Here is a 113,655-nt window from a genome sequence, read left to right on the forward strand (position 1 = left end):
GGCTCCGCCGCCCGCCACCCCCACGCGCACAGCTCGGCCACCACCAGCCCCGGCCACCGTTCCAGCAGCTCCCGCGCCCCGAAGCCGTGCCGTTCCAGGGCCCCCGGCCGGTAGCCCGTCACCACCACGTCGGCCTCGGCGAGCAGTCCCTCGAAGACGGCCCGGTCCCCCGCCCCCGCCAGGTCCAGCAGCGCCGACCGCTTCCCGAAGCCGGTGTCCGCGTACGCGTCGTCCGCCTCCGGCATCCCCGGCGGGTCGATCCGCAGCACGTCCGCCCCCAGCAGCCCGAGCGTGCGCGTCGCGACGGGCCCGGCGATGACCCGGGTCAGGTCCAGCACCCGCACCCCCGCGGCGGGCCGGCCGGCCGGGGCGGCGCCGAGCGTCCGGCCCCGCGCCCCTGATTCCCGTACGGGCTCCACCAGCGGCTGCGGCTCCCCGTAGTCCCGTGCCACGGCGACGGCGAGTCCGCCCGCCCCGTACACGAGCTCCTGCACCTCGACCGCCGTCCGCCCCCCGACCGCGGCGCGCACCGCCTCCGGTGTCGCCGACGGCAGCCGCAGCGCCCGTACCAAGGCGGCTTCGTGGTGCGGATAGTTGGCGTGCGTGCGCACCCAGCCGTCCACCGTCCGCCAGAAGCCGGACAACGGCGCGAAGGTCACCGGTGCGCGCCCTTCCACCCGCAGGTGCCGCTCGCTGACGAACGCCGTCGCCACCGCGCCCTCGTCCACCACCTGCGCAGCCGCGTCCGCAGCCCCGCCCCCGGCCCTCACCGCGGCCAGCTCGGCCGCGGCCAGCCCGCACACCCCGACGGTCGCGCGCGCCAACGCGGCCACCGGGAGCGGCCCTTCCCCCAGGTCGCCGGCTCCGCGGTAGCGCACCCGGCCGACGAGCTCGGGCGCCCCGCCGAGCGCTTCCCAGGCCTGGGCCGTCCCGTCGTCCCGTTCCTCACCGATCGTCATGGACCCATGATCTCGCGCCCGTTCGCTTATCCCGTTGCCCGGAGCGGATTCCTCGACGATCATCCGCCCACACAGCTCTGACAAGCGAAAGGCACCATCACCGTGAAATACCGTGTCATCGGAACCGCCGCCGAGACCCGCCGCGAAGTGAGCGTGCTGAGCCTGGGCACGATGACCTTCGGCACCACCGTCGACGAGGCCACCTCGTTCGCGATCCTCGACCGTTTCGCGGAAGCGGGCGGCACCTTCATCGACACCTCCAACAACTACGCCTTCTGGGTCAACGGCACCCAGGGCGGCGAGAGCGAGGAGCTGGTCGGCCGCTGGCTGCGCAGCCGGGGTGTCGGGGACGGCATCACCGTCGCCACCAAATTGGGAGCCCGCCCCAACCAGCCCACCAGCGGCTTCAGTCTGGACGTGGAGGGCCTGTCCGCGAAGGTCATCCGGGAGTCCGCGGAGCGCAGCCGGGAGCGGCTCGGCATCGAGCGCATCCACCTGCTGTACGCGCACATCATGGACGAGAAGACCCCGCTGGAGGAGACCGTCCAGGGGTTCGCCGAGGTCGTCGCGAACGGCACGGCGGGCCTGCTCGGCGCCAGCAACCACTGGGCCTGGCGGGTGGAGCGCGCCCGTGCGCTGGCCGCGGCGGCCGGCGTACCGGGCTACGAGGTGCTCCAGCACCACCACAGCTACCTGCGCCAGCGCACCGACGTCCTCAGCCTGCGCTCGCCCGACGGCAACCAGGGCCTGGTCAGCGGCGACCTGCTCAGCTACCTCCGGGACAACCCGTCGCTGACGCAGGTCTCGTACTCCCCGCTGATCGCCGGAGCCTACGTCCGCGACGACAAGCCGCTGGGCCCGGGCTTCGACCACGCGGGCACCGAGCCGCGCCTGCGCGCGGTCCGCGAGGTGGCCGCCGAGACCGGGGCCACCGTCAACCAGGTGGTGCTGTCCTGGCTGATGGGCGGGGACATCCCGATCCTCCCCCTCGTCGGCGCCTCTTCGGTGGCCCAGCTGGAGGAGAGCCTGGCCGCGGTGGACCTCGACCTGACCCCGGACCAGCGCACGAGGCTCGACGCGGCCCACTGACCTCTTGTCAGTGGGGTGACCGGCGGGCGGGGCGCAGGGGGCTCAGTCGGTTCCGGCAGCGGCTTTCAGGCGGTCCAGGACGTCCTGGGGGGTGATGAGGTACGACTTGCCCGTGATGGACCGCTCGTACGAGGAGCGGACCGTCCGCCACAGCGCGCAGGCGTCCCGCCCCGTCACGGCCAGGGCGTTCTGCATCCGGGGGTCGAACAGGTCGTAGTAGTGGAGGGTGAGGCCGGGTTCCACGGTCTCCGGGGTGCGGGCCGAGCCCTCCTTCTCGTGGTTCGCGAGGACGCTGATCACGTGCGCCATGTGCATGGCGGGCAGGCGGCCCTGCGGGGCACCGGGGTGCCGGAAGGTGTGCTGCCAGAGGTAGGAGTCGGTGTCCGGGTGGGCCTCGACCGGGGTCGTGGCCAGCCGGCCGAGGTAGTCGTGGAGGGATCCGCCGGTGCTGATCGTGCCGCCCAGCACGTGCCGGATCCTTTCGAGCAGGCGGTCGTCGTCGTCCGGCGTCTCGTGTTCGCGTCGGGCCTGCTCGACGGCGTACTCCTGGTACCGGTCCGGGATCCACTCCGGCAGGTCGCTCGCCCCGGGCTCCTCCCGCGGCGTGACGCCGACCGGGTCCGCCGGGGCGTGTGCGTCGAGGCGGACCAGCACGCGGCCGGGGATCCTGGCGAACAGCGGGCTGTCCGGGTCCAGTCCGTGCGAGCTGTTCATCCAGAGGCGCAGGTGCGGGCCTTCCTCGCCGCCCGGACGCCAGACCGCCTCCGGGACCTCGGCGTCGTCCTCCGTCACCCGGACGGGGGCGCCGATGCGCCGGGCGATGCCGTCCACGTACTCCCGCCACGCGGTGCGCGCCCGGGCGAGGATCTCCGGGTTCTCCGGGGCGCTCTCCGCCTCGATCGCGTACGGCGCATAGCGTGCCAGCCGCACCGGGTTGAGGAAGTTGCGTCCCTTTCCGTACAGCTCGAAGGCGTTGCCGGAGCGGCTGTGCACGGTGAGGACGGAGTCGATCTCGATCGTGGTGAAGAACTCGACCTCCTCCATCCACGCGGCGATCTCGCTCTCCCGGACCGGCGGACCGGACCACAGTGTCGGATCCGGCAGTCCTATGAAAACCGCCGCGTCCCGGAGTCGGGCCGCTTCGTGCTGCCGTGCAACGCGCACAGTTCTTCTCCCCGTCGGATGATCATTTGCCGATCATCCTAGGGAGGCCCCCGGAAACGCCGAGATCCCGCCAGGTCTTTCGACCTGACGGGATCTCGTGACGTTCACGAGAGCTACTCGCGAACTGTCGTCTGTGGACCTGTGGGGATTTGAACCCCAGACCCCCTCGATGCGAACGAGGTGCGCTACCAGACTGCGCCACAGGCCCTTGCGACGTGTGAAACATTAGCATCCCCGCGCGGGTGCTCCAAAACCGATATCCCGGAGCGTCCGCGCAGGTCACCGATCACTCGTTCGCGGCGCGCGGGCGGTCTTCGCCCTCGTACTGGTCGAACAGCGGGGTACGGCCCATGCCCTGGGCGCGCGGGCGCGGGGTGGTCTGGGGCTTCGGGTCCGGCTTGGGGGGTCCGGGCTGCGCGCGCAGGCGGGGTTCCGTCGGCTCGGCCGTGCTGGAGCGGGTCGCGCTCCAGGCGTCCGGGGCCGCCGGGCCCGTGGCGCGGGGGGCCACCGGGGCGGTCACGTACGTCGGCAGCGGGACCGGGACCGGCTCCCAGCTGTCACCGCGGGCGGGGCCGCGTTCGCGCTCGCGCTGCTGGTCCACCCACTCGGCGTGGTCGGTCTGCTCGACCAGTGCGCGCCGTCCGGCCTCCTGCGGGGAAACCGGTGGCGCAGGGTCCGGTTCGACGCCCGCCGCAGCCTCGGGCTCACGGCGGCTCGGCCGGTTCTCCCGCAGCTGCCGCGCGGCCGCCTCGGCGCGCCGCCGGTCCATGGTGAACTCGTAGCGCCGCCGCTCCTGGACCCGCAGGTGCACGATGTACGTGCTCAGCAGCAGGGCGGGAACCGCGGGGGCCCACAGGTAGTGCAGGCCGCCCACCGCGGCGACGACGGCGCCGAGGGTGAAGACCAGGAAGAGGAGTGCGGTGGTGCGCCGGCGGCGCGCGAGGACCTGGAGGCGCTGTTCGCGCCGGGCCCGCTCCGCGCGCTGCTCCCGCTCGGCGGTGGCTCCCCTCGGCTCCGCCCTGGTCGGGGGCACGCCGAAGGCCCGGGCGTCGGCGTCGACGGAATCGACTGTTTCCGTCGCGGCGTCCGGGTCCGCGTGGGGCTGGGGCTCCGCCTGCTCGTCACCGCGCTCACGCAGCCCCTTGGCGTAACGGCGCTCCATTCCCGCCCGGCCGGAAAGCAGCCGAATGGCAGTGGAGAAGCGTTCCGTCGGACGAGCTTCGTTCAGCTCGTCCTGCCTCCGGAGCCACATGGGCACCAAGTAGGCGGCCCAGGCCCCGACAATGACTGCGTAGATGAGGCCGCTGCTGCTCACACCTCACACCGTAGAGGGGTGCGGCCGAGGGGATCGGCCAATTGGGCCGGTGTGTCGCGCGATCTCGCTGATATCACGGACTTTTTTTGTGATTCTTCGGATCAGGTTATGGGCGAATCGGTTACCCGAGGCCATTAATTCGAACAGATATTCGCTTATCGGCGCTCCGGGTGATCCCCGCTATTTCGGCGGGGAAGACGAGTGGCGCGCACGGTGCCAGCGGCGCAGCAGCCCCTCCGGGACCTCCTCCGCCGTCACCGCGTAGACGAGGTGGTCGCGCCAGGCCCCGTCGATGTGCAGATAGCGCGGCCGCAGCCCCTCCTCGCGCAGGCCCAGCTTCTCCACGACCCGCCGACTCGGAACGTTCTCGGGGCGGATGCACACCTCGATCCGGTGCAGGCCGACCTTCCTGAAGCAGTGGTCCACCGCCAGCGCGACCGCCGTCGGCATCACACCGCGGCCCGCCACCTCGCGGTCCACCCAGTAGCCGATGTGGCCCGCGCACATCGAGCCCCAGGTGATCCCGGCGACCGTCAGCTGGCCCACCAGCCGGCCCTGGTACTCGATGACGAAGGGCAGCATCCGGCCCGCGTTCGCCTCCGCCCGCAGATGGCGGACCATCTGGCGGTACGTGGGCCGCTGGACCACCGGCCCCCACGGCGCGGGCGGCGGAATCGTGGCCTCCCACGGCCTGAGCCAGTCGCGGTTGCGCCGGTTGACCTCGCGCCAGGCCTTCTGGTCCCGCAGCTTTATCGGCCGGAGGGTGACATCGCCGTCCGACAGGACCACCGGCCAGGTCGGGCCGTTCAGCTCGGGCTCCCGGAGGGCGCCGCCGGTCTGGGGTGGTCGCCGCCCCGCATCTGGTCCACCGCGTGCGGCAGGACGCGGGACAGGACGGCGAGGCCGTCGCGCACCCCGCCCGTGGAGCCGGGCAGGTTGACGATGAGGGTGCGCCCGGCCACGCCCGCCAGGCCCCGGGACAGGGCCGCGGTCGGCACCTTCGCCAGGCCTTCGGCGCGGATGGCCTGCGGGATGCCCGGGATCTCGTAGTCCAGCACCCGCGCGGTGGCGTCCGGGGTGCGGTCGGTCGGCGAGATCCCGGTGCCGCCGGTGGTCAGGATGACGTCGTACGCGGCGGCCACGCCCTCGCGCAGCGCCTGCTCCACGGGATCGCCGTCCGGGACGACCCGCGGGCCGTCCACGGTGAAGCCGAGCTCCTGCAGCGCCTCGGCCAGCAGCGGCCCGCCCTTGTCCGCGTACACGCCCTGCGAGGCCCGGTTCGAGGCCGTGACGACCAGGGCCCGGCCCAGCGGCCGCGGCGAGCCGGCCGCCTCGGCGGTGGGGGCGACGCCGTCGCCGTGGCTGTGGCTGTGGCTGTGGACCTCGCCGCCGCGGGGGGCGTTCACGAGCGCGCCCAGTCGCCGGACTTGCCGCCGGTCTTCTCCTCCACCCGGACGTCCGTGATGACCGCGCCCTTGTCGACCGCCTTCACCATGTCGATCACGGTGAGGCCGGCGACCGCGACCGCGGTCAGCGCCTCCATCTCGACGCCCGTGCGGTCGGTCGTCTTCACGGTGGCGAGGATCTCGACCGCGTCGTCGGCGACCCGCAGGTCCACCTTCACGCCCGAGACGGCCAGCGGGTGGCACAGCGGGATCAGGTCGGGGGTCTTCTTCGCCCCCATGATCCCGGCGATGCGCGCGGTGGCGAGGGCGTCGCCCTTGGGGACGCCCTCGCCGCGCAGCAGCTCGATCACCCGCGGGGCGACGAGTACGCGTCCGCTGGCCCGTGCCGTCCGGGTGGTGACGTCCTTCCCGGACACGTCGACCATCCGGGCCGCCCCGGCCTCGTCGATGTGGGTGAGCCTGCTCTCGGTACTCATTGCTGCGCCGCTCCGCTCTGGGCTCCCGGGGAGCCTGTGTGGTGCGACACACGCTACCCGCACCGGCCCGACTTCAGCCGAGCAGGATCACTTCCAGCTCGGTCCCCGGCTCCACCGAGGTGACGTCCTCCGGTACGACCATCAGGGAGTCGGCGTGCGCCAGTGCGGCGATCAGGTGGGAGCCCGATCCGCCGACCGGGCTGACCGTGCCGCTCTCGGGGTCGTACGTGCCGCGCAGGAACTGGCGGCGGCCGGCCGGGGAGCCGAGCGCCTTGTCGGCTCTCAGCACCGCCCGCACGCTCGGCCGCCGGACCTCGGACTCCGGCAGCCCCATGAGGGCGCGGATCGCGGGGCGCACGAACAGCTCGAAGGAGACGTACGAGGACACCGGGTTGCCGGGCAGCGCCAGCAGCGGGGTGTGGTCCGGGCCGATCGTGCCGAAGCCCTGCGGCTTGCCGGGCTGCATGGCGAGCTTGCGGAAGTCCATCCGGCCGCCGTCGACGTCCTCGCCGTCCGTGCCCCCGGTGGAGTGCCCGACCGAGGACAGCGCCTCCTTGACGACGTCGTACGCGCCGACGCTGACCCCGCCCGTGGTGACCAGCAGGTCGGCCCGGATCAGCTGGTCCTCGATGGTGGCGCGCAGGGTGTCGGCGTCGTCCGCGACGGCGCCGACCCGGTAGGCGATGGCGCCGGCGTCCCGCGCGGCTGCGGCCAGCGCGAAGCTGTTGGAGTCGTAGATGGTGCCCGCCGTGAGCGCCTCGCCGGGCTGGACCAGCTCGCTGCCGGTGGACAGGACCACCACGCGGGGGCGCGGCCGCACCCGTACGGTGCCGCGCCCGATGGCGGCCAGCAGGGCGATCTGCGGCGGCCCGAGGACGGTGCCGGCCGCGAGGGCCAGGTCACCGGCCTGTACGTCGCTGCCGCGCGCGCGGACGTGCGCCCGTGCCTCGGCGGCGCGGTGCACGCGTACCTCTCCGCCCGCCTGCTCGGGGGCGGCGCTGGCCGGGGTCATCCCGGCGGCCGCGCCGCCGCCCGTGCCGCCGTCGGTCCACTCGACCGGTACGACGGCTTCCGCGCCGGGCGGCAGCGGGGCACCGGTCATGATCCGGGCAGCCTCGCCGGGGCCGACGGTGGGCAGCTCACCGCTGCCCGCCGCCACGTCCCCGACGACGGTGAGCACCGCGGGAAACTCCTCGCTCGCACCCTGGACGTCGGCCGTTCGGACGGCGTAGCCGTCCATGGAGCTGTTGTCGAAGGGCGGGAGGGCGACGGGCACGGTCACGTCCTCGACCAGGACACAGCCCTGGGCGTCCAGCAGTTGGAGCTCGATGGGCTCCAACGGCCGGACGGCCGAGAGGACGTCCGCGAGGTGCTCGTCCACGGACCACAGACGGTGGCCGGTGTCCTGCGGTGCGGAACTGCTCAAGGTGCTACATCTCCTCCGTGACGTAACGGTGAAGCCAGGTGCGGAACTCGGGGCCCAGGTCCTCGCGCTCGCACGCGAGGCGGACGATGGCCCGCAGGTAGTCGCCGCGGTCCCCGGTGTCGTAGCGACGGCCCCGGAAGACCACGCCGTGCACCGGGCCACCGACGGTCTCGTCGGCGGCCAGCTTCTGCAGGGCGTCGGTGAGCTGGATCTCCCCACCGCGGCCCGGCTCGGTCTCCCGCAGTATGTCGAAGATCGCGGGGTTGAGGACGTAGCGGCCGATGACCGCGTAGTTGCTGGGGGCGTCCTGGGGGTCCGGCTTCTCGACGAGGCCGGTGATGCGGACCACGTCCTCCTCGTCCGTGGCCTCGACGGCGGCGCAGCCGTAGAGGTGGACGTTGGCCGGGTCGACCTCCATGAGCGCGATGACGGTGCCGCCGGTGCGGGCGTAGATGTCCGCCATCTGGCGCAGCAGCGGGTCGCGCGGGTCGATGAGGTCGTCGCCGAGCAGGACGGCGAAGGGCTCGCGGCCGACGTGCGGCTCGGCGCACAGCACCGCGTGGCCGAGGCCCCGCGGGTCGCCCTGGCGGACGTAGTGCATGGTCGCCAGGTCGCTGGACTCCTGGACCTTCTTCAGGCGGTCGTCGTCGCCCTTGGCGATGAGGGCCGACTCCAGCTCGTAGTTCCGGTCGAAGTGGTCTTCCAGGGCACGCTTGTTACGCCCAGTGATCATGAGCACGTCGTCGAGCCCGGCTCCGACGGCCTCCTCGACCACGTACTGGATGGCCGGCTTGTCCACAACCGGGAGCATTTCCTTCGGGGTCGCCTTGGTCGCCGGAAGGAAGCGGGTGCCGAGGCCAGCGGCCGGAATCACGGCCTTCTTGATCACGGGGTGCAACATAGTCATGCCCCGAACGATAGTGGTCTTCCGTCGAACACCGGACGAGATCGCAGCACGTAGATACAGGTATGCCCCGATTCGGAAGGATATTTGATTTCCTCGTGGCAGAGAACCCGCCCACCGCCTCCGCCAAGGCCGAACTGCGCCGAGAACTGCTCGCCGCGCGCCGTGCCTTGTCCCCCGAGAACCGCCGCACGGCGGCCGCCGCACTCGCCGTCAGCTCCTTCGAGCTGCCCGAACTGGCCGGTGCCCACACGGTGGCGGCGTACGTGTCGATCGGCACCGAACCCGGCACCCGGGAGCTCCTCGACGCCCTGCGCGCGGCCGGCAAGCGGGTGCTGCTCCCCCTGCTGCTGCCCGACAACGACCTCGACTGGGCGGCGTACGAGGGCCCGGCCTCACTCGCCGAGGCCGCCCACCCGGGCAAGATGCGGCTGCTGGAGCCGACCGGCCCCGCGCTCGGGCCGGACGCGGTCACCGGGGCCGACGCCGTACTGCTGCCCGGGCTCGCGGTGGACGGCCGCGGCATGCGCCTCGGCCGCGGCGGGGGCAGTTACGACCGGGTGCTGGAGCGGCTGGAGCGCGCCGGGGCGCATCCCGCGCTGGTCGTGCTCCTCTACGACGACGAGGTGGTCGCGCGGGTCCCGGAGGAACCGCACGACCACCCCGTGCAAGCGGTGGCGACCCCGTCAGGGGTGCACCGCTTCAGTCCATGACGGCCTGAGCCGCGCCCCGGCCCTTACGAGCCCTCGGGCTTGAGGGTCAGGGTGTCGACCGTGGCCTTCTCGACGGCGTCCTTGCCGAAGGGCCACTCCAGCAGCTCGCCCTTGGCCCACATCGTCGTCTGGTCCGTGTAGTGCGCGTTGTACGCGTGCCCCGAGGCGCCCGTCAGGTTGATCCAGCGCGACTTGTCGAGGTCGTTGAGGTTCACGACCATCCGCATCGAGGGCACCCACGTGACCCCGTACCCGCTGGAGGCGTTCCAGCCGGTCGCGTTGACCGTGGCCTCGCCGCCGCCCACGTCCCACGGGCCGCGGTTGAGGAGCCACTGCATGAAGCCGGGGCCCTCGGTGCCGATCGTCTGGTTCTTCAGCGTCAGCTGGTGCAGGCGGCCCCAGCTCCAGGTGGACTGGTCCTTGCCGAGCTTGGCGGTCAGCTCCCAGCGGGCGTCGCGCATGGCCCGGGCGAACAGCTCGTCGCGGGTGGTGGCCGCCGGCTGGGTCACGGTCCGCGGCGAGCTCCACCACGGCGACTTCTCGTCCTTGACCAGGCGGCGGACCACCTCGAACCAGCGGTCGCCGCCGTCGGGCTGCGCCGAGTCGGAGCCGCGGGTGCCGCATTCGCGGACCGTCTTGGCGAGGTCGTCGGCCGGGCCGGTGCCGTTGCCGACGACACTCATGCAGCTGCCCTCGATCCGCAGCTCCTTGGGCATCTTGTCGCCGAAGGACAGCTTGAGGATGTGGCGCCAGACCGCATTGAAGTAGGCCGCGGCCGCCGAGTCGGGCTCCTGCGTGTAGTTCCAGCCGTCCAGCAGCTTCTGCGCGGCGCGCACGCCCGGGTCCGAGACCTCTATCTTCGCCAGCATCGGGGTCAGCAGCGCGGCGATCTCGCTGCTGTTGTCCATCTGCATGGTGCGCATGTCGTCGGTCGAGATCCGGCCGCCGTCCTTGATCTTCGCCTCGATGAGGTCGTTGATCCGCTGGCTGCGGGCGCCGTAGCCCCAGTCGGTGGTCAGCAGGTACGGGTACTTGCCCGCGCCGGTCCCGCTCTCCACGACGGCCTGGTTGGCGGTCACGATGTAGCCGCGGGACGGGTTGTAGTCCCAGGGCATCTCGTTCTGCGGGATGTAGCCGGCGTTGCTGTCCTTGCCGCCCTTCCAGGCGTACTTGGAGTCCCAGCCCGGGGCGGGCATCCGGCCGTCGTGCTGGCCGCGCACCGGGATGCGGCCCGGGGCCTGGTAGCCGATGTTGCCGTTGGCGCCCTTGTTGTCGGCATAGATCAGGTTCTGCGACGGGACCTCGAAGTCGGCGGCCGCCTTGCGGAAGTCCTCGAAGGTCTTGGCCTTGTCGAGCTTGAAGATCGCGTCCATGGACTTGCCCGGGTCCAGCGCCGTCCAGCGCAGGGCGACGGCGTAGCCGTCGCCGCGGTCGGGGGCGGAGCTGGCGACGGGGGCGCGGGTGCCGACCGTGCCGAGCTGCTCGCTGCGGTCGGAGACGAGCGGGCCGTTGTTCGTGGTGCGGACGGTGATCTTCTTGCTGTCGCCGCCCGCGACCTTGATGACCTCTTCACGGGTGGCGAAGGGGACCACCCTGCCGTCGTAGACGTAGCCCTCGGGCTTGACCTGCTCCAGGTAGAGGTCGGTGACGTCGGCACCGAGGTTGGTCATGCCCCAGGCGATGTCGGTGTTGTGGCCTATGACCACGCCGGGCATCCCGGAGAAGGTGTAGCCGGCCACGTCGTACTGGCACTGGGCCGAGACCGTACGGCAGTGCAGGCCCATCTGGTACCAGACCGAGGGCAGCTGCGGGGACAGGTGCGGGTCGTTCGCGAGCAGCGGCTTGCCGGTGGTCGTGTACTTGCCGGAGACGACCCACGAGTTCGAGCCGATGCCGCTGCCGTTGGGGCCGAGGATCGCGGGGATCTCGTCCAGGGTGTCGGCGAGCGAGGCCAGCTGGGTGCGCAGGCCCACGGTCGCGCCCTGGGCGGCGGCGTTGTCGGCCAGGCCGTTGGCCGGGGTCGTGACGGTCTGGGTTCCGACGGTGTTGGCGCCGGCGGAGCCGTTGCCCGAGCCGGTCCCGGTGCCGGTGCCCGAGCCGCTGCCCGCGGCGCCGCCCTGCGGGGTGTACTTCCCGCCGTCGACCTTGCCGCCCTCGACTATCGGCTTGTTCCGTTCGAAGGGGTACGGCGGGTAGAGCTCGTCGATCTGCGCCTGCGAGAGCTTGGTCGCCATCAGCGCGCGGTCGATCTCGTCCTGCATGTTGCCGCGCAGGTCCCACGCCATCGCCTTGAGCCAGGCCACCGAGTCCACCGGCGACCACTGCTCGGGCTTGTAGTCGTCGCTGAGCTTGAGCGCGGCGTGCTCGACGGAGAGGTCCTTGCCGGACTTCCCCTTCAGGTACGCGTTGACCCCGTCGGCGTAGGCCTGGAGGTACTTCTTGGTCTCCGGCGAGAGCTTCTTGTCGAACTCCTCCTGCGCGACCTGGCGCCAGCCCAGCGTGCGCAGGAAGGCGTCGGCCTCGACCTGGCCGGAGCCGAACATCTCGGAGAGCCGGCCGGACGTCATGTGACGTCGTACGTCCATCTCCCAGAACCGGTCCTGCGCGTGCACGAAGCCCTGCGCGCGGAAGAGGTCGTCGTCGTTGTCCGCGTAGAGCTGCGGAATGCCGTGGGCGTCGCGCTTGACCTCGACGGTCCCGGTCAGGCCCGGCACCTTCAGGGAGCCGGTCGTCTGGGGGAAGGAGGCGCGCACGCTGTCCACGCTCCAGTACGCCCCGTAGCCGAGGCCCGCGAAGAGCGCCAGGACCAGGACGAGCACGATCAGACGGGCGCGTCGTCCCTTCTTCTTGACGGGAGGAGCGGTTTCGTTGGCGGGCATCGCTGTCCTTAGAGGGGCAGGGTGGTCCTGGGAGTACTGGGAGCAACCATAGGCGTAGGACCGCCTTCGTTGATCCGCCAGGGGTCGAGGTGCTGAGGACAGGGGGGAACAGGCGTTTCACAATGTGGTTATCGCGTAAAGGGCGCGTCAAAGATTAGGTAAGGTAACGAACTACTTGCCGAACTTGTCGCCGGGAGGATCGATCCGCCGGGCGCATTGAGGAGGGCCGCCCGCTGACTGTCCACACGCTCAATGAGCTTCTGCTGGTCTGCTCGCTCGTGCTGCTCGTCGCCGTGGCGGCGGTACGCATCTCTTCACGCAGCGGCCTCCCCAGCCTGCTCATCTACCTCGGCATAGGCATCGCCATAGGCCAGGACGGCATCGGTGACGTCGCATTCGACAATGCCGAGCTGACCCAGGTCATCGGTTATGCCGCGCTCGTCGTGATCCTCGCCGAGGGTGGTCTGGGCACCAAGTGGAAAGAGATCAAGCCGGCCCTGCCGGCCGCGGTCATGCTGTCACTGGTGGGCGTAGCGGTCAGCGTGGGCGTGACGGCGGCGGGAGCGCATTACCTGGTCGGACTGGAATGGCGCCAGGCCCTGCTGATCGGCGCGGTCGTCTCCTCGACCGACGCGGCGGCCGTCTTCTCGGTGCTGCGCAAGGTGCCGCTGCCCGCCCGGATCACCGGCGTCCTGGAGGCCGAGTCCGGTTTCAACGACGCACCCGTCGTCATCCTGGTGGTGGCCTTCTCGACCGTCGGCCCGGTGGACGAGTGGTACGTCCTGATCGGCAAGATCGCCCTGGAGCTGGCCATCGGCGCCGCGATCGGCCTGACCGTGGGCTTCCTGGGCGCGTACGGGCTGCGGCACGTGGCGCTGCCCGCCTCCGGCCTGTACCCGATCGCCGTGATGGCCATCGCCATCGTGGCGTACGCGGCCGGCGCGATCGCGCACGGCTCCGGCTTCCTGGCGGTGTACCTGGCGGCGATGGTGCTCGGGAACGCGAAGCTCCCGCACTGGCCCGCCACCCGGGGCTTCGCCGACGGGCTCGGCTGGATCGCCCAGATCGGCATGTTCGTGCTGCTGGGCCTGCTGGTCACCCCGCACGAGCTGGTCCGCGACTTCTGGCCCGCCGTGGTCATCGGGCTGGTGCTGACGATGGTGGCGCGCCCCCTGGAGGTCTTCATCAGCCTGCTGCCCTTCCGGATCTCCTGGCAGGAGCAGGTGCTGATGTCGTGGGCGGGCCTGCGCGGGGCCGTGCCCATCATCCTGGCGACCATCCCGATGGTGTCCGGGATCGAGGGCAGCGACCGCGTCTTCAACATCGTCTTCGTGCTGGTCGTCGTCTACACCCTGGTGCAGGGTCCGACCCTGCCCTGGCTCGCGCGCAAGCTGAACCTGGGAAGCGGGGACGAGGGCGCCCTCGACCTCGGGATCGAGTCGGCGCCGCTGGAGAAGCTGCGCGGGCACCTGCTCTCCTTCTCCATCCCGCCGGCCTCGCGGATGCACGGCGTGGAGGTGAGCGAGCTGCGGCTGCCGCCGGGGGCCTCGGTCACGCTGGTGGTCCGGGACGCGAAGAGCTTCGTACCGGCGCCGTCGACCGTGCTGCGGCACGGGGACGAGCTGCTGGTGGTGGCCACGGACCCGGTGCGGGACGCGGCGGAGGCACGGCTGCGGGCGGTGGCCCGGGGCGGCAAGCTCGCGGGGTGGCTGGGCACGGGCGGACCCGTCTCGCGCTAGAGCGCCGCCGGAGCGCGCTCGGAGAGCATTTAGAGCGCCGTTCTAATTCGCCGAATTCGCCGAACTATGACCGCTTTTGTCTGATTTTCCGGGCTCTTTACATGCGAAGCGGCCGTTAATCCCAGGTGAAGACGCCCCTTGTCGCCGAATTCACAGGGCGTGGTAGTGGCTTTCCCTGTACGATGAAGGCACACCAGATCGAACCAACTCTGCCTGACGCAGAGCTGGCGCGACCGCAAAGCGGCCGTGGCACCACCCCGACGTGGGCGCCCAGGTATCACTCGGTTCTGCGCAAGAGGACAGCTCTCGGGGCTCCCACATGTACGGGTGCGGCCGCTCACAAGGCGGAGCACCGTCCGCAGACGGGGACGCTCTACCAGGCAGCGGAAAGGCAAGGCCGTGACATCCGCGGTCACGACCGACACGTCCGCCCGCCCCGGCTACGGGCAGCTCCTGCGCACTCCCGGCGCCCTCGGCTTCGTACTCCCCGGCTTCGCAGCACGACTCCCCTTCGGCATGCTGACGATCAGCATCCTGCTGCTGGTCCAGCACACCACCGGTTCCTACGGCAGCGCCGGCATCGTCGCCGCCGTCACCGGTATCTCCATGGCACTGTCCGCCCCGCTGATGGGCATCTTCACCGACCGCTTCGGCCAGACCGCCGTCCTGCTGCCCGTGGTCCTCGCGCACTCCGCCGCCGTCATCGGCCTGGCCGCGCTGGCACTGCTGGACGCGCCGGTCCTCGCGCTGGCCGCGGCAGCCGTACCCGCCGGCGCCACGGTGCCGCAGGTCGGCCCGATGGTCCGGGCGCGCTGGGCCGCCAAGCTGGAGGGCTCCCCGCTGCTGCCGACGGCCGCCGCCTTCGAGTCCGTCACCGACGAGTTCACCTTCGTCGTCGGCCCGGTCCTGGCGACCGCGCTGTGCACCGGCGTCCACCCGGCGGCCGGCCTGGTCACCGAGGCCACCCTGACCCTGCTCGGCGGCCTGCTCTTCGCGGCCCAGCGGGCCAGCCAGCCCAAGACGCACGCCCCGTCGGTCACCGGCGAGAAGCGCGCCTTCGCGCTGTCCTTCCCCGGCCTGCGCGTCCTGATCTTCGCCTTCCTCGGGATCGGCGCCGTCTTCGGCGGCATGCAGGTCTCGCTCGCCGCCTTCTCCAGCGAGATGGGCAACCCCGGCGCCAACGGCCTGCTCTACGGAGTCTTCGCCGCGGGCAACATGATCGCCGGCATCGCCATGGGCGCCATCGCCTGGAAGATCGGTCCGCGCCGCCGACTGATCCTGGGCTACATCGGCCTCACCGCCGCCGCCTCCGTCCTGTGGGCGGCGAACTCGATGATCCTGCTGGGCGCGCTCGGCCTGGTCGTCGGCCTGTTCATCGCCCCGGCGCTGATCACCGGCTACACGATGGTCGAGCAGCTGGTCCCCGCGAACGCGCGGACCGAGGCCTTCACCTGGCTGACCGGCTCGATCGCCTTCGGTCAGGCCATCGCCGTCATCCTGGCCGGCCGCCTGACGGACGCGCACGGATCCTCGTTCGGCTTCCTGGTGCCCATGGGCGCCACCGCGCTCGCGCTGGCCACCCTGCTGGCGCTGCGCGCGAAGCTCGCCCCGAAGGCCCCGAGCCGGATCGTGAACGCCTCCGCGCAGGAGGACGTGCCCGCGGCCCCGGCCGAGGCACAGGCGAAGACCCAGGCGAAGGCCCCGGCGGCCGCCCCCACCACCCCCTCGCCGGCCTCCCGTAACCGGGTGAACGAGCGTGGGATGGGTCACCGCGTGCCGGTGACGGTGGACTGATCCGCCGGAATACGTCACCATGGAGCGTCGTTAGCACTCATTGAGTCAGAGTGCCAGGAGGAAATTCGTGCCGACCTACCAGTACCAGTGCACCGAGTGCGGTGAGGGCCTTGAGGCCGTGCAGAAGTTCACCGATGACGCACTGACCGTGTGCCCGAGCTGCGACGGACGCCTGAAGAAGGTGTTCTCCGCGGTCGGCATCGTCTTCAAGGGCTCCGGTTTCTACCGGAACGACAGCCGTGGCGCGTCGTCGAGCAGCACTCCTGCCTCGAAGCCGTCGTCCAGCTCCTCGTCGTCCTCGACGTCGACCGCTGCCGCCGCTCCCGCCGCCTCGTCCTCCTCGACGTCGTCGAGCTCGTCGAGCAGCAGCTCCACGTCGGCCGCCTGATCGCTTCTCCCCGAGGCCCCGCCGCCCCTGTCGGCAGCGGGGCCTTCGGCATGCCCACGGCAGGGCCTTAGGGTGGACCGCATGGTGAACGCAGAGATCGGTGTCATCGGCGGCTCGGGCTTCTACTCCTTCCTGGAGGACGTCTCCGAGATCCAGGTGGAGACCCCGTACGGACCCCCGAGCGACTCGCTTTACGTGGGCGAGCTGGCCGGGCGCCAGGTGGCCTTCCTGCCCCGGCACGGGCGCAGCCACACCGTCCCGCCGCACAAGATCAACTACCGGGCCAATCTGTGGGCCCTGCGCTCGGTCGGCGTCCGCCAGGTCCTGGGCCCGTGCGCGGTCGGCGGTCTGCGGGCCGAGTACGGGCCGGGCACGCTGCTCGTTCCCGACCAGCTGGTCGACCGTACGAAGGCCCGCGCCCAGACCTTCTTCGACGGTGAGCCGCTGCCGGACGGATCCGTTCCGAACGTCGTGCACACCACCTTCGCCGACCCGTACTGCCCGGTGGGCCGGTCCGTGGCGCTGGCCGCGGCCCGCGGGCGGGACTGGGAGCCGGTGGACGGCGGCACCATGGTCGTCATCGAGGGACCGCGCTTCTCGACGCGCGCCGAGTCGCGGTGGCACGCGGCGGCGGGCTGGTCGGTGGTCGGCATGACCGGCCACCCGGAGGCGGTCCTCGCGCGTGAGCTGGGGCTCTGCTACACCTCGATGGCCCTGGTCACGGACCTGGACGCGGGCGCGGAGACCGGCGAGGGCGTCTCCCACACCGAGGTCCTGAAGGTGTTCGGCGAGAACGTCGGGCGGCTGCGCGAGGTCCTCTTCGACGCGGTGGCCGCCCTGCCGGCCACGGAGACCCGGGACTGCCTGTGCACGCACGCGCACGACGGGTGGGACCTGGGCATCGAACTCCCGTAACGGGTCCCCTGGGGACGCCCCGCCGGGTTGCCGGTGGCGGGTGTCAGCGTCGATGGCGACCTGGTGGCTGGTGGAGCACCAGTAGCCTTCGACCGCTCGGCGATGGTGCGATCCCGGGCGGGGACCAGGGTGCCGTCCACGATGAGCACGGTGTCCTCGGCGAAGCGCTTGGGGGCTGGAGAGCGAGCACCGGCCCGAGGTGGTCGGTGATCCGGTCCACCGCCGACTTCGACACCCCCAACAGAGGCGCGAGCCGACGCATGGTCAGGTTCGTGCGTCGGTACATCGCGACCAGCGGTGCCCGGTCCTGCGGCGGAAGGCTCCGCGGCCGGCCCTTGCGGACCGGATCAGTGCGTTCTTTCGATCTTGGTGCGGGTGCCGCAGACCGGGTCGGCAGCGTGCGCCTGCATCCGAGTGGAGGCACGCTGGAAGGTGAGGCCGGGCCCAATGAGTGAGTGGTCGGGCCGCGAAGTGGCGGTGCACCGACTTCGCCGGAGCGTCGGCAGTCGGGAGCTCGGCCGCCGACGGCTGTTGTCGCCGTCGCCTGAATGCAGAAAGCGGTGCGGCCACGGGCGAACAGCCGGCCTGTCGGGATCTGAGGTCAGGATGGCGAGTCAGAGCAGGGACCACGCGCTCGACCACGTGGTGCTCGTCGTATTCGAGAACCGGTCGTTGGACAACGTGCTCGGCCGGCTGTACGGGCCGCAGGACGGCAAGACGTTCGAGGGAGTGACCGGCAGGGACCTCACGAATCCGATCCCGGCATGGGCCGAGCACGGCGCCGACCGCAAGGTGGTGCCGTACACGGTGGCAGCGGACATGGACAGCCCTAATCCCGATACGGGGGAGGAGTATGCGCACACCAACACGCAGCTCTTCAACATCCTCGGCGAGCACAACCGCTTCAAGCTCGGCGAGGATATCTCGGCGCCGCACAACGCGCCCGAGCCCGGTCGGGCACCCACGATGGACGGCTTCGTCACCGACTACATCAGCACCCTGACCGGCGAACTGGGCCGCCAGCCCACCTACGGCGAGTACGCGCAGGTGATGACCGGGTTCACCCCGGAACAGATCCCCGTGCTGAGCGGCTTGGCGCGCGCCTTCGGGGTGTTCGACCACTGGTTCAGCGAGGTGCCGTCGCAGACGTTCACCAACCGGTCGTTCTGGACCGCGGCGACGGCGTCGGGGTTCGTGGTGAACTCGCCGGTCGAGAACTGGGTACTCAAGAACGATGCCGAGACGATCTTCAACCGGCTCGAGCAGCACGGCCGGACGTGGAAGGTGTACGTCGGCGAGCCGGACCGGTTCTCCATCACCGGCCTGATCCACTACCCGCGGCTCAAGGACCACTTCGACACGCACTTCGTGCCGTTCTCCCAGTTCGAGACGGACGCCGGCAACGGCGACCTGCCCGACTTCTCGTTCATCGAGCCGTGCCTGGTGCTTGGGCACGGGGACTACCACCCGGCGTTCTCGCGTGTCCTCGGCCACGGGGTCGTGATCCCCGACGTCGACCCGCCGTCCTCGATCCTGGGTGGCGAGGCGTTCCTTGCCCGGATCTACAACGCCTACAGGGCGATGCGGTCGCCGAGCGGGTCGAACGTGTGGAACACATCCCTGCTGATCGGCTGGGACGAACCCGGCGGCACCTACGACCACGTCCCACCCGGCCCGGTGCCGCCGCCCGACCCGTCCGCTCCGGCCGGACAGCTCGGGTTCACGTTCGACCGCTCGGGCTACCGGGTCCCGGCCGTCGTGGTCTCCCCGTGGGTGGCCGCAGGCGCGGTGTTCAACGAGGAACACCGCCACACCTCGCTGATCGCGACCCTGCGCGAGCAGTGGGACCTCGGCGCCCCGTTCACCGCGCGCGACGCCGCCGCCCGGACCGTCACCCACGCCTTCGCCCTCGAGACCCCGCGAGACCCGCACACCTGGCCCTCGCCGGCCCCGCGTCCCGTGCCCCAGTACGTCGAGGACGCCCTGCTCCTGGGCAGGACCCTCTCCACCCTGGGCAAGGCAGCCTTCGAAGGGATCCGCGGCTTCGCGGACCATCACAACATCCGCATCGAGGGACTTCCTGACGATCCCAAGGCCGAGGTCCCCCCGGAACAGGCCCTGCAGATCATGCGTGACTTCCTCGCCATCCACTTCCCCCGCCTGGTGCCACCCACCCAGGTACCGCAGACCCCGCACACCTGAGGCAGGCTGAACACCGGCCCGCGATGCCGTCGACGGGCAGTCCCGAGCCATGCCGTTCGCGGCCTGGACCGACAGCGTCATGGGGCGGTTCACGATCGGGCACGGCGACAGGGGAAGGTCCGTGGTTACGGGACAGCTCTTATCCTGCGCGCATGGGAAATTCGGGTGGGATGGCCGTGGCGCGCGCCACGGTGGCGGAACTGCGTGAGTTCGCGGCGGAGGCCGGCTTCGAGGACGTCGACGCCGACGCGGACCTGGGTGGCGGTTGGTCGGTCGTGTACTGCGCCGACCCGCCGGACGGCGCCGCGGCGGCGCTGGCGCGGCGGACCGGGGCGCCGGTGCTGACAGTGGCCTACCTCGACAGTGACGTCGGCTTCGTCGAGGGCGCCACCTTCGCCGGGGGCCGCTGGAAGGCGCTGCTCAACCGGGACACGGCCGAGGACTACGAGATACCCGTCGACCGGTTCCCCGTCGAGGCGGCCCTGGCGGGCGCCCTCGACTGGGCGGCCGCCGGCGGGCTGACCGCCGACCCGGATGGGGTGCGGGCCGTCCTCACCGGCTCCGAGGCCTTCGCGGAGGACCTCACGGACCGGCTCCTGGCCGCGCTCGGAACCGCGCCCGCGGCGCCCGGCGGGGAAGGCGCCTAGGCCGTCTCTTTCGGATCTTGTCGGCCGAGCCCGCGGCGTCCGGTGCCGTACATGGCAAGGCGGAGGGGCGCGCCGTGTACTCGACGTACTCGGGTGCCCCGACAACGCGGCCAGGTGCGGTGCCGGGCGTCGCGGGCCCGGCAAGATCCGGAAGAGACGGCCTAGAAGCCGGCCGGCGGCTGTCACATTCGGCGCGGCTGTCCGGTCCTCCCTGGTGACGGCGGAAACGAAGACCGCCCCGGCCACGGAGATGACTGTCATGCCGCGTATCTCGCTCACCCCGCCCCGCACCCTGCTCATGCGCATCGGGGCCTGGTACTCGCGCCGTACCTACGGCAAGGTGCTCGACCCCGGGCAGGCCTACGGGCACAACGCGCGCGTGCTCCTCTCCTACGTCCGGCTGGAGCAGAGCGTGGCGAAGTGGAACGCGCTCGACGCCGGGCTGAAGCATCTCGCCGTGATGGCGGCGGCGGCCCGCATCAACTGCTCGTGGTGCATGGACTTCGGTTACTGGGAGGGCCACGAGCTGGGCGTGCCGGCGGAGAAGATCGAGCGGGTGCCGCGGTGGCGGGAGGCGCCTGAGGTGTTCACCGAGCTGGAACTGCTGGTCATGGAGTACGCCGAGGCCATGACGGAGACCGAGCCGGCGGTCACGGACGAGCTCGCGCGGGAACTCGTCGCGCGGCTCGGCGAGGCGGCGTTCGTCGAGCTCACCGCGATGGTCGCGCTGGAGAACTGGCGCTCGCGCGTCAACAGCGCCTTCGGCCTGACCAGTCAGGGCTTCGCGGAGGCCTGCCAGGTCCCGGCCGGGCGGTGACCCTCTGACTCGTGCGGGTGACGGGGTTGTCCACAGGCTGGGGATCGTCCACAGGCTCCGGCGGGATTTCCCGGGAGGCCGGATCGTGGGATGTGTCCGGGCGCCGGGTCCGGGCACATCAACTCACTCGGTCTGGTGGTGTTCGTCATGTCCCGTACTTCCGCGGCCCCTTCGGTCTGCTCCGCCTCCTCCGCCTCCTCCGCCTCCTCCGCTCCCCGTGCTGCCGCCCTCGCTCCCGCCCCCTGCGCGACGTCCTCCGCGTGTCCCCCCGCGCGCCCGGTCCCGCCGTTCCCGCCGCTTCGCGTGGGGCGGGGCGGGGACCGGCTGCGCCGGGCCGTGCGACGACGCCGGCGGGCCGCGTCGGCCGCGCTGGCCTTCGTGGCGGCGGCCGTGGCGGTGGGCGGAACGGAGGCGCAGGCCTCGCGGAGCGCCGCGCGGCCCGAGGCGCGGGCCGCTCAGCGTGCGGCGCCACCCGTCGCGGTGCGGATGGTGTCGGCGCCCGTGCGCATCGCTGACGCGGCGACGGTGCGGCTGCTGCGTCCCGGGGACCGGGTGGACGTGGTCGCGGCGGAGCGCACCGGGCCGCCGAGGGTGGTGGCCGCGGGGGCGCTGGTCGCCGAAGTTCCCGATGCGGACAAGGGTGTTGCGGACGGCGGGGCGCTGGTGGTGCTGTCCGTCCCGCGGGACACGGCGCGGGGCCTCGTGGGTGCGGGTGCCACGACGCGACTGGCGGTGACGTTGTGCTGATTCGCACACCCGGTCAGTCAATTCACCTCAAGGTGGGGGCCGATTGGACACGCCGCGCCCGGACTGCCGTAGCTTTCGGAACCGTTGGCTCCGTGTTCGGTAGATGTGAAGAGAGGCTCAGTCGTGAGCGAGAAGAAGAAGGAGAGCGTGCTGGCAGGCTTCAAGGCCTTCCTGATGCGCGGCAACGTGGTCGACCTGGCGGTGGCCGTGGTCATCGGCGCCGCGTTCACGAACATCGTGAACTCGGTGGTCAAGGGGATCATCAGCCCGGTGGTGGGCGCGGTCGGCACCAAGAGCCTGGACGGCTACAAGTCCTGCCTCAAGGCTCCTTGCGCCATCGGCAAGGACGGCCAGCCGACGGGTGTGGAGATCCTCTGGGGCTCGGTGCTGAACGCGACGCTGACCTTCGTCATCACCGCCGCGGTCGTGTACTTCCTGATGGTGCTGCCGATGTCGAAGTACCTGGCCAAGCAGGAGGCCCGGCGCAAGGCGAAGGAAGGTGTCCAGGAGGTCGTCGAGATCACCGAGCTGGAGCTCCTGAAGGAGATCCGGGACGCTCTGGTCGCACAGCGCGGCGGTGGCGGCACGTCCCCCACCGGTTCACGCAACGGTTTCTGACCTCTCCGGCCGCCTGGGGCGGTCAGACGTGGTGCGGGGGCTTCTCGTCGAGGAAGCGGGCCAGGTCGGCCGCGCTTCCGCCGGCGGGCGGCCGCTCGCCCCAGCCGCGGTCGGTGTCGTCCGAGGACTGCTGGTCCAGCGGGTCGTCGAAGACCAGCCTGGGCTTCGGCCGCGGCTTGTCGGCCTCGGGGGCGGTACGCGGGGCCTGCGGGTCGGGGTCGGGGGCGCTGCTCATACCTCCAGGGTACGGCCGCCCGCGGCCCCGCCCGCTGCACCGCCCCGGCCCCCGCCCTGTCCCCCGGCCCGGTCCGGCCGGGCGCCCCGGCTGTGAGACGGGCGCCGGATCACCGGCACACCGCCGGGCACGTGGCACGGAAGCCGATGAGGGGCCGATCACGGCGCCCGCCTCCGCCCGTGACCGTTGCGGGGCCGCGGAGCGCGCCTCGCATCCGCCCGGGGCACAGGGGCCGCGCGGGCCGCGCGTCCGCCCTGCCGGAGGCTCCCGCCTCTGGTCTCCTGGCCGGTATGGCCTACTCCCCCATGACCGCTCGCAGCCCCGACGAACTCCACCGTGCCGCCACTCCGCTGGAGCTGTTCTTCGACCTCTGCTTCGTCGTCGCCATCGCCCAGGCCGGCGCGCGACTGGTGCACTCGCTCGCGGAGGGCCATCCCGGCGCCGGGGTGGTCGGCTACTTCTTCGTCTTCTTCGGCGTGTGGTGGGCCTGGATGAACTTCACCTGGTTCGCCTCGGCGTACGACGTGGACGACGTCCCGTACCGCATCGCGACGCTCGTGCAGATCGCCGGTGTGCTCGTGTACGCGGCCGGGGTGAGCCGGGCCTTCGACGACAACGACTGGGCGGTCGCGGTCACCGGCTACATCATCATGCGCGTCGCCCTGACGGCGCAGTGGCTGCGGGCGGCCTCCGGGGAGCAGGGCGAGGCCCGGGCGTCGGCGCTGAAGTACGCGGCCGGACTGGTGATCTGCCAGCTGGGCTGGATCGGCCTGCTGTTCGTCCCGGACGACCTGAAGCGCTGGCTGTTCCTCGTCCTGCTCGTCGCCGAGCTGGGGGTTCCGGTGATCGCCGAGCGCGGGCACCAGACGCCCTGGCACGCGCACCACATCGTGGAGCGGTACGGCCTGTTCACCATCATCGTGCTCGGCGAGACGATCGCCGCGGCCACGGTGGCGGTCAAGTCCGCGATCGACGAGCACGAGGCGCTGGACCAGCTGCTGCCCATCGCCGCGGGCGGGCTGCTGATCGTCTTCGCCGCGTGGTGGATCTACTTCGCCGTGCCGATGCACGAGCACCTGAACTCCAACCGCGAGGCCATCCGGTGGGGTTACGGACACCTGCTGATCTTCCTCTCGGGCGCGGCGATCGGCGCCGGCATCGAGGTCGCGGTCGAGCACGCGGTGGGCAAGGCACACATTTCCCAGGTCGCCGCGAACGCCGCCGTCACCGTCCCGACCGCGCTGTTCCTGCTGATGGTGTGGCTGCTGCACTCCCGCCACTTCAAGCGCGGCCTCGCCCAGCAGCTGGTCCTGCCGGTGTCCGCCCTCGTGACGCTCGCCTGCACCTGGTCGGGTACGTACGCCGTCCTGTGGGCGGGTCTCGTCGGGGTGCTGACGGTGGCGGTCGGCCTCACCCTGTCCACGCGGACCGCCGCGGCCACCGGTGCCGCCGTCTGACTCCCCGGGCCGCCGGCACCCGTACGCGCCCCCGCACCCTCATCCTCATCCTCATCCTCATCCCACCGAACCGTCACTCCCGCGCACCCGTCGCCGTTCTCCAGCGCAGAACGACGCGCACCCACTGGAGGCCCTGCCATGACACTCCCGGCACAACGCCACGGCACCGACCCCGGCGGGGAGCTGGCCGAGCCAGGCTTCTGGCAGCAGCCCCCCGCCCACCGCCTCGCGGCCTTCGCCCGGCTGCGTGCGGCCGACGGTCCGGTGTTCGTCCCCGAAGGGTCCGGGCGCGGCCACTGGGCCCTCGTCCGCCACGCCCAGGTGCAGGAGGCCAGCCGCCTCCCCAAGGTGTTCGCCAGTGCCCCCGGCGTGACCACCCCCGAGCCGGCCCGCTGGGTGCGGGCCCTGTTCGGGGACTCGATGGTCAATCTGGACGGCCCCGACCACGCCCAGCTGCGCAAGATCGTGCAACGCGCCTTCACGCCCCGCCTGCTGGCGGCCGCCGAGGCGGACATCCACGCCGTGGCCGCCCGCATCGTGGACGACGTACTGGCCGAGCGGCCCGACGAGTTCGTCTCGGCCGTGGCCTCGCGGCTGCCCCTGGAGGTCATCTGCAACATGATGGGCATCCCCGAGCACTACCGGGCCGAGATCGCCGACCGGGTCAACCACGCCTCCGAGAACATCGGTGTGGAGCGGGGCCTGGCCTCCCGGCTGCGGATGCCCGGGCGCGGGCTGCGCGCGCTCGCCCGGATGCAGCGGATGGTGGCGGGCATCGGGCGGGAGCGGCGCAAGCACCCCACCGACGACCTGATCTCGGCGCTGGTCTGTGCGAACGTCGACGGCCAGGCCCTCGGGGCCCGCCAGCTCGGCGCCTTCTTCTCCCTGTTGATGGTCGCCGGGGTGGAGACCACCCGGAACGCGATCACCCACGGACTGTCCCTGCTGACCGACCATCCGGACCAGCGGGACCTGCTGCTCTCGGACTTCGAGAAGTACGCGGACGGAGCGGTCGACGAGATGATCCGGCACTCGACGCCCATCATCCAGTTCCGCCGGACCGTGGCGGCCGAGCACACCATGGACGGGCACGTGTTCCGGCCGGGAGACAAGGTGGTCCTCTACTACGCCTCCGCCAACCGCGACGAGGCCGTCTTCCCCGACCCGGACGCCTTCGTCATCACCCGCTCGCCCAACCCGCACCTCGGGTTCGGCGGCGGCGGCCCGCACTTCTGCCTGGGCGCGCACCTGGCCCGGGTGGAGATGAAGTCCCTCTTCCGTGAACTGCTGACCCGGCCGGTCGGGCTGCGGGCGGTGGGCCTGCCGGACCTGGCGGGGTCGAACTTCGACAACCGGGTCCGCTCGCTGCGGTTCGCCTTCGAACGGCCCTGACCACGGGCCCGGACGAAGCGGAACCGGCCACCGGGCAGGCTGGGGGCCCGGCGGCCGGAGCGGGTGGTGGCGGCACCCTGCCTGTGGCTACCGCTGTACGCGCCGCACGGCGAGCACGCAGTGGGCGCTGCTGGTGAGCACGGACTCGTCGCCCGCGAAGGCCTGCAGGGTCTCCGGCGCGACCGGCTGCCCCGGGACCGCCTCGGGCCAGGCGCGGGTGGCGAAGAGGAAGTAGGCCTGCCCGCTCTCGTCCGCCGCGGCGACCCACTCGTCGGGGGCGGTGCAGCGCGCGTTCATCCCGGGCAGGGTGAGCGCGATCTGGTTGCCCTCCAGCAGGATCTGCACCGGGAAGGTGGCCGCCTTGAGGGTGCCGTCCATGACCACGTCGCCGATGGGCAGGCCGATCTCCTCCAGCAGCCCGCGGGCGGCTGCCTCGCCGGCCTCCCGGCCCTGCGGTCCGTCGCCGAGGGTGTAGGCGAGGAGGTACGGGATGTCGTGCGCCTCTTCGGGGTCTCCGATCCAGGCGAGCACCGAAAGGGTGCCGAGCTGGGACCGGTCGATTTCGGCTTGAGTAGAAGTCATGCGCGCACCCTAGTGCTCTCTCCGCCGAGCATTTCACGGCCCGTCACCCGGGCGGGCTAGACGGCCCAGAATCCCTCTCCGGAATTCGCCTGCGTGTTCGCGTCCTGGTACTGGAGCCGCACAATGCGCGCGCTTTCCGGGATTTCGAACACCACCCAGCCATCGGCCCGCTCACCGACCCCCAGGGAATCGAAGACGATCGGTTTGCCGGTCGTCAGCTCGCCGGTCTTCACCACCGGGTGACGCTGCCCCGCGCTGTCGTGCGCCCACATGCGTCCGAGCGCCCCGTACGAGGCGCCCCCCACGTTGACGAAGGACATCGAGGCGGCCACCCAGCGCTTCCCTGCGGGCGGTGCGAAGTTCTTGTCCACACTGATCGCCGGGTCCACGAAGGCCCCGAGGTCGACCTGGAGGTGTCGGCCGATCTGCCTGCCGTGCACCTGGGCTGTGCCACCCACACGGGCGTCCTTCACGCCAGGGCGTCCGGGGGCCTCCGCCGCGCCCGGCGCCCCGTCGTCCACCACGGCCGCCGGCGCGGCGGCGGGCGCGAGCACGTCCGGCTCCGGGGCGCTCTGGCAGGCGGTGGCACCGAACAGCAGGAGTGGGAGCAGGGCGAGGACGGGCAGGGGGAGGGCGGGCTGGCGCATGCAAGATCCCTTCGGGGACGTATTGCGGCCAGTTTCACGCGCCCGGGCAGGTAATTGCGAACAACGACACGAGCGCGCGGAGCAAGTGCGTACGCCCACCTGCCAGCACAATGCGTTCCGGTGGAATCCCGCCATCCGCAGCACCTGGAGGAAGAATGCCCATCCCCGCCCACCGAATGGCCCTCACGGCCTTCTCCGCACTGGCCGCCACCACGCTATTCGCCGCTCCGGCCGGCGCCACGGTTTTCAATCAAGGGATTTCCGTGCACGGTGACGCCTACGTCGCCAAGGACGGCGCCGTCACCCTTTCCGGGACGTACCACTGCGAGCAGGCGTCACCCATGGGGGCGATGCAGATCAAGGCGACCCTCGCCCAGGAGGGCGGCAGCCGGGTGAGCATCGGCGCGGAGCAGATCGTCTGCGACGGCAAGGAGCGCCGCTGGGTGGCCAACGCCCCGGGCGCCTTCGTGAACGTGCACCCGGGCCGCGCGGTGGTCACCGCGGAGCTCCAGGAGGTCCGGCTCTCGGGCCTGATGCCGAGGTCGGTCGACACGGTCGCCCAGGACTCGCGCGACGTCGAGGTCCGCGAGCACTGAGCGGTGGGAGCCCGCGGCACGCGCCCGGGATCAGGGCCGGGGCCGGGGCCGCCGCTACCGGCAGTCGGGGGCGACGCCCGTCATCGACATGAAGGCCACCGACCGGCACGCGAGGTCCTCGTGCGGCCGCCCCGTCGCCCGGTCCACGGCGGCCGGTACCCCGGCCACCAGCAGGAGCACGGCCAGGGCGCCCGTCACGGCGGCCTTGGTCAGCCCGCGCACGTCACGATCCGTTCCATGGCTCGCATCATCACCCCGACCCCGGAGTCCCACAACCCGGGGTGACCGCCCGGTCACCCCGTGCTCCGCCGGACGCCGCCGGCGTCGAACTCGCACCACACCGCCTTGCCGTCGCCCCGGGACTCCACGCCCCAGTGCGTGGCCAGCGCGTCCACCAGCAGCAGCCCGCGCCCCGTGGTGGCCGCCTCGCCCGGGGTGCGCCGGCGCGGCCACACGCTGGAGCGGTCCTTGACCCACAGCCGGATCCGCCGGACGGGCTCCGGCAGCACCTCCATCGTCAGCACCGCCCCGCCGTCCGTGTGCAGCAGGGCGTTGACCAGCAGTTCCCCGGCCGCCAGCTCCACGTCGTCGGCGAGCTCCGGCATGCCCCAGTCGCGCAGGGCCTGGCGCAGGGCGTAGCGGGCCTCCGAGAGGCCTTCCGGGTCGGCCTGGTGGACGTACTGGTGGATGCGCGGCGCCCGGTGGGTGCCCGGGTCGGGGGCCCGGCGCAGCACCAGCAGGGCCACGTCGTCCCCGGAGCCCCAGCGCTCCCAGAGCCGGTCGGAGAGGTGGTCGGCGAGTGCCGCGGCCCCCTGGGGGCCGCTGCGCACGGCCTGGGCGAGGGCGTCCATCCCGGTGGTGATCGTGGTGCCCGGCTCCTCCACGAGGCCGTCCGTGCACAGCACCAGGGTCTCCCCGGGCACCAGGTCGAGCCGGGTCTCGGGGAACTCCTCGTGCTCGAAGAACGAGGCCAGCCCGAGCGGCAGGCCGCCGCGCACCTTGGGCCAGCCCGTGCGCCCGTCCGTGTGCCGGATCAGCGGTCCGAGGTGACCCGCGCGGACCGCCCGTACGCCGCCCGTCTCCAGGTCCACCTGCGCGTACATGCAGGTGGCGAAGCGCTCGGTGTCCAGCTCGGCGAGGAAGCGCGAGGCCCGCGCCAGCACGGTGGACGGCGGATGGCCCTCCCCCGCGTACGCCCGCAGCGCGATCCGCAGCTGGCCCATGATCGCCGCCGCGTGCGTGTCGTGGCCCTGGACGTCGCCCACCACGACGCCCACGCGGTCGCGGGGCAGCGAGATCACGTCGTACCAGTCCCCGCCGACCTCCCGCCCGCTCCAGGCGGCGTGGTAGCGGACCGCGATCTCCCCGCCGGTGATCTCCGGGATCCGGCGCGGCAGCATGGCGGCCTGCAGGCCGGTCGCGAACTCCCGCTCCTGGTCGAAGAGGAGCGCCCGCTGGAGGGACTGGGCCACGATGCCCGCCAGGCCCAGGCAGAGGTTGCGCTCCTCCGGGCTGAACTCGGTGCGCCGCCGGTAGAAGAGGACCAGCCCGCCGATGGCCTTGGCCTGCGCGATCAGCGGCAGGTAGGCGGCGGCGTCGTACCGGATGCGGTTCAGGTAGTCCGCGAGGAGCGGGAACTCGCCGCCGAGCTCGGTGAGCGAGGTGACGAAACGTGCCTGCCGGGTGAGCACCGTGTGCGACAGCGGCAGCGAACCGTCCAGCCGGGTGAACCGGCGCTCGCCGAGGATCTCCAGGGACTCCCCGCTCAACGCGATGATCTTGATGGTGCCGCCCTCGACCAGCCCCAGGGCCAGTCCGTCCGCACCGAGCCGCTCCAGCGCGCCCGCCCCGGTCAGCGCGGCCGTGACGTCGTCGACCGTCACCGCCCGCGACAGGGCCTCCGTGGTCCGCTGCACGATCGTCGTCTGCTGGGCGCGCGCCGCCTCCAGCTTGCGCAGCAGCGTGGCGTGGGCCAGCTCGGCGGTCGCGTCCCGGACGATCCCCACGATCCGCTCGGGCTGCCCGGCGCCGTCCCGGAGCACCCGGCCCGAGGTGTGCGTCCACTGGTCGCGGCCGTCGCGCCGCTGCACCGTGAAGTACGCGCCGTACGTGTCCCCGCCGCCCGCCAGGACACCGTCGATGATCTCGGTCAGCCGGACCCCGTCCGCGGGCGGGATGCGCCGCCCGACCCCGGGAACGGTGCCGTCGAACTCCCCCGGCCCGAGGTCGAAGACCTTCATCGCGGCCTCGTCCAGCACCACCGTCCCGGCATCCAGGTCCCATTCGAGACTGCCCATGCCGTTGAGCGCGAACCGCTCCCCCGGAGCGGTCACGGGGGACCGCCGGACCGGCTCGGGTCCGTCCCGTTCCGCCGCTGCCACGTTCCCCACCACCTAACGGCCGGGCCAGCACGGCTGGGAGATCAGCCGCTCCCACTCCTCGTCAGGATGCCCCGGAAGGGTGCGCCCGGCCTCCCTCCAGCGCTTGACCATGGAGAGGTAGATCGTGGGCTGGTCGGCAGGGGAGGCCGTCGCGTACGGGCCCGCGTACGGCCCCGCGTACGGGCCCGGGTACGGGGCGCGGTCGTACCCGGCGGCCCTGGCACGACCGGCGGGCTGTTCCCCGCGGCTGGCGGGAATGCGCACCCAGCCGCGGCCCTGCGCTCGCTCCGAGCTCATCACGGACCCCTCTCTCCGCGGATCTCACCGCAGATACGTCTTCGGATGCCCTGGGGGTACCCCCGGAACGGGCCCGGGGGAAGCAGCCCGGCCCGGCCGGGCGACACCGGGGGAACCCGGCCGCGGACCCCGGGCACCGAGGCGCTTGCGGACTCCTCTCACCAGTCTCCCCGCCGTGAAGCCCGCGCCGTGTACGAATCGCATGGAAGGGCCGAATGAGGGAGCCGTCAGCAGCCCCGCGAAGAACAGCCCGGGCCACGAGGACTCGAACCCGGGGCTCAGCTCCGGCGCCCCGCTGCCCCCCACGGTCTCCAGCGCCGCCCGCAGCCCCGCGTCGAGCAGTTCGAGGCGGGCCAGCTCCGGGGCGAAGCCGGTGGCCGCGATGACGTGCGCGGTGTCCAGCACCACGGATTCCCCCGCCCGGGTGGTCAGTCCGAGCCGGGTCCGCTCGCCCACCGCCACCGCCCGGTGCAGCCGGTGCCCGAGCAGGACGGGAACGCGCCGCTCGAAGCGGTCCCTCAGCCACCAGGCGCCGGCCGGGCCCAGCGCCGTCGCCGCGATCCGTTCCCGGGTGGGCGCGGGCAGCCGGCGCACCGCCCAGGGCAGCTCCGACCACACCCAGCTGCGCCAGCCGGTGCCGAGGCCGCTGTGGGGATCGCGCAGGGCCCGCATCGGGGGCCGGTCCAGGGGCTGCGGGACGGTGTTCCAGTTCAGCCGGGAGCGCCGGGCGACCAGGCAGGGCAGCGCGCCCTGCTCGGCCAGCAGGGCGGCGGTCTCCAGGGCCGCCTGCCCGGCCCCGAGCACGGCGACCTCGCGGCCCGCGAACCGGCTCAGGTCGCGGTGGCCGCTGCTGTGCGAGTAGTGCGCGGGCGGGAGGTCCGCCAGCGCCCCGGGGTGGCGGACGAACGGCATCACCCCGACCGCGAGGGCCACCGCGCGGGCGAGCAGGGGCGGTCCTTCGGCGGTGCGCACGCGGAAGCCGTCGCCCTGCGGGGTCACCTCCAGGACGGTCACCTCCTCCACCTCGGGCGCGGCCTGCCGGGCGAACCACATCCCGTACGCGCTGAACGTGCCGATCGGCAGCGGAGTGCCGTGTTCCGCGGTCATGCCGAGGGTGGCGCAGTAGTCGGCCAGGGTGTGCCGCCCGTCCGGCGCGGACAGGTTGGACGACCAGGGCTCCGACTTCAGGTACATGCCGTCGGGCATGTGGTCGCGCCACGAGGCCATGGGCCGCCCCAGCAGCCGTACGCCGAGCCCCGCGGCCGCCGCGTGGGCGGCGATCGACAGCCCGTACGGGCCCGCACCGATCACCACGAGATCGTCGATCCGCGTCAACGCCGCTCCTCCAGCTCGATGTTCACCGGCCCGGCCCGGTCCGCCGTGACGGTCCCGGTCAACGGGACACCAGCTCGTCCGGCTCGGCCGAGGCCGCCGGCGGAACGGGACGGGCGGTCTGTCCACCGGAACCGGTCGAGCCGCCGGAACCGGTGGGCGTCTGGTTCCGGCCGCGCTGCCGGGGCGCGCGGACGACCGCGAGCGCCGTGCGGCGGCCCTGCTCCGGAACCCCGCGCAGCACCCGTACCCCCTTGCCCGCGCCCCGCCCCAGCAGAGCGCCGAGCATCGCCAGGAACGGCAGCAGATCGTCGGCGGCGAACCAGGCCGTCTCGACGCTCCCCCGCTCGGCGGACCGCTTCGGGGCCCGCTCCGGGACCGACCTCTGATCCGCGCCCGCGCCCGCGCCCGGGCCCGAGGAAGCGGACGCGGACGCCGCCGCCGGCCCGGCCGGATCCGCCGGGACCACCGCCGGGCGGCGCGGCATCGACCCGCCCCGGAGCCGCGCCAGCAGCGCGTAGTTCTCCGCGACGAACACCCGGCCCGGGCCGCCCGAAGGCTGCGGGACCTGCTGGCCCGTCAGATCCAGGTACATCGCCTGTACGACGTCCAGCCCGGCCGAGTCCGTGAACAGCCGGAACTGCGCGCCCGGCCGGGGGTTGAAGTCCACCAGCCGGAAGCAGCCCAGCTCGTCGCGGCGGAAGTCCAGGTCCAGGATCCCCTGGTAGCCCAGCCGTTCGGCGAGCCGCAGCCCCGCCTCCTCCACCGCCGGATCCGGCAGCCAGCGCCCCACGGCCGTCAGCCCCGTCCGTACCGGCCAGGACAGCTCCTTGCGGCCCGAGCCCGCGAGCAGCGGATGCCCGCCCCGCGCGAAGGCGCCGTGGAAGAACCAGTCCGTGTCCGGACCGGCCGGCAGGAACCGCTGGAGCAGCAGCCTGCTGCCGGCCTCGGCGGAGCGCTCGTAGAGCCGGCGCGCCTCGGCGGTGGTGTGCACGAGCATGGTGCTGCGCAGCCCGTCGGCTCCGGAGGGCAGCAGCCAGGGCCGGCTCCACTTGGCGATCACCGGCAGGCCGAGCCGCCAGGCCGCCTCGGCCGCCTCGGCCCCGCTCGCCGGGATCACGGTCTCCGGGTGCGGGACGTCCCACCGCGCGCAGAGCCGCGACAGCTCGGCCTTGTCGGCCACCCGGGCGGGCAGGTTGTCGGGCTGATGGGGAATCCGGAAACGCTCGCGGAGCATCGGCGCGACCCGGGACACGGCGATCGCGCTCAGGTCGTCCATCGCGATGAGCACGGCCGGCCGGCCGATCCGCTCCGACACCCCGGTCAGGCACTCCAGCAACGCCTCGGGCGCCTCGGGGTCCAACCCGCCCACCGGTCCGGGATGCACGGCGCGCAGATAGCGCGAACGCCCCATGGGGCCTCCCCCGGCCTCGACGACGGCATGGACCTCCACGCCCTTGCGGCCAAGGGATCTGACGGCGCCAAGGGTTCCGTGGTGGAACGGATTCCGATCGAGTCTGAGCACGACGGCGGGCACATGGTTGAGATACGCGTGCATGGCAACGGTGTCTTTCACCTAGTCGGACCAAGCGGGGGTGGTGCGCAGCTGCTAATGGCCTACGCGGCAGTCACCGGACAGGCCATTCGTCAGATCTGATGCCTAACGTCTTTGGTAAGCACACCGATTCAGGAAAGCTCGGGAGACGCCATGCCCAGACCACGCCGCCGACTGGCGAGCACCTGCATCGGTACGGTCACGGCCGGACTGCTGGCCACCGGTGCCGCGCTCGCGACACCCGAGAAGGACCGGCCCGAGGGGTCCGACATCGCCATGGGCGCCTATCTCGACTACGGGCCGCCCGGGGTGGCCCGGATCCCGTACCTGTCGAGCTGGCTGGGCGGCAAGAACATCCGGGTCGGGCACACCTATCTCCCCGGCGACAAGTGGGCCGGTATCGAGGGCAGGGTCTCGTTCCTGGAGGACTGGGCCGACTGGCGCCAGGCCGAGGACGACCGGCTGTTCGTCCTCAACGTGCCCATGCAGGAACGGAACGAGGGCCGGGTGCCCGACTACCGGGTGGCCCAGCTGATCAGGGCGGGCGCGGAAGGCCGGTACGACCGGCACTTCCAGCGGCTCGCCGAGCGGCTGGTGGAGCTGGGCGTCCCGGACACGGTGATCGTGCTCGGCTGGGAGATGAACGGCGTCACCTACACCCACCGGTGCGCACCGGACCCGGAGAACTGGAAGGTGTACTGGAAGCGCATCGTCACGACGATGCGCGCCGTGCCGGGGCAGGAGTTCAAGTTCGACTTCGCCCCGAACAGAGGTGCGGACGCGATCGGCTGGACCAAGTGCTACCCGGGAGATGACGTGGTCGACGTCATCGGAATGGATTCCTACGACCAGGGTCCCGGCCGGACCTTCGACGACCAGATCACCCAGCCGTACGGGCTCCAGCAGCAGGTCGACTTCGCGAAAGCACACGGCAAGCCGATCTCCTACCCGGAGTGGGGGCTGTTCCGGCGCGGGGACAATCCGGAGTACGTGCGGCGCATGCTGAAGTGGATCGAGCAGCACAAGCCGCTCTACCACACCATCACCGACTACTGCCCGCACGGCGTGTGGCAGTGCAAGCAGAACCCGGAGTCCTCGAAGGCGTTCCGCGACGCGCTGACGCCCGAGCGGCCCGGCCCGGTGGTCCCGACCCCGGTGGTGCCCACGCCCGTGGTGCCGACCCCGGTGGTCCCGACCCCCGTGGTGCCCACGCCGGTCGTACCGACCCCGCAGGTCCCGACCCCCCAGGTGCCGACGCCCCAGGTCCCGACCCCGCAGGCGCCCACTCCCACGGTCCCGAAGCCGGAGCTCCCCACGCCCACGCCGGTGGTCCCGACGCCCGCGGTCCCGACCCCCCTGGTCCCCACACCTCAGGTACCGAAGCCCGAGGTACCGAAGCCCGAGGTACCGAAGCCCGAGGTCCCGGCGCCCACGCCGGTCGCCCCGAGCCCGCAGACCCCGCTGCCGGTGACCCCGAGCCCGGTCGCCCCGAGTCCGCTCGTCCCGACACCCGAGGTCCCCGACCCCGACCCCGACCCGGATCCCGAGCCCACCCCCCGGCCCTCGCCGGCGGTCCCGACGCCCCAGGTCCCGGCGCCCGCACCGGTCACCCCGAGCCCGGTCACCCCGAGCCCGGTCACCCCGAGCCCGGTCGCCCCGAGTCCGCTCGTCCCGAGCCCGGTCACGCCGAGCCCGGTCACGCCGAAGCCCGAGCCCACGCCGCCGAAGCCCCTGCCGCAGCCCACGCCGCCGCCGGTCAACAGCAGGCACTGGTGCGTGCCGCTCAACTTCGGCGAGTGGCTCTCCAAGCTGGTCGGCAAGCAGTCGGTCTGCATCAAGCTGGACTTCGGCAAGGAATCCAGCTTCTGGCCCTTCTAGACGGGTCATCGCACCCGCAGTTCGTTGAGCCGCGCCCGCCAGTCCCTGGCGGCCGGCAGTACCTCCCGCAGTACGTCCACCGCCCGCTCGCGCCCCGTCACCTGCGACTCGTGTACGCGCAGCAGGGGCGCGAGCGCCGCCGTGGCCAGCAGGAAGCGCCGGTTGACGACCGTCTCGGGCCGCCAGTGGTTCTTGTACGGCTCGTTGCCGCGCAGGAAGCTCACCACCGGCCGGCCCTCGGCGAGCGCCCGCCCGGCCTCGTAGCGCAGCAGCAGCGTCGCGACGTCCACCTTCCGCGTCCGCAGGTCGGGGTCGGCCCCGTACAGGTAGCCGCCGCTGAGCCCGGCCGACAGCAGCGTGACGTTGGCCGCCACCACCTTGCCGTCCAGCCGGAACTCCGTCAGCCGGCTCTCCCCGGCGCGCACCATCCGCCGCGTGGCCCGGGTCAGGTGCTCGGCGAAGCGGGGCCGCAGGTGCTCGGGCGTCACCCCGCGGCCGCGCCACTGCTTCTCGTGCAGCCGCAGCAGGGTCCGTACGGCGCGCGGCACCTCCTGCTCGGTGACCTCGTGCTCCTCGATCCCGGCCGCGTCGGTCTTGCGCAGCTTGGCCCGCACCCGCTGGGCGCCGGAGGCCGGCATCCGCTTGACCAGTTCGTCGAACGGCAGGGTCGGCAGCTCCATGCACGTGGAGTCGGTGAGCACGGCGGACACCCCGGGCCACTGCCGGTACAGCTCCTCGGCTGCGGCCCCGGGACGTACCTCCCGCAGGTCCACGACGGCGCCGCGGGCGGCCCGGTGCAGCCCGTGGGCCAGCGCGGGGAGGACCTGGTCGGCGTACTGCGCGGCCACGAGCACGTCGAAGTAGTCGGTGATGGGACCGCCGATCGGCACCAGCAGGGGCATCGGCCGGTGTACGAGCATCAGCGGGACCGCGCCGACCAGCTCCTCGCCGCGCCGGACGAGGACGATCCGCAGCCGGCCGTCCTTGCCGTACGACAGCCACCAGGAGTGGAGCCAGGCGTGGCTCTGGAAGGGGGTGGCGGTGGGGCAGCCGCGGAAGAGCCTGTTCCAGGACTCCTCCAGCGCGGCGAACTGCCGGGGGTCGCGGCACAGCGTCACCGACAGGGCCCCGGCGGAGCCCGGACTCATCGAACGGACTCCTTCTCCTTGGCCGAGGCCGGCTCACCCTGGGCGGGCAGCGAGGCGTACTCCTCGACGGGGGACTCGGCGGCCGCCTCCACCGGGGACCCGGTCGCGCCGTCCTCGGAACGCCGCGCGCGGCCCGGCCGGGCGAGCAGCCACAGCCCGCCCAGCAGTCCGCCGGCGCACATCCCGACGGCGCCGCTGACGGCGGCGGACGGGGAGGCGGGTGCGGACGGGGCGACCGCCTGGTTGAAGAGCAGCAGCTGTACACCGGTGTTCTTGGCGGCCTGATTGCTGCTCAGGGACAGTGCGTCGGCGACCGCGTTCGCGATGTCGGCGGCCTCGGCGGGGCTCTTGGAGGTGCCCGTGACAGCGATCATCGGGGACTCGGGGGAGGTCTCGGCCCGTACCTGGGTACGCAGCCTCGCGGCGCTCACGCCGGCCCGCGGCTGGGCGTAGGCGAGGGTGGAACTGCTGGTCGCGATCCGGGCGTAGGCCTGCGCGAAGCCGAGGGCGGTGGCCGGCTCGGTGGTGTCGTCGGGTACGGCGACGACATAGCTGGTGGCGGCGTACTCGGGGGCCTTGAGCACCCCGTACGCCCCGCCGGCGGCCAGCCCCAGCAGGGCGCAGGCGGGCAGCGGCCACCACAGGGGCGCCCACGGCTTCCGGCGGCGCTGCCTGCGCTCGGAGCGGTGGTCCGGCTTCCGCTCGGACCTGCTCTCGGCCTTCTTCTCGGGGTTCTTCTCGGACGTGTCGGCCATGGACGTGCTCGCTTCCTGGGTGGAGGGGAGTTCCTTCGGGTCCCGTCGGGACCCCTTCGGGCAGGGGAGGGATCAGCCGGTGCCGGTCGGCTCCGCAGGTCCGGGCCCGACCGGCTCGCGCCGGGCACCGACGACGGCTGCGCCGCCGGCGCCGGGCGCCGGGCCGGCGGCGGCGCGGCCCCGGGCCGTCCCGGCGGTGCCCGGCGCGGCCGAGAGGGCGAGGTCGTACACGTCCAGCAGCTGCCGCGCGCTGCGGGCGATGTCGTAGCGGCGGACCACCGGCGGCGGGGGCAGCCGGCGCGCGCCCGCCTCCATGTGGCCCCGCAGCGCCGCGACCAGTTCCTCCGTGCCGGTGCCGATGCGCCGGGCCCCGGGGGCCTGCGCGGCGGGCAGGTCGTCGATGGCCGGGCAGGTCACGTGCAGGACGGGGAGCCCGGCGGCCAGGGCCTCCACGACGGCGAGCCCGAAGGACTCCTCCCGCGACGGGGAGACGAAGACGTCCATCGCGGCCAGCAGCGCCGGAATGCCCGGGGTGCGGCCGTCCGCGCTGTCGCCCAGCGGATCCCGCTCCCCCAGCAGGTGGATCCGGCTCTGCGCGCCGAGCTCGGCGGCCAGCCGGCGCAGCCCCGCCCGCTCCGGCCCGTCCCCGGCCAGCAGGAGGTGCGCCCCCGGCAGCGCGGCCACGGCCCGCACCAGGACGTCGAACCGCTTGCCGGGGACCAGCCGGCCGACCCCGCCGACCACGAAGGCCCGCTCGGGCAGCCCGGTGCGGGCCCGGGTGGCCCGCCGGACGCCCTCGTCGAAGCGGAAGCGGACGGCCTCGATCCCGTTCGGTACGACGTGCACCCGCGCGGCCGGCACCCCCCACCCCTCCAGCCGGGCGGCCACGGTGTCGGAGACGGCCACGGTGGCCGCGCCCAGGCGTTCACTGGCCAGGTACAGCGTGCGGACCCCGCCCGAGAGCGGCCGGCCCTCGATCTCGCCCTCGCCGAGGGAGTGTTCGGTGGCCACGGTCGCCGCGGTGCCCGCGAGCCGGGCCGCGAGGCGCCCGTAGACACAGGCCCGGTACAGGTGCGTGTGCACGAGGTCGTACCGGCCGCGCCGGATGAACCGCACCAGCCGGGGCAGCGCCCCCAGGTCCCGGTTGCCCCGCATGCCCAGGTGGACGACCCGGACCCCGTCGGCGCGCAGCCCCTCGGCCACCGGCCCGGGGTTGGTCAGCGTCAGCACGTCGCACTGCATCGGCATGTGGCGCAGCAGCAGCCGCAGTTGCTGTTCGGCGCCGCCGACGCCGAGCCCGGTGATGATGTGCAGTGCCTTGACCGACTGCATCGTCTTCATCGCTGCACCCCGCGCCGCAGCTCGCGCACCTGGTGGCGGAGCTGCTTGATCCGCAGCCGGGCGCCGCCGTCGGCCTGGCTGACGTGCGTACGCGGCAGCGCGTGCGGGCCGGCGAGCCGTCCGGGGTCGATGGCGCAGGCGTAGCCGTAACCGGCGGCCCGGGTGGCGGCGACTACCCGGGCGTCGAGGTGCCCGTACGGGTAGCAGAACCCCTCGGGCAGGGTGCCGGTCAGCTCGCGCAGCAGGTCGCGGCTGCCCCGCAGTTCCTGCTGGAGCACGTCGTCGGCGGTCGCGGGGAGGTCCTGGTGGAGCAGTCCGTGCGAGCCGATCTCCTGTCCGGCGTCGGCGACTTCGCGGATGCCCTCGGCGGTGAGCAGGGACTTGCGCGGACCCAGCGGGTCCCACACGTTGTCCACGCCGAGCCGCCCGGGCAGCACGAAGAGGGTGGAGGTGCAGTCGTAGCGGCTCAGCAGCGGGAGCGCGTGGGTCAGGAAGTCGGTGTATCCGTCGTCGAAGGTGAGCCCGACCAGGCCGGCGCCGCGGCCGGCCGCGCGGGCCCGCAGCAGTTCGCCCACGGACACCCCGCGCAGGCCGCGGGAGCGCAGCCACAGCAGCTGGGCCTCCAGGGCGAGCGGGGTGACGGTGATGCCGTACGGGTCCTCCGCGGGGTCGGTGAACTCGGCGACCGAGTGGTACATCAGGACCCACGGTGAAGCGGTCCGGCGGGTGGGGACCAGCACGGCGGCGGGGGCCGTGTCGGTGTCAGCGGACATTGCGGAACCTCTGCGTGAGCTGGGAGATCTGACCGGGCAGGGCGGTGACTTCGAGGGCGCGTATGGCCATGCCGGTGGCTCCGAACATGGCCGGGACCAGCAGGCAGCCGAGGGCGGCGCTGAGCATCGGGTCGGGGATCTTCGGGCCGGCGATCCAGCCGGTACCGGCCGCGGCGACGGCGGCGACGGCGAGCCGGCCGATGCTGCCGACGACCCGGCGGACCTGGATGGCGATGATCCGGGAGCCGAGGCCGGTGAGCAGCAGGACGGCGGTGGTGGAGATGCCGGCGGCGTTGGCGGCGGCGATGCCGTAGGTGCCCCACCAGCGGACGGCGAAGGCTCCGGCCACGATGTTGACGAGCAGTCCGGCACCCATCGCGAACGCCGGGAACCAGGTGGGCCGGGCGGTCGAGAAGAAGGGCCGGGACAGTGCGCCGACGAGGCAGTGGCCGAGGAGTCCGAGTCCGTAGACCCGCATGACGGAGGCGGTGGCGAGGGTGTCCTCGTGGGTGAAGGCGCCGCGTTCGAAGAGGACCTGGATGATCTGGGGCGCGTAGCCGATGACGAGTGCGGTGCCCATCAGGACGGCGAGCGAGGCCAGCGCGAGGTCCTGCTCCACCCGCCGCCGGGCCTTCTCCCGCTCTCCCGCGGCCATGGCCTGGGCGACGACGGGGAAGGTGACGGTGCAGATCATCAGCGAGAGCACCATCGGCATCTGCGCGACCTTCTGCGCGTAGTTGAGGTGGGAGATCGCCCCGGGCGGGAGCGAGGCGGCGAGGAACCTCTCGACCAGCACCTGTGACTGCCGGAAGACCGCGAAGAAGATCACGGGGGCGATGACCCCGAAGGCGATGAGGGTGGGGCGGTCCCGGTCGCGCTGGCTGCGCGGGGCGGCCTTCTTCGCTCGGGGCGGGCCGAAGCCCACGTTCCGGACGAAGGCGGGCAGTTGGACGAGCGCCATCAGGAACCCGCCGACCGCGACGCCAGCGGCGGCGGCCCGGACGCCCCACAGGGTGTGCAGGGCCACCATCGTGCCGATGATGCCGACGTTGTACGAGACGTAGATCGCGGCGGGCGGCAGGAAGGACCTGTGCGCGCGCAGCGCGGCGCTGAAGTATCCGGCGATGCCGAAGGAGAGCACGGTCAGCGCGGTGAGCCGGGTGCACTCGACGGCCAGTGCGGGGTCGGGCAGGCCGGGGGCGAGCACGGAGACGACGGCGGGCGCGGCCACGACCAGCACGGAGGCGACGGCGGCCAGGAGCACGACGAGACGCGGCAGGGTCGCCCCCACCAGGAGCCGTACGGGGTCCTGCGCGCGGGCCTCCCTGCGGGTGAGCCCGGCCCGGCCGGCGGCCCGCCGGGCCAGGGCGTGGCTGAAGGCGGGCACCATCAGCAGCGCCATGGCGTCCTCGATCAGCAGCGTCGAGGCCATCTCGGGCACGGTCCAGGCGATCAGGAAGGCGTCGCTGTCGTGCCCGGCCCCGAAGAGGTGCGCGATGGTCTGGTCGCGCACCAGCCCGAACACCGCCCCGGCGGCCGTCAGTCCGGCGGTGACGGCGGCGGCCTTGGCCAGGAACCGCCCGAGCGGCTGACTCCCGCCGGTGCCGGGGCCGCTCCCGCTCGGGGTGGCGGACTCGGGCAGCTGGCTCGCGCCGGGGGTGGCTGCGCCGCCCGCCGCCCGGCTCCCGCCGGGGGTTGCGGAGAGCCCGCCTGCCGCCTGGCCCCCGCCGGGGGGTGCGGAGAGCCCGCCCGCCCGGCGGGCTTGGCGGAGCCGAGCCCGCCCGCCGGGGCCGCTCCCGCTCGGGGTGGCGGACTCGGGCAGCTGGCTGCCGCCGGGGCCGGCCGGGGCGAACGGCTCATCCACGACTTGGCTCCCGCCGGGGGTGGTGGAGAGCCCGCCCGCGCGGCGGGCATGACGGAGCCGGCCCCCGGCGGGGCCGGCGGACTCGGGGGCCTGGCTGCCGCCGGGGGTGGCGGAAAGCGCGACCGCGCGGCGGGCCTGGCTCGCCCTGGCCTCGGAGGTTTCACCGAAGCCGCTCGCGGCCACCTGCATGCTGTGGCGGCCCGAGGCTCCGCCCGGGTATCCGGCGGAGCCGAACACGGGCCTGCGCGCACCCGGATTGCCGCCCGGGAGCCCCCCGGCGGCGAACCCGGGGGCCGCCGGGACCGGCACGGCCGGCGCGGCCGCCGCGGCGAGTCCCGGATCCCCGGCGGGCCGCCCGGTCACGGGCCTGCTCCTCGGGTACCCGGGGTCCGCCGGGCCGGGCGCGCTGCGCGGGTACCCGGCCGCGCCGGGAGGGCCGGCCGGGTCGGCCCCGGTGGCGGGTCGCCCGGGCAGGGGCGCGCTCCGGGAGCGCCCGGCGAAGCCGGGGTCCGCCGGGACACGGGTGTGGCCCGCCCCGGCCGGGGAGCCGGAGGCGGGCCGTCGAGGCGTGGTGTCCGTCACGGGCGGGCCGCAACCCCGGGGGCCCTACCCCGTGAACCCGCACCGCCGAGCGCCTCGGAATCCGCCGCCCCCGGAGAGGACAGCGCCCACCAGGCCGCCAGGCCGATGATCACTCCGGTCAGCACCGTGGACGGCCCGCCGATGTCCGCGTAGAGGAAGTCGGTCAGCTGCCACACGAACAGCCCGATCGCGATCAGCCCGCAGTCCCGCGCAGCCGCACCCGCACCCGCGCCCCCGCCGGAGCCGAGCCGGCGCAGCCCCGCGACCAGCAGGGCCGCCCAGCCGCCCACGAGTGCGACCAGCCCGATCAGGCCCTGCTCGCTCAGGATCAGCAGGTACATGTTGTGCGGGGAGAGCAGCGGCTGGCGCAGGTACGCCTGGCCGGCGCCCGCGGTGTCGCTGCCGGAGGACAGGCCCAGCGAGGCGTGCCCGTCCCGGTTGGCCGGGAAGCCCTTGAGCCCCACCCCCACCGCCGGCCGCTCGCGCCACATCGACTCGGCGGCGGCCCACATCGTGTAGCGGTCGGTCACCGACTGGTCGGGGGCGCTGGAGACCTGGGTGATGGAGGTCAGCCGTTCGGCGACCATCTCCGAGCCGACCCCGAACCCGCCGACCAGGACCACCCCGGCGGCCGCGAGCGCGGCGCCCACCTTCAGGGCCCGCCGGATCCCGGCCAGTGCCATCACCAGCACCGCCGCGCCGGCGGTGGCGATCCACGCTCCCCGGCTGAAGGACAGCACCAGCGGGAGCACCAGCGCCAGTGCGCAGCCGCCGGCGATCCGCCGCAGCCGTCGCGGCAGTCCTGGAGCGAGCCCGGCGGCGGTCGCCACGATCAGCCCGTACGCCACGACGGTGGCCATGCCCATGACGTCACCGGGGCCGAAGGTGCCGACGGCCCGGACGTCCGCGCCCTGGTACGAGGCACCGGTGTGGGTGGCGTACTGCACGACCCCCACCGCGCCCTGCACCAGCGCCAGGACCACGAAGCACCCGGCGGCCAGCCGGAATTCCGCGGCGCCCTGCACCAGCAGCACCACGGCCGCCGGGACCAGGACGAAGACCTGCAGGTAGCGCACGAAGCCGGGCAGGGCGGCGTACGGGTCGCCCGCGGTCATCGTGGCGACCGCGAGGCCGACGGCGGGTGCCCCGAGCACGAGCACGCCCAGCGGGGTCAGCGTCCGCACCCGGCCGCGCAGCGCCTGCACCGCGCAGACGAGGACCAGCAGCAGCGAGGCGGCGTCGGCCGGGCCGACCTTCCCGGAGGCGGTGGCGTCCCCCGCCGGGAGCGGGGCGAGCAGGAACAGCACGGTGGCGGCGAGCGGCAGCAGCGGCCAGTGCCGGCGCAGCAGACCCGGCACGTCCGGCCGGACCAGCCGGCCCGGTACGGCGAGGCTCATCAGCTGCCCCCCAGCCGGAAGCGGAAGAAGGAGGCCGCGGTGCGGGCGAGGATCCACAGGTCCTGCCACAGCGACCAGGTGTCGATGTAGTGGTTGTCGAAGCGGGCCCGGTCCTCGATGGAGGTGTCCCCGCGCAGGCCGTTGATCTGGGCGAGGCCGGTGATGCCGACGGGCATCCGGTGCCGGGCCTCGTAGCCGGGGTGGACGGTGGAGAACTTGGCGACGAAGAAGGGCCGTTCGGGGCGGGGGCCGACCAAGGCCATGTCACCGCGTACGACGTTCCACAGCTGCGGCAGCTCGTCCAGCGAGGACTTGCGCAGGAAGGACCCGACCGGGCTCATCCCGCGGTCGCCCGCCACCGTCCAGCGGGTGGCGGCCTCGTGCTCGTCGGCGCGCAGGGTACGGAACTTCAGGAGGGTGAAGGGACGCCCGTACAGGCCGACCCGCTCCTGCCGGAAGATCACCCCCGGCCCGTCCCAGACCCGTACGGCCAGCGCGCACGCCCCCATCACGGGCGCGGCGGCGAGCAGCGCGATCAGGGCGAGCACGGTGTCGATGCCCCGCTTGGCCCAGCGCTCCAACGGCCGGGCCGGGCGCGGCAGCAGCGGCTGCACGGCGTAGCCCCAGAGCTGGTCGGCGGGGTGCGGCAGCCGCATGCCGGTGACCTTGGCGGTGCCGGCCGGGTCGGCGAGCCACAGCCGGCAGCCGTGGTCGTGGAAGAGCCGGACCAGGGAGGCGGTGCGCTCGTCGGCCTCGGGGGGGCGGGTGAACACCGCGTGCCCGACGGAGTTCTGGATGACCGCGCGCCGGATGTCCTCGTGGGTGGCGAGCAGCGGCAGGGCGCCGCCGTCGCCCTCGGCGGGGGCGTAGCCCGCGCCGGGATCCGCGAGCCCGACCGGGCGCAGCCCGAATTCGGGGCGGCCGTGCAGGGCGGCGGCCACCGCGCTCGCCCCGGCGCCGGGTCCGACGACGAGGGCGGAGGCGGGCCGGCGTACGACCGAACGGCGCTGGAGCTCGTTGACGAGGCCGCGGCCCGCGCACGCCAGGACGACCTGCAGGCAGACGGCGGTGAGCAGCGCGCTCCAGCCCATGGCCCGGGCCGGGTCGGCGGCGGCGGTGACGGCGGCGACCGAGCACCACAGCACGGCGGAGCGGCCGGCCAGCACGGGCAGTTCGAGGAGTGCGGAGGGGGCGAGCCGCGGCCGGTAGAGCCCGGCCTGCGCGTGCAGCGCGGCGAGCAGGACGGGGGCCGCGGACAGGACGGGCGCCGCCGCCGCGGGCAGGGTCGTCGCGGTGAGTACGGCGGCCAGCGCGTCGGCGGTGAGCAGGGGGAGCACTCGGCCGCGGCGGCGGACGCGCCGGGTGCGTACGGCGGAGCGGGCCGGGTCGGCCCTGGGCCCGCGCGGGGGGTGGATGGCGGTCGCTGAACGGCGGGCCGCAGCGGGGGGCGCGGGCGCGAAGGCGCCTCCGCCGGCGGGCCCCGTGCCGCCCTGCCCGGTGTGCCGGGCGGGTGCGCTGTCCATCGTCATCGGCTGATGCGCTCCTGGTTCAAGGGCCGGGGCCTGCCCAGCAGTTCGTGGTACAGGCCGGTGACCGCGTCCGTGGTCCGCCGCACGTCGAAGTCGGTCCGGGCGTGCTGCCGAGCCTGCTCCCCGAGTTCGGCGAGCAGCCGCGGCTGGGCGAGCAGCCGCCCCAGGGCCTGGGCCAGGGCCGTCGGATCCTCCGGCGGCACCAGGCACAGGCGTCCCTGGCCCGGCGGCAGGCTCTCCCTGGCACCGCTGACGTCGGAGACCAGGACCGGGCGGCCACAGGCCATGGCTTCGAGCGGGGCGAGCGCCATGCCTTCCCATCGCGACGGCAGTACAACGAGATCGGCGGCCCGAAGCCACGGTCGGATGTCGGCGGCGGCGCCCGCGAAGTGCACCCCGGGCGCGGCGATGCGGCGCAGCCGTTCGGTGTCGGGACCGTCCCCGACGAGGGCGAGGCGGGCTCCGGGGATGGTGGCGAGCAGCTCCGGCCAGGCCCGCAGCAGGATGTCCTGCCCCTTCTGGGGGCAGATGCGGCCCACGCACACGGCGAGCGGCCCCTCGGCCGGGAAGCCCCCGGGCAGCGGCAGTTCGGCGCGGGCCCGGGCCCGGTCCCGGTCGGGGTCCGGTCCGCCGGGGCGGAAGTGGTCCAGGTCCACGCCGTTGCGGATCACCGACCAGCGGGCGGTGATCCCCTCGGTCTCGCCGGCGCGGCGTTCGGCGTCGCTGACGCAGAGCACCCGGTCGGCCCAACGGGCCCCGTACCGCTCCCAGCGCAGCGCGAGTGCGCCGGTGGCCCCGCCGACCGCGTCGAAGGACCAGGCGTGGGGCTGGAAGACGGTGGGCAGGCGCCCGCGCGCGGCGAGCCGGCCGGCCAGGCCGGCCTTGGCGCTGTGGGCGTGCAGGAGGTCGGGCCGTACCTGGTGGAGCACCTGGCGGGCGCCGATGACCTCGGCGGGCAGTCCGGGCCCGGGGGCCCGCCCGGCGCGCCAGGTGAGCACCTCGGCCCCGGCGGCCCGGGCCGCGTCGCCGAGCGTGCCGCCGGGCGGACACCCGACGACGGCGCGCAGCCCTTCGGCGGTCTGCGCGCGGACGAGGTCGGTGACGACCCTGGCCACACCGCCGTCGACGGGTTGTACCAGGTGGAGGACGGTCGTGGGCTGTACCGCCCGAGGTTGACTGGGCACGTGGAGCGGTCTCCTACGTTCAGCGGCGCGCGTCTGTCTGAACGAAGAGCACACCGAGGAAATGACCCTGAATTTCACCCGTGAACCTGAAGCTCAGACTGCGGGCACCACCGGACAGGGCGGGACTCAGGTCGAACACGTCCGCGTCATATCCGAGATTATTCATATGTTCGGGCTGTCGCACGAACGATTGATCGCCGAATTCCGTGATCGTGGAATTCATAACATCATTAAAAGGATTTTCTCCATCGCTGAGACTCACCCGGCGCCCGCTGTCGGCCGTCACGGTGAGTGAATCCCCGAGGACGCCCCGGTCCCCGTCGTACCCGACCACCCCGACCCGGCCCGCGGAGCCGGCCGGCGCGTCCAGGCCCTCGATCTCGACGGCCGCTTCACCCGCACGGGCGGCGATCGACTCGAAGCCGTCCCACAGCGAGAGCCGGCGCACCGGCTCCTGCGGGTGCTCGTAGGCGACGACCAGGGTCCAGCCGCCCCAGGCCCCCACCTCGGAGTGGCCCATCGCGATGTTGAGCTGGGCCACCGTCCACAGGCCGGCACCGCCCTTGCGGACCAGCGGGGTCACATCGGCGGATGCCTGGTAGGCATCGCTGCCCGCGTCCGTGCGGTGGCCCATCACCGTGTCGGCGAGGACCTCCTTGTACGCGCCGCCGGGCTCGGCGACCAGCACCCGGCCGTTGTCCTGCGGCGGCTTCTGCTCACCCACCCGCAGGTTCCCGCCCCAGTAGAGGCGGGCGTACGAGACCTTCGCGCCCTGCGGGACCTTGAGCTCGGCCCGGGTGGAGTTGTAGGTGTCCGGGTCCTTGTCGACCTCGCTGTAGAACATCTCGAAGTCGCCGTTGACCCCCGCCGCGCCCTTCTTGACCTCGGCGCACGGCTCGGCCTGCGGGGACTGCTCCTTGCGGCAGCTGATGCCGGAGTTGGAGGCGCGCACCAGCCCGCCGTGCTGCACGGCTTGGTAACGCTGGGTGAATGGGACCCGGGCCAGCTCCTTGGGGGCGGGAGCGGCCACCGCCGTCTGGGCGTTGACGGAAAGGGTGAGGCAGGACAGCAGACCGAGCGTGCCGAGGATTCTGCGGGAGGAACCCATGACCCTGTCTCCATTTTCGATCAGGGGGACAAAACAGGAGTGAACTTTGGCAGAAATCAGGCTGGAAATCACGCCGGACTCGCCCGTACGGCCTTTTGGGCGATAGCACGCACCCTCGCAACGGGCGGGTCGTTATGGGTTGCACCATTGTTCGAACCGAAAGGAAATGGGGAGATGAAGACCGGCGGGTCTCCCGGCGCCTTGAGCGGCAACCCGCTCCAGGCGCCCGTCGGCGTCCCGGTGCACGCCTGCGGCCCCGCGGCGAACGCGGCCGCCCCGCCGAAACCCGCGTCCGGCACCACCCGCATGGGCGCCCGACCGTCAACCGTGCTGCCCGAAACGCCCGCATCCGAGTGAAGCCACGCAACCCGAGCCGGGGCCGCGCCGTTGATCCGGGTGCTCCGCTACCGGGCAATCCTGCAAAAAAGGGACGACAATGATCAAGAAGATGATGGCCTCGGCCGCGGTTGCCGCCTCGGTCGTGGGCATCGGTGCCGCCATGGCCCCGCAGGCGATGGCGATCGGCAACGACAACGGCGTCAACACCGTCCAGGGCAACGGCGCCGCGCAGATCTACGGCAACCAGGCCACCTACGGCAACATGAGCCCGCAGATGGCGCTGATCCAGGGCTCCTTCAACAAGCCCTGCATCGCCCTCCCCGCGAAGGCCAACGTGCAGTCCGTGCTGGCCCTGATCAACGTCGGCGTCCAGGACATCCCCGTCCTGTCCAGCCCGCAGAACCAGCAGTGCACCGAGAACTCCACCCAGGCCAAGGGCGACGAGGCCCTGTCGCACATCCTGGACAACATCCCGGTCCTCTCCGGCAACGTCTCGAACGGCAGCTGACCGAGGCCCGCGCCAGCGAGGCCGTCGCACCCACCGGGTCGCGGCGGCCTCGCCGCATATTGAGCCGGGACGATCCCGGCCCCGGAATTGTCGATATGAATCCACCGGCACCATGAATTCGATCCGGACATCGGACCGGACGCCGGGATGAATTGTCGACCGGCCGCCGAAAATGTGCGGTTTCTTTTTCCCGGACCGCTCGTTGTTAATTCTGCAGTGGACACGCCTCTGCGGGAAGGAAAGAAATCAAAATGACGTACAAGAAGGCAGTGGTGCTGGCCGCCGGCGCTCTCATGCTCGCCGGTGCCGCCTCCCCCGCCATGGCCGATGCGGCCGCCGAGGGCAAGGCCGTGGGTTCCCCCGGCGTCCTGTCCGGCAACCAGGCCCAGGTGCCGGTGCACGTCCCGGTCAACGTCTGCGGCAACACCGTGAACATCATCGCGCTGCTGAACCCGGCGTTCGGCAACACCTGCGTCAACGCCTGACGAAGCGCTTGTGCCCGCGAGGGCAAGCCTCCTCGGTGTGGCCTCGGAGTGCACGGCGGTGCACTCCGAGGCCACCTCCGACTCCACACCGGCCGTGGCGCCGGTAGACAGGGAAGGACCCATGCGACAGGTACTGAGCCGACAGGTACTGGGCAAGGGGATGCTCACGGCGGCAGCCGCGTCGAGTCTGTTGTCGATCGCGACCGGCGCGGCCTACGCGCACCACGGAGCGAGCGCCGAGGCCTCGCATTCGCCGGGTGTGCTGGCCGGCAACAGCGTCTCGGTACCGATCACCTTCGCACCGAACGTGTGCGGCAACAGCGTGGATGGCGGTGCGGCGCTCAACCCTGCGATGGGGAACACGTGCGTCACCGACACCGGCTCGCACACGGGCGACGGCCACGACTACGGGCGCTACCTCAGCCCCGAGAACGCCGAGGCCTTCGAGCGCTACCTCGACGAGCGCGAGGGCCGGCACGCGGTGCCGGAGCAGCGCCACGGGTCGCCGCGCCACGCGGGCGGGTACGAGCAGCCCCAGCAGGAGCGGACCCGGCACGAGCAGCCCCGGCACGAGCAGCCCCGGCAGGACGGGCCGCGGCACGCGAAGCCGCGCCAGGAGGAGCCGCGCCACGAGGGCGGCCACGGCGGCCCCGGTGGGCAGCGCGGCAAGGAGGAGTGCGACGACCAACCCGAGTCGTCGGCGCCCCCGCCCCCGCCGGCGCACCACGCCCCTCCCGCGCCCGAGCGGCCGCACCCGAAGCCGGAACCGGTGGAGGAGCACCCGGCCCCGCTGCCCACCCCGGAACCGGTGCGGGAGGCGCCCGCGCCCCCGCCCGTGGCTCCGCCGGCACCCCCCGCGCCGCAGCCACCGGCCGAGGAGGCCCCGCACACGCTCCCCGCCCCGGCGCCCTTCCCCGCACCGGTCGAGGAGGCTCCGCACACGCTGCCGGCCCCCGCACCCGTGGTGGAGGAGGGGCCCGCGCCCGGACCGCCGCACGGCAGCCTGCCCGTGGAGCACCCGGCTCCGGCCCCCGCGCCCGAGGCCGTACCGCCCGCCGACCAGCCGCCGGCCGCCCCCGGCGGGGACACCCCGGTCACCCTCCCCCGGTGACGGCCCCGCCGGCTCCGGCGCCCGCCCCGGCGCCCGCGCCCGTACAGCCGCCGGCCCCCGCTCCGGCGCACGCGAGCGGGCCCGTGCTGGCCCAGACCGGCGCGGGTCAGCCCGCGGCCGCGGCGGCTCTCGCCAGCGCCCTGATCCTGGGCGGCGCCATCCTCTACCGGCGGTCGCGCGTCTCCTGACCGGCAATGCCGGTAATCAGAATAAACAGTGGCCGGAGAATCCCCCGTGGGATTCTCCGGCCGCTGTCATGCCCTCGCCCTTAACCGCGTACGCGTTCGCGTTTCCGCAGCGTCGGGGAATCGTTACCCAGGGCGAAAGCGGCGCGACGGTCGCCGCTGACGCCTCTGTCCACGAAAGAAGAGGATTTCGATAATGAAGCTCACGAAGGTCGCCGCTGTCGTCGTCGGCTCCGTCGCCGCGCTCGGCGCCTCCACCACCGCCTTCGCCGCCGAGACCACGGCCGCGATGCCCCCCATGAGCCTGACCGGCGGGGTGACCGAGACGCTGAACTCCGTCGGGCCCGTCTCCGAGTCGCTGCCGCAGACCGTGGGCAACGGGCTGGCCGAACAGGGCGACACCGTCAACAAGGTCGTGGGTACCGCCCAGAAGGTCAACAAGGTCCGCAACGACGTGCCCGGCACCGTGCTGGGCCTCGCGAACGGCGCCACCCAGGCGTCCCCGATGCTCGGCGGCGTCAAGCTCAACGGCGGCCAGTGAACCGTCCCGGCTGAACACCCGCCGACACGACTGTGGGCGCCACCGGCGAGGCCGGGGCGCCCACAGTCGGTTGTTCGGCCGACGTCAGTTGTTGACGCAGACGTTGCCGAACGCCGGGTTCAGCAGGCCGACGATGTTCACGGTGTTGCCGCAGACGTTCACCGGGATGTGCACCGGCACCTGGGCCAGGTTGCCGGACAGGACGCCGGGGGAACCCACGGCCGCACCCTCGGCCGACGAGTCGGCGGCGGCGGAGCCGGCGGCACCGGCCGCAGCGAGACCAGCGGTGGCCAGGACCAGGGCGGCCTTCTTGGCAGAGTTCATGGGAAGTGCACCTTCTGTTCGATGTTCTGCCCCGAACCGGGGCTCACACCGAGCGAAACGGTCCAGCTTCCCAGACGACACGGCCACGCGCACGATGAGACCTATTCGGCTCAATTGTCGTAACCATCCGACGGGTTCGGCCCGCGACCGCTCCTACGGGACGGCAGGAAGGGCCGGGACCTCGGGGACCGTCGGGGTCACGGGAAGCTCGGGAAGCACAGGAACCTCGGGGGCCGCCGGCAGCTCCGGCACCAGCCCGTCGACCGGCGGCAGCTCGGGGATGAGGCCCGACAGGTCGGGAAGCTCGGGAAGCTTGATGTCCGGCAGCTTCGGCAGCTCGATCGGGGGCAGCTTCACCCCGTCGGGCAGCAGACCCCCTACGGAGGCGAGAAGGTCCTGCAGCGTCTTGGTGAGGCCCGACAGGAGGTCGTCGATCGGACCGGCCTTGGCGCGCCGCTCGATCTTCTCGGCCTGGCGCTGGACCGAGGCGACCCGCCCGCTCGGGGCCCCGGAGCCGTCGGCCTCCGCGGCGCCCGCGGGGGCAGCCGCGCCGGACAGTATGACGACGGCGAGGGCCGACGGGACGAGGAGGCGGGCGCGGGACGGCTTCGTGTGGCGCATGGATGTTCCTTCGCGGTGGGGACACGGAAGCGGACCCGAACGGTCCGCTTCCTCACCCACCGTGCGAACACCTCGCACGGAGCGCAACCGGAACCCCGGTGGATGCTGGCTGCGTACGGGCTTCGCGCAGGCGTCCGGAGCCCACTCACCCGGGCCGGGGAAAACCTCGACACGCGCAGGCCGTTTGAGTGAAGCAGCGGAACCAACTCCCTGGTCGGGCAGTTGACCAGGGCGCTCCATCAGCGGGCACTCGTGCGACAGAAGGAACAAGATGTTCAAGAAGTTCATGACCGCCGCCGCGGTCTCCGCCGTTGCGATCGGCGCGGGCGCTGCCGCCGCGGCCCCGGCCATGGCCATCGGCAACGACAACGGGGTCAACACCGTCAACGGCAACGGTTCCCAGCAGATCTACGGCAACCAGAAGACCCACGGCGACATGAGCCCGCAGCTCAGCCTGGTCCAGGGCACCCTCAACAAGCCCTGCATCGGCCTGCCGGCGAAGGTCAACGCCCAGTCGATCCTCGCCGCGCTCAACATCGGCGTCCAGGACATCAACGTCCTGTCCAACCCGCAGAACCAGCAGTGCACCGAGAACTCCACCCAGGCCAAGGGCGACGAGCCGCTCTCGCACATCCTGGACAACATCCCGGTCCTCTCGGGCAACGTCTCGAACGGCAGCTGAACTCCGGCTCCTGCCCCTCCGGGCGATCGCGGGCCGCTGAGCCTGTGGAGTGAATGACGAGGGCCCCGGCGGCGTCCAGCCGCCGGGGCCCTCTTCGCGTTCCGCCCGCGGCGGTCAGCCGGTCCAGAAGTCCCACCAGCGGGTGAGGACCAGCATGCCGAGCACTCCGATGTGCAGGGCGGGCGGGGCCCAGCCGAATTCGGTGAAGAAGCCGCGCAGCGGGCCGGGGGCGGGCAGGGCGCGCGTACGGACGTTGTGCGCGGTGACCGCCCAGAACATCAGCAGGGTCGCGACCCAGGCCAGGCAGCACCACAGGCAGAGCGCGTTGATCTCGTAGAGCGACTGGACCATCAGCCAGCTGCAGAAGCCGACGCCGAAGAGCGTGCCGGCGTTCAGTCCGAGCCAGAACCAGCCGCGGTAGCGGGCGCCGGCCAGCAGGCCCACGCCGACGCAGACCACGACGGCGTACGAGACGAGCCCCAGCATCGGGTTGGGGAAGCCGAAGGCCGACGCCTGCTCGCTCGCCATCACGCTGCCGCAGGAGACGACCGGGTTGAGACTGCACGCGGGCTTGAAGTCCGGGTCCTCCAGCAGGAGGAACTTGTCGAGGGTGATCACCCACGAGGCCAGCAGCCCGACCGCGCCGGTGACGGCCAGCAGCCAGGCCAACCCCTTCGGTGCGGCGCCCCGTTCGCCCTCGTGTCCACTGCGGGGCCGTACCTGCTGACGCGGGAGGCCCACTGTATTCGTTGCCATGCACCCCATAGTCCCGCGCTTCCCCGCAGATCGGATCCAACCGGGCTGATCCGTACGCAAGTTGACCTGAAGGTGTGGCGGGAACCTCCGATGCTTCCCGGACGTTTTACCGAACCCCGGACGTGATGTCAGAGCCAGGGGTTACGTTGAGCTTCCGCGAAGTGACAAGCTGCGACGGCCTGGAGACCCACCTTGAGCGATCCGTACGAGACAACCGAGGCGCACCTCGAACGACTCCTCGGCCGCGCCCTCAACTCCTTCGACCTGCCGGACCGGCTGGTCGAGCGCCTCGGCACGGCGCTCGCCCACAGCTCTTCGCTCTACACCACCCACCACAGCCCGGAGGCGGGCATCTGGCGGGAGACCCACCGGCACACCTATCTGCTGACCGACGGCGGTTCGGCCTCGCTGTGGGAGCTGGCCTACCGGCTGGAGGGCGACCGGACGGTCCGGCACGAGGTCTTCGCGAGCAAGGCGGAGACCTGCCTGGCCGTGACCCGGCTGTTCGGTGAGGCACCGGCCGGGGCGTCCCCGGATCCGGTGCTGGTGCCGGGCGAGGACGAGCCGGAGAACGGCGTGGCACTGCTGAGCGCGCTGTACGCGGCCCCGGCCCCGGTGCGGCGGCACCGGGAGTACGCGGTGGAGGACTCCGCCGACCACGCCCGGCGGGTGCTGCGCCGCGCGGAGAACGTGGACCGGCCGGGCGAGCGGGTGGCGGCACTGCTGCGCTCGGCGTACGCGCACCAGATCACGCAGGCGTTCGGCACGCGGCAGTGCCTCGCGGACGGGCGGGGCGCGGGTTTCAGCCTGTACGAGCACGCTTTCGTCCTGCTGGACGGGACCGAGGTCAGCCTGTGGGAGGTCGAGCACACGGCGACGCCCGACGGGCGGCACATGTGCGAGGTGTACGAGAGCGAGGCGGCCGCACGCGGAGCGATGGAACTGCGCGCCCGCGTACGGTGATCCGGCCCGGGCGGCACGGCACCTCTAAGGCGTGCCGGGGTCGGTGAGCTGGAGGTCGAGGGGCGGTTCCCCCGTGATGCGGACCAGGTCGGGGCGCAGGTCCGCCGGGGTGGGCATGGCGCTGCCCGGCAGCTGGACGGCGGCCGCGCCGTGGGCCAGTGCCGAGGCGAGGGCGGCCGGGCCGGCGCCGCCCGCGATCAGGAAGCCGGCCAGCGAGGCGTCGCCCGCTCCTCCGGTGCTGCGCACCGCCGGGGCCGGCGCGGTGCCGTAGTAGGTGCCCTCCGCCGAGACCAGGAGCCGGCCGTCCCCGCCGAGGGAGGCCAGTACGGCCCCCGCGCCCCGCTCGCGGAGCTCCTCGGCGGCCTTGATCACGTCCCCGAGGGTGGGCAGCGGGCGCCCCACCGCGGCCGCCAGCTCGGACGGGTCGGACTTGATCACCTCCGGGCGGGCCGCCAGCGCCCCGGGCAGTGCGGGGCCCGGGGCGTCCAGGACGATCCGGGCGCCCGCCGCGTGCGCCCGGGTGACCAGGTCGGCGTACCACCGGGGCCCGATGCCGCGCGGGAGGCTGCCGCAGCAGGCGACCCAGGCGGCTTCGGCGGCGGCGGAGCGGACGGTGTCGAGGAGGAGGGCGGATTCCTCCGGGGAGAGCGCCGGGCCGGGCGAGTTGATTTTGGTGAGGGTGCCGTCCGGTTCGGTGAGCGCGATGTTCGAGCGGGTCTGGCCGGCGATCGACACGGCCGTGACGTCCACGCCCTGCGCGCCGAGGAGTTCGGCGAGCAGGACGCCGGGGGCGCCGCCGAGCGGGAGGACCGCCGTCGTGCGGACACCCGCGGCGGCCGCGGCGCGGGAGACGTTGACGCCCTTGCCCCCGGGGTCGACCCGTTCACCGCCTGCGCGCAGCACCCGGCCGCGGACCAGCGGGGGGATCTCGTAGGCCCGGTCGAGGGAGGGGTTGGGGGTGACGGTGAGGATCATACGAGCACAACTTCCGTACCGGCGGCTTCGATCGAGGCCTTGTCGGCGGGGGCGAGCCCCGTGTCCGTGATGAGCAGGTCGACGTCGGCGAAGGAGCCGAAGCGCGCGAAGTGCTCCTGTCCGGCCTTGGCCGAGTCGGCGAGGAGGACGACGCGGCGGGCGGCGGCCATCGCGGCGCGTTTGACGGCCGCCTCGCCGAGGTCGGGTGTGGTCAGGCCGCCATCGGCGGTGAACCCGTTGGTCGCGAGGAAGAGCACGTCGGCGCGGATCTCGGCGTACGCGCGCAGTGCCCACGCGTCGACGGCGGCCCGGGTGCGGTGGCGGACGCGGCCTCCGACGAGGTGGAGGTCGATGCCGGTGTGGTCGGCGAGCCGGGCGGCGACGGGGAGCGCGTGGGTGACCACGGTGAGCGCGACGTCGACCGGGATCGCGGCGGCCAGCCGGGCGATGGTGCTGCCGGCGTCCAGGACGACGCTGCCGCCGTCGGGGAGTTCGGCCAGTGCGGCGGCCGCGATGCGGTGCTTCTCGTCGGCGGCGGTCGCCTCGCGCTCGGTGAGGTCGGGTTCGAAGTCGAGGCGGCCGGCCGGGATGGCCCCGCCGTGCACCCGGCGGAGCAGGCCGGACCGGTCGAGGGCCGTGAGGTCGCGGCGTACGGTCTCGGCGGTCACCTGGAAGCGGTCGGCGAGGGAGAGCACGTCGACGCTGCCCGCCTCGCGGGCGAGACGCAGGATCTCGTGGCGCCGCTCCGGTGCGTACATGTGGATTTGCGTCCGTTTCATTCCCTAATGGGTGGATTCACACCACTGTACGCAGGCCTGCGGAGGGAAACAAAAAGGAACGGACATGCCCGCCCGGGAGGGCGGACATGTCCGTGCGGTGGCGCGTGCGGCCCGGCTCAGCCGGCCGGGACCTTCTCCGCGGTGCGGCCGGCGTGCTCGGCGGCGCCCTCGCGCTCGTCCATCGGGAGCGCCCTGCGCGGCAGGACGAACATCACCGCGAAGATCACGACGAGTACGGCCACGACCCACCAGAGCGCGCCGCGGAAGGCCTCCACGTACGGCGGACCGAAGACCATGTCGTCGTCGATCAGGCCGAAGAAGACGACGGAGGTCAGGGCGAGACCCAGCGCGTTGCCCATCTGGCCGGTGGTGTTGATCAGACCCGAGGCGGACCCGGCGTGCTCGCGCGGGACCTCGGAGAGCACGGTGTCGTTCAGCGGGGCCACGATCAGGCCCATGCCGACGCCCATGACGATCAGCGGGGCGGCCATCTGCCAGGAGGCGATCTCCATGCCGTAGTGCTGCGACTCCCAGATGTAGAGGAGCAGACCGGCGGCCATGACCAGCGCACCGGCCTGGAGCACCTTGCGGCCGAAGCGGGGGACGAGCTTCTCGACCGAGAGGCCGGCGGCGACCGAGACCGCGATGGAGAACGGGATGCCGGTGAGACCCGCGCGCAGCACGCTCCAGCCGAGGCCCATCTGCATGTACATCGTCCAGACCAGGAAGAAGATGCCGGTGGCGATGCCGAAGGTCAGCTGGACGGCGATACCGCCGGCGAAGCTCTTGACCTTGAAGAGGGAGAGCTCGACGAGCGGGGAGCCGTCCTTCTTGATCTTGTACTTCTCGTACGCGATGAAGGCGGCGAAGACGAAGGGCGCCGCACCCATGCAGACGAAGCCCCACAGCGGCCAGTCGTTCTCGTGGCCGTGGGTCAGCGGGAAGATCAGCAGGACCAGGGCGAGGGTGGCGAGGACGACGCCGACCAGGTCCAGGCGCAGCGCCTTGGGGGCCTTGGACTCGGCAATGAACTTGCGGCCCAGGATCACGCCCATGATGCCGACGGGCAGGTTGATCAGGAAGATCGGGCGCCATCCGAGACCGAAGAGGTCCCACTCGATGAGCAGTGCGCCCAGCAGCGGGCCCGAGACGGCGGCGAGGCCCACGATCGCGCCGAACATGCCGAAGACCTTGCCGCGCTCCTGCGGCGGGAAGGTGACGTGGATGATCGCCAGGACCTGCGGCACCATCAGGGCGGCCATACCGCCCTGCAGGAGGCGGGCCGCGACGAGCACGTCCGGGTTGGCGGCGATCCCGCAGAGCAGCGAGGCCGCGGTGAACCCGGCGATGCCGATGAGGAAGACGCGCTTGCGGCCGTAGATGTCACCGAGACGGCCGCCGGTGATCAGGCCCGCCGCGAAGGCGAGGGCATAGCCCGCGGTGATCCACTGGATCGCGCTGGTGGAGGCGCCGAAGTCCTCGCGCATGGTGCGGATGGCTATGTTGACGATCGTGACGTCGACCAGGTCCATGAAGGCCGCGGTCATCACGATGGCGAGCGCCAGCCAGCGGCGGCGGTCGGCGAGCGAGCTGGGTGCGTCGTGGGCTACGTCGTTCCGCTCTTCTGGTTCGGGCCCGTTCTCTCTTTCGGGCGCTGTCTTGGACGTCTCGGTGCTCATGAGGAGAAACTTAGACGGCGTCTAGGTCAGTCTGTGTCCTATTTCGCTGGCAGCCTGGATTCATGACCGACACACCCGCACGGCTGCTCTCCCTGCTGTCCCTCCTCCAGACCCCGCGGGAATGGCCCGGCAGCGAGCTGGCGCAGCGGCTGCGGGTGAGCTCCCGGACCATCCGGCGCGACATCGAGCGGCTGCGGGACCTCGGCTACCCGGTGGAGGCCACCCTGGGCGCCGAGGGCGGATACCGGCTGGTGGCGGGGGCGGCGATGCCCCCGCTGCTGCTGGACGACGAGGAGGCCGTGGCGATCGCGGTGGGGCTGCGGGCCGGGGCCGGGCACGCGATCGAGGGGGTCGAGGAGGCCTCCGTACGTGCCCTCGCGAAGCTCGAACAGGTCTTGCCCTCGCGGCTGCGGTACCGGGTGAGCGCGCTCCAGTCGGCCACGATCGCGCTGTCCCGGGGCGACGGGGCGAGCGTGGACCCGCGGACGCTGACCACGATGGCGTCGGCGGTGGCGGGGCCGGAGCGGCTGAGGTTCGCCTACCGGGCGGGGAACGGGGCCGAGACGCGGCGGCTGGTGGAGCCGTACCGGCTGGTGAGCACCGGGAGCCGCTGGTACCTGGTCGCCTACGACCTCGACCGGGAGGACTGGCGGACCTTCCGGGTGGACCGGGTCGACGAGGCCTTCGCGACGGGGGCCCGGTTCGCGCGGCGGGACCTGCCGATGGAGGCGGAGGAGTTCGTCCGGCGGGGGCTGCGGGGCGGGGAGAAGCAGCCGTACCGGGTGGAGGTCGACTTCGCGGCGGCCCCGGCGGAGCTGCCGGCCTGGCTGCGGGCGGTGGCCCTGCCGGGCGCGGACGGCGAGACGCGGGTGCGCTTCGAGAGCGCGGACGCGCCGGAGTGGACGGCGGCGCGGCTCGCCCTGACGGGGCTGGCGTTCACCGTGCGGGAGCCGGCGGAGCTGCGTGCGGCGGCCGGGGCGCTGGCCGCGCGGCTGTCCGACGCCGTGGCGTCGTAGCCGGGGAGGTGGGCCGGGTGGTGCGGGGCAGGAGAGAGCCCCGGCGCCTGGGGGGGATAGGCACCGGGGCTCGTACGGGGGGGCTCGGCGGCGGGCCGCTAGGCCACGGCGTCGAAGCCGGTGTCGCGCGCCATCCGCTTCAGCTCCAGCAGCGCGTGCTTCTCGATCTGGCGGATCCGCTCACGGGTCAGGCCGTGCTGCTTGCCGACCTCCGTCAGCGTCCGCTCGCGGCCGTCGTCGATGCCGTACCGCATCTTGATGATCGACGCCGTGCGCTGGTCGAGCTTGCCCAGCAGGTCCTCCAGCTCCTCGCTGCGCAGCAGGGAGAGCACGGACTGCTCGGGCGAGATCGCCGAGGTGTCCTCCAGGAGGTCACCGAACTGGGTGTCGCCGTCGTCGTCGACCGCCATGTTGAGGCTGACCGGGTCGCGCGCCCAGTCCAGTACGTCGCCCACGCGCTTCTCCGTCGAGTCCAGCTCGGCGGCGATCTCGGCGTGCTCCGGGTCGCGGCCGTTCTCGCGGTTGAACTCCCGCTGGATCCGGCGGATCCGGCCGAGCTCCTCGACCAGGTGGACGGGGAGGCGGATGGTGCGCGACTGGTCCGCGATGGACCGGGTGATCGCCTGCCGGATCCACCACGTGGCGTACGTGGAGAACTTGAAGCCCTTGGCGTAGTCGAACTTCTCGACCGCGCGGACCAGGCCCGCGTTGCCCTCCTGGATCAGGTCGAGGAGGGGCAGGCCGCTGCGCGGATAGCGCCGGGCCACGGCGACGACGAGGCGGAGGTTCGAGCGGATGAAGACTTCCTTGGCCCGCTCGCCCTCGGCGGCCAGCGCCTCCAGCTCCTCGCGGGTCGGGGTGTCCCCGTCACGTTCTATCGCGCCCTCGAGGATCTGCTGGGCGTAGACGCCCGCCTCGATGATCTGGGAGAGCTCCACTTCCTTGGCGGCGTCGAGCAGCGGGGTGCGCGCGATCTCGTCCAGGTACATGCCGACCAGGTCGCGGTCTGCGATCTCCCCGCCCACAGCGCGTGCGCTGCTCGTGGACTGACGACGGGCGACGGCGCGGGTTGCCATGCGTGCTCCCTTGCGAAGTGTTCGGTCGCGGTGCGGCTGGTGGACGCCGCCGGGACGGCTGCCGACCGGTCCGGTGCGTCACGGACACTCTCCCGAGTGCCCGCTTCCGAAGGAAACAACGACTGGAATCGGGACAGAATTCCCACGCCGCTCCCTGTTTTTCGAGATCTTGCAGTATCCTGCCCCGCCACCAGAGAGGGAGCGGATGTTACAAGATCTCGAAGAGGTGCAGGTCAGGCCCGGAGCGGAAGCCGATCTGGCACCCCTCACGGACCTCTACAACCACTACGTCCGTGAGACTGCCGTCACATTCGACACGGCCGTTTTCACTCCGGAACAGCGCCGCCCCTGGCTGCACTCCCACCCTGAAGACGGGCCGCACCGGCTTCTGGTTGCCTGGACAGGCAATCGAATGGCCGGATACGCCACGAGCAGCGCATTCCGCCCCAAACCGGCCTACGCCTCATCGGTGGAGGCGAGCGTCTACCTCGCCCCGCACGCGGTCGGCCGGGGCATCGGCACACTCCTCTACGAGGCGCTCTTCGCGGCCCTGGCCGACGAGCCCGTGCACCGCGTCTTCGCCGGGATCGCCCTGCCGAACGACGCCTCGGTGCGCCTCCACGAGCGCCTCGGCTTCCGCCGGGTCGGAGAGTTCACGGAGGCGGGCTGGAAGTTCGGCCGGTACTGGGACGTCCGCTGGTACGAGAAGCGCCTGGGCCACCACCCGGCCGGGTGACACCGGCGCATCGCGCGGGTCCTAGCCGAACTGGAGCGAGCGCTTCGAGAGGCCCATCCAGAAGCCGTCCACCGGGGTGCGGGCGGAGGCCAGGTCGGATTCGGCCGCGCCGAGGGTGACGAAGAGCGGGGCGAAGTGTTCCGTGCGGGGGTGGGCCAGGCGGCCCGCCGGGGACTTGTGCTCGAAGTCCAGCAGGGCGTCCACGTCGGACGCGGCCAGGGCCTCGCGGCCCCACGCGTCGAACTCCGCCGACCAGGCGGGGACGCCCGGGCCCGTGTGGCGCAGCGCCGCCAGGTTGTGCGTGAAGAAGCCGCTGCCCACGATCAGTACGCCCTCGTCGCGCAGCGGGGCCAGCTTGCGGCCGATGTCCATCAGCCCGGCCGGGTCCAGCGTGGGCAGGGAGATCTGGAGGACCGGGACGTCGGCCTCCGGGTACATCTCCACCAGGGGGACGTACGCCCCGTGGTCCAGGCCGCGGTCGGGGATGTCCTGGACCGGGGTGCCGGGGGCCCGCAGCAGTTTGCGGACCGAGGCGGCCAGCTCCGGGGCGCCGGGGGCGTCGTAGCGGACCTGGTAGTAGTGCTCCGGGAAGCCCCAGAAGTCGTACACGAGCGGGACGCGCTCGGTGGCACCGAGGGCCAGCGGGGCCTCCTCCCAGTGGGCGGAGACCATCAGGATCGCCCGGGGGCGCGGCAGGCCGGCGGACCAGGCGGCGAGCTCGCCCGGCCAGAGCGGGTCGTCGGCCAGCGGGGGTGCGCCGTGGCTGAGGTACAGGGCCGGTATGCGGGTCACGGGGGCGCTCCTCATGGGTCGGGCCGTCGGTGCGGGGACGCGGACCGTGTGGTTGAAACGCGTACGGAAACAGACTAACCCCGCCTCGTTCAAATTTGAACGAGGCGGGGTCGTCAGTCATTCCGGAAGGCCCTCGGCCCTGATCAGTGGGCGATCACCGGCACCTTGAGCTCGGCGTCCTCGCCGGAACCGGAGGCCACCGGGGCGCCGGCACCCGGACGGCCGGTGTTGATCAGCGTCAGCGCGATGACCGAGCTGGCGACCAGGATGCCGACCGCCCACCAGATGGCGGACGCGTAGCCCTCGACCATGGCCTGCGCCTGGATCAGCTGCCCGGCCGGGCCGCCCGCAGCGGCCTCGGCCGCGTGGTCGGTCAGGAAGGCGGTGGTCGCGGAGGCGGCGATGGTGTTCAGCAGCGCGGTGCCGATGGCGCCGCCGACCTGCTGCGAGGTGTTGACCATGGCGGAGGCGACACCGGCGTCGGCCGGGTTCACGCCGTGCGTGGCCAGGGACATCGCCGGCATGAACGCTGTACCCATGCCGAGGCCGAGCAGCAGCTGCGCCGGCAGGATGAGCGCCGGGTACGAGGACCCGACCTCCAGCTGGGTCAGCATCAGCATGCCGAGGCCGGCGACCAGGAAGCCGGGGCCCATCAGCAGGCGCGGCGGGACGCGGGTCATCAGGCGGGCGCCGATCTGGGTGGAGCCCGTGATCATGCCCGCGATCATCGGCAGGAACGCGAAGCCGGTCTTGACGGGCGAGAAGCCCTTCACGACCTGCAGGTAGTAGGTGAGGAAGAGGAACAGGCCGAACATCGAGATGACGGCGAGGCCGAGCGAGAGGTAGACACCGCCGCGGTTGCGCTCCAGCAGGACGCGCAGCGGCAGCAGCGGGGACTTCACCTTGGCCTCGACGAGGACGAAGGCGGACAGCAGCAGCGCCGAGGCGACGAACATGACGATCGTCAGGACGTCCGACCAGCCGGCGGACTCGGCGCGGGTGAAGCCGTACACGAGGGCGACCAGACCGGCGGTGGACAGGACCACGCCCGGGATGTCGAGCGGCGCGCGGTTGCGGGAGCCGGCGGGCTCACGGATGACCATCCAGGCACCCGCGGCCGCGACGATCGCGAACGGGATGTTGACGAAGAAGGTCCAGCGCCAGTTGAGGTACTCGGTCAGGAAGCCGCCGAGGATCAGGCCGACGGCGCCGCCGCCGCCCGCGATGGCCCCGTAGATGCCGAAGGCCTTGGCGCGCTCCTTGGCGTCGGTGAACATGACGGCGAGCAGCGACAGGGCCGCCGGTGCGAGCAGCGCGCCGAAGGCACCCTGGAGGGCGCGGGCGCCGAGCATCATGGCCTCGCCGTTGGCGGCGCCGCCGAGCGCGGAGGCCAGGGCGAAGCCGATGAGGCCGACGACGAAGGCGTTCTTACGGCCCCACTTGTCGGCGATGCGGCCGCCGAAGAGGAGCAGTCCGCCGAAGGCCAGCGCGTACGCGGTGATGACCCACTGGCGGTTGCCGTCCGAGATGCCGAGGTCGGTCTGGGCGGACGGGAGGGCGATGTTCACGATGGTCGCGTCGAGGACGACCATCAGCTGGGCCAGGGCTATGAAGACGAGTGCCTTCCAGCGGCTGGGGTCGGCAGCCGGCGCAAGGCTCGCGGCTGTTTTTGACATGGGGGTACCCACTTCACTGTGCGGAATGACTGAAAAAGGCTAGTTCTTTAGCTTTGTGCGCGTCACATGGTTTTCTGCCGCAGGTCGTCCAAGGTCGCCGCCGAACCCGGGAGTTCGGAGCGGGCCGGAGCCCGCAACCCGTCGAGGAAGAGCTGGAGATGGCGGTGGGCGAAGCGGTCGGTGTCGAGGCACGCGACACCGGGGAGGGGGCGGCTGAGCTGGGACAGGGCGACCATCAGGTCACCGACACCGATGTCCGTGCGGACCAGCCCGGCATCCTGCCCCGCGGCCAGCAGGGTGACCACGGCCTCCTCCAGCGCGGTGCGTGCCGCCAGGAGTTCGGGGTGTTCGCCGTCGAAGCCCTCGCCGAGCATCGGGCACAGGGCGCCGATCCGCTCGTCCGCGGCAGCGTGCGTGAACCGGCACAGGGCGGCGAAGGCGTCGGGCTCCTCGGCGAGGGAGGCCTCGGCCGAGGCCGTCACCCGGCCCATCGTGAAGAGGACGACGTGGTGGACGAGCGTGGGGCGGTCGGGGAAGTGCCGGTAGAGCGTGGCATTGCCGACGCCGGCCCGGCGGGCGACCTCGTCGAAGGGGGCCGTGGAGCCGGATTCGACGAAGAGCTCGCGGGCCGCCGCCAGGATCCGCTCGCGGTTGCGGACGGCGTCGGCGCGCGGACGCGGGACGCCGGTCGCGGACGCCGGCGCCGGGGCGGTGCTGGTGGAGCTCTTCATTCCGGGGCCTCCCTGGCGCGGACTCGTGGACTCGTGGACTCGTGGACTCGTGGTGCGGACTGCGCGACCGTCCCGCCCAAACGGGGAGCCGCTCCCCGCTTGGCGGGACTCCCATGCAAACGGGGATCGGCTCCCCGGTTATTTCACCCCACCGTGTGATGTGGGTCACCGGCGTGTCCACGTTCGGCCTCTCCCGACGCGCGGGCGCGCCGCGCCCGGCGGAGGGTGATCGAACAGAGCGCAGACCGGGCAGGGCCGGCTGCCGCGGACCCGAAGGCGATCTCCATGCCGCAGACCCGCCACCGGATACGCAGACCACGCCGCACCAGCGCGTACATCGGCCTGACCGCGCTGGCCCTCGGCGTCACGGCGACGGCCAGCACGGGCATATCCGGCCGAGGCAACTCGGCGGCCGGAGCGGTGGCCACGACCGTCGAATCGGCTCTCGCGCCCTGCCGGATCGCGGGCACCATGGGTGTGCAGATGTCCGAGGGCATGCCGACCCCGCCCGGGTACTCGCGCTCGACCGGCGAGATCCGGGCCCTGAACCTGATGATCGACTTCCCTGACGCCAAGGGCGAGGGCACGGCGGCGGACCGGATGGCGGAGTTCTTCCCCCAGACGGCCGAATGGTTCCGCACCAGTTCCTACGGCCGGCTGGTCTACCGGGCCGAGGCGCCGATAAAGGGCTGGCTGCGGATGCCGATGCCCTTCGCCTCGTACGGGATCGAGCGCGGGTCCGCGTACGAGCCGGGCTACCGGCAGCTCGTCGAGCACATAGCGAAGGCCGCCGACCCCGAGGTGGACTTCGCCCGGTACGACCTGATCAACATCCTGGTCACGCCGAACGCCGGGCCGTCCGCCCTGGACACCGTCCTGTCGGTGACCTTCTCGGGCAACGGCGAGGCCCCGGTCGCCGACGGGGTGCCGCTGGCCAACACGTCCTTCGTCTACAGCCGGCAGGACGACGGCTCCGGCACCTACCAGGAGACCGGCTACCGGGTACTCCCCCACGAGAACGGGCACGTCTTCGGGCTGCCCGACCTCTACACCTCGGACGGCGGGAACACGGTCGGGCACTGGGACATCATGAGCGAGGACTGGGGCGCCAACAACGACCTGATGGGCTGGCACAAGTGGAAGCTCGGCTGGCTGGACAGCAAGCAGATCAGCTGCGCGGCCAAGTCGGGCACCAGCGACCACACCCTGTCCCCGCTGGGGATACGGGGCGGCACCAAGCTGGCCTTCGTCCCGCTGTCGGAGAGCTCCGGGTACGCGGTGGAGGTACGGACCCTGGCCGGGAACGACGAGGCCGTCTGCAAACCGGGCGTCCTCATCTACAAGGTGGACTCCGACGTGGACACCGGGCACGGCCCGATCACCGTGTCGGACAGCGCGAGCACGAGCGGCGGCTGCACCCGGCGGCCCAATGTGCACGCGGAGCTCTCGGACGCGCCGTTCCGGCCGGGCGAGACCTTCACCGACGAGAAGGCGGGCATCAGCGTCTCCGTGGTGGGTGAACTGCGCAACGGCAGCTACCAGGTCCGCATCATCCGGCCCTGACCTCCCGGCTCGGGGCGGCGGGCCGGGACCGGGAACGGGCCCCGGGCGGAGTCACGCGCCACGTGACTCCGGCCCCGGTGCTCGCCGTCAGCCTTCCGTGAGCGCCCGGCGCAGCACGTCCACGACCGTGGGGCGGTGCTCGTCGGCCAGCAGGAAGAAGTGGTCGCCGTCGAACCGGAGCACCTGGCACGCCCCGGTCGTGTGGGCGGCCCAGCCGTCGAGCGGCTCGTGCGGGACCAGGGGGTCCGCCGTGCCGCCCAGCACGTGCAGGGGCACGTCGAGCCGTACGTCCTCGAACCCCGCCGCGGCCTCCCGGCCGAGTTCGATGTCCGCCCGCAGTACGCGCGTCACGTGCGCCAGCATGTCCGGATCCTGCAGCACCCACTCCGGGGTGCCGCCGCCCTCCCGCAGCAGCCGGACGGCGTCCTCCTCGGTGGCGGTGGCGTGGGCCCGGCGCGGGGTCCGGCCGGGGGCCTGCCCGCTGACGACGGCCGCCCGGCAGTGCGGGCCGAGCAGGCGCGCGGCGCGGGTGGCCAGGAGCGCGCCGAGGCTGTGCCCGAAGACCACCGTGGGCAGCGGGTCACGGCCGAGCACCTCGTCGGAGACGGAATCCAGGACCTGGTCGAGCCGGCAGCCGGGCGGCTCGCCGAACCGGCGCTCCCGCCCGGGCAGCGAGAGCCCCAGCACTTCCACGTGGTCGGGCAGCGGCTCGACCAGGGGGAACAGGGTGTTGGGGCCGGACCCGGAGTGCGGGAACACCAGCAGTCGCGCCCGGGGCGCGGTCACCGCCTCCCGCAGCCGCAGCAGCGGCCACCACGGCACGCGCGAGGACGTCAGCGCCGTCGATCCCCCGGAGCCGGTCACGGGCAGTTGATGATCTGGCCGGCGTAGGACAGGCCCCCGCCGAACGCGAAGAGCAGTACCGGCGAACCCTTGCGGATCTCACCCCGCTCGATGAGCTTGGACAGCGCCAGCGGGATGCTCGCGGCCGAGGTGTTGCCCGACTCGACGACGTCCTTGGCGATGACGGCGTTGACCGCACCGATCTTGCGCGCCAGGGGCTCGATGATCCGCAGGTTGGCCTGGTGCAGGACGACGCCGCCCAGTTCCTCGGGCTTCACGCCGGCCCGCTCGCAGACCTGGAGGGCGACCTCCGGGAGCGTCGTGGTGGCCCAGCGGTAGACCGACTGCCCTTCCTGGGCGAAGGTGTTGGACGGTGCCTCGATGCGTACGGCCCGGCCCATCTCGGGTACGGACCCCCACACGACCGGGCTGATCTCCGGCTCCTCGGAGGCCACGACGACGGCCGCTCCCGCACCGTCGCCGACGAGCACGCAGGTGGTGCGGTCGGTCCAGTCGACGAAGTCGGTGAGCTTCTCCACGCCTATGACCAGGGCCTTCGTGGCGGAACCCGTCCGTATGCTCTGGTCGGCCAGCGCCATGGCGTGCGGGAACCCGGAGCAGGCCGTGTTCACGTCGATGGCGGCGGGAGCCTTCGCCCCGACCGCGGCGGCCACCCGGGCCGCCATGTTGGGCGAGCGGTCGCGCGCCGTGCACGTGGCCACGATGACGAAGTCGATGTCGCCGCCGGTGAGTCCGGCGTTGGCCAGTGCGTGCTCGGCGGCCTTCGTGGCCAGGTCCGAAACGGACTCGTCCTCGGCCGCCACCCGGCGCGTCCGGATCCCGACCCGGCTCTGGATCCACTCGTCGTCGGTGTCGACCATGCGCTCGAGATCGGCATTGGTCAGGACTTTTGACGGCTGATAGTGCCCGAAGGACAGGACACGCGACCCCACCATCAGTGTTTCTCCTCGCTCCGTGGACCCCCGATGCGGATCCTGATTGACCGATGGTCAGACTATGCAGCGGCCCGGCCGGCCCGCCCCTGCGTACAAGCCGTTTTCCGCCGATGCCGCGCATGGTTCAAGCCGATTCCGGCCTTTCGTATCCGCCGTGCATCTGCCGTGCATCCGCCGCGTATCGGTGAGCGCTCGGCCACCCATCGGATCGCGCACCCGGCTCCGGCGGCGGCCGTCCCGCCCGATGTCTCCCGTATCGTTCCTTCCGGATCGTCGGCGGCGTGCGGGTGCTCGCCGGAGCGGCGCTCCGCCCGGCCCGTACGAACAGGAGTCCCGCCCGTGCCCTCACCCGCCCCGGCGCCGGAATCTCCGCCTCCGGTCCGCGTGCTGCTGGTCGAGGACGACGAGCTGATGCGCCGGTCCTTCACCGTCGCCCTCGAACGCTACGGCTACCGGGTCACGGCCGCGGCCGACGGACTGACCGGGCTGGAGTCCTTCCGCGACGGCGACGGCTTCGACCTGCTGATCCTGGACGTGATGCTGCCCGGTCTCGACGGGATCGGGCTGTGCCGCCGGGTCCGCGAGACCAGCCTGGTGCCGGTGCTGATGATGTCCGCCCGCGGCGACGGCCTCGATGTCGTCGCCGGGCTGGAGGCCGGGGCCGACGACTACGTGGTCAAGCCCGTGGACACCTACGTCCTCGTGGCACGCATCCGCTCGCTGCTGCGAAGGGCGGCCTACGCGCCCGCCCCGGGCGGCGAGCCGGCCGCCGGCCAGGAGGACGTACTGACCTTCGGCGACCTGACCATCGACACCGGCGGGATGGAGGTGTCCCTCTCCGGAACCCCCGTGGCGCTCACCCCCACCGAGCTGAAACTGCTGCTGGAGTTCGCCGCCCACCCGGGCATCGTGCTGGAACGGCACACCCTGCTGCGCAACGTCTGGGAGTACGGCTGGGACGGCGACAGCCGCGTCGTGGACCTGGCCGTGCAGCGGCTGCGCAAGAAACTGGGCCGGGAGCGGATCGAGACGGTCCGCGGCTTCGGCTACAAGCTCAGGCGCTGAGGCCGGTGCACCCCCCGCGCCGGCTGTGGTGGCCGGCCCGTGTGCCCCTGCGCTGGAAGATCGCCGCGCTGGCGGCGGCCACGGCGTGCCTGGTCGCCCTGGCGGTGGGCGTCCTCGTCCACGTGTGGACCGCGATGGACGTCCGCGACCGGGCCGAGATGGAAGCCACCAACACCGTGTACTCCGCCATGGACGTCTACCGGCGCACCGGAACGCTGGCGGGCGGCGCCGAGCTCGATCCGGCCGAACTGCCCACCGCCCTGCGCCACCCGGCCGACGGCGACCGGCGGGTGGCCTACGACGGGCGCGTCGAGGGGAACCTCGGGCCGAGCGTCTGGGGCGCCCAGCGGGTCGGCGGCCCGGGCAGCCCGGTGCTCGCCGTGCGGATCAACATGAGCCCGCAACTCCACGACCTGCGCCGCCTCGACGCGAGCATGGCGGTGGCCTCCCTCGTCTCGCTCGCCGCGGCGCTGCCCCTGGCGGTCTACGGGGCCGGGCTGGTCGCCCGCCGGCTGCGCCGGGTCGCCGAGACCGCGGCCCGGATCTCCGCCGGGGACCTCGACGCCCGCACCGGCTCCGCCCTGGGCCATGCCCGGGGGCGCGACGAGGTGACCGACATCGCCGCCACCGTCGACCTCATGGCCGACAGCCTCGGCCGACGGCTGCGCATCGAGCGGCAGTTCACGGCGGACGTGGCCCACGAACTGCGTACCCCGGTCGGCGGTCTGCTGGCCGCCACCGACCTGCTGCCGCCCGGCGAGACGGAGGACCTGCTCCGGGCCCGCGTACGGGACCTGCGCGGTCTGGTCGAGGACCTGCTGGAGATCTCCCGGCTGGACGCGGGCGCGGAGGCGCCGGTACGCGCCCGGGTCCCGCTCGCCGCGGTGGTCGCCGAGGCGGTGGCCCGTACCGGTCTCGACGCGGAGGTCAGCGTCACCGAGGCACCGCAGGCACCGCAGGCACCGCAGGCACCGACGGTGGAGTCCGTGGAGACCGTGGAGACCGATCCGCGCCGCCTGGAGCGGATCGTCGGAAACCTCGTCGTCAACGCGCACCGGCACGGACGTACCCCGGTGCGGGTCACCGTCGAGGGCCGGACCGTCGTCGTCCGCGACCACGGCCCCGGCTTCCCCGCCGACCTGCTGCTCGACGGCCCGCGCCGGTTCCGTACGGGCGCCGCGGAGCGGGGCGCGGGACACGGCCTCGGCCTGACCATCGCCCTGGGCCAGGCCCGGGTGCTCGGCGCCGAACTGCGTCTGGAGAACGCACCGGACGGCGGCGCCGTCGCCACCCTGCGGCTCCCGCGCTGACCGCCCCCGCAGGACTGCCGCACAACGGCGCGGAAGCAGATACACGGCGGCCCCGGCCCTGATACGTCCCCCCGACACCCTTCGGCGTGCACCCCTGTTCCCGCCGCACCCGAAGTGGAGTCCTCGTGACCGCCGACCCGTTCTCCTCCCGTCCGACGCCCGGTATCGCGGCCTCCACCACCGACCTGTCCAAGGTCTACGGCAGCGGCGACACCCGCGTGGTGGCCCTGGACCGCGTCAGCGTCTCCTTCCGGGAGGCAGAGTTCACCGCGATCATGGGTCCCTCCGGCTGCGGCAAATCCACCCTCATGCACTGCGCCGCGGGCCTCGACTCCGTCAGCTCCGGCTCCGTCCGCATCGGCACCACCGAGCTGGGCACGTTGGGCGACCGGCACCTCACCGAGCTGCGCCGGGACCGGATCGGCTTCATCTTCCAGGCGTTCAACCTGTTGCCCACCCTGACCGCGCTGGAGAACATCACCCTGCCGCTGTCCATCGCCGGACGCCGCCCCGACCGGCAGTGGCTGGACCGCGTGGTGTCCATGGTCGGCCTCGCCCAGCGGCTGGACCACCGGCCCGGACAGCTCTCCGGCGGGCAGCAGCAGCGCGTCGCGGTGGCCCGGGCCCTGGCCACCCGGCCGGCGATCGTCTTCGGCGACGAGCCCACCGGCAACCTCGACTCCCGTGCCGGGGCCGAGGTCCTCGGCTTCCTGCGCGACTCGGTGCGCGAACTGGGCCAGACCGTGGTCATGGTGACCCACGACCCGGTCGCCGCCTCCTACGCGGACCGCGTCGTCTTCCTCGCCGACGGACGGCTGGTCGACGAGATGGTGCGCCCCACCCCGGACCGGGTGCTGGACCGGATGAAGCAGTTCGACACCCGCGCACGCACGAGCTGACCCTCCCCCTCCCCCGTTCCTGCCCCCGCCCCCGCCCCGGAAGCCACTCACCCATGCTGAAAACAGCCCTGCGCAACGTCCTCGCGCACAAGGCCCGGCTGCTGATGACGGTGCTCGCCGTCACCCTCGGCGTCGCCTTCGTCTCCGGCACCCTGGTCTTCGCGGACTCCTCCACCGCGGCCCACCGGGCCGCCGTGTCGAAGGACTACGCCGACATCGCGGTCACCGTGACCCCGAAGGACCCCCCGCCCGGCGCCCCCGGCGCGGCCGGGTCCGCCGGGGGCGCCGGGGGCGCCGGGTCCGCCGGGGACGAGCACGCCACCGTCCTCGACGACGGACTCGCCCGCAAGCTGGCCGGGCTGCCGGGCGTCGCCGCCGTACGGCCGTCCGCGGACGGCCCGGCCACCCTCAACTCCTCGGACGGCACCCCCCTGCGCACCGGCCGGATCTGGGCGCACCGGGCGGCCGCCTACGTTCCCGGCGCCGACGGCAAGGACAGCCGCCACCCGCTGACCGAGGGCCGCGCCCCCCGCGACGGCGAGGAGATCGCCGTGGACAGCGGCACCGCCGCCACCGGCCGGTTGCGCATCGGCGAGCAGATCACGCTGGCCACGGACGGCCCCGCCATGACCAAGCGGCTCGTCGGCATCGTCACCACCCGGGACACCCGGGTGACGGCCGGCGGCACCCTGGTCCTGTTCGACAAGGCCACCGCACAGCAGTTGTTCGCCTCCCCCGGCCGCTACACCTCGATCGACCTGTCCGCCGTACCCGGCACCGACACCGCCGAACTCGCCCGCCGGGTCACCGACCTGCTCCCCGCCGACCGGGCCGAGGCCACCACCGGCACCGCGCAGGCCGCCCAGCAGGCCGTCCTCGTCGACACGCTCACCCGGGGCAACGAGAAGCTGTCGCTGGTCTTCGCCGGAGTCGCCCTCTTCATCGGGTCGTTCCTGATCGTCAACACCTTCACCATGCTCGTCGCCCGGCGCACCCGTGAGATCGCCCTGCTGCGGGCGATCGGTGCCACGCGCCGCCAGGTCGTGCGCTCCCTCCTGTGGGAGGCCGTCCTCCTCGGCCTCGCCGCCTCGGTCCTCGGTTTCCTGCTGGGCCTCGCCATCGCCTCCGTACTGCCGGAGATCCTGAGCACCACCGGGGACCCGCTGCCCCGCGGCCCCCTGGTGATCGGCCCGCTCCCCGTGGCGGCCGCACTCGCCGTCGGGGTGGGCGTCACGGTGCTCGCCGCATGGCTGCCGTCCCGCAAGGCGGCGCGGATCGCCCCGGTCGAGGCCATGCGCGCGGCCGAACAGCCGCCCACCGCCACCGCGTCCCGGGTCCGCGGCGCGGCCGGCGCCCTGCTGCTCGCCCTCGGCGCCGGACTGCTGCTGTCGCTCGCCGGGGCGAAGGACGCCTCCGAGGAGAACCTGCGGAACGCGATGTTCGGCTGCGCCCTCCTCGTGATCGCCGTGATCGTGCTGGCGCCGCTGCTCGCCGTCCCCGTGATCCGGCTGGGCGGACGGCTGACCGGCCGCCTCGGCATCGCGGGCCACCTCGCCCACCGCAACGCGCTGCGCGACCCGCGGCGTACCGCCGCCACCGCCTCCGCCCTGATGGTCAGCACGGCGCTGGTCGCCGGGCTCGCCGTCATCGGCCACTCCACCGGGCAGGCGCTCGACCGCCAGGCCGCGGCCGGCCTCAGCGCCGACTACGTGATCAGCACCCACACCTCGTCGGCCGGCATCGACCCGGCCGCCGTACAGCGGATGACCGCCACCCCGGGTGTACGGACGGCGACCGCGGTCACCGACTCCACCCTCTTCATCGGCGGTGGCGTCCGCCAGATCTCCGGGGTCGACCCGGCCGCCGCCCCGTCCGTCATGAAGCTGGACTTCGTCAGCGGCTCCCTGAAGGACCTCGGACCGGGCCGCATCGCCCTCTCCGGCACCCTGGCCCGCGCGAACGGCGTGCGTACCGGCGACCGGATCGACGCCCGGATCGGCGGCCCCGGCCAGGACCGCACCCCGTACACGGTCGTCGGCGTCTACGAGGACAACCCCACCGCCCGCGACGCCCTGGGCACCCGCACCGAGGTCCAGGGCAAGAGCCTCGAACCCGGATCCGTCCAGCGCGTCCTCGTCCGCGCGGACGGCGGCGCCGACGGCGGCGCCACGAAGGACCGCCTGCGTACCGCCACGGGCAACAACCCGCTTCTGCAGGTCCAGGACCGGCGGGAACTCGTCCAGGAGGCCGCCGGTTCCCTGGGCACCCTGCTGACCCTGACGTACGGCCTGCTCGCCATCGGCGGCGTGATCGCCGCCCTCGGCATCATGAACACCCTGGCCATGTCGGTGTCGGACCGCACCCGCGAGATCGGCGTCCTGCGCGCCATCGGCATGGACCGCGCCGGCATCCGCCGGATGATCCGCGTCGAATCCCTGACCGTGGCCGCCTTCGGCACCCTGCTGGGCCTGGCGGCCGGCCTGTTCGGGGCCTGGACGGTCGGCGCCCTGGCCAACGGCGCACTGAAGGGCTACTCCCTGGCCCTCCCCTGGGACACGCTGCTCCTCCTCTGCCTGGTCTCCCTCGCCACGGGCGCGGTGGCGGCCGCCCTGCCGGCCCGCCACGCGTCGGCCCTGAGCCCCCTGGAGGCGGTCGCCGAGCTGTAGGGGTCAGACCGGATCCCAGGGCACGGGATCCGGGCGGCGGTACCACCACCGGCCCAGCCGGTCCCGTCCCGGGGGCCGGCCGGTCAGCTCCTCGACGAGACTCCCCGACGGGTCCGCCTGCGTCGCCCGGACGAACCGCAGGTCCAGCTCCTCCACCGCGGCGTCGAGCAGCCGGCGTACTTCGGGCGGCAGCCGGTCCCCGATGCGGGCGAGCTCGTCGCGTGCTTCGAGGCGTTCGCGGTAGAGGTCGGCCGGATACCACCCCGAGGGCGCCCAGCCGGACTCCATCTGCAGGACGACCCGCTCCCACACGGTCAGATGGCCCTCCGGGGACGGGTGGGGGCCGTCGTCGGGCCACAGGGGTGCCGCCGACGCCTTGAAGGCCTCGGCCACCGGGGTCGGCGGCCGCTGCTCCCGGACGATCTCGGCGAACCGCTCCACGACCGCGCGGGGCAGCTGCGGGACCGGCGCCTCCGCGCTGCCGACCGTGTACAGGGGAGGCTCGTCGTCGGACAGTTCGAGCCGGACCCGCGTGACGAGGCCCTGCGGGGTCGCCGCCCAGTAGGCGCTCGGATACGCCTCCTCGGCGGGGAACAGGACGGTCGTCCCGGCGGCCCGCGCGAACCTCGCGGCGACCTCGGACTCGGGTGGCCGATCGGCCACCCGGTCCTGGGCGTAGAGGTCCAGCGACCGGGCCAGGTCGCCGGAGACCGCTTCGTACGTGCACAGGACGGGGGCGGCCCAGTTCCGCGATCCGGGGTCGGCGTCGGCTTCGGCCACGCCGACGTCGGCGGCCGCGACACCGAAGCAGCGGGCCAGTGCGGTGGCCATGGTCTCGGGGGCGAGGGCGTCGACGGTGATCAGGTTGTAGCCCGTGGGCACGGTCCGGTCGCCTCCTCGTCAGCTCTGCGGGTGCTGTCCCAGCGCGATGTCCGTGTCCTTGCCGCCCCATCCTTCGGGGCTCCGCCAGATGACGTGGACTCCGAAGACGTCGCGGACGGTGTCCGCGGACCAGTCCTCGGCCGGGGGTTCGGAAAGGACCAGGTAGAGGCCGTCGGCCCGGGTGGGCAGGGTGTGGTTGATCTCCAGCAGGCGGGTGGCGCCCGAGCGGAGGTCCGCGTACGCCGAGCGGCCGGAGCCCAGCGCCTCGTAGAGGAAGAGCCCTCGAGCGGTGACGCAGCTGACGTCGACGAGGGGCGAGTCGGTCGGCTGGAGGTCGGCCCAGAGCAGGTCCGACTTCAGGGCGTGGCGGACCGCCTCGTGCTTCTTGCACGTCCGGTCGGCTTCGGCCGACGCTTCCAGCGCGCGCAGGAAGCCTTCCTTGGTCGTCGGAGCCGGCGCGGTCGTGTCTTCCGCGAGGATCATCTGCTCTACGTCCTTCTGCTCGGGCTGCGGTGGGGCGGGGGCGGCGGCTTCGGCGGTCGTGGTGTCGTCGGGGTCCTGTTCCGGGGTCGGTTCCGGGGCGGGTTCCGGTTCTACCGCCGCGGCGAGGCGGTCCTGGAGCACCCGGCGCGCCCCGGCCAGGGTGTCCGCCCAGCCCGAGGCCGTCAGGTGTTCCCGGAGTCGGCCGGCGTCCAGGCTGCCCTCCTTGAGCGCGCGGTTTGCGCTCGCGGCGAGGTCGCGCAGAACGCCCAGCCCGTCCCGGTCCGGAGCGCCGAACAGGTGGAGCACATCGACCCAGTCGGCCTGGTCCCGGCGAAGGACGCGGTTGGCCATCCCCTGCAGCTCGGAGAGCCTGCCGCGGGCGTCGGGAACGTCCCCGTCGTCCGCTGTCAGCTCGCGGAGCACGTCCAGCGCCGCGATGTAGCGGCCCGCCATCCTCGGCGAGACGGGCGACCGGCCCCGCTGGTCGGAGGTGAGGACCGTCTGGCCCGTCTCGTTGGCGAACACCCAGCAGTCCAGCTTCTCGCCCCGCCGCGGGGGAACGGATCCGTGGCGGACGGTGAGGACCAGGGGACGGTCGAAGCCGGGGGTGAGGGCCTTGACCTTGTAGCGGCCGCCCGGGGCCTGGTCCACGACCTCGACCCGCACGTCGGCCCCGATCCGGGGAAGCAGGGTCACGGCCGCCTCGGCTTCCGCCTCGCCCACCGCCGTGGCCGTGGCCTCGGGGGCCGGCGCTCCGGATCCGTCCCCGGCGCTCGTGAGTACGTCCGGCAGCGGGGCGGTGTGCAGGACGGTCAGGCTCTGGGTGCTGCGGGTCAGGGCCACGTACAGCTGTCGCAGGCCCGCGGGACCGCGGTCGGCGATGGTGGCGGGCTCGATGACCAGGACGTGGTCGTACTCCATGCCCTTGGCCTGGGTGGCGGCCAGGACGGACACGGCGGCACGGTGCCGGTCGCCGATGTCCCCGCCCTCGTCGACCCTGCGGCTGATCGCGTCGAGCCAGTCCGAGTCGTCGGGCACGATGACGGCCACCGAGCGGAGGGTGCTCCCGTCGCTGGTGCCCACGAGGCGCGCCACATGGGCGACGGTGTCGTCGAGGAGCTTCCACGGCTCGGTCGCCACCTTCCGTACGGCGTTCTCGCCCGCCTCGCGCACGGCCTGCGGGTAGGGCAGGGCCGGGGCGATCTCCCGGGCGAGCGGGGCGACGAACTCCATGATCTCGGCGGGCACGCGATAACTGGTGTTGAGCTCGGCCACCCGCCAGTCGCCGTGGTCGGAGAGGACCGTGCCGAGGCGGTCCCAGCTCGCCGGGACGTGGGGGCCCGTCGCCTGCGCGAGGTCGCCCAGGACGGTCATGGAGCCGCCCACGGCGCAGCGCCGCCGCAGGGCACGGGCCTGCATGGGCATGAGGTCCTGCGCCTCGTCGGCGACGATGTGCCCGTAGCGGCCCGGGGTCTCCCCGCTGATGAGGAGCCGGAGTTCTTCGAGGCAGACGCGGTCGTCGAGGGTCCAGGGATCGGCGTCGGCGCTGGCGGCGCGGGGCCGCAGCAGGGCCGCCTGCTCCCCCGCGTCGAGGATCCCGTCGGCGCAGGCGTGCAGGAGGTCGGGCGAGTCGTAGAGGGTGCGCAGGGCCTCCCGGGCGCCCGGGGACGGCCAGACGCGTTCGATGAGGCGCTCGACCCGGCGATTGCGCTCCAGGTCGCGGCGGATCGTACCGGCCTGCCCGCGCCGTGGGGCGATGTCGGAGAGCTCCGTCAGGAGACGGTCGACGAGCAGGCCGCGGAAGCGGTCGCGGCGCTCGCGGTAGGGGCTGTCGCCCTCGTGTGCCCGGTCGAGGAGGGCGAGGACCTCGGAGCGCGGTACGCGCAGGGTCGTGCTGCCGGCCGGGACGACGATCGCGGGCTCGTCGCCTTCGAAGGAGGGCGCGACGACGAGGTCGTCGAGCGCTTCGGGGCGGTAGTCGTTCTCCACGCGGCGGCGCAGGACGGCCGCCATGCGCTCGTCGGACTTCACCAGTCGCGCCTGCGGGGAGTCGGCGCCGAGTATCTCGCCGTCCCAGAGGCGGTTCAGCTGGACGGCGTTGACGTCCCGGGTGCCGAGGGTGGGCAGGACCTGGCCGACGTAGTCGAGGAACCGCTGGTGGGGGCCGATCACCAGGATGTCCTGGGCCTTGAAGTGGTCGTTGTTGACGAGCCAGGTCACGCGGTGGAGACCGACCGCGGACTTGCCGGTACCCGGGCCGCCCTGCACGACGAGTATGTCGGAGGGCGAGCCGGTGACCAGCTCCATCTGGTCGCGGCGGATCGTCTCGACGATGTCGCGCATGCGGCCGCTGCGCGACCGCTGGAGCTCGCGCAGCAGGAAGTCGTCCGGCTGGAGCGTCTTCAGGCGCTGCCTGCGGACGACGTCGGCGGGGGTCGGGGACGTCCGCGCCTCCGGAACGGTCGCGGGCGCGGTCGTGGGTACGGGAGGGGTCGCGGGAGCGGGTACCGGTGCCCGAGCTGCGGTCGCCGGCGCGGCGATGTCGTCGAAATAGCCCTCCACGATCCGCTGGACGCAGCGCAGTTGGCGCCGCAGCGTCACCTCACCGGGGCTCTCGGGCCGGGCGTCCAGCCACTTCCTCGCCAGGGGGCTGGTCCACTGCAGGACCACCGGCTCGTTCGAGGCGTCCCACACGACCCGCCGTCCGACGTACCAGGGGCGGGGTTCCCTGCCGGGCTCCTCCGGCGCGTCGACCCGGGCGAACACCAGGGCCTCGTCGCCGAGTCCGCCGTACGAGGCGGCGCGCGCCTCCGCGTCGATCCGGTTGGCGATCCCGTCCTTGCCGCTCGCCGAGGCCGTCGCCGCCGACGTTCCGCTCATCTCGGCCAGTCGCGCGGTGTAGCAGTCGTAGGCGTGGTCGACGGCGCGCTGCTCGACGGCGAGATCCTCGCTCCGCGTGGTGGTGCTCATGTGCGTCCTCCCTGCGGCGCCGAAGAGGCACCGCTACGGGCCTGCGCCCGTACCCCGCTGAAAGAACTATCAGAGAGTGGATGGTGACGAACACTCAGTACATGCGTTCTGGTTCCGGCCCTCAGTGCCAGTGCGCCGAGGGGGCGCGCAGCGCGAGCGCGGCGGCATAGCCCTCGGGGGCCGGCAGGTCGGCGAGGGACCAGTGCGGCGGGTGGACGGAGCCGGCGGCGGGCCCCGTCCCCAGGTAGGTGCGGTGACCGCCGTGCCCCAGGCCCGCTCCGGTGCCCTTGAGATGGGCCTCCTTGCGCGCCCACAGGCGGGCGAACGCCGCGGGGCGACCGGCCTCGGGGAGCGCGGCGAGTTCGGCGCTCTCGTCGGGGTGGAAGAAGTCCTCGCTCTGCGCCACCACCCGGGGCGCCGGCAGGGCCTCCACGTCCACCCCGACCGGTGTGGACGCGCAGGCCACGAAGACCGCGTCGCGGCTGTGCGACAGGGAGAAATGGGCGCGGCCGCCCACGAGGACCGGCCGCCCGTCAGGGCCGCCGCACTCGGGGCAGGCGTCGCGGGTCATCACCAGATCGCGCGGCGCGGTGTCGAGGAGGGCTCCCAGCAGCAGCCGCAGCGTCACGTGCGCGACCAGATAGGAGCCGCGGTCCTGGGGGCGGACGAACCGGTCGGCGCGCCGGCGCTCGGTGGCGTCGAGCACGCCGGGGGCCAGGCGCTCCGCGAACGGGGCCTGCGTCGCGGCGTCCACGAACCGCACCAGCGCCTCGCCGCGAGCGGGCAGCCGCTGCGCGCCGACCGGCCGGTCGAGCCGCAGCACGGCGGAGCTGAGCCCGGCGGGTGTGGTCATCCGGGAATCCTATCCAACGACCTTTTCCGTTCCGTGCGGTTCGGGACACGGGCGCCGAGGTGCCCCGGACTCACCGGACCGGATCGCGCCGCCGCCGGGCCGGCCAGGAAGTCCCGTTGAGCAGACCGCAGCCGATGCCGGCCAGATGCAGCGCAACAGGGGCAGGAGGCGAGGCCAAGCTGCCGGGCGGCAGCGCGTACGAGCCGCATCTCCACAGTCAAAGGCAGGGAGCCAGGCGAGCCAGGTACCGACCGCCAAGCCGTGCCGACTACCCGCCATTCATCCCCGCGCCTGATGGAGAACGATCTCCCGCACATCTGCCAGCCATTGACGCAGCCGCACACCCTTGGGCGGGAGAATGCCAAGCCCCAGCGTCATCGCCGACTCCTTGAGTGTTTTATCCGATTCGTTGAGGATCAGGAATTCCTGGATCTCACCCGCCAACTGTCGGAGGTCACTATCCGAAGCATCTGAAACATAGTCGTCCAAAGCCTCCCTGTGCGAGGAGTACTCCATCGAGAAATCTTGATGGAAGTACGATCCCAGCAGCTGCGAGAGATCAGGAAAACGTTCTTCCCATTCCCATGCGGTCCGAGGAGGCATCTGGGAGGGAGCCGCCGGCTCAGCGAGGAACTTCCGGAGGTGCCCGCCGATCACGGCAAGGCAGCCCTCCACCGTCTTCCCATGGGGAGGGTGGATGTGGGGCAGGAGGTCGACGTCATCCGCGATCTCTTCGTTGAACAGGCCGGTCTCGAGGAGATCGTCGATTTCGGCTGCCGCCTCGGCTGCGCGCGCGGGCTCGATCGCTGCTTGCCTGAGGTAGGCACTGAGCGCAGCTCCGCTACGGTCGTCCGTGTCATCGAAGACGTAGCCGGTCACTTCATAAGAGCGCAGCAGCTGGCGCAGCTCACGGAAACGATCGTTCGACGTTTTCACCTGTTCATGCCTTACTCTCGCGCTATGGAATGGGATATGAAGTGAGGACGCGGTAGCCGCAAGCAGCGGATGGATCGCGCTTCAGGACCACTCGCACTCCGTTCACCCATTGTGCGGCGGTTCCGCGTTTGAAATTCTCCCGGGTCAGACTCATCCCAGTCGCCTCGTCGAAGCGCGCAGAGAAGTTCATCTTCTTCCCCTTGGGATTAGCGAGCCATTCGCCGATCTCCTTCTGGCGTTTAAGCATCGCGGCATCGGTGAATCTCTGGGCGGAGGCTTCGTCTATATATCTGGATGCCGCTTCCATTTTGGGGTTGATTCTCAGACGCGCACGCAGGTCGCGTGTCGTCATCTTCACGTGCCGCTCAATGGTATGCGAGCCGTTCTTGCCTTCGTCCCCCGCTATATCCGCACGGTACTTGGGATTGATTGGCCCCTTGCGCTTGCTGCGAGGCCATGCGTTCGGCCCTCCGTCCCGAAGGAGCATGCCGAGATCGCCCGCCTCGACGGCGAGCCCGCTGGGCAGCGCGAACTCCGGGGTGTAGCCTGGCAGGCGGACACCTCCCAGGAGACTGGTCCATCCACCGCCCTCCCTCGCGAGCTGGAACGCCTTCCCTGCTCCGCCGAAGGCTCCGCCGGTAAGGCCTCCGTAGACTCCGGCATCCTGCGCCTCGTCGAGGTTGAAGCCGGTCTGCAGCCCCGCGGCTATCTTGAGCGGTTGCGCAACGGCGAGGTCGACGGTGACGGATTCGATGCCCGCGATGGCCGCGGTCGCAAAGACGGTGCCGGCGATCGTGGCGACCTCGGTCGTGAGGGCCACGCCCACCGTTGCAGCCAACTCGACAATGGTGGCGGTGGCCGCCGCCGCAGCGACCTCGGTGGCGCCGAGGGTGAAGAACGCCAGGGCCGTGCCGGCGACGATGACTGCGCCCGCGATCTCCAGTTCGCGGTCGAGCTTCTTCTTCGCGTCAGCCACGGCGTCGGCGTACTGGTCGATCCCGGCCGCCAAGGAACGAGGCCCGTCGACGAGGTCCTGGAGCCACCCCTTCTTGTCGTGGTAGTAGCGAGCCCAGAAGGGGTCGGCGAACGCCGAGATGGCCTCACCCGTGTTGTTGTGAATCAGCGTCTGAGCAGCTTTGTTGGCGGCCGCCGCGACGTCTTCCATGTCGTCGGCAAACGTCCGCCAGGCGTTCGCGATAGCACGCAACTTGCCGACGTCAGCGGCGGGCCACTCGATTCCGGTGACGTCGGTGACGATCTCCCGGACCTTGTCACCGGTACTCACCGCTGGTACCCCGGCCCGTCCGATCCCTCGTGGGGTGCGGGGGCAACCTTGCGGAACATGGCCCCGACCAGGGCATCGTTTTCTATGTGTCCGTCAGCCATGTCGGTCATCGCCGTGCAAATGCTCGCCAGACCCTCCTTGAGGATGTCCGCAGACTCCTCGATCCGGCTCGGCTCGGTGCAGGCGGAGCGGCGCTGCCAGTCGGTGAGCAGTCCGAGGTCGTGCACGTGGTAGGTCAGGACCATCGCGGACACGTTCCAGACGGCCTTGCCCTTGAGGATTCAGGAAGACGAACGGGGTCCTCCCGCGCCAGACGGCGAACGCGTCGACCTCCGCGCAGTCGGGCGGGTCCTGCGGACCCGAACCCCGGCCGGCGTCGAGCAGGAGGTCTGGGCGCTGGTGACCGCCTACCAGGCACTGCGGACCGCGATGACCGATGCCACCGACGGCGTCCCGCGCACCGACCCGGACCGGGCCGGCTTCACAGCCGCCCTCGCCGCCGCCCGTGACCAGCTCGTTCTCGCCGCGGGCGTCACCGCCGACACCGTCATCGACCTGGTCGGGGCCATCGGCCGCAGCGTGCCGGCCCAGCTCCTGCCGGAACGGCGGGTCCGCACCGAAGACCGCATCGTCAAACGAGCGATCTCCAAGTACAACGCACGTGGACCCGCCATCGACCGGACCACCTACAAGGCCACCATCAACACGTTCACAACAGACCCTTGACTCACCCAGCCCCGCCTTGGCTGAACGGTGTGGGTACTAGCAGCCTCTCCGCTGGCGCGGGCCAGGGCGTCGGTTCACTGCTGATGCGGACGGCTCGATCGCGTCGGCTGGAGCGCGTTGGCGAACACGTACTCGCCGACGTTGGTGCCGATCTCCCTCCCGTCCTCGGCGTCCCAGCGGAAGTGCACGCCCAGCCACATTCGGCTGAACTCGCCCTCCTCGGCGACCTGGCTGAAGCTGCTCATCCGGCGGAACCGCTCGAGGGTGTGCGGGTCCTCGGACTGCGCGGTGAACGAGGCGTCGTCACGGCCGAAGAAGTTCTGCATCGCGGCTGCCCAGGCACCGGTGAAGTTGGCGTGCCCGGAGGTCCAGGCGATGAAGCACGGGGTCCACGGCCTTCCCGCCCGGTCCGCGCTGAGGGGTTGCCAGTTCGCGTTCTCTCGGCCCAGCGCCTGGATCGCGGACACCGGACGCCATTCGTTGATCGGCCCGTCGAACTTGCTGTCCCAGGCCGCGATCCCGGCATCAGCCAGGGTTAGTGCCGACAGTGCGAACAAGCGGGTCGTGTCGTACGTGTCGAGCTTGAACTTCTTGGCGACCGTCCCGGTCAGCTGGAGCAGCTGCCCCGGGGGGTGGTAGGTGCCGTTCAGGTCGTGGTCCCAGAACCAGCCGATGACGGTCTGTTCGCGGGTGCGCTCGGTGGAGTCGACGGCACCCACGCGTCGCACCTCGTCGACCTGGCGCTCGTACTCCGGGCTGTTCACCATCGCGTCGTAGGAAGTGAAGCCGCGCAGGCTGGGAGGCCGGAACTGCGAACCGGAGCGGAGCACGAACGGCTTCACCCTGCCCCAGTTCGGGGTCACCGCGTCGCCAGGCTCCTGGCAGGCCCCTTCGTCAGCCGTCGCCTCTTCGCCCGTCGGCCGCCAGGCTCCGGGTGTGGTGGTGTCGCCGTCGTAGAGCTCCGGGTTGTCCGAACCGTCGTTCGCCCGGGCCTTGTTGATCTGCCTCACCACGCGGTCGACCACGAGGCGGTCGAGGGGGTCGCGGGCGTGGGGGGAGCGGCCGGTCCGGGCCTCGTACCGGGCTTCGATGAAGGCCCGGTCGCCCGGGTACAGCTCGGAGAGCATCCGGTACGCCGTGCGGTCGATCAGCCGCTCCTCTTCGTCCGCGCGCGGCTTCGACGAGTTGGTGGCGTACTTGAGCGGCCGGTTGAGGTACGGCTCGTACTTCATGGTTCCGTACGTGTTCTGGTAGGCGCTCTCGGCGTTGTAGATCGCCGCGAAGACCATGGCCCCGGATCGGGAGAGTTTGCCGGGCGAGGCGTCCCAGCCCCGCGCATTGCGGAACGTCTGTAGCAGGACCTTGTTCCAGTACTGCGTCGGATCGCCCTTGCGCTCCGGCCCGGCGGCGGCCTGCGGCGCAGCGGCCGCCACCGGACTCAGCCCGGCAAGCAGGGCACCGGCCACGACGACGGCCCGGAGCCGTCCCAGGCGCCTGCCGGCACGGGACTTCGAGCGCGGGGACGCGGACTTCGCGGCCGACTGACGGCCATGGTTGGGCGTGGGGGGCACAACATTCCTTTCGACGTCGCTGATCAACGATGAAAGAGTAATGTCGGAAATTTCAAGATTTGAGTGAACCGCGCCGCTATGGCGACGCTCTTGTGTTCATCGGTATGTACATGGAAATGCTCATCCGATCGCGGTCGCGATGGGCGGGCAGTGCACCAACCGGCCACGACGGCCGCAACTTTCCAAGCGCATGCCGTTGCCGCCGCTGGAAGACCTGTGCCGCCCGCTCAGGCCTTCGACCCCCCTCCCCACCGCGGACCAGCCGCACGCCTTGGCGAATCAACCCGGCGGAGGGCGTCGGCGCGGCTGCGCCCCCTCACCGGGCGGGGGAGGGGGCGCAGGCCCTGCTCGTTCATCAGGACGCGGGCGGAATGCTCTGCTCGTACTTGAAGACGTTGTGCGGGTCGTACTCCGCCTTGATCGTGCGCAGTCGGTCGAAGTTGGATCCCCAGTAGGCGGTCTCCCAGTCCTGCATGCCCACGTTCGGCACGTTGACGTAGGCGCCGTCCACGTAGGGGCGCAGGGCCAGGCTGAATTCGGCGATCCAGGCCTGGGCCTGCGGGGTGAGCGGGTCGCAGACGCCCGGCTCTTCGGAGCGGGTGCCCCAGCCGGCACCGGGCTCGGAGTAGAAGAGCGCGTCACGGTGCGGGAACGCGGTGCCGCCACGGGGGCTCTTCCTGACCGCCCCGCCGAACGCCTGCGCGAAGAAGTTGCTGTCGTCCGTGGGCGCGTCCTGCATGAACGAGACGATCACATCGATCGCCTTGCTCGGGAACGGCTTTCTGGTGAACTGGGAGTAGAACTTCCAGTTCGCGGGTTCGTCCGCGGTCGGGATCTGGAAGCCGGCATACACGTCGCCCCAGTTCCCCACCTGCACCGCCACTTGCGGGCTGTCGATCGACAGGAGCGGGTCCAGCAGCTTCTTCGCCTCCGCGGGTGTTCCTTCCGCGAGGACCCCGAACAGGAAGATCTGGTTCCGGTGGATTTCGAGCTGGGTGCCGAGGCGGTCGTCGAAGTACGGCGCAGTGCGCTGATAGGTGTCGAAGATCCTGCGCAGGTCGCCGATTCCGGTCCAAGTGGCCTGTACGTACGTGACGCTCTTCAGCGGGGCCACCCTGTAGGTGAGTGAGGTGACGATCCCGAAGTTGCCGTTGCCGGCTCCGCGCAGCGCCCAGAGCAGGTCCTGGTTGTTGTGCGGGTCGACCTTGACCACCTTGGCGCACTCGTCGCCTTCCGCAACCACGATCTCAGCACCGATCAGGCTGTCGCAGGCCATGCCGAGCCAGCGGGTGAGGAAGCCGAAACCGCCGCCGAGTGTCGCCCCTGACAGGCCCACGGTGCCTTCGGTCCCCGTCGTCACCGCGAAGTTCTGCTCCGCGAGCGTGGTCACCGCTTCCAGCTGGCTGAGTCCGGCGCCGACCGTCGCGATACGGGCGGCGCTGTCGATGTGGACCGACTTCAGCTCGCTGATGTCGATCACGAGACCGTTGTCGACGTTCGACCAGCCCTCAAGGCTGTGGCGGCCGCTCCGGACCCGTACCGCGACGTCGTTCTGCCGGGACCACGTCAGGGCGTTGACCACGTCCTGGGTGTTCTGGGCGAAGACGATGACCAGCGGGTAGTGGGAGAAGAGCTGGTCCCAGCCGAGGCGGGCTTCCGTGTACCCGGCGTTGTCGGGGCGGACGATGCGGCCGGTCAGCTTCGCCGGCGGGCACTTCGAGTGCTTGGGGGGTTCGTTCACGGCGCTCGCACCGTGGGCCTCCGCGGTCGTGACGCCTTGCGCGACGACCGCGCCGGCACCGGCGACCGCGGTCGCCTTGAGTAGTTTGCGACGGGAAAAATCATTCATAGTCCGTCTTTTTCCTCTCGGCCACCGGTAGGCACGAATAATTCCCTTACGGGCGATTTAGGTGAAGTGGACAGTAGCAAGGACGTCTGCCGTGGACTACGCCGACACACTCGCGATCTCGGCCGTAGGGCTGACGGCGTAGCTCCGCAGCGCGAACCCGATGTGCTTGGCTGGTGATACGGCTGCAATACCGGGCCGTGGATGGGCTGCAGTTCCTCCGGAACCCCCGAGGCAGGGCGAACCTCGCCGCGGCGGAGCTGATCTCCGACCGCTGCCCATGACGGCGAGCACCCTCATCAGTGCGGCCCTCATCGATGCCGTCACACTCGCGCCGCATCCCGAGTTCGCCCTTCCGGTGACCGATCACCTCGTGGGAGCGCAGGAGTTGGTCGCCGAGTTGGACTCCATCGGCCGGCCGGCCGATGCGTCGCGAAACAGGTACTGCGGCTCCGGACGTACCGGATCCACTGTCACCTGGGGCACGCCAGGAACTCCCACGAGCTGCTCCGACGAAAGCCGGTACGCCCCCTTCGCCACCCAGCTGCTCGCGCACACCTACGCCTGGGCGGCGAGCTCGTACTTCAGGAGCGAGTTCGGGAGCACGAGTACCAACAGTGCTCGGCACTACGAGCGACCACGAGCTGTGGTGCGACGACGGCCGCCTCGCCGAAAGCGTCCGCCTCGACGACGGCACACGCCTCTTCGAACCCGTCCCGATCATCACACTCGAGCACCGGGCCGGCAGCACCAAGAGCCGCTGGTACCACCGCCCGAGGATCCCCTGCCGGCACGGGGCACACGACTACCGCGTCCCCGTCGGCATCGCCACCACCGCCGAGGACCGCACCCTGCGCTGCATGGACAGCGGCCGGCCCTTGAAGAGCGACAGCGAGCGCGGCTTCCACCGCGCCGAGCACCCGACATCACCGAAACGCGCAGGTCACAGGGCCTGAGATGGACGTGGCCGAGCCGCACGCCAATCGAGGCGACCTCAGCCAGCCTGATCCGCTAGGCTGTCAGCGGTCAGTCGGCTACCAGGCGTGTGCCCGGGAAAGTGTCCGCGAGGACGCTGCCCGATCCGCGTACGCACGCAAGCTGACCAGGACGTTTGTCCGTCCGAGTCGGACGGCCCCAGCGGGGTTTCCGGCGAGGTTCGCGACAAGCCCCCGCCTTCGTAGCTCAGGGGATAGAGCACGGCTCTCCTAAAGCCGGTGTCGCAGGTTCGAATCCTGCCGAGGGCACGGACGGGGCCCCGCGGTCGATATCGATCGCGGGGCCTCTTCGCGTTGTGGTTACATGGCGCACGTGTCGCGTGACGCCGCCTACTGAGATGTGGGCCGGGCGGTGGTTGGGCAGGCACCTGTTGTTGAAGGACCGGGCCCATGGGCATGTACGCCACCGGCTACGGGTGATCTCCCTCGGTTGTTCCGCTGCCGTCGCACGCACGCACACACCGTGAGGAAGTCCACACTCCGTGTCATCGTTCAATCGCACCGTCATCGAAGAGTTCAGGGCGAACGCCGGCCAGGTCGGCGGGCCCTTCGAAGGTTCCGAGCTGATCCTGCTCACCACCACCGGCGCCAGGTCCGGGAAGCCGCACACCGTTCCGCTCGGGCTCGTCCGCGGGGACGGGGGCGGGGAGCTGTTCGTCGTCGCGTCCGCCGCCGGGGCCGACCGGCATCCCGCCTGGTATCACAATCTGCTCGCGCGGCCCCTTGTGGAGGTCGAGACCGGGACGCAGACGTACGAGGCCGTCGCCGTCCCCGCCCAAGGGGCGTGGCGGGAGGGGCTGTTCGCGCGGATCGTCCGCGCCGAGCCCGGGTACGGGGAGTACCAGGCGCGCACCCGGCGGGCGATCCCCGTCGTCGCGCTCCAGCGCACGCACGAGGTCCCGGCCCGGGAGGGCGGGATCGCCGGGAAGCTGCTCGACGTGCACGGCTGGCTGCGGCGGCAGCTGGCCCTCGTGCGGGACCTCGCGCGCGAGGAGCCGCAGGGCGCCGGGGCGGCCTCGCTCGGGCTGCAACTGCGCCAGCACTGCCTCGCGTTCTGCCATTCGCTGGAGTTCCACCACCGGAGCGAGGACGCCGGCCTCTTCCCGTACCTGGAGCAACAGCATCCGCACATGCGGGAGTTCTTCCTCCGGGTCGGCGCCGAGCACCGCGTCATCGCACGGCTCCAGGAGGAGCTGGTACGCGCCCTGGACGCGCCCGGCCCCGGGTTCAGCGAGCGGGTGGAACGGATGAGCCGGGAGCTGGAAGCTCATCTCGACGGCGAGGAAGCGCAGTTGCTCCCGGTCCTGCGGGCCCTGGAAGCGTGACGCGGGCCTCGGCGCCGCCCGCCTCCCGGTTGCGGAAGGTGAGGGTGGCGCCGAGGACCCGGGCCTGGGCGGCCGCGATGGTCAGGCCCAGCCCGTGGCCCTTGCTCGTGCCCTCCGTACGGAACCGCTGCGGTCCCGCGGTCAGCACGTACTCCGGATAGCCGGGGCCCGCGTCCGTCACGGTCAGGGTCCGCCCCTCGACCGTGAGCGTGACCGGGGCCGCGCCGTGGCTGTGCGCGTTGGCGACGAGGTTGCCCAGGATCCGCTCCAGGCGCCGCCGGTCCGTTTCCACCCGTTCCCCCCGCAGGGATCCGCGCGAGCCGCGTACCTCGTGCACCTCCAGGGCCGTGTCGGTGCCCGAGGCGCGGATCGCGCGCGCCGCCAGGTCGGCCAGGTCGTACGAGTCCAGCTCCAGGCGTTCGCCGCGCGTCTCCAGCCGGGAGATCTCCAGGAGGTCCTCGGTCAGCGAGCGCATCGCCCGCACCCGGTCCCGTACGAGCTCGGCCGGGCGGCCCGGCGGCAGGAGCTCGGCGGCCGCGTTCAGGCCGGTCAGCGGGGTGCGGAGCTCGTGGGCGACGTCCGCCGTGAACCGCTGTTCCGCTTCGAGCTTGCCCTGCAGCGACGAGGCCATGGTGTCCAGGGCCCGGGAGACCGCCGCCACCTCGTCCTTGCTGCCCGTCCTGTCGTCGACGCGCGCGTCGAGGTCGCCGGCGCTGATCCGGCGGGCCACCTGCGCGGTCAGGTGCAGCCGCCGGGTGATCCGGGTGACGACGAGCGCGCCGATGAGGAGGGTGCCCCCGATGGCGAGCGCCGAGGAGCCGAGGATGGCCCGGTCCAGTTCGGCGATGGTCCGCTCACTGGCGCGGAAGTCCACGGAGACGGCGATCACGCTGCCGTGGGCGGCGGGTCCGGCCGCCCACATCACGGGCCGGTTCCGGTACCTGCCCACGGCCGTGCCGCGCCTGCCGCCGACCGCCAGGGCGCGCAGCTCCGGCGGCAGGCCCGCCGGGTCGATGCCCTCGCCGCGCGGCATGCGCCCGCCGGTCTCGTAGGCCTCGATGGACCGTTCCAGCCGGGTCAGCGCCTTCTCGCGGGCCGCGCCCACGGTCTGGCGGGTCATGGCGCCGTGCACGAGGCAGCCCAGCAGTGCCGCGAGTCCGCAGCACATGAGGGTGATGAAGACCGTGGCCTTCCAGGTCAGGGTCGAGGTCCAGGCGGGCAGCCGCGGGCGCGGCCGCAGCCGCTCGTCGCGCTGCGTGTCGTTCATGGTCACGTCACGGTAATGCGCGAGCCCCGGAGGGTGAGCGGCGGTATTCGGCCGGATCGCACCGGCTCAGGCCGAATCGCGACGGATCACGACGGATCACGACGGATCACGACGGATCGCGACCGATCACGGCACCGGCCGCCGCGCCGGGCGCACGAAGCCCTTCCGGCCCGCGGCCGAAAGGGCTGTGCCATCACGGTCAGCTCAGTCCACTGCTGCGTTCGCCGATACGGTCGCCCTGCGGAGTGCCGGCCCGCTTGAGCGCGGCCTTCGTGTGCAGTCCGCCCTTGACCTTGCTCCGTACCGGACCACTGAAGCCGTGTCCCGGGGCGCGCGGCGGTTGCGCCTGCTCCTGCGCCTTCGCGATGGCCGCCCGGACATCCCGCTTCTGCTCTTTGTTCATCCCGTCGTCAACTCCTTCGGGAAGCACCCAATCGGACTACTGGGATCGTATGCACATATACGGACCAACGCACCCGGACCGATGTGTAAAGAATTCCGATCAAGAGCCCCGATCAGGGACGCGGCGGAGCGGGACGCTTCGGCTGGCCCAGCGTCTGGTGCACCAGGTCCTCCGGGCAGGGCGTCCCCCGCGGCAGCTGGTACTTCGCCGCCACCCGGTACTCCCCCGGCGCCGGTGCCAGCAGCTCCGTCCACACGTCCCCGGTCTCGTCCGGAGCGGCCTTGAAGAGGCATCCCGCCGTGTTCGCGTACTGCTTGCGCAGCGCGCCGCCCTCCCCGCTCCCGCCCCGCGCCTTCGAGGCGAAGGTCTCCTGCGGCGGCGGTACGGGCTTGCCCGCCGCGTCCACCAGCCCCAGCCACGGAGAGTGCGGGATCCGCACCAGCACCCGTCCGGGCTGCTTCACGTCGACGACCAGCTGGTCGGCGCTCGCCCGCACCACGGTCGCCGGTCCGGCCACCAGGTCGGTGGGCTCGTCGACCTTGAAGAGCTGCCAGTTCGCGTCGCCCCACACCTGCTGGAGGTACGGGAGCCCCTCGCGCACCAGCTTCGCCTCGTCCTCCCCGCCCGAGTCGGGCTTGTCGGCGGGCAGCACGACGTAGTGCACGGCCCAGCGCTCCAGCCAGCCCCGGTAGCTGTCGGCGGTGAGGCTGTCGTCGTAGAAGAGCGGGTTGCGCTCCAGGTCGGCCTGCCGGTTCCAGCCGCGCGCGAGGTTCACGTACGAGGGGAAGGCGGAGGACTCCCGGTGGCTGCTGGCCGGGACCACCTCGACCCGGCCGCGGTCGGCGCCCGCCTTCTGCAGCTGGTCGACGAGCGGGGCCAGCTCCCGGCTCCAGGCGGCCAGCGGGGTGGTGCGGACGATGTCGGTGACGCTGTTGGTGGTGATCCAGGCGTTGAGCCCGACGAAGGCCAGCAGGACCGCGTACCAGCGCCGCGAGCGCGGGAGCTCGTACGGGAGGGCCGCGAGCAGCGCGACCCCGCCGAACAGCATCACCAGGCGGGTGACGTTCGAGCCGACCTGGGAGTCGATCACCCAGGTGAGGAAGACGCCGAGGGCGTAGACGGCCGAGGCGATCCGGACGGTCTTCCACCGCCTCGGTACGAGGAACAGGATCAGCAGCCCGAACACGAACGGCAGCCCGGCCGAGCCGATCTTCATCGGCTGCGTCCCGGAGAACGGGAACAGCCACGCCGACAGCCCCACCACGGCCACCGGGGCCAGCCCCAGCGCGTACGCGCCCGGGCGGCGCCCGCTCAGGAACAGCGCGGCCGCGATCACTCCGAGGAAGAGCCCGGCGACGGGGCTGGCGGCGGTCGCGAGACCGGCCAGCGGGGCCGCCACCGCGGCCTTGGCCCAGCGCCGCTCCGCCCACTTGCGGGGCCAGCAGAAGACGGCGGCGACGGCGCCGAGCGCGAACATCACGCCGAGGCCGAAGGTGACACGGCCCGAGAGGGCGTTGCAGAGCAGCCCGTAGACCCCGGCCAGGGCGGGCCACAGGGGCTCGCGTACGGCCCCGCGGCAGCGGGTCAGGATCAGTGCGAGCAGCCCCGCCGAGACGGTGCCGGCGATCATCATCGTGGTCCGGACGCCGAGCATGTGCATGAGGTACGGCGAGACCACGCTGTACGAGACGGGGTGCATGCCGCCGTACCAGGCGAGGTTGTACGCCGAGTCGGGATGGCGGCCGACGAACTCGGCCCAGGCGTCCTGGGCGGCCAGGTCGCCGCCGCTGTTGGCGAAGCTGAAGAACCAGACGACGTGCAGCAGCCCGGCCAGGACGGTGGCGACGACCACCGGGTGGCGCCGGGCCCCGTCGAGAACGGCGGCGAGCGGGCCGCGGGGCGGCCGTATGCCTTCGGGCGTGGAACGTGCCGCAGAGGTGGCGGGCGCGGCGGGCGCGGACACCCCGGAAGCAGCGCCGTCGGCCGACGGGACCGCCTCCTGGCGCCGGCCCTGCTGCTCAGCGGTGGTCACTGCCGCACTCCCCAACCCATGAGTCCACGAACTTCCCTGGGGCCTAGACGCGGCCCGGCGCCCCGGGGTTGCCCGGGGCGCCGGAACCACGCTCTCACCGGATGTCAGCCGACGCGCGTCAGCTTGCTGCCGATGCTCGGCGCCGCGAGGTCGCTCTTCAGCGCCACCGGCACCTTCACCTGGCTCGCGCCCTCGCCGACGGTCAGCACACCGACCTCGGTCCCGGCCTTCGCCGTCTGCGGCATCTTCGCGCCGCCGTCCGCGAGCTTGACGTCGACGGTCAGCGAGGCCCAGCCGACCGCCTGCACGTCGGCGGTGGCCACGACGGGCGTCCGGCCGCCGAGACCGTCGTCGACGTAGCCCACGACCTCACCCTTCTTCACGACGGTCGCGCCGTCGAGTGCCTTCTGGGTGGCGACCATCAGCTCCTTGCTCGCGGCGAGCACGGTGTCGATGATCGCCGGCTTGTGCTGGCCGAGGACGGCTCCGACGATCAGCTGGTTGGTGTTGCCGACCTTCTTCTGCGCGGCGAAGAGGAGGTTTCCGCCCGCCTTCGTCGTCGTACCGGTCTTGATGCCGAGCGCGCCGCTGGGTCCGGTCAGGCCGTTCCAGTTCCGCCAGCTCTTGCCGGACGGGTCGACCCAGTTCGGCTTCTTGGTGATGTCGAGCAGCGTCTCGATCTCGACCAGCTTCAGGCCCAGCTTGACCTGGTCCTCGGCGGTGCTGACCGTGGTCGCGTCCAGACCCGAGGGGTCCGTGTACGTCGTGTTGGTCATGCCGAGTTCCTTGGCGGTGTCGTTCATCTTCTTGACGAACGCCTCCTGCGACCCGGAGTCCCAGCGCGCGAGCAGCCGCGCGATGTTGTTGGCCGACGGGATCATGAGTGCGGCGATCGCGTCGTACTCCGAGATCTTGTCGCCCTCCTTGACCGTGTCGAGGGTGGACTCGTTGTCGGTCGAGTTGTTCTTCTTGCCCTCGGTCTCGGCCGTCTTGTCGACGTCGATCATCTGGCCCTGGTCACCCTTCTTTATGGGGTGGTCGCGCAGGATGATGTACGCCGTCATCGACTTGGTGACGCTCGCGATCGGGACCGGCTTCTGCTCGCCGGACTGGCCGAGCGTGCCGAGGCCGGCGGCCGCCATGTACGCCTGCCCCTCGGTGGGCCACGGCAGCTGGGGCTTGGTGCCCTCGAAGGTGTACGAGGACTTCCCGTTCATGACGAGCTTCGGCTCGGGCAGCGGGCGCACCAGCTGCACGACGGCCAGGATGACCACCAGGAGCGCGACGAGCGGCGCGTAGATCTTGACCCGCCGGATGGCGGTGCGCATCGGGCTCGGCGGCGGGGGCGGGTTGTTCGTGAGGTCCGCGAGCATGTCGAGCGGCGGCTTGGGCGGCAGCGGCTGCTGCGTGGTCCGCTCGGAGTGGTCGAGCCGCGCGGCGGCGGGCGGAACCGGAACCTTCGGCCGCGGCCCGGACGTAGGCGTGGGCGTGGCCGGGGGCGCGATGCCCTCCGGGCGCAGCGGCACGAAGGTGCTGCCCTTGGGCTGCTCGGCCGCGGGCCTGGCGTCGGCGGGCTTGGGCTCGGCGGGCTTGGGCTCGGCGGGCTTGGCGGCGGGCGCGGCCGCGGTCGGCTTGGCGGCGAGCCTGGCCTCTGCCGGCTTGGCCAGGTTCGGCCTGGCGGCGGCGGGCTTGGCGGGGGCCGGCTTCGGGGCCTCCGGCTCGGCCGCGTCCACCTTCGGGACACGGAAGACGGCGGTGCGCTCGCTGTCCGCGGGCTCCTCGGCCTTCGGCTTCGCGGCGGCGGGCTTCGACCCAGCGGCCGGAGTCGAAGCGGAAGCCGGCTTCACGGCGCGGAACACCGCGGTGCGCTCGCTGTCCGCGGGCTCCTCGGCGACCGGCTTCACGGCCGCGGGCTTCGGCGGCTCCGCGGCGGGGGCCGAAACGGAATCGGTCTTGAAGGCGCGGAACACGGCGGTGCGCTCACTGTCCGCGGGTTCTTCGGCCTTCGGCGGCTCGGCCGCGGGCTTCGGCTTGGCGGGCTGGAAGGCACGGAAGACCGCGGTGCGCTCGCTGTCCGCGGGCTCCTCGGCCTTCGGCTTCGCGGCCGCGGGCTTCGGCTCAGCGGCCGGAGCCGGGGCAGCGGGCGCCGCGGAGGCACTGGAATCGGAATCGGAGTCCGGCGCTTCGGTACGGGCATCCGGCGTGCCGGACCCGACGGCGTCGGGCTCGTCCGCGTTCGCCTCGTCGTCCACCGAACCGGAATCTTCGGCTTCGCCCGTTGCGGCGTCACCGGCGGCATCGTCGTCGGCATTGGCGTCGTCGGCATCGCCGGCGTTGGCGACCCATGCCGCCACCGCATCCCGCAGCGGGTCCCGCTCACCGGCTCCGGCCGCGGACCCGGACTCGGCTCCGGACTCGGCTCCGGACTCGGCTCCGGACTCGGCTCCGGACTCGGCTCCGGACTCGGCTCCGGACTCGGCTCCGGACTCGGCATCGACATCGGCATCGACATCGGCATCGGCCTGGACGTCGACGCCGGCACCGCCGCCGGTCTCGCCGGCACGGGCGGCCGCGCCGCTCTCGGGATCGCGCGGCCGGAACACGGACAGCCTCGGATCACGCTCCGCGGACGACTCCGCCGCCCCCGGCGCTCCTTCATCTACCGACTTGTCGGGGGACTCGCCCGCCACCGTTCCTCCTCCATCGCCGCCACGTCCGGCTGTCCGAATGTCTAACAGTGTCCCGTCTCGGGAGCATCGCCCCCGTGCTAGACGAGAACGACATAGCTGCGGGTTCCCCCACAAAGCGGCCACGCGCTCTCGACAGATGAATGTGAGAGGCGTCACCCTGTCACTCATCCACGCGGGGAGGCATGGATGGGCAGGAGCCGCAGAACAATTCCGGAGGAGCTTCTGCTGCTCGCCTTGGACCCGGCCACGGGTACCACGGCGCAGCCGCAGTCGCTCGACCTCGGCCTGGCCGGGGCACAGCTAGTGGAGCTGGCTCTGGCAGGACGGATAGCCCCTGATGGGGATCGTATCGCCGTGGTGATGCCACGGCCGACAGGAGATCCGACTCTGGACTCCGCACTGGAACTGCTGCGCAGGCGCGGCAGCCCGGTACGGGCCGTCCACTGGATCGGCGGACCCCGACTGGGGCTCCGTCAGATTTACCTCGCCCATCTGGAGCGCTGCGGCATGGTCCATGCCGTCGCGGGACAGATGTGCGGTGTGCTTCCGACGACTCGCTACCAGGCGACGGACACGGAGATCAGCCGGGAGATCCGAGCCCGGCTCGACAGTGCGATCCGCACCGGCGTACCGCCGGACCCGCGGACCGCGGCGCTCGCCGCACTGGCCCACGCGGTCGGACTCGGCAAGCACCTGTACCCCGGCAACGAGGGGCGGTCGTCCAGGTCCCGGCTGCGGGACCTGATCCGGCACGACCCGATGGGCGGACTCGTGGCGCATGCCGTGATGGACGTCCAGAACGGTGTGGCCGCACAGCCACGCCGTGACCGCGCACCCGCACCGCCGGCCCGGGCCACGGCGAGCAGCGTTCCGCTGCAGCCGCGCCGGACGGGCGCGATGGCCCGCGCGGCCGTGCACTGATCCACCCCGTTCCACGCGATCCACCCCGTTCCACCCGATCCACCCTTGTTCCACCCCCGATCCACCCGATCACCCGTTCCACCCGCTTCATCGCACCACCATCGCAACGCCACCGCCCTGACCGACGTCCGCGAGGACCAGGTCGGTTCGGGAGCCGCCAGCGCGCGGGGTGGCGGGGCCGGTTCGCCGACCCCGCCACCCCGCGCGTCTGTGTTTCCGGGCCGTTCCCCAGCGGCGCCGCCCGCTTCGGTGGCAGTCTGCTCAAGACCAGATACGCAGAGAGACAGCTGCAACGACAGAAGAAGGCGGAGGTGCCGTTCACGTGGCGTCCAATGTCAATCCCACCGTCCGACGCCGCCGACTGGGCATGGAGTTGCGCAAGCTCCGCGAGGACAAGGGCATGACGGCCGAACAGGTCGCCGAGCGTCTGCTCGTCTCCCAGTCGAAGATCAGCCGACTGGAGAACGGCCGCCGCTCCATCAGTCAGCGCGACGTCCGCGACCTGTGCGACGTCTACGAGGTGGAGGACCGCCGCCTCATCGACTCGCTCATGCAGATGGCCAAGGATTCCCGCCAGCAGGGCTGGTGGCACGCCTTCGGCGACATCCCGTACAGCGTCTACATCGGCCTGGAGACGGATGCCGCCAGCCTGCGCACGTACGAGCCCCTGGTGATCCCGGGGCTGCTCCAGACGACGGAGTACGCCCAGTCCCTCGTCCGCGGCGCGTGGCCGGAGACCGCCCCCGCCGACGTCGACAAGCGCGTCCAGGTCCGGATGCACCGCCAGAAGCGGCTCTCCGAGACGGAGAACAACAATCCGGACCTCGGTCCGCTGCGCCTGTGGGCGGTGATCGACGAGGCGGCGCTGCGCCGGCGCGTGGGCGACGCCCAGTTGATGATCCGGCAGCTCGAATACTTGATAGAGCAGTCGGAGCAGCCGCACGTCACGGTGCAGGTCATGCCGTTCGAGCTGGGCGCGCACCCCGGCGTGAACGGGCAGTACGCGATCCTGGAGTTCCCGGACGCGTCCGACTCGACCGTCGTCTACATCGAGGGCGTCACGAGCGACCTGTACCTGGAGAAGGCCAACGACGTCCAGAAGTACAGCGTGATGTACGAACACCTGCGCGCGCAGGCGCTCAATGTCGACCAGACCCGCGAGTTCATCTCGGGGATCATCAACCAATACGCCGACAAGGGCTAGTAGGGGCGGGATACACCCGATATCCACCGTGCGTGTGGCAAGCGGGTCGGTACGGTACACCGTCACTCCCCAGCCACAGAAGGCTTGAATGGAATATGCCACCCGGTCGGGTGAATGGTCACTTCACCCGTCAGGAGCTGCCGGTAGCGTCGATCAGGTCAGCCGGAAGATTGGCCGACAGGACACCGGAACCACCGGAACTACTCGCTCACCGGAGAGAAACATGGCTATTCGTCAGGGCGCCACGACCAACTGGATCAAGTCCTCCTACTCCGCCAACGGCGCCTGCGTCGAGGTCAAGTCCCCTGTCATGGAGGCCATCGCCGTCCGCGACTCGAAGGTGCAGGACGGACCGTCCCTCACCTTCGCGCCCAACTCCTGGACCTCGTTCGTCGCCGATGTCACCGAGGGCCGGCTGGGACGCCTCGCCTGAACATCACGGCGCGTCCCAACCGCCTTCGCCGTCCCTACGGTTCGGCCCCCGCGTCCGGCATCAGCGGGCCCGACATCGGCACCACCCGCATCACCTGCACCATCCGCACCACCCGCACCACTGACTTGAGCCCTCTCGACCGACCCGCCGTCTTGGCCGAGGGGGCTCGGCCATGCCCGGGGGGCGACGGCCCGCTCAGCGGAGCTGATCCACGTAGCGGTCGGTCCCCGGCACCGTCGGGATGAACGGCGCCACCAGCTCCACCCGCCCCAGCCCCGCCTCCGCGACCTCCGCGTCCAGCCCTCGGAAGCGATCCCAGCAGGTCCGGGGGTCCTCCTGGAGGAACCACAACAGCGTGAGGCGGGTGTCGACCCCCTCCACCTGCTTGACGTACGTCATCCGGTCACCCGGCAGCGGGGTCGGGCGGAAGACCGTCACCATCGCGGCCGGACCGCCGTGCAGCCGCTTCGGCAGGGCGCGCGAACGCAGCCACTCCAGCAACTCGGCCCGCTGCCCCGGCCCGTCGGTGTCGATGACCTGGACGACGAGGCCCTCGTACGGGTGGTCCAGGGCGTGGAAGTCCCGCGGGCCGGCGGCGCCGTCGCGGTAGACGGTGGCCGCGTGGTCCTGGAAGGACGTGAAGACGTGGGTGCGGTCCTGGTAGACCCGGCCGTCGCGGTTCAGGCGCTTGTTGATGCCGACGGTCCACTTCATGTGCTCGTCGTAGCGGCCCTGGGTGACCCAGTACGTCGATATGTAGCAGCCGGCTGTGACGGGCTGGGCGACGGCCGACTTCTCGGGGTAGCGCAGCTCCTGCAGTTCGCGGGTGGCCACCCAGCGGCGGCCCGCGTACATCCAGGGCATGGCCATGGCGCCGGCGTAGTAGTGGTCGTCCTCGTACCAGCGGTTGTACGCGTACTCGTGGCCCGGGTGCGGTTCCACCATGGTGATCAGGGCATGGCCGGGGCGGACGCCGTAGGGGCCGACGGCCGCGAGCTCGGCGTAGTCCTCGACGCGGGTGTCCTGCTGCGGATCCTGCTCTCCTGTCGTCATGGGACCGGTCTATCTGATGCAGCATCAGATAGGGAGGGGTCGGGGGCTCCGGACGGACGGTCCACCACCTGATACATGCATGCCGTCTACACCTTTCCCTCGCTACGATGCGCGCACCCGCCTCCTGAAGGAGCTGCCCGTGCCTGCCGCCGTGTCCGCCGCCGCCACCACCTCCGCCGCCACTGCCGCCTCCGCCACTGCCGACTCCGCCTCCGCCACCGCGCCGCCGCCCGCGTTCGCCGCCCGCGCCGCCTCCGTGGAGGGGTCCCCCGTACGCGAGATCCTCGCGCTCACCGAACGCCCCGGGGTCATCTCCCTCGCCGGCGGCCTCCCCGCGCCCGAACTCTTCGACACCGAGGGCCTGCGGGCCGCGTACGACGCCGCCTTCGCGGTGTCCGCGCGGCGCGCGCTCCAGTACTCGACCACCGAGGGCGCGCCGGAGCTGCGCGAGGCCGTCGCCGCCCGGGCGACCGGGCGCGGGCTGCCGACCGGCCCGGACGACGTACTCATCACCTCGGGCTCGCAGCAGGCCCTGACCCTCATCACCGCCACCCTGATCGAACCCGGCGACGTGGTGCTGGTGGAGAACCCCACCTACCTCGCGGCCCTCCAGTGCTTCCGCCTGGCGGGGGCGCGGGTGGTGGCCGTGCCCTGCGACGCGGAGGGCATCCTCCCGGACGCGCTGGCGGACATCGTGGTGCGCGAGCAGCCGAAGCTGCTGTACACCGTCCCCACCTTCCAGAACCCGACGGGACGCACCCTCCCGGCCGCCCGCCGGGCGGCGGTCGCGCGGACCGCCGCCCGGCTCGGGCTGTGGCTGGTGGAGGACGACCCGTACGGGGAACTCCGCTACGAGGGCTCCGACGTCCCGTGGCTCGCCGCACACCCGGGGGCGGAGGACCGTACGGCGCTGCTCGGCAGCTTCTCGAAGGTCATGGCTCCCGGGCTGCGGCTGGGCTGGCTCCGGGCCCCGGCGGCGCTGCGGCGGGCCGCGGTCGTCGCGAAGCAGGCGGCGGACCTCCACACCTCCACGGTGGACCAGCTGGCCGCGGCGCACTACCTCGCGGCGGTGGACCTCGACGCGCACATAGCCACGGTCCGGACGGCCTACCGCGCGCGCCGCGACGCCCTGCAGAGCGCCCTGAGCCGGAGCCTGCCGGCCGACTGCGCGTGGAGCCTGCCCGCGGGCGGCATGTTCCTGTGGGCCCGCCTGCCGGCGGGCCACGACGCGGCGGACCTCCTCAGGACGGCCGTCGCCCACGGCGTCGCCTTCGTCCCGGGCGCCCCCTTCTACGCCACCGCCCCGGACCCCCGCACCCTGCGCCTGAACTTCACGACGCACACGCCGGCCGAGATCACCGAGGGCGTCGGCCGGCTGCGCGTGGCGCTGGCGGAGTACGGGGGCCTCGGCGGCGTCGGCGGCGTCAGTGCTGGAGGGCGACCTTGAGCAGCACGATGAGCAGCCCGAGGAACAGGTTGATCACGCCGGCCAGGATCATCAGACGGCGCGAGGCCCCGGCACGGCTGGCGGCCACGGTGGCCCAGCCGACCTGTCCGATCAGGGCGACCGCGAGCGCCAGCCATGCGATACCCGTGGCGCCCAGGCCGAACAGCGGGGCGATGGCCGCCGCGACGGCCGGGGGGACGGCCGCCTTGATGATGGGGCGCTCCTCCTTGGCGGTGCTGCGGACCACGTCCCAGCTCAGCCGGCGCACCATGCGGGCGCCGAAGAGGCGGGAGAAGACGTGCGCGGCCCAGAACACCACCCCGGTGCCGAGGAGCAGCGCGACGAGTTCCAGCCGCGGGAACTTGCCGAGAGTCCCGGCACCGACCACCACGGAGGCGGCGAGCAGGGAGCCGTAGACGGCGCCGGTGTAGTCCTCGCTGCCCGCCTCCCGCTCCGGGGCGGCACCGCCTTCCGGGCCGCCTTCCGGGCCGCCCTCCGGGGGCGCCGTCACGCGGCCCCGGCCTGCGCGGTGGGCCACTTGAGTTCGATCTCCATCTCGATCTCCCCGTCGCCGATCTCGACCTCGATCTCGGTGCGGAGCTCGTCGGGGACGCGCAGGCTCATCTTCCCGGGGCCGAGTTCGAGTTCGGCATTGCCGCCGTGGCGCAGCGCCTCCGCGAGCGCGGCGAGCTGGTCGGCGGCCTCGAGGCGGGAAAGGGAGCTCTTCTGCTCAAACTTGAGGTCCTTCACGGACGTCTCCAATCCGCTGCGAACACCGGGTCAGGCTCATTGTGACGCCGCACAGGAGGTCGGGCATCCCGGGCCTCAGCCACCCGGGGCCGCCACCGGCCGGTTGAAGGCCAGGGCGAGGACCTCGCTCCACTGCATGGGCGGAGCGGCGGCCGGGGCCCCCGGGCGGAGCCTGGGCACCAGGACGCGCAGTGCGCCCGGGCGGATGGAGCAGGTCACGGGTGTGGGCATGGTCAGCGCCTCGCCGTCCACGGCGACGGCGATGCGTTCCGCGTCCGATCGGACGACGACCTGGCGGGAGGTGAGTACGTGGAGGCCCGCCGCCCTCGCTCCGCGCAGCGCGACCTCGGCCGCCTGGGCGGCGTTGTTCACCCGGATGCCGAGGACGCCCAGCTCTCCGAGGTCGAGGCGGGACCTGCGGGCGCCCATCGGCTCGGAGGACGTGTAGGGGTTGTTGCTGACCAGCAGCGCCTGCTGGGACTCCAGCCGTTTCTCGTCGGTCACCGCGTCGAGGGTGGTGCCGGCGTATCCGAGGAGGAGGTCGGGCAGGGCGGCCAGTGCCGAGTCCGCCTTGGCGTCCCGGTACTCCGGCCGCTGCACGATCTCCGCGTAGACGCCGAACGAGGCCGTGTTGACGAAGGCCTGGCCGCCCACGACTCCCAGGTCGACCCTGAGCTCCTCCCCGTCGGCCAGCGCGTCCAGGCACCGGGCCGGGTCCTCGCGGTCCAGCCCGAGGTCCATGGCGAAGTGGTTCCGGGTGCCCGCGGAGATCACGAGGAACGGCAGGTCGTGCTCGGCGGCCACCTCGGCCACCCGGGCCTGGGTGCCGTCGCCGCCCGCCACCCCGAGCAGGTCCGCTCCGTCGGCCACCGCCTGCCGGGCGAGGGCGGCGACGTCCGTGACGACCGCCGGGTCCAGCAGCACCACCCGGGCGCCGAGCGCCTCCCCCTTCTCGACCAGGCCGAAGCGGCCGACCTTCCCGCCGCCGGACTTCGGGTTCATGATCAGCACCGGGTTCCGGGGGGCGGCCCGGGCGACGGCCCGCATGCCGTCGGGCCGGCGCGCGGCGCGCAGCGCCGTCCGCGCACAGGCCACGGCGGCCGCCCACAGCGCGATGGCGAGCAGCGCCGTGAGCCACAGGTCCTCCTGGGCGTAGATGAGCAGGATGGCCACGGGCGCGCCCACCACCAGCAGGGTGCCGATCAGCCGTACGGCGCCGCGATGGGACACCACCCACCAGGTCCCCATGGCCGTGAGCGCCGCCCCGGCCACCCCGACGACGAGGACGAGCAGCCCCCCGACGATGCCCTCGGCCACCAAGGTCACCGCGGCGAGCACCGCACAGACCAACGCCAGCAGGGCCCACAGCCGCGCGCGCCGGGGCGCGCCGGAAGTATCCGGGAGTGCCATGCCCTCACGTCCTCGCCTCGTGCCGTGGACCTCCACCACGAGGGTGTGGTCATCTCCGATCATCCCCCGCGAAGGACCGGCCGTCGACGCGACGGGAGCGGGGCAGCGCCACCCGAGGGAAGCGGCAGATTTCGTTGCTCATGCAACCAATCACCTCCGCTCAACCCCGTGAGGCGGATGGCACTCGGCTCAACTACCAGCACCCTCGACCCGTCTCACGTGCAGCTGATCAGGGTTCGACGCGCCTGGCGTGATGTGTGCGCTACCGAAGAGTAAATTTCGCCGACCTGTCACGCAATGCGAAAGTGAGTTCGATCAAGGCGTACGGGGGTTGGGGTGGGGGGAGTTGTGGTGGGGTTCGACGAGGAGTGGGGTCGGCTGCGGGCCGCTGCCGGCCAGGCTGCCCATCGACCGGAAGTGGTCGATCCGGCAGTAGAAGCACACGAGGCGATGCTGGAGCGGCTGGCGGAATTCCGCAGCCGGGTCGTTCTCGTGCCGTTGGACGTACGAGACGGCCTGTGGACGGCCGAACTCGGGGGGCTGGACTGGATCTGCGCGTTCTCGGACGAGGAGGCGCTGGCCCGGTTCGCCGAGGCGCGCGGCGAGGCCGACCGGGAGTGGACGTACCGGCGGGTGGTCGGTGCGCGCCTGCTCGACGAGCTGGTGCCGGCGGTGGGCTTTCCGTGCGGGGTCGCGTGGAACGCGGCGGGGCCGGACGGGCTGGCGTTCCCGCCGGTTCGGGGGATCGTGCCGGATGCCTCGGCACTCGACGGGGAGACGGCCGCATGAGCGGGGACGGGGCGGAGCTCGATGTCTCGAAGCAGGCGTTGGCGCTGATCGCGCAGGGGATCACGGCGAGCCTGGCGGAGTTGAAGGAAATCGGATCGGTGGGCACGGCGAGCATGGGCGGCGGTTTCACCGACCTTGCCCTCTCGGGGATGGAGACCGGGCACGAGGGCCTGACATCCACCCTGGGCACGTTCTGCGAGCGCTGGGGCTGGGGGGTGCGCTCGCTGGTGCAGCAGGGAAACGCCTTCGCCCGGAACGTGGGGCTGTCGGCCGGTGCGATGTACGAGCAGGACCAATACATCCAGGGCAGCTTCAAGGTCGTGGCGAACGCGGCACTGGGCAACCCGTACGCCGAGGAGAAGGACATCATCGCCAAGAGCTGGGGCGAGGTCCTCTCGGACAACCCGATCACCCAGATCAAGAACGCGGACTACAGGCCGGAGTCCTTCGAGCGGGCCTCGGAGAACGGCAACGAGGCCTGGAAGAGCACTGTCCGGGACCTGAACAGTTCCGACATCCTGTTGCCCAACCAGATCATCGACGCGGTCGGGTTGCGGGATGAGGCGGACGAGGCGGTCGATGACATGGTCGGCCCGGCACCCGAGGCACAGCCGGGCGGTGCGGGGCGATGACGGACTTGGGAAAGCTGGTCGACAAGGGTCTCGACAAGTTCGACGAGACGGTCGATTCGGCCAAGAAGGTCGTCGGCCACGGCGTCGACAGGGTCACCGACGAGGTCGGTGGCGTCCTCGATCGTGCCGGCGCGCACGGCTGGGCGGACACGGTCGAGGACTTCGGCGACGGACTCGCCTCCCGGCTCGGTGCATCGGTACGCGAACAGCAGCTCGGCGAGAGTGAGCAGGCCGACGAGCTGATCCACGGCAAGTCGTCGGCACTCCGGGGGTCGGCCAAGCACCTGGCGGACTTCCAGGCGGCGTTCGAGCGGGTCGGTCAGGGCATGAAGGCCCTCGACTCGGACCAGTGGAAGGGGCAGGCGGCCGACGCGTTCCGCGCGAAGTTCGCCATGCATCCCACCGACTGGCTGCGCGCCTCCGACGCGTGCGAGTCGGCGAGCGGCGCGCTCAGCCGGTACGCGGAGACGCTGGAATGGGCGCAGAAGCAGGCCCAGGCTGCCATCGATCTCCACAAGGCCGCGGTGAAGGCGACGAAGGACGCCCACGACGCGCACGTCGCCAAGGAGGACGCCTACAAGGCGGCCGCGCAGGCGGGCCACGATCCCGGCCCGGTCCCGGTCGAGGGCGCCGATCCGGGCGCGGCAGCCCTCAAGCAGGCCAAGGAGATCCTGGAAGAGGCCCGCAGGCAGCGCGACGAGGCGGCCATGACGGCCGAACGCACGCTCAAAGCGGCCATGGAGCACGCCCCGGCGGAGATGCCGGCGACGGACCGGCTGCTGGCCGGGCTCAGCGACTACGCGGGCTCGGAGGTGTTCGAGCTCAGCCATGTCGTGGGCGGAGTGTTGAAGGGCACGGCGGGAACGCTGAACTTCGCACGCAGCCTGAACCCCCTCGACCCGTACAACGCGACGCACCCTGCCGATTTCCACCAGAACCTCAGCATGACGCTGGCCGGTCTCGTCTCCACCGCGTCCCACCCCGAACGCATCCCCGGCCCGATGATCGACAGCTATATGGCGGATCCGAGCGAATTCAAGGGCCGCATCCTCCCCGATCTCATCGGCACCAAGGGCTTGCCCACCCTCCGGACCGGATTGCGCTTCGCCGAGAAGACGGCGAGCAAGGAAGCGGCCCGGACGGCCGCGAAGGCCGAAGCCGAGGCCGCCGCTCGCCGCAAGGCGGACCTGAAGTGCAAGGGCGACCCGGTCGACGTGGCGACGGGCCGGATGGTCCTGCCGCAGACCGACCTGGTCCTGCCGGGCGCGCTGCCGCTCGTGTTCACCCGGACCTTCGAGTCCTCGTACCGCGCCGGCCGCTGGTTCGGCCCGAGCTGGGCGTCCACGGTCGACCAGCGTCTGGAGATCGACGAGGAGGGAGTGATCCTCGTCCGCGAGGACGGCAGCCTGCTCGCCTACCCGCACCCCGAGCCGGGAACCCCCGTACTCCCCGGCCACGGTCAGCGCTGGCCGCTCGTCCTCGATGCGGACGGCGGCTACACGGTCACCGACCCCGAATCCGGACACGTCCGCCACTTCACGGACGAGGGCCTCCTCACGCAGCTCGACGACCGGGGCGGCGCCTGGATCACCTTCGAGTACGACGAGACGGGCGCGCCGGCCGCCCTGTCCCACAGCGGCGGCTACGAGATGCGCCTCAGCTCGTCGGAAGGCCGAATAACCGGCCTCGCCCTCGCCGACGGCACCGAAGTCCTTCACTACGGGTACACGGACGGCCACCTCACCCACGTCACCAACTCCTCGGGCCGCCCCCTCCGGTTCGGCTACGACGAACTCGGCCGGATCACCTCCTGGACCGACACCAACGACCGCCACTTCGACTACGTCTACGACGAACGGCACCGCTGCACCGCCCAGTCCGGCACCAACGGCCACCTCGACGTCCGCTTCACCTACGAGGACGGCTCCACCACCTACACCGACTCCCACGGCCACGAGACCCGGTACCTGGTCGACGACCGCGCCCGGATCACGGCCGAGATCGACCCGACGGGCGCGACCACCCGGTTCACGCACGACGCGTACGACCGGCTCCTGACCCGCACCGACCCGCTCGGCCACACGACCCGCTACGTCTACGACGAGCAGGGCCGGCTCACCACGGTGGTCCGCCCCGACGGCCGCGAGGTAAGGGCCGAGTACGACGCTCTGGGCCTGCCGGTCACGGTGATCCAGCCCGACGGCCGGGTCACGCGGGCGACGTACGACGAGCGCGGAAACCGCACCTCGGCCACCGCACCGCACGGGGCCACGCACCGCTTCACGTACGACGCCCGCAACCACCTGGCCTCGGTGACGGACGTCCTGGGCGCGGTCACCACGGTCCGCTGCGACCCGGCCGGCCTGCCCCTGGAGATCACCGACCCGCTGGGCGCGACGACCACGTACACGCGCGACCCCTTCGGCCGCCCGGTCGCCGTCACCGACCCCCTCGGCCACACCACCCGCCTCACGTGGAGTGTGGAGGGCCGCCTGCTCCGCCGGGAGACCGCCGACGGCGGCACGGAGTCCTGGACCTACGACGGCGAGGGCAACTGCACCTCCCACACCGACCCGGTGGGCGGGCTGACGCTCTCCGAGTACGGGGACTTCGACCTCCTCACGGCCCGCACGGGCCCGGACGGCGTCCGCCACTCCTTCAACCACGACACCGAGCTGCGCCTCACCTCGGTCACCAACCCCCAGGGCCTGACCTGGACCTACGCCTACGATCCCGCCGGGCGACTGGCCGCCGAGACGGACTTCGACGACCGCACCCTGACCTACGGCTACGACCCCGCGGGTCGCCTGGTCTCCCGTACGAACGCACTCGGCGCCACGACCACGTACGCGCACGACGCCCTCTCCCAGCTCCTGCAGAAGGAGACGGCGGACGGCATCACGTCGTACGAGTACGACGACTACGACGAACTCGCCCGGGCCGTCTCGCCGGACGGCACCACGCTGACCCTGCGACGGGACCTGTACGGCCGCGTCGTCTCGGAGACGGTCGACGGACGCACCCTCACCCACACCTACGACGTCGCGGGCCGCCGGGCCGGCCGCACCACACCGGCCGGGGCCTTCTCGGAGTGGACGTACGACGCGGCCGGCCGCCGCAGCGCCCTCAGCGCATCGGGCCGCACCCTGACCTTCGAGCGGGACGCCGCAGGCCGGGAGCTGACCCGCGCCATCGGCCCGGACCTGGCCCTGGCGCACACCTACGACCCGGTCGGACGTCTCACCGACCAGCACCTCATCGGCCAGGACGGCCGCACCCTCCAGCGCCGCGGCTACAGCTACCGCGCGGACGGCGCCCTCACGGCGATCGACGACGCGCTCGCCGGTCCCCGGACCTTCACCCTGGACCCGGCGGCCCGCGTCACGGCGGTCGACGCGTCCGACTGGACCGAGCGCTACGCCTACGACGACGCCGGCAACCAGACCAGCGCCTCCTGGCCGTCCCGCCACCCGGGCGCGGAGGCCCAGGGCGACCGCGCGTACACCGGCACCCGCATCACCCGTGCCGGCTCGATCCGCTACGAACACGACGCCCTCGGCCGGGTCACCCTCCGCCAGAAGACCCGCCTCTCGCGCAAGCCGGACACCTGGCACTACGAGTGGGACGCGGAAGACCGCCTGAGCGCGGTCACCACCCCGGACGGCACGCGCTGGCGCTACCGCTACGACGCCCTGTCCCGCCGCACGGCCAAGCAGCGCCTCGCGCCCAGCGGCGAGGTGGCGGAAGAGGTCCTCTTCACCTGGGACGGCACCACCCTCTGCGAGCAGACGGAAGGCCCGGTCACCCTCACCTGGACCCACCACGGCCTGCACCCGCTCACCCAGGCGGAGAGCGTCCTCGGCACCACGGACGACCGCTTCTTCGCCGTCGTCACGGACCTCATCGGCACTCCGCGCGAACTGATCGACGAGTCGGGCGAGATCGCCTGGCGCGCCCGCTCCACCCTCTGGGGCTCCACCACCTGGACCCGCGACGCCGTGGCCTACACGCCCCTGCGCTTCCCGGGCCAGTACTTTGACCCCGAGTCGGGCCTCCACCACAACTACTTCCGCACCTACGACCCCGAAACGGCCCGCTACCTCACCCCGGACCCCCTGGGCCTGGCCCCGGCCCCGAACCCGGCGACGTACGTCTCGAACCCGCACACGTGGTCGGATCCCATGGGGTTGACGCCGGAAGGTTGCCCGGATCATGAGTTTCACACGGTGCAGGGGGCCGAGGACGCCGCACGCCTCCGAAATGGCGGCACGCCATGGCCTGAGGATGAACTTCGCGGACAGTACGGGCACGGCGTCTACGCCTGGTCAACCCTCGAGGAAGCCGGGCGATATCTTGCAGTGCGTTCCAAGCAAATTCCGGAAGGCGGATTGTCTATTGTATCCTTCAGGGTTTCGGCTGCCGATTTCCTCAGCTTCAGGAAAGCCGACATGACATCCATGACACCCGACGAAGCAGAAAAATTCATGGACGCTCACAGCAGAATTTACGGAGATGGGCTTCCACACGACTATGACTACATCAAGGGAATGCCACAAAAATATGGCAGCGAAAATTTCTTCGACCGAAACGTATTCCACATGCTGAAATTTTAAGGATTGACATGCACTACAAATACAGGTTCATGAAGGGTGGAATCGGCCTCGCCGCCGATCTCTTGGCGCACACAGAAGAATCCGAATCCGCACCATCGGGAGCCATCCAGATAGACCAACGTCTGCACTTGCGCCTTCCAGCGGGCCATATCTACTGGAAGGACGCCGCATGGCTTGCGTACGGACTTTCGCTCCACACCGCAGAGCTTTCGCGCATTGCCGACGGGCACCTACTCGTCGCCATCGATTCCTTCACCTACCCCGGCGCCGACTACCAGGCGGAAGTTGCAGCCCTGGCAATCGACGGATGGGTCCACCAAATTCTGAACAAACCCCCCTGCGGAATCTCTGTAAGCTTCGACCAGCCACACCGGAAATTCCGCTTCGACTGGGGGACCGGCATGGTTCCGTTTTGCGACGACCTTCCGGACTGAGCCGTCGATCTCCCCGGCTCAGGGGCGGGGCATGTCGGCGCAGCCGTCTCGGGATCGACTTCGCGGGGCAGCGGACCGATGACGTCGATGACGTCATCTACGGGGGCTACGACCACGCCGGGCATCGGGGGCGCGTGCCCGGGCTCGTTTCCCTGCTCGGTGATGCGTCGGCGGCGGACCGCGAGAGGTATCTGGCCTGCGCCCCGACAACGCGGCCAGGTGCGGTGCCGGGCGTTGCTGACCGGCGAGGTGTCCTGGGGGGAGGATGGCGTATGGAAACGAACCGCTCGATGGCCCGTCTGCTGGGCCGGGTCGGCATGGAGGGCATCACCCCGGACGAAGCGCCTGCAGCGTTCCTTCGGATCGCGGAATGCGGCTGGGAGGTCACCCCCGGCGGCGCGCACGTCCTGTCGGCGCTGAAGTCCGCTCCACCGGGACCGTTCTCGGACGTGGTGCACGAGGAGTACACCGTCAACGGTCGCGGCATGACCGACCACGACCTCCCGGCCTCCGGGGAGGAGCGGGAGTCGAGACTGCTGCGGCGCTGCGTGGCGTACGCGCGCAGCGCTCTTGTGCGTACGGACGCACTCCGCTCGACCGTCGAGATCTCCGCGTACATCTCCCTTTCCTACGGCGGCCTGGCCGACGACCACCTCACGGCGAACGTCACCTTCTGCGGTGACCACCCCGGCGTACCGCCTTATGCGGCCGACCTGGAAGCCTTCGGATACGAATCCATTCTCCGGCTCCGGCGCGCGGGGCTGCGACCGTGGTGACCCGAGGCCGCCGGTGGCAGTGGAGGACCGCCGGGGAGGTTCCCGAAGGTTCGGGTACCGGCCGGCAGTTGGACCTCATGCGGAGGCTGTCCCACGCCTAGGCCGTCGAGGTTCGCCGAGCAGTGGCTGGGCGCGCGCAGGAACGACGGCGGCCGGCGCCTCCGACGCTCTTCGGGTCCACGACCCTTCACACCGCCGCGCCCGCGCCATAGTCTGACGCACCGTCAGATACCGTCGTGCGCCCCGGAGGTCCGTCATGCTGCTGCAAGGGAAGACCGTCATCGTCTCCGGTGTCGGGGCCGGGCTCGGGCATCAGGTGGCCGCCGCCGTCGTGCGCGACGGCGGGAACGCCGTGCTCGGGGCGCGGACCGGGGCGAATCTCGCCAAATCCGCCGCCGAGATCGACCCCGACGGCACGCACACCGCGTACCTGCCGACCGACATCACCGACGAGGCGCAGTGCGAGGCCCTCGCCGCGCTCGCGCGGGACCGGTTCGGGAGGCTCGACGGCGTCGTGCACGTCGCCGCCTGGGACTCCTACTTCGGGGGGCTGCAGGACGCCGACTTCGGGACCTGGCAGCAGATCATCGACGTGAACCTGCTGGGGACCCTGCGGATGACCCGGGCCGCTCTGCCCGGCCTCAAGGAGCGCGGCGGGGCCGTCGTCGTGATCGGGACGCAGTCCGCCGTCGCCGCACCCAACGAGGTGCAGCAGGCCGCGTACGCCGCCTCCAAGGGGGCGCTGACCTCCGCCATGTACTCCATGGCCCGCGAGCTCGGACCGCACCGGATCCGCGTCAACACCGTGCTGCCCGGCTGGATGTGGGGCCCGCCCGTGCAGGCCTTCGTCACCTTCACCGCCCACACGGAAGGCGTTCCGGAGGCCGAGGTGCACGCCCGCCTCACGGAGCGCATGGCACTGCCCGATCTCGCCACCGACGGGGACGTGGCGGACGCCGCGGTGTTCTTCGCCTCCGACCGGGCCCGGGCGATAACCGGCCAGTCGCTGCTGGTCAACGCGGGTGAGCTGATGAGATGAGCCACTCCACAGCCGCCCCACCGCCACAACGTCGGATCGTATGCTCGCCCCATGACCACTCCGAGTGACGCTCCGACCGAAAACGCGATGCGCCGCGCGCTCCGGCGGGCCCGCGACGGCGTCGCGCTCGACGCGACCGAGGCGGCCGTACTCCTCCAGGCGCGCGGCGAGGACCTGGGGGACCTCGCCGCCTCCGCCGCACGGGTGAGGGACGCCGGGCTCGCCGCCGCCGGGCGGCCCGGTGTCATCACCTACTCCCGCAAGGTCTTCATCCCCCTCACCCGCCTCTGCCGCGACAGGTGCCACTACTGCACCTTCGTCACCGTCCCCGGAAAGCTCCGCAAGAGCGGCCACGGGATGTACCTCTCCCCCGACGAGGTCCTCGACATCGCCCGCCAGGGCGCGGCGATGGGCTGCAAGGAAGCGCTCTTCACCCTCGGCGACCGCCCCGAGGACCGCTGGCCCGAGGCCCGCGAGTGGCTCGACGCGCACGGCTACGACGACACCCTCGCCTACGTGCGCGCCATGGCGATCCGGGTCCTGGAGGAGACCGGCCTGCTGCCGCACCTCAACCCCGGCGTCATGTCCTGGTCCGACCTGCAGCGGCTCAAGCCGGTCGCACCCAGCATGGGCATGATGCTGGAGACCACCGCCACCCGCCTGTGGTCCGAGCCGGGCGGCCCCCACCACGGCTCCCCCGACAAGGACCCGGCCGTACGGCTGCGCGTCCTGGAGGACGCCGGCCGCTCCAACGTCCCCTTCACCACCGGCGTGCTGATCGGCATCGGCGAGTCCTACGCGGAGCGCGCCGAGGCGTTCTTCGAGCTCCGGCGGATCCAGCGCGCCTACCACGGCATCCAGGAGGTCATCGTCCAGAACTTCCGCGCCAAGCCGGACACCGCCATGCGCGGCATGCCGGACGCGGAGCTGGAGGAGCTGGCCGCCGCCATCGCCGTCGCCCGCCACATCCTGGGCCCGAGCGCACGCATCCAGGCCCCGCCGAACCTGGTGGACGCCGAGTACGCGCTCCTCATCGGCGCGGGCATCGACGACTGGGGCGGGGTCTCCCCGCTGACCCCCGACCACGTCAACCCCGAGCGCCCCTGGCCGCACATCGAGGAGCTGGCCGGGCGGACCGCCGCCGCCGGCTTCGAGCTGCGCGAACGCCTCACCATCTATCCGGAGTTCCTGCAGCGCGGCGAGCCCTGGCTGGACCCCCGCCTGCTGCCGCACGTACGGGCGCTGGCCGATCCGGGGACCGGGCTGGCCGACGAGGGCGCCGCGGTCGAGGGCCGGCCGTGGCAGGAGCCGGACGAGGGCTTCACCGCGTACGGGCGCACCGACCTGCACGCCACCATCGACACCGAGGGCCGCACCGGCGACCGCCGCGACGACTTCGACGACGTGTACGGGGACTGGGAGGCGCTGCGGGAGGCGGCCGCGCCCGGGATGGTCGCCGAGCGCATCGACACCGACGTACGGGGCGCCCTCGCGCAGGCCGCCGACGATCCGACGAAGCTGACGGACGCGCAGGCGCTGGCGCTGCTCCACGCGGACGGCCCGGCCCTGGACGCGCTGTGCCGCATCGCCGACGACCTGCGCAGGTCGGTCGTGGGCGACGAGGTCACCTACATCGTCACGCGGAACATCAACTTCACCAACGTCTGCTACACCGGCTGCCGCTTCTGCGCCTTCGCGCAGCGCCGCACGGACGCCGACGCCTACACCCTCTCCCTCGACCAGGTCGCCGACCGGGCCGCCCAGGCCTGGGACGTGGGCGCGGTCGAGGTGTGCATGCAGGGCGGCATCCACCCGGACCTGCCCGGGACGGCCTACTTCGACATCGCGCGCGCGGTGAAGCAGCGGGCCCCCGGCATGCACGTGCACGCCTTCTCGCCGATGGAGGTGGTCAACGGGGCGACGCGCACGGGGATGTCCGTACGGGACTGGCTGACGGCGGCCAAGGAGGCGGGCCTGGACTCGATCCCGGGTACGGCGGCGGAGATCCTCGACGACGAGGTGCGCTGGGTGCTGACCAAGGGCAAGCTGCCGACGGCCGACTGGATCGACGTCATCACCACCGCGCACGAGCTCGGGATCCGCTCCTCGTCCACGATGATGTACGGGCACGTGGACCAGCCGCGGCACTGGCTCGGCCACTTCCGCACGCTGTCGCGCATCCAACAGCAGACCGGTGGTTTCACGGAGTTCGTCACGCTCCCCTTCATCCACACCAACGCGCCCGTGTACCTGGCGGGGATCGCGCGGCCGGGTCCGACGGTCCGGGACAACCGCGCGGTGACGGCGATGGCCCGGATCCTGCTGCACCCGCACATCCCCAACATCCAGACGAGCTGGGTGAAGCTGGGGGCGGAGGGCGCGGCCGAGATGCTCCGGTCCGGGGCGAACGACCTGGGCGGCACGCTCATGGAGGAGACCATCTCGCGGATGGCCGGGTCGAGTTACGGCTCGTACAAGTCGGTGCAGGACCTGATCGCGGTCGCCGAGGCGGCCGGGCGCCCCGCGAAGGCCCGTACGACGCTGTACGGGGAGGTGCCGCAGGAGCGGCAGGAGGCGGCCCGCGCCTCGGACGGGCACCTGCCCGAGCTGCTCCCCGTACTGGACTGAGCGGAAGGGGATCCGGGTCGGTGTCAGGACCGACCCGGATCCATCCGGAGCCATCCGGATCAGCGGGATCAGCCGACCAGGAGGTCCTTCTTCAGCTCCTTCAGCTCGCGGGCGTCGATGCCGAGCCCGTCCTTGAGGTAGCGGTCGAAGGAGCCGTACTTCACCTTGACCTCGTCGTAGCCCGCGTTCAGGTACTCGGGGCGCACGTCGAGCAGCGGCTTGTAGACGGCGGCCTGCTGGGCGGGCAGGTGGGAGAGGATCGCGTCGTTCGCGGCCTTGCGGTAGTCGTTGCTGGCCAGGTAGTCGGCCTCGACGGTCTCGCGGGGAACGCCGAGGGCGGTCAGCAGGGCGGCGCCCGCCCAGCCGGTGCGGTCCTTGCCGGCCGTGCAGTGGAAGAGGACGGAGCGGCTGCGGTCGCGCTCGATGCCTTCGAAGACCTGGGTGTACGCCTTCTTGCCGCCGGCGCCGGAGACCATCGCGCGCTCCGCGTCGACCATGGCCTTGACGGCCTCGTCGGGGGTGCGGGGCATCGTCTGGAAGGAGCCGGAGCCCGCGAAGACGTCGGCGACGACGTAGGTGGCGCCCGTGGGCACCTTGTCGGCGGCCTTGGTGCGCTCGTCCTCCATGCGGAGGTCGAAGACCGTCCTGACGCGCAGGCGCTGCAGCTTGGCCAGGTCGTTCTCGGTGAGCTTGTCGAGCGCGTCGGAGCGGTAGATCTCGCCCATCCTGACCCACTGGCCAGTGCTGGTGCGGTAGCCGCCGGCGTCGCGGAAGTTGGCGGTGCCGTCCAGCTTGATCAGGCGGTCGGCGAGGCGCAGGCCCTGGCCGCGGCCGGGCTTGAAGTCGAACCACTGGCGGTCGGCGGCGGGCAGGCCGGCGACCACGGCGCTGCCTTGGGACCCGCCCTTCGCGACGACCTTGCCGTTCGCCTTGATCTCGACCCGGTCGGTGCCGCGGGCCTTCCACCGGAGGGTGAAGGAGCCGTCGGCTCCGGCGGTGACGGTGGCTTCGGTGAACGGGACGGCGGACCGGTCGTGCCGGTCCCAGCCCGAGGCGGAGGCGAGCGGGGCCGCGACCAGGGAGGCGGCGACTGCGGAGGCGACGGCGGTCGCGGCGAGGAGAGCCTTCTTCATGGCTCCGAGGCTGGGCGGCCGCGGAGAACGTCCGATGAACGAGGCGTGACCGAAAACGACCGACTCGAAGGCAACTGGCAAAACGTGCCACCTGCCGGATCGCGGCTGGAAGTGTTCGGATTCTGGCCGATCTACGCTCACTTACGGGATCCCTGGCCGACCACTTCCGGTTTCGACCGATCCTGTCCACTACAGTGCGGGTTCGCGTGCGCGGCGGGTACGGATAGGGGCGCCGGGCATCGAGTGGAGTGGTCAGCGGGGGGCACGGTGCCGGGGATGGACGCGGGGACGGACGCGGAGATGGACGCTGTGAACGGTACGAACGGCACGGGCTCCGCGGCGGGCCCCGGCCCCCTCCCGAGCGGCCCCGTCCCGGGTGCCGACGCCCCTGCCATCTCCCTGCACGCCCCCGCCCCCACCGCCCCGGCAGGCGCCACCGGCCCCGCGGGCGCGCACCTCCCCGGCGGCCCAGGCCGGGCAGCCACCGGACCCACCGTCCCGGGCGCCCCCGCCCCCGCCGGCCCGGCGCGCGGCCAAGGCCCGGCGGGCGCCACCGGACCCGCGGGCGCGCACGGCCTCCTCCGCGGCGGCGCGGGACCGGCCCCCGCCGGGGCGAACCGTACGCTCGGCCGGGGCATCGCCACCGGCCTGTGGGGCCGCGTCGAGCAGCAGGACTTCCGCAGCCGCGTCCGCGGCACCCTCCTCGGCTCCGCCCTCGGCGACGCCCTCGGCGCCCCCGCCGCCGGCCTCTCCCTCGCCGCCCTCCGCGAGGCCCACGGCCCGGACGGCCTGACCGGTCCGGCCCCCGCCCTCGGGCGCCGCGGCCGGGTCACCGCCGCCACCCAGCTCACCCTCTTCACCGTGGACGGGCTGATCCGGGCCCACGTACGCCGCGACACCGGCGCCTGGCACCCGCCCACCGACATCCACCACGCGTACCTGCGCTGGGCCGCCACCCAGCACGACTGGGGCCCCGACGAACGCCGCAAGGACAACGGCTGGCTGGGGCGCGAGGAGTGGCTCTACGCCCGCCGCGTCCCGCACCGCGCCTGCCTGACCGGCTTCGCCGACGACGTCCTCGGCACCCTCGACCAGCCGAAGAACCCCGCCGCCCGCGACGCGGCCGCCGCCTCCCGCTCGGCCCCCTTCGGGCTGCTGGTCGGCTGGGAGCCCGCCCTCGTCCTCCAGCTGTCCGTCGAATGCGCCGCGCAGAGCCACGGCCACCCCACCGCCACCCTCTCCGCCGGAGCCGTCGCCGTCATCGTCCACGGCCTGATCCGCGGCGAATCCCTCGACTCCGCCGTCCAGCGGACCCTCGGCCTGCTGGGCGCCCGCCCCGGCCACCAGCCCGTCACGGACGCCCTGCAACGCGCCACGGCCGCCGTCACCCACGGCTCCCCCGGGCCCGAGGCCGTCGAAGCCCTCTCCCCCGGCGGCGACGGGCCCGAGGACGCCGCCGGCGCCCTCGCCGTCGCCGTCTACTGCGCCCTGGTCGCCGAGGACGTCCCCCAGGGCCTGCGCCTCGCCGTCAACCACGGCGGCGACTCCATCGCCGCCGGCGCCCTGTGCGGGGCGCTGCTCGGCGCCCTGCACGGCGAGACGGCCCTCCCGGCCGCCTGGCTCGCCGAGCTCGAGGGCCGCGCCGCGCTGCTGGAACTCGCCGACGACTTCGCCCTGGAGATGACCCAGGGCCCGAGCCTGCACAGCCCCACCGCCTCCGCCCCGGGCTGGCTGGTCCGCTACCCGCGCGGCTGAACCGCGCCCCCGGCAACTGACGCACCCTCAACAATCGCGGGCCCAGCCCGTACCGTGGCGGGTCCCACGTCTCGGAGGTGCCAGAACACATGCGGATCGCCACGACCATCTTCCTCACCGACCGCACCATCTCCCCCGTCCGGCTGGCCCACAGCCTCGAAGAGCGCGGCTTCTCCGGCCTCTACCTCCCGGAGCACACCCACATCCCGGTCAGCCGCGAGACCGCCGCCCCCATGGGCGGTGAGCTCCCCGAGATGTACGGGCGCACCCTCGACCCCTTCCTCGCCCTCGGCCAGGCCGCCGCCGTCACCGAACGGCTCCACCTCGGCACCGGCATCACCCTGGTCGCCCAGCACGACCCGATCGGCCTCGCCAAGCAGGTCGCCACCCTGGACCACCTCTCCCACGGCCGGTTCACCCTCGGCATCGGCTACGGCTGGAACGTCGAGGAGGCCGCCGACCACGGCGTCGAGTGGCGCACCCGCCGCGACCTGGTCCGCGACCGGATGGCGCTGATGCGCGCCCTGTGGTCCCCCGAGCCCACCGCGTACGTCGGCCAGTACTGCTCCGTCCAGGCCAGCACCGCCTACCCGAAGCCGGTCCAGGCCCCGCGCGAACTCGGGCCCGGCGCCCCCCTGTACGGCCCGCGCACCCTGATCGGCGGCGCGGCCGGCCCCAAGCTCTTCGCCGCGATCGCCGACCACGCCGACGGCTGGCTCCCCATCGGCGGCGGCGGCCTCGGCGAATCCCTCCCGGTGCTGCGCCAGATCTGGGAGACGGCCGGGCGCGACCCGAAGGCCCTGCGCGTGGTCCCGTACGCCGTCCGGCCCACTCCCGGCAAGATGAGCCACTACGCCGACCTCGGC

The 113,655-nt window shown here is 72.3% G+C and carries 101 protein-coding genes, 2 tRNA genes and 1 pseudogene (2 of these 104 running past the window's edge); 47 read left to right on the forward strand and 57 right to left on the reverse strand.

Going from position 1 to position 113,655, the window contains the following annotated elements; all coding sequences use genetic code 11:
* A protein-coding gene (locus JYK04_RS18590) for a CoA transferase (RefSeq protein ID WP_189735415.1) crosses the window boundary here: on the reverse strand, positions 1 to 959 show its 5' portion. Its footprint begins 400 nt before the window's first position; 959 of the gene's 1,359 nt are visible here — the first part of the coding sequence; the start codon lies at positions 957 to 959; its stop codon lies beyond the left edge, outside the window.
* A 102-nt stretch (positions 960 to 1,061) separates the two neighbouring features.
* On the opposite strand from JYK04_RS18590, the gene JYK04_RS18595 reads away from it, so the two are divergent.
* A complete protein-coding gene (locus tag JYK04_RS18595) occupies positions 1,062 to 2,048 on the forward strand; it encodes an aldo/keto reductase (RefSeq protein ID WP_189735413.1) in 987 nt (328 codons plus the stop codon).
* Between the two features lie 42 nt (positions 2,049 to 2,090).
* On the opposite strand, the gene JYK04_RS18600 is transcribed toward JYK04_RS18595, so the two are convergent.
* The 8 genes from JYK04_RS18600 to galU all read right to left on the reverse strand — a co-directional run bounded on the left by JYK04_RS18600 (position 2,091) and on the right by galU (position 8,742).
* On the reverse strand, positions 2,091 to 3,212 hold the full coding sequence (locus JYK04_RS18600; RefSeq protein WP_189735411.1) for a hypothetical protein: 1,122 nt from the start codon (positions 3,210 to 3,212) through the stop codon (positions 2,091 to 2,093).
* A gap of 134 nt (positions 3,213 to 3,346) precedes the next feature.
* Positions 3,347 to 3,420 (reverse strand) — tRNA-Ala (locus tag JYK04_RS18605).
* 78 nt (positions 3,421 to 3,498) lie between these two features.
* Positions 3,499 to 4,527, reverse strand: a complete 1,029-nt coding sequence (gene sepX / locus JYK04_RS18610) for a divisome protein SepX/GlpR (RefSeq protein WP_189735409.1) — start codon at positions 4,525 to 4,527, stop codon at positions 3,499 to 3,501.
* Positions 4,528 to 4,707: 180 nt separating this feature from the next.
* Positions 4,708 to 5,316, reverse strand: coding sequence for a GNAT family N-acetyltransferase (locus JYK04_RS18615; protein ID WP_189735408.1), 609 nt, complete (start codon positions 5,314 to 5,316; stop codon positions 4,708 to 4,710).
* Between the two features lie 17 nt (positions 5,317 to 5,333).
* The gene (locus JYK04_RS18620; RefSeq protein WP_189735704.1) at positions 5,334 to 5,837 is read right to left on the reverse strand and encodes a MogA/MoaB family molybdenum cofactor biosynthesis protein; all 504 of its coding nucleotides are present in this window, start codon (positions 5,835 to 5,837) and stop codon (positions 5,334 to 5,336) included.
* Between the two features lie 92 nt (positions 5,838 to 5,929).
* Positions 5,930 to 6,409: a cyclic pyranopterin monophosphate synthase MoaC gene (moaC, locus tag JYK04_RS18625; RefSeq protein WP_030012065.1), complete on the reverse strand. Its 480-nt coding sequence runs from the start codon at positions 6,407 to 6,409 to the stop codon at positions 5,930 to 5,932.
* A 73-nt stretch (positions 6,410 to 6,482) separates the two neighbouring features.
* The gene (glp, locus tag JYK04_RS18630; RefSeq protein ID WP_189735406.1) at positions 6,483 to 7,835 is read right to left on the reverse strand and encodes a molybdotransferase-like divisome protein Glp; all 1,353 of its coding nucleotides are present in this window, start codon (positions 7,833 to 7,835) and stop codon (positions 6,483 to 6,485) included.
* 4 nt (positions 7,836 to 7,839) lie between these two features.
* On the reverse strand, positions 7,840 to 8,742 hold the full coding sequence (galU, locus tag JYK04_RS18635; RefSeq protein WP_030386237.1) for a UTP--glucose-1-phosphate uridylyltransferase GalU: 903 nt from the start codon (positions 8,740 to 8,742) through the stop codon (positions 7,840 to 7,842).
* A gap of 95 nt (positions 8,743 to 8,837) precedes the next feature.
* Between galU and JYK04_RS18640 the strand changes: the two genes are divergently transcribed.
* The gene (locus tag JYK04_RS18640; protein WP_229875098.1) at positions 8,838 to 9,452 is read left to right on the forward strand and encodes a 5-formyltetrahydrofolate cyclo-ligase; all 615 of its coding nucleotides are present in this window, start codon (positions 8,838 to 8,840) and stop codon (positions 9,450 to 9,452) included.
* Between the two features lie 23 nt (positions 9,453 to 9,475).
* Here the strand turns inward: JYK04_RS18640 and JYK04_RS18645 are convergent, their stop codons facing one another.
* Complete coding sequence (locus JYK04_RS18645) at positions 9,476 to 12,331, reverse strand: penicillin acylase family protein (protein WP_189735402.1); 2,856 nt, start codon at positions 12,329 to 12,331, stop codon at positions 9,476 to 9,478.
* Positions 12,332 to 12,546: 215 nt separating this feature from the next.
* Between JYK04_RS18645 and JYK04_RS18650 the strand changes: the two genes are divergently transcribed.
* From JYK04_RS18650 to JYK04_RS18665, 4 genes are all read left to right on the forward strand, one after another.
* Positions 12,547 to 14,070 (forward strand): potassium/proton antiporter, encoded by a 1,524-nt coding sequence (locus tag JYK04_RS18650; RefSeq protein ID WP_229875123.1) that lies wholly within the window; start codon positions 12,547 to 12,549, stop codon positions 14,068 to 14,070.
* 399 nt (positions 14,071 to 14,469) lie between these two features.
* Positions 14,470 to 15,864, forward strand: coding sequence for an MFS transporter (locus tag JYK04_RS18655; protein WP_189735401.1), 1,395 nt, complete (start codon positions 14,470 to 14,472; stop codon positions 15,862 to 15,864).
* 67 nt (positions 15,865 to 15,931) lie between these two features.
* Positions 15,932 to 16,252: an FmdB family zinc ribbon protein gene (locus JYK04_RS18660; protein WP_189735399.1), complete on the forward strand. Its 321-nt coding sequence runs from the start codon at positions 15,932 to 15,934 to the stop codon at positions 16,250 to 16,252.
* An 81-nt stretch (positions 16,253 to 16,333) separates the two neighbouring features.
* Positions 16,334 to 17,167: an S-methyl-5'-thioadenosine phosphorylase gene (locus JYK04_RS18665; protein ID WP_189735397.1), complete on the forward strand. Its 834-nt coding sequence runs from the start codon at positions 16,334 to 16,336 to the stop codon at positions 17,165 to 17,167.
* 36 nt (positions 17,168 to 17,203) lie between these two features.
* On the opposite strand, the pseudogene JYK04_RS18670 reads toward JYK04_RS18665, so the two are convergent.
* Positions 17,204 to 17,516, reverse strand: a pseudogene (locus JYK04_RS18670) (helix-turn-helix domain-containing protein); the annotation flags it as partial.
* A gap of 257 nt (positions 17,517 to 17,773) precedes the next feature.
* On the opposite strand from JYK04_RS18670, the gene JYK04_RS18675 reads away from it, so the two are divergent.
* From JYK04_RS18675 to mscL, 5 genes are all read left to right on the forward strand, one after another.
* A complete protein-coding gene (locus tag JYK04_RS18675) occupies positions 17,774 to 19,369 on the forward strand; it encodes an alkaline phosphatase family protein (protein ID WP_189735396.1) in 1,596 nt (531 codons plus the stop codon).
* A gap of 152 nt (positions 19,370 to 19,521) precedes the next feature.
* Positions 19,522 to 20,016 (forward strand): hypothetical protein, encoded by a 495-nt coding sequence (locus JYK04_RS18680; RefSeq protein WP_189735394.1) that lies wholly within the window; start codon positions 19,522 to 19,524, stop codon positions 20,014 to 20,016.
* Between the two features lie 259 nt (positions 20,017 to 20,275).
* Positions 20,276 to 20,833, forward strand: coding sequence for a carboxymuconolactone decarboxylase family protein (locus JYK04_RS18685; protein ID WP_189735393.1), 558 nt, complete (start codon positions 20,276 to 20,278; stop codon positions 20,831 to 20,833).
* A gap of 147 nt (positions 20,834 to 20,980) precedes the next feature.
* Positions 20,981 to 21,580, forward strand: coding sequence for a hypothetical protein (locus JYK04_RS18690; RefSeq protein ID WP_189735391.1), 600 nt, complete (start codon positions 20,981 to 20,983; stop codon positions 21,578 to 21,580).
* A 123-nt stretch (positions 21,581 to 21,703) separates the two neighbouring features.
* Positions 21,704 to 22,198 (forward strand): large conductance mechanosensitive channel protein MscL, encoded by a 495-nt coding sequence (mscL, locus tag JYK04_RS18695; RefSeq protein WP_189735390.1) that lies wholly within the window; start codon positions 21,704 to 21,706, stop codon positions 22,196 to 22,198.
* Between the two features lie 22 nt (positions 22,199 to 22,220).
* On the opposite strand, the gene JYK04_RS18700 is transcribed toward mscL, so the two are convergent.
* The gene (locus JYK04_RS18700) at positions 22,221 to 22,433 is read right to left on the reverse strand and encodes a hypothetical protein (RefSeq protein WP_189735387.1); all 213 of its coding nucleotides are present in this window, start codon (positions 22,431 to 22,433) and stop codon (positions 22,221 to 22,223) included.
* Positions 22,434 to 22,738: 305 nt separating this feature from the next.
* Here JYK04_RS18700 and JYK04_RS18705 point away from each other — a divergent pair, with 305 nt between their 5' ends.
* The gene (locus JYK04_RS18705; protein WP_373317572.1) at positions 22,739 to 23,890 is read left to right on the forward strand and encodes a low temperature requirement protein A; all 1,152 of its coding nucleotides are present in this window, start codon (positions 22,739 to 22,741) and stop codon (positions 23,888 to 23,890) included.
* A gap of 138 nt (positions 23,891 to 24,028) precedes the next feature.
* A complete protein-coding gene (locus JYK04_RS18710) occupies positions 24,029 to 25,282 on the forward strand; it encodes a cytochrome P450 (protein ID WP_189735383.1) in 1,254 nt (417 codons plus the stop codon).
* A gap of 87 nt (positions 25,283 to 25,369) precedes the next feature.
* Here the strand turns inward: JYK04_RS18710 and JYK04_RS18715 are convergent, their stop codons facing one another.
* Both JYK04_RS18715 and JYK04_RS18720 read right to left on the reverse strand, forming a co-directional pair.
* Entirely contained in the window at positions 25,370 to 25,864 is a 495-nt protein-coding gene (locus JYK04_RS18715) for a DUF5949 family protein (RefSeq protein WP_030009737.1), read from the reverse strand.
* A 56-nt stretch (positions 25,865 to 25,920) separates the two neighbouring features.
* Entirely contained in the window at positions 25,921 to 26,511 is a 591-nt protein-coding gene (locus JYK04_RS18720) for a DUF4352 domain-containing protein (RefSeq protein ID WP_189735381.1), read from the reverse strand.
* 155 nt (positions 26,512 to 26,666) lie between these two features.
* Here JYK04_RS18720 and JYK04_RS18725 point away from each other — a divergent pair, with 155 nt between their 5' ends.
* Complete coding sequence (locus tag JYK04_RS18725; protein ID WP_208809272.1) at positions 26,667 to 27,107, forward strand: DUF6299 family protein; 441 nt, start codon at positions 26,667 to 26,669, stop codon at positions 27,105 to 27,107.
* Positions 27,108 to 27,161: 54 nt separating this feature from the next.
* Here JYK04_RS18725 and JYK04_RS18730 read toward each other — a convergent pair whose 3' ends face one another.
* The 5 genes from JYK04_RS18730 to JYK04_RS18750 all read right to left on the reverse strand — a co-directional run bounded on the left by JYK04_RS18730 (position 27,162) and on the right by JYK04_RS18750 (position 32,531).
* Positions 27,162 to 27,329 carry a hypothetical protein gene (locus JYK04_RS18730; protein ID WP_189735378.1) on the reverse strand — a complete coding sequence of 56 codons (168 nt, stop codon included), beginning with the start codon at positions 27,327 to 27,329 and terminating at the stop codon, positions 27,162 to 27,164.
* Between the two features lie 71 nt (positions 27,330 to 27,400).
* Positions 27,401 to 29,488 carry a SpoIIE family protein phosphatase gene (locus tag JYK04_RS18735; RefSeq protein ID WP_373297387.1) on the reverse strand — a complete coding sequence of 696 codons (2,088 nt, stop codon included), beginning with the start codon at positions 29,486 to 29,488 and terminating at the stop codon, positions 27,401 to 27,403.
* A gap of 12 nt (positions 29,489 to 29,500) precedes the next feature.
* On the reverse strand, positions 29,501 to 29,785 hold the full coding sequence (locus JYK04_RS18740) for a hypothetical protein (protein WP_189735376.1): 285 nt from the start codon (positions 29,783 to 29,785) through the stop codon (positions 29,501 to 29,503).
* Between the two features lie 24 nt (positions 29,786 to 29,809).
* The gene (locus tag JYK04_RS18745) at positions 29,810 to 31,111 is read right to left on the reverse strand and encodes an NAD(P)-binding domain-containing protein (protein WP_189735698.1); all 1,302 of its coding nucleotides are present in this window, start codon (positions 31,109 to 31,111) and stop codon (positions 29,810 to 29,812) included.
* Positions 31,112 to 31,178: 67 nt separating this feature from the next.
* Complete coding sequence (locus tag JYK04_RS18750; RefSeq protein WP_373297386.1) at positions 31,179 to 32,531, reverse strand: carboxylate--amine ligase; 1,353 nt, start codon at positions 32,529 to 32,531, stop codon at positions 31,179 to 31,181.
* 294 nt (positions 32,532 to 32,825) lie between these two features.
* On the opposite strand from JYK04_RS18750, the gene JYK04_RS42400 reads away from it, so the two are divergent.
* Complete coding sequence (locus tag JYK04_RS42400; RefSeq protein ID WP_189735373.1) at positions 32,826 to 34,550, forward strand: glycosyl hydrolase; 1,725 nt, start codon at positions 32,826 to 32,828, stop codon at positions 34,548 to 34,550.
* A 5-nt stretch (positions 34,551 to 34,555) separates the two neighbouring features.
* Here JYK04_RS42400 and JYK04_RS18760 read toward each other — a convergent pair whose 3' ends face one another.
* The 9 genes from JYK04_RS18760 to JYK04_RS18800 all read right to left on the reverse strand — a co-directional run bounded on the left by JYK04_RS18760 (position 34,556) and on the right by JYK04_RS18800 (position 46,231).
* Positions 34,556 to 35,698: a GNAT family N-acetyltransferase gene (locus JYK04_RS18760; RefSeq protein WP_189735371.1), complete on the reverse strand. Its 1,143-nt coding sequence runs from the start codon at positions 35,696 to 35,698 to the stop codon at positions 34,556 to 34,558.
* Entirely contained in the window at positions 35,695 to 36,453 is a 759-nt protein-coding gene (locus JYK04_RS18765) for a YveK family protein (protein WP_189735370.1), read from the reverse strand. Before JYK04_RS18765 ends, JYK04_RS18760 begins: the two co-directional genes overlap by 4 nt.
* Positions 36,454 to 36,525: 72 nt before the next feature.
* On the reverse strand, positions 36,526 to 37,794 hold the full coding sequence (locus tag JYK04_RS18770; protein WP_229875097.1) for a glycosyltransferase: 1,269 nt from the start codon (positions 37,792 to 37,794) through the stop codon (positions 36,526 to 36,528).
* Positions 37,791 to 38,567, reverse strand: coding sequence for a polysaccharide deacetylase family protein (locus JYK04_RS18775; protein WP_189735368.1), 777 nt, complete (start codon positions 38,565 to 38,567; stop codon positions 37,791 to 37,793). The genes JYK04_RS18770 and JYK04_RS18775 overlap by 4 nt, the downstream gene beginning before the upstream one ends.
* A complete protein-coding gene (murJ, locus tag JYK04_RS18780; RefSeq protein WP_425282277.1) occupies positions 38,557 to 40,620 on the reverse strand; it encodes a murein biosynthesis integral membrane protein MurJ in 2,064 nt (687 codons plus the stop codon). Before murJ ends, JYK04_RS18775 begins: the two co-directional genes overlap by 11 nt.
* A 389-nt stretch (positions 40,621 to 41,009) precedes the next feature.
* Positions 41,010 to 42,410 carry an O-antigen ligase family protein gene (locus JYK04_RS18785; RefSeq protein WP_189735367.1) on the reverse strand — a complete coding sequence of 467 codons (1,401 nt, stop codon included), beginning with the start codon at positions 42,408 to 42,410 and terminating at the stop codon, positions 41,010 to 41,012.
* Positions 42,410 to 43,939, reverse strand: a complete 1,530-nt coding sequence (locus tag JYK04_RS18790) for an exopolysaccharide biosynthesis polyprenyl glycosylphosphotransferase (protein ID WP_425282271.1) — start codon at positions 43,937 to 43,939, stop codon at positions 42,410 to 42,412. Before JYK04_RS18790 ends, JYK04_RS18785 begins: the two co-directional genes overlap by 1 nt.
* Positions 43,936 to 45,123: a glycosyltransferase gene (locus JYK04_RS18795; protein WP_229875096.1), complete on the reverse strand. Its 1,188-nt coding sequence runs from the start codon at positions 45,121 to 45,123 to the stop codon at positions 43,936 to 43,938. The genes JYK04_RS18790 and JYK04_RS18795 overlap by 4 nt, the downstream gene beginning before the upstream one ends.
* 19 nt (positions 45,124 to 45,142) lie before the next feature.
* Positions 45,143 to 46,231 carry a DUF3344 domain-containing protein gene (locus JYK04_RS18800; RefSeq protein WP_373297384.1) on the reverse strand — a complete coding sequence of 363 codons (1,089 nt, stop codon included), beginning with the start codon at positions 46,229 to 46,231 and terminating at the stop codon, positions 45,143 to 45,145.
* Between the two features lie 174 nt (positions 46,232 to 46,405).
* Here JYK04_RS18800 and JYK04_RS18805 point away from each other — a divergent pair, with 174 nt between their 5' ends.
* The 6 genes from JYK04_RS18805 to JYK04_RS18830 all read left to right on the forward strand — a co-directional run bounded on the left by JYK04_RS18805 (position 46,406) and on the right by JYK04_RS18830 (position 49,400).
* Positions 46,406 to 46,588: a chaplin family protein gene (locus tag JYK04_RS18805; RefSeq protein WP_189735362.1), complete on the forward strand. Its 183-nt coding sequence runs from the start codon at positions 46,406 to 46,408 to the stop codon at positions 46,586 to 46,588.
* Between the two features lie 79 nt (positions 46,589 to 46,667).
* Positions 46,668 to 47,078 carry a rodlin gene (locus JYK04_RS18810; protein ID WP_030011310.1) on the forward strand — a complete coding sequence of 137 codons (411 nt, stop codon included), beginning with the start codon at positions 46,668 to 46,670 and terminating at the stop codon, positions 47,076 to 47,078.
* 251 nt (positions 47,079 to 47,329) lie between these two features.
* Positions 47,330 to 47,563, forward strand: a complete 234-nt coding sequence (locus JYK04_RS18815; protein ID WP_189735360.1) for a chaplin — start codon at positions 47,330 to 47,332, stop codon at positions 47,561 to 47,563.
* Positions 47,564 to 47,684: 121 nt separating this feature from the next.
* Positions 47,685 to 48,674, forward strand: a complete 990-nt coding sequence (locus JYK04_RS18820) for a chaplin (RefSeq protein WP_208809273.1) — start codon at positions 47,685 to 47,687, stop codon at positions 48,672 to 48,674.
* Entirely contained in the window at positions 48,671 to 48,862 is a 192-nt protein-coding gene (locus JYK04_RS18825) for an LPXTG cell wall anchor domain-containing protein (protein WP_208809274.1), read from the forward strand. The genes JYK04_RS18820 and JYK04_RS18825 overlap by 4 nt, the downstream gene beginning before the upstream one ends.
* 193 nt (positions 48,863 to 49,055) lie before the next feature.
* A complete protein-coding gene (locus JYK04_RS18830) occupies positions 49,056 to 49,400 on the forward strand; it encodes a hypothetical protein (protein WP_189735356.1) in 345 nt (114 codons plus the stop codon).
* A gap of 84 nt (positions 49,401 to 49,484) precedes the next feature.
* Here JYK04_RS18830 and JYK04_RS18835 read toward each other — a convergent pair whose 3' ends face one another.
* Together JYK04_RS18835 and JYK04_RS18840 are read right to left on the reverse strand one after the other, a co-directional pair.
* A complete protein-coding gene (locus tag JYK04_RS18835; protein ID WP_030761723.1) occupies positions 49,485 to 49,724 on the reverse strand; it encodes a chaplin in 240 nt (79 codons plus the stop codon).
* 153 nt (positions 49,725 to 49,877) lie between these two features.
* Positions 49,878 to 50,345 (reverse strand): hypothetical protein, encoded by a 468-nt coding sequence (locus JYK04_RS18840; RefSeq protein ID WP_189735354.1) that lies wholly within the window; start codon positions 50,343 to 50,345, stop codon positions 49,878 to 49,880.
* Positions 50,346 to 50,616: 271 nt separating this feature from the next.
* On the opposite strand from JYK04_RS18840, the gene JYK04_RS18845 reads away from it, so the two are divergent.
* Positions 50,617 to 51,027 carry a rodlin gene (locus JYK04_RS18845; RefSeq protein ID WP_189735353.1) on the forward strand — a complete coding sequence of 137 codons (411 nt, stop codon included), beginning with the start codon at positions 50,617 to 50,619 and terminating at the stop codon, positions 51,025 to 51,027.
* Positions 51,028 to 51,141: 114 nt separating this feature from the next.
* Here JYK04_RS18845 and JYK04_RS18850 read toward each other — a convergent pair whose 3' ends face one another.
* Positions 51,142 to 51,783, reverse strand: coding sequence for a vitamin K epoxide reductase family protein (locus JYK04_RS18850; protein WP_189735351.1), 642 nt, complete (start codon positions 51,781 to 51,783; stop codon positions 51,142 to 51,144).
* Positions 51,784 to 51,975: 192 nt separating this feature from the next.
* On the opposite strand from JYK04_RS18850, the gene JYK04_RS18855 reads away from it, so the two are divergent.
* A complete protein-coding gene (locus tag JYK04_RS18855) occupies positions 51,976 to 52,746 on the forward strand; it encodes a DUF6227 family protein (RefSeq protein WP_189735349.1) in 771 nt (256 codons plus the stop codon).
* A gap of 24 nt (positions 52,747 to 52,770) precedes the next feature.
* On the opposite strand, the gene pfkB is transcribed toward JYK04_RS18855, so the two are convergent.
* The 3 genes from pfkB to JYK04_RS18870 all read right to left on the reverse strand — a co-directional run bounded on the left by pfkB (position 52,771) and on the right by JYK04_RS18870 (position 56,179).
* Positions 52,771 to 53,721 (reverse strand): 1-phosphofructokinase, encoded by a 951-nt coding sequence (pfkB, locus tag JYK04_RS18860; protein WP_189735347.1) that lies wholly within the window; start codon positions 53,719 to 53,721, stop codon positions 52,771 to 52,773.
* Entirely contained in the window at positions 53,718 to 54,479 is a 762-nt protein-coding gene (locus JYK04_RS18865; protein ID WP_189735692.1) for a DeoR/GlpR family DNA-binding transcription regulator, read from the reverse strand. Before JYK04_RS18865 ends, pfkB begins: the two co-directional genes overlap by 4 nt.
* Before the next feature lie 137 nt (positions 54,480 to 54,616).
* Entirely contained in the window at positions 54,617 to 56,179 is a 1,563-nt protein-coding gene (locus JYK04_RS18870; protein ID WP_189735345.1) for an MFS transporter, read from the reverse strand.
* Between the two features lie 62 nt (positions 56,180 to 56,241).
* Between JYK04_RS18870 and JYK04_RS18875 the strand changes: the two genes are divergently transcribed.
* Positions 56,242 to 57,195 carry a helix-turn-helix transcriptional regulator gene (locus tag JYK04_RS18875; protein ID WP_189735343.1) on the forward strand — a complete coding sequence of 318 codons (954 nt, stop codon included), beginning with the start codon at positions 56,242 to 56,244 and terminating at the stop codon, positions 57,193 to 57,195.
* 98 nt (positions 57,196 to 57,293) lie between these two features.
* Here JYK04_RS18875 and JYK04_RS18880 read toward each other — a convergent pair whose 3' ends face one another.
* On the reverse strand, positions 57,294 to 58,271 hold the full coding sequence (locus tag JYK04_RS18880; RefSeq protein WP_189735341.1) for a sigma-70 family RNA polymerase sigma factor: 978 nt from the start codon (positions 58,269 to 58,271) through the stop codon (positions 57,294 to 57,296).
* 205 nt (positions 58,272 to 58,476) lie between these two features.
* Between JYK04_RS18880 and JYK04_RS18885 the strand changes: the two genes are divergently transcribed.
* Positions 58,477 to 59,007, forward strand: coding sequence for a GNAT family N-acetyltransferase (locus JYK04_RS18885; RefSeq protein WP_189735339.1), 531 nt, complete (start codon positions 58,477 to 58,479; stop codon positions 59,005 to 59,007).
* 21 nt (positions 59,008 to 59,028) lie between these two features.
* Here JYK04_RS18885 and JYK04_RS18890 read toward each other — a convergent pair whose 3' ends face one another.
* The 3 genes from JYK04_RS18890 to JYK04_RS18900 all read right to left on the reverse strand — a co-directional run bounded on the left by JYK04_RS18890 (position 59,029) and on the right by JYK04_RS18900 (position 62,206).
* On the reverse strand, positions 59,029 to 59,814 hold the full coding sequence (locus JYK04_RS18890; RefSeq protein WP_189735337.1) for a dioxygenase family protein: 786 nt from the start codon (positions 59,812 to 59,814) through the stop codon (positions 59,029 to 59,031).
* A 128-nt stretch (positions 59,815 to 59,942) separates the two neighbouring features.
* Positions 59,943 to 61,475, reverse strand: coding sequence for an MFS transporter (locus JYK04_RS18895; RefSeq protein WP_189735335.1), 1,533 nt, complete (start codon positions 61,473 to 61,475; stop codon positions 59,943 to 59,945).
* A 62-nt stretch (positions 61,476 to 61,537) separates the two neighbouring features.
* Positions 61,538 to 62,206: a TetR/AcrR family transcriptional regulator gene (locus tag JYK04_RS18900; protein WP_189735333.1), complete on the reverse strand. Its 669-nt coding sequence runs from the start codon at positions 62,204 to 62,206 to the stop codon at positions 61,538 to 61,540.
* 285 nt (positions 62,207 to 62,491) lie between these two features.
* Between JYK04_RS18900 and JYK04_RS18905 the strand changes: the two genes are divergently transcribed.
* The gene (locus JYK04_RS18905; RefSeq protein WP_189735331.1) at positions 62,492 to 63,769 is read left to right on the forward strand and encodes a M6 family metalloprotease domain-containing protein; all 1,278 of its coding nucleotides are present in this window, start codon (positions 62,492 to 62,494) and stop codon (positions 63,767 to 63,769) included.
* Between the two features lie 87 nt (positions 63,770 to 63,856).
* Here the strand turns inward: JYK04_RS18905 and JYK04_RS18910 are convergent, their stop codons facing one another.
* Positions 63,857 to 64,633 carry a thioesterase II family protein gene (locus JYK04_RS18910; RefSeq protein WP_189735329.1) on the reverse strand — a complete coding sequence of 259 codons (777 nt, stop codon included), beginning with the start codon at positions 64,631 to 64,633 and terminating at the stop codon, positions 63,857 to 63,859.
* Positions 64,630 to 65,568: a beta-ketoacyl-ACP synthase III gene (locus JYK04_RS18915; RefSeq protein WP_189735327.1), complete on the reverse strand. Its 939-nt coding sequence runs from the start codon at positions 65,566 to 65,568 to the stop codon at positions 64,630 to 64,632. The genes JYK04_RS18910 and JYK04_RS18915 overlap by 4 nt, the downstream gene beginning before the upstream one ends.
* A 339-nt stretch (positions 65,569 to 65,907) precedes the next feature.
* On the opposite strand from JYK04_RS18915, the gene cseB reads away from it, so the two are divergent.
* The 4 genes from cseB (at position 65,908) to JYK04_RS18935 (ending at position 71,508) form a co-directional block, all read left to right on the forward strand.
* A complete protein-coding gene (gene cseB, locus JYK04_RS18920) occupies positions 65,908 to 66,633 on the forward strand; it encodes a two-component system response regulator CseB (RefSeq protein ID WP_268254139.1) in 726 nt (241 codons plus the stop codon).
* 5 nt (positions 66,634 to 66,638) lie between these two features.
* The gene (locus JYK04_RS18925; protein WP_229875095.1) at positions 66,639 to 67,943 is read left to right on the forward strand and encodes a sensor histidine kinase; all 1,305 of its coding nucleotides are present in this window, start codon (positions 66,639 to 66,641) and stop codon (positions 67,941 to 67,943) included.
* Between the two features lie 125 nt (positions 67,944 to 68,068).
* Positions 68,069 to 68,842, forward strand: coding sequence for an ABC transporter ATP-binding protein (locus JYK04_RS18930; protein WP_189735325.1), 774 nt, complete (start codon positions 68,069 to 68,071; stop codon positions 68,840 to 68,842).
* Between the two features lie 53 nt (positions 68,843 to 68,895).
* Entirely contained in the window at positions 68,896 to 71,508 is a 2,613-nt protein-coding gene (locus JYK04_RS18935) for an ABC transporter permease (RefSeq protein WP_189735323.1), read from the forward strand.
* 3 nt (positions 71,509 to 71,511) lie between these two features.
* Here the strand turns inward: JYK04_RS18935 and JYK04_RS18940 are convergent, their stop codons facing one another.
* The 6 genes from JYK04_RS18940 to JYK04_RS18965 all read right to left on the reverse strand — a co-directional run bounded on the left by JYK04_RS18940 (position 71,512) and on the right by JYK04_RS18965 (position 79,171).
* The gene (locus JYK04_RS18940) at positions 71,512 to 72,390 is read right to left on the reverse strand and encodes a hypothetical protein (protein ID WP_229875094.1); all 879 of its coding nucleotides are present in this window, start codon (positions 72,388 to 72,390) and stop codon (positions 71,512 to 71,514) included.
* Between the two features lie 18 nt (positions 72,391 to 72,408).
* Complete coding sequence (locus JYK04_RS18945; protein WP_189735321.1) at positions 72,409 to 75,843, reverse strand: HelD family protein; 3,435 nt, start codon at positions 75,841 to 75,843, stop codon at positions 72,409 to 72,411.
* Positions 75,844 to 75,964: 121 nt separating this feature from the next.
* Positions 75,965 to 76,696, reverse strand: coding sequence for a 4'-phosphopantetheinyl transferase family protein (locus JYK04_RS18950; protein ID WP_189735319.1), 732 nt, complete (start codon positions 76,694 to 76,696; stop codon positions 75,965 to 75,967).
* A gap of 279 nt (positions 76,697 to 76,975) precedes the next feature.
* On the reverse strand, positions 76,976 to 77,632 hold the full coding sequence (locus JYK04_RS18955; RefSeq protein WP_189735317.1) for a contact-dependent growth inhibition system immunity protein: 657 nt from the start codon (positions 77,630 to 77,632) through the stop codon (positions 76,976 to 76,978).
* Between the two features lie 22 nt (positions 77,633 to 77,654).
* Positions 77,655 to 78,917, reverse strand: coding sequence for an RNase A-like domain-containing protein (locus JYK04_RS18960; protein WP_189735315.1), 1,263 nt, complete (start codon positions 78,915 to 78,917; stop codon positions 77,655 to 77,657).
* Positions 78,914 to 79,171 carry a hypothetical protein gene (locus JYK04_RS18965; protein WP_189735313.1) on the reverse strand — a complete coding sequence of 86 codons (258 nt, stop codon included), beginning with the start codon at positions 79,169 to 79,171 and terminating at the stop codon, positions 78,914 to 78,916. Before JYK04_RS18965 ends, JYK04_RS18960 begins: the two co-directional genes overlap by 4 nt.
* A gap of 19 nt (positions 79,172 to 79,190) precedes the next feature.
* Here JYK04_RS18965 and JYK04_RS18970 point away from each other — a divergent pair, with 19 nt between their 5' ends.
* A complete protein-coding gene (locus JYK04_RS18970; protein WP_189735311.1) occupies positions 79,191 to 79,643 on the forward strand; it encodes a hypothetical protein in 453 nt (150 codons plus the stop codon).
* A gap of 74 nt (positions 79,644 to 79,717) precedes the next feature.
* Here JYK04_RS18970 and JYK04_RS18975 read toward each other — a convergent pair whose 3' ends face one another.
* Positions 79,718 to 81,214 (reverse strand): vanadium-dependent haloperoxidase, encoded by a 1,497-nt coding sequence (locus JYK04_RS18975; protein WP_189735309.1) that lies wholly within the window; start codon positions 81,212 to 81,214, stop codon positions 79,718 to 79,720.
* Positions 81,215 to 81,569: 355 nt separating this feature from the next.
* Positions 81,570 to 83,063 (reverse strand): FAD-binding oxidoreductase, encoded by a 1,494-nt coding sequence (locus JYK04_RS18980; RefSeq protein ID WP_189735307.1) that lies wholly within the window; start codon positions 83,061 to 83,063, stop codon positions 81,570 to 81,572.
* A gap of 614 nt (positions 83,064 to 83,677) precedes the next feature.
* On the opposite strand from JYK04_RS18980, the gene JYK04_RS18985 reads away from it, so the two are divergent.
* From JYK04_RS18985 to JYK04_RS18995, 3 genes are all read left to right on the forward strand, one after another.
* A complete protein-coding gene (locus tag JYK04_RS18985; RefSeq protein ID WP_189735306.1) occupies positions 83,678 to 84,016 on the forward strand; it encodes a hypothetical protein in 339 nt (112 codons plus the stop codon).
* A gap of 215 nt (positions 84,017 to 84,231) precedes the next feature.
* Positions 84,232 to 84,304: transfer RNA gene (locus tag JYK04_RS18990), tRNA-Arg, on the forward strand.
* A 233-nt stretch (positions 84,305 to 84,537) separates the two neighbouring features.
* On the forward strand, positions 84,538 to 85,380 hold the full coding sequence (locus JYK04_RS18995; protein WP_189735305.1) for a nitroreductase/quinone reductase family protein: 843 nt from the start codon (positions 84,538 to 84,540) through the stop codon (positions 85,378 to 85,380).
* Here the strand turns inward: JYK04_RS18995 and JYK04_RS19000 are convergent.
* The 4 genes from JYK04_RS19000 to JYK04_RS41900 all read right to left on the reverse strand — a co-directional run bounded on the left by JYK04_RS19000 (position 85,283) and on the right by JYK04_RS41900 (position 91,772).
* Complete coding sequence (locus JYK04_RS19000; RefSeq protein ID WP_189735304.1) at positions 85,283 to 86,647, reverse strand: ATP-binding protein; 1,365 nt, start codon at positions 86,645 to 86,647, stop codon at positions 85,283 to 85,285. The two genes, JYK04_RS18995 and JYK04_RS19000, sit on opposite strands and share 98 nt — an antisense overlap.
* 199 nt (positions 86,648 to 86,846) lie before the next feature.
* On the reverse strand, positions 86,847 to 87,050 hold the full coding sequence (locus JYK04_RS19005; protein WP_202506911.1) for a hypothetical protein: 204 nt from the start codon (positions 87,048 to 87,050) through the stop codon (positions 86,847 to 86,849).
* A 112-nt stretch (positions 87,051 to 87,162) separates the two neighbouring features.
* Positions 87,163 to 89,082, reverse strand: coding sequence for an MFS transporter (locus tag JYK04_RS19010; RefSeq protein WP_373297383.1), 1,920 nt, complete (start codon positions 89,080 to 89,082; stop codon positions 87,163 to 87,165).
* A gap of 104 nt (positions 89,083 to 89,186) precedes the next feature.
* The gene (locus JYK04_RS41900) at positions 89,187 to 91,772 is read right to left on the reverse strand and encodes a D-alanyl-D-alanine carboxypeptidase family protein (protein WP_268254138.1); all 2,586 of its coding nucleotides are present in this window, start codon (positions 91,770 to 91,772) and stop codon (positions 89,187 to 89,189) included.
* A gap of 186 nt (positions 91,773 to 91,958) precedes the next feature.
* On the opposite strand from JYK04_RS41900, the gene JYK04_RS19025 reads away from it, so the two are divergent.
* The 3 genes from JYK04_RS19025 (at position 91,959) to JYK04_RS19035 (ending at position 94,330) form a co-directional block, all read left to right on the forward strand.
* Entirely contained in the window at positions 91,959 to 92,693 is a 735-nt protein-coding gene (locus tag JYK04_RS19025) for a GOLPH3/VPS74 family protein (protein ID WP_030010144.1), read from the forward strand.
* A 322-nt stretch (positions 92,694 to 93,015) separates the two neighbouring features.
* Positions 93,016 to 93,897 (forward strand): helix-turn-helix domain-containing protein, encoded by an 882-nt coding sequence (locus tag JYK04_RS19030; protein WP_189735303.1) that lies wholly within the window; start codon positions 93,016 to 93,018, stop codon positions 93,895 to 93,897.
* Between the two features lie 223 nt (positions 93,898 to 94,120).
* On the forward strand, positions 94,121 to 94,330 hold the full coding sequence (locus JYK04_RS19035) for a DUF397 domain-containing protein (protein ID WP_189735302.1): 210 nt from the start codon (positions 94,121 to 94,123) through the stop codon (positions 94,328 to 94,330).
* Between the two features lie 195 nt (positions 94,331 to 94,525).
* Here JYK04_RS19035 and JYK04_RS19040 read toward each other — a convergent pair whose 3' ends face one another.
* Positions 94,526 to 95,383 carry a hypothetical protein gene (locus tag JYK04_RS19040; protein ID WP_189735300.1) on the reverse strand — a complete coding sequence of 286 codons (858 nt, stop codon included), beginning with the start codon at positions 95,381 to 95,383 and terminating at the stop codon, positions 94,526 to 94,528.
* A 151-nt stretch (positions 95,384 to 95,534) separates the two neighbouring features.
* Between JYK04_RS19040 and JYK04_RS19045 the strand changes: the two genes are divergently transcribed.
* Entirely contained in the window at positions 95,535 to 96,830 is a 1,296-nt protein-coding gene (locus JYK04_RS19045; RefSeq protein ID WP_373297397.1) for an aminotransferase-like domain-containing protein, read from the forward strand.
* Here the strand turns inward: JYK04_RS19045 and JYK04_RS19050 are convergent.
* The 3 genes from JYK04_RS19050 to JYK04_RS19060 all read right to left on the reverse strand — a co-directional run bounded on the left by JYK04_RS19050 (position 96,808) and on the right by JYK04_RS19060 (position 98,990).
* Positions 96,808 to 97,341 (reverse strand): hypothetical protein, encoded by a 534-nt coding sequence (locus JYK04_RS19050; protein WP_189735679.1) that lies wholly within the window; start codon positions 97,339 to 97,341, stop codon positions 96,808 to 96,810. The genes JYK04_RS19045 and JYK04_RS19050 overlap by 23 nt on opposite strands.
* Complete coding sequence (locus JYK04_RS19055) at positions 97,338 to 97,580, reverse strand: amphi-Trp domain-containing protein (protein ID WP_189735297.1); 243 nt, start codon at positions 97,578 to 97,580, stop codon at positions 97,338 to 97,340. The genes JYK04_RS19050 and JYK04_RS19055 overlap by 4 nt, the downstream gene beginning before the upstream one ends.
* A gap of 75 nt (positions 97,581 to 97,655) precedes the next feature.
* The gene (locus JYK04_RS19060) at positions 97,656 to 98,990 is read right to left on the reverse strand and encodes a diacylglycerol/lipid kinase family protein (RefSeq protein WP_189735295.1); all 1,335 of its coding nucleotides are present in this window, start codon (positions 98,988 to 98,990) and stop codon (positions 97,656 to 97,658) included.
* A 351-nt stretch (positions 98,991 to 99,341) separates the two neighbouring features.
* On the opposite strand from JYK04_RS19060, the gene JYK04_RS19065 reads away from it, so the two are divergent.
* From JYK04_RS19065 to JYK04_RS19095, 7 genes are all read left to right on the forward strand, one after another.
* Entirely contained in the window at positions 99,342 to 99,779 is a 438-nt protein-coding gene (locus JYK04_RS19065) for an SseB family protein (RefSeq protein WP_189735293.1), read from the forward strand.
* Positions 99,776 to 100,411 carry a hypothetical protein gene (locus JYK04_RS19070; protein ID WP_189735291.1) on the forward strand — a complete coding sequence of 212 codons (636 nt, stop codon included), beginning with the start codon at positions 99,776 to 99,778 and terminating at the stop codon, positions 100,409 to 100,411. Before JYK04_RS19065 ends, JYK04_RS19070 begins: the two co-directional genes overlap by 4 nt.
* Positions 100,408 to 105,024 carry a putative T7SS-secreted protein gene (locus JYK04_RS19075; protein ID WP_189735289.1) on the forward strand — a complete coding sequence of 1,539 codons (4,617 nt, stop codon included), beginning with the start codon at positions 100,408 to 100,410 and terminating at the stop codon, positions 105,022 to 105,024. Before JYK04_RS19070 ends, JYK04_RS19075 begins: the two co-directional genes overlap by 4 nt.
* 8 nt (positions 105,025 to 105,032) lie before the next feature.
* Positions 105,033 to 105,458, forward strand: a complete 426-nt coding sequence (locus JYK04_RS19080; RefSeq protein ID WP_189735287.1) for a hypothetical protein — start codon at positions 105,033 to 105,035, stop codon at positions 105,456 to 105,458.
* A gap of 272 nt (positions 105,459 to 105,730) precedes the next feature.
* Positions 105,731 to 106,234, forward strand: coding sequence for a hypothetical protein (locus tag JYK04_RS19085; RefSeq protein ID WP_229875093.1), 504 nt, complete (start codon positions 105,731 to 105,733; stop codon positions 106,232 to 106,234).
* A 256-nt stretch (positions 106,235 to 106,490) separates the two neighbouring features.
* Positions 106,491 to 107,273, forward strand: a complete 783-nt coding sequence (locus JYK04_RS19090; RefSeq protein WP_189735285.1) for an SDR family oxidoreductase — start codon at positions 106,491 to 106,493, stop codon at positions 107,271 to 107,273.
* A 51-nt stretch (positions 107,274 to 107,324) separates the two neighbouring features.
* Positions 107,325 to 109,901 (forward strand): bifunctional FO biosynthesis protein CofGH, encoded by a 2,577-nt coding sequence (locus JYK04_RS19095; protein ID WP_189735283.1) that lies wholly within the window; start codon positions 107,325 to 107,327, stop codon positions 109,899 to 109,901.
* A 68-nt stretch (positions 109,902 to 109,969) separates the two neighbouring features.
* On the opposite strand, the gene JYK04_RS19100 is transcribed toward JYK04_RS19095, so the two are convergent.
* The gene (locus JYK04_RS19100; RefSeq protein ID WP_189735281.1) at positions 109,970 to 111,034 is read right to left on the reverse strand and encodes a tyrosine-protein phosphatase; all 1,065 of its coding nucleotides are present in this window, start codon (positions 111,032 to 111,034) and stop codon (positions 109,970 to 109,972) included.
* Positions 111,035 to 111,670: 636 nt separating this feature from the next.
* Between JYK04_RS19100 and JYK04_RS19105 the strand changes: the two genes are divergently transcribed.
* On the forward strand, positions 111,671 to 112,789 hold the full coding sequence (locus tag JYK04_RS19105; RefSeq protein ID WP_189735675.1) for an ADP-ribosylglycohydrolase family protein: 1,119 nt from the start codon (positions 111,671 to 111,673) through the stop codon (positions 112,787 to 112,789).
* Positions 112,790 to 112,878: 89 nt separating this feature from the next.
* Positions 112,879 to 113,655: the 5' portion of a TIGR03619 family F420-dependent LLM class oxidoreductase gene (locus JYK04_RS19110; RefSeq protein WP_189735279.1), read on the forward strand. The gene runs 84 nt beyond the window's last position; the window shows 777 of its 861 coding nt (coding positions 1–777); it begins with the start codon at positions 112,879 to 112,881; its stop codon lies off the right edge, out of view.

Source organism: Streptomyces nojiriensis (genome assembly GCF_017639205.1).
Classification (GTDB): Bacteria; Actinomycetota; Actinomycetes; order Streptomycetales; family Streptomycetaceae; genus Streptomyces; species Streptomyces nojiriensis.

Excerpts from the sequence above, each read along its gene's own strand:
- JYK04_RS18830 (WP_189735356.1), top strand. The coding sequence starts at position 49,056 with ATGAAGCTCACGAAGGTCGCCGCTGTCGTCGTCGGCTCCGTCGCCGCG.
- JYK04_RS19075 (WP_189735289.1), top strand. The coding sequence starts at position 100,408 with ATGACGGACTTGGGAAAGCTGGTCGACAAGGGTCTCGACAAGTTCGAC.
- JYK04_RS18915 (WP_189735327.1), bottom strand. The coding sequence starts at position 65,568 with ATGGTGGGGTCGCGTGTCCTGTCCTTCGGGCACTATCAGCCGTCAAAA.
- JYK04_RS18805 (WP_189735362.1), top strand. The coding sequence starts at position 46,406 with ATGAAGACCGGCGGGTCTCCCGGCGCCTTGAGCGGCAACCCGCTCCAG.
- JYK04_RS19035 (WP_189735302.1), top strand. The coding sequence starts at position 94,121 with ATGGCTATTCGTCAGGGCGCCACGACCAACTGGATCAAGTCCTCCTAC.
- JYK04_RS18675 (WP_189735396.1), top strand. The coding sequence starts at position 17,774 with ATGGCGAGTCAGAGCAGGGACCACGCGCTCGACCACGTGGTGCTCGTC.
- JYK04_RS18850 (WP_189735351.1), bottom strand. The coding sequence starts at position 51,783 with ATGGCAACGAATACAGTGGGCCTCCCGCGTCAGCAGGTACGGCCCCGC.
- JYK04_RS18820 (WP_208809273.1), top strand. The coding sequence starts at position 47,685 with ATGCGACAGGTACTGAGCCGACAGGTACTGGGCAAGGGGATGCTCACG.
- JYK04_RS18725 (WP_208809272.1), top strand. The coding sequence starts at position 26,667 with ATGCCCATCCCCGCCCACCGAATGGCCCTCACGGCCTTCTCCGCACTG.
- JYK04_RS18785 (WP_189735367.1), bottom strand. The coding sequence starts at position 42,410 with ATGAGCCTCGCCGTACCGGGCCGGCTGGTCCGGCCGGACGTGCCGGGT.
- JYK04_RS18680 (WP_189735394.1), top strand. The coding sequence starts at position 19,522 with ATGGGAAATTCGGGTGGGATGGCCGTGGCGCGCGCCACGGTGGCGGAA.
- JYK04_RS18835 (WP_030761723.1), bottom strand. The coding sequence starts at position 49,724 with ATGAACTCTGCCAAGAAGGCCGCCCTGGTCCTGGCCACCGCTGGTCTC.
- JYK04_RS19090 (WP_189735285.1), top strand. The coding sequence starts at position 106,491 with ATGCTGCTGCAAGGGAAGACCGTCATCGTCTCCGGTGTCGGGGCCGGG.
- JYK04_RS18645 (WP_189735402.1), bottom strand. The coding sequence starts at position 12,331 with ATGCCCGCCAACGAAACCGCTCCTCCCGTCAAGAAGAAGGGACGACGC.
- JYK04_RS18765 (WP_189735370.1), bottom strand. The coding sequence starts at position 36,453 with ATGGCCGACACGTCCGAGAAGAACCCCGAGAAGAAGGCCGAGAGCAGG.
- JYK04_RS18710 (WP_189735383.1), top strand. The coding sequence starts at position 24,029 with ATGACACTCCCGGCACAACGCCACGGCACCGACCCCGGCGGGGAGCTG.
- JYK04_RS18890 (WP_189735337.1), bottom strand. The coding sequence starts at position 59,814 with ATGAGGAGCGCCCCCGTGACCCGCATACCGGCCCTGTACCTCAGCCAC.
- JYK04_RS18770 (WP_229875097.1), bottom strand. The coding sequence starts at position 37,794 with ATGAAGACGATGCAGTCGGTCAAGGCACTGCACATCATCACCGGGCTC.
- JYK04_RS18845 (WP_189735353.1), top strand. The coding sequence starts at position 50,617 with ATGTTCAAGAAGTTCATGACCGCCGCCGCGGTCTCCGCCGTTGCGATC.
- JYK04_RS18790 (WP_425282271.1), bottom strand. The coding sequence starts at position 43,939 with ATGACGATGGACAGCGCACCCGCCCGGCACACCGGGCAGGGCGGCACG.
- JYK04_RS18945 (WP_189735321.1), bottom strand. The coding sequence starts at position 75,843 with ATGAGCACCACCACGCGGAGCGAGGATCTCGCCGTCGAGCAGCGCGCC.
- JYK04_RS18935 (WP_189735323.1), top strand. The coding sequence starts at position 68,896 with ATGCTGAAAACAGCCCTGCGCAACGTCCTCGCGCACAAGGCCCGGCTG.
- JYK04_RS18700 (WP_189735387.1), bottom strand. The coding sequence starts at position 22,433 with ATGAGCAGCGCCCCCGACCCCGACCCGCAGGCCCCGCGTACCGCCCCC.
- galU (WP_030386237.1), bottom strand. The coding sequence starts at position 8,742 with ATGACTATGTTGCACCCCGTGATCAAGAAGGCCGTGATTCCGGCCGCT.
- JYK04_RS18865 (WP_189735692.1), bottom strand. The coding sequence starts at position 54,479 with ATGTACGCACCGGAGCGGCGCCACGAGATCCTGCGTCTCGCCCGCGAG.
- JYK04_RS18980 (WP_189735307.1), bottom strand. The coding sequence starts at position 83,063 with ATGAATGATTTTTCCCGTCGCAAACTACTCAAGGCGACCGCGGTCGCC.
- JYK04_RS18705 (WP_373317572.1), top strand. The coding sequence starts at position 22,739 with ATGACCGCTCGCAGCCCCGACGAACTCCACCGTGCCGCCACTCCGCTG.
- JYK04_RS18715 (WP_030009737.1), bottom strand. The coding sequence starts at position 25,864 with ATGACTTCTACTCAAGCCGAAATCGACCGGTCCCAGCTCGGCACCCTT.
- JYK04_RS18685 (WP_189735393.1), top strand. The coding sequence starts at position 20,276 with ATGCCGCGTATCTCGCTCACCCCGCCCCGCACCCTGCTCATGCGCATC.
- JYK04_RS19070 (WP_189735291.1), top strand. The coding sequence starts at position 99,776 with ATGAGCGGGGACGGGGCGGAGCTCGATGTCTCGAAGCAGGCGTTGGCG.
- JYK04_RS18665 (WP_189735397.1), top strand. The coding sequence starts at position 16,334 with ATGGTGAACGCAGAGATCGGTGTCATCGGCGGCTCGGGCTTCTACTCC.
- JYK04_RS18870 (WP_189735345.1), bottom strand. The coding sequence starts at position 56,179 with ATGAGCACCGAGACGTCCAAGACAGCGCCCGAAAGAGAGAACGGGCCC.
- JYK04_RS19040 (WP_189735300.1), bottom strand. The coding sequence starts at position 95,383 with ATGACGACAGGAGAGCAGGATCCGCAGCAGGACACCCGCGTCGAGGAC.
- JYK04_RS19060 (WP_189735295.1), bottom strand. The coding sequence starts at position 98,990 with ATGGCACTCCCGGATACTTCCGGCGCGCCCCGGCGCGCGCGGCTGTGG.
- pfkB (WP_189735347.1), bottom strand. The coding sequence starts at position 53,721 with ATGATCCTCACCGTCACCCCCAACCCCTCCCTCGACCGGGCCTACGAG.
- JYK04_RS19095 (WP_189735283.1), top strand. The coding sequence starts at position 107,325 with ATGACCACTCCGAGTGACGCTCCGACCGAAAACGCGATGCGCCGCGCG.
- JYK04_RS18895 (WP_189735335.1), bottom strand. The coding sequence starts at position 61,475 with ATGTCAAAAACAGCCGCGAGCCTTGCGCCGGCTGCCGACCCCAGCCGC.
- JYK04_RS19080 (WP_189735287.1), top strand. The coding sequence starts at position 105,033 with ATGCACTACAAATACAGGTTCATGAAGGGTGGAATCGGCCTCGCCGCC.
- JYK04_RS18815 (WP_189735360.1), top strand. The coding sequence starts at position 47,330 with ATGACGTACAAGAAGGCAGTGGTGCTGGCCGCCGGCGCTCTCATGCTC.
- JYK04_RS18740 (WP_189735376.1), bottom strand. The coding sequence starts at position 29,785 with ATGAGCTCGGAGCGAGCGCAGGGCCGCGGCTGGGTGCGCATTCCCGCC.
- JYK04_RS18900 (WP_189735333.1), bottom strand. The coding sequence starts at position 62,206 with ATGAAGAGCTCCACCAGCACCGCCCCGGCGCCGGCGTCCGCGACCGGC.
- JYK04_RS18905 (WP_189735331.1), top strand. The coding sequence starts at position 62,492 with ATGCCGCAGACCCGCCACCGGATACGCAGACCACGCCGCACCAGCGCG.
- JYK04_RS18840 (WP_189735354.1), bottom strand. The coding sequence starts at position 50,345 with ATGCGCCACACGAAGCCGTCCCGCGCCCGCCTCCTCGTCCCGTCGGCC.
- JYK04_RS18800 (WP_373297384.1), bottom strand. The coding sequence starts at position 46,231 with ATGGGTTCCTCCCGCAGAATCCTCGGCACGCTCGGTCTGCTGTCCTGC.
- JYK04_RS18880 (WP_189735341.1), bottom strand. The coding sequence starts at position 58,271 with ATGGCAACCCGCGCCGTCGCCCGTCGTCAGTCCACGAGCAGCGCACGC.
- JYK04_RS18885 (WP_189735339.1), top strand. The coding sequence starts at position 58,477 with ATGTTACAAGATCTCGAAGAGGTGCAGGTCAGGCCCGGAGCGGAAGCC.
- JYK04_RS42400 (WP_189735373.1), top strand. The coding sequence starts at position 32,826 with ATGCCCAGACCACGCCGCCGACTGGCGAGCACCTGCATCGGTACGGTC.
- moaC (WP_030012065.1), bottom strand. The coding sequence starts at position 6,409 with ATGAGTACCGAGAGCAGGCTCACCCACATCGACGAGGCCGGGGCGGCC.
- JYK04_RS18875 (WP_189735343.1), top strand. The coding sequence starts at position 56,242 with ATGACCGACACACCCGCACGGCTGCTCTCCCTGCTGTCCCTCCTCCAG.
- JYK04_RS18810 (WP_030011310.1), top strand. The coding sequence starts at position 46,668 with ATGATCAAGAAGATGATGGCCTCGGCCGCGGTTGCCGCCTCGGTCGTG.
- JYK04_RS18760 (WP_189735371.1), bottom strand. The coding sequence starts at position 35,698 with ATGAGTCCGGGCTCCGCCGGGGCCCTGTCGGTGACGCTGTGCCGCGAC.
- JYK04_RS19000 (WP_189735304.1), bottom strand. The coding sequence starts at position 86,647 with ATGAACGACACGCAGCGCGACGAGCGGCTGCGGCCGCGCCCGCGGCTG.
- JYK04_RS18775 (WP_189735368.1), bottom strand. The coding sequence starts at position 38,567 with ATGTCCGCTGACACCGACACGGCCCCCGCCGCCGTGCTGGTCCCCACC.
- JYK04_RS18750 (WP_373297386.1), bottom strand. The coding sequence starts at position 32,531 with ATGGGGCGTTCGCGCTATCTGCGCGCCGTGCATCCCGGACCGGTGGGC.
- JYK04_RS19025 (WP_030010144.1), top strand. The coding sequence starts at position 91,959 with ATGGGCAGGAGCCGCAGAACAATTCCGGAGGAGCTTCTGCTGCTCGCC.
- JYK04_RS19085 (WP_229875093.1), top strand. The coding sequence starts at position 105,731 with ATGGAAACGAACCGCTCGATGGCCCGTCTGCTGGGCCGGGTCGGCATG.
- JYK04_RS18690 (WP_189735391.1), top strand. The coding sequence starts at position 20,981 with ATGTCCCGTACTTCCGCGGCCCCTTCGGTCTGCTCCGCCTCCTCCGCC.
- JYK04_RS18720 (WP_189735381.1), bottom strand. The coding sequence starts at position 26,511 with ATGCGCCAGCCCGCCCTCCCCCTGCCCGTCCTCGCCCTGCTCCCACTC.
- JYK04_RS19100 (WP_189735281.1), bottom strand. The coding sequence starts at position 111,034 with ATGAAGAAGGCTCTCCTCGCCGCGACCGCCGTCGCCTCCGCAGTCGCC.
- murJ (WP_425282277.1), bottom strand. The coding sequence starts at position 40,620 with ATGCAGGTGGCCGCGAGCGGCTTCGGTGAAACCTCCGAGGCCAGGGCG.
- JYK04_RS18950 (WP_189735319.1), bottom strand. The coding sequence starts at position 76,696 with ATGACCACACCCGCCGGGCTCAGCTCCGCCGTGCTGCGGCTCGACCGG.
- JYK04_RS19005 (WP_202506911.1), bottom strand. The coding sequence starts at position 87,050 with ATGAACAAAGAGCAGAAGCGGGATGTCCGGGCGGCCATCGCGAAGGCG.